Here is an 80,795-nt window from a genome sequence, read left to right on the forward strand (position 1 = left end):
CGGCGTCCGACGGCGATGGGGACGTCGTCGGGTCCGAGGACGATGCGGTTGATCGCGGCGTCGCAGGCGATGCGGTCGATGGCTTCGAGGGGGAGAGTGTCGCCGAAGTCGGTGCGGCCTCCGTCGCCGGGTCCGGGGACCCAGCGGCTGCCGGGAACCCAGACCCGGGGACCACGACCGGATCCGCTTCCCGAGCCGCCGGAGCCGCCGCCGGAGCCACTGCTGGAGCGGCCGAGGCCACCGTTACCCGAGCCGCCGCCGGGGCCGCCCGGGCCACTGCCGGAGCCGTTGGGGCGCACGTCCAAGCCGCCGGGGACGCCGGGGCTCGTGTCGGGACCGCCGGGGCCGCTGTCGGGGTGGTTGCCGGTGGGGGCCGCGGGTTCGGGTTGGTGCTGGGGGTCGGCGAGCCAGTCGGCGACCACGTCCCAGTCCCAGTCGGTGACCCACTCCTGCTCCCCGTCAGCGTCGAGGGGCCACTCGTCGTCCAGCCGGACCAGGATCTCGGGCAGCGGAGTGTCCGGGGCGGAAACTGGGGTGTCGGCCAGGACGGTGCGGCCGGTCGGGGTGCGGCGTAGGTCGCTGGCGTGCACGAGCACGGTCAGGTGCGGCTGCTCCCCGGCGGTGGTGGGGAGTTCGCCGGTGTCCAGGATGTGCCGGATGAGGTCCCGGAGGGCGTCGTGGCGGCGTTCGGCCGCTGAGCGCATGTCTTCGGGATCGGGTTTGGGCAGGGTCGCGAAGTAGGTCTGCAGCATCGCCCCGCATTCGGGCGAGAGGGAGCCTTTCAAGTCCCAGATGTCGTCGTAGGTCTGACCCAGGTAGATGGCGCGTTCGGGTTCCGGCGGATGGTCTTTCGCCGGAAGCAGGTGCTCGAGGATGCGTTTGGCGATCTGCCGCAGCTCTGAGCAGCTGAGCCGGTGGGCGTTCTCGAACAACATCTCCTCAGCGACCGGCACCAAATTCGGATCCACCGCGTCGACCTTCCGGGCCAGCCACGCGGCGACCTTCACATGCCCGAACGAGACCACCCCGGCGGACAGGGCGCCGGCGAAACGCGGCAGAACCGGTAACCGGCGCGCGGTGTCGACCAGAGCGCTGGCCTCACCGGAGGTCATTCTCAACGAGCCTTGGAGCCAGGCCTTCGTCGACGGGGCACCGTTGTAGGCGACCGCGCCTCGGCGATGCACCGCACCGACCGCTTCGGTGAGCCCGGCCTGGGCCACCCGCACGATTTCTTCCCAGTCTTCTACCCGGCCGAGCTGCGCGGAATCGGGGAGCCCGCCGAGGTCTTCCCCGGCCAACTCCCGCAACACCGCCACACACTCGACCATCGAACTCATGTGCGAAATTCTAGAGCTGCCCCCCGACAGAAAACGGATGCGCGGGAGTCAGACGCGCGCGCCATGCACGCGTACGGCGGCACGGCGCCATCACTGATCCGCACGCTGGTTATGCCGGTGACGGGTGTCCACGGGTCGCCTGACTTTGATGGTCTGAGTTGGCCGCGTTCCTCCGGCTTGACCTGGCCCCACCCGGTGCTCCGGCAGGCAGAGTCTCCGGCTTGACCTGGCTCCGGATTCCGGATTGAGGTGGACCCGACGCTCCAGACGCACAACCGAGCGGCCAGTTGCCGGTGAACTTACCTATCCAACCCGCGTTGTTGCTGCTCAAACACCCAATAACGAGCGACCACTTGCCTGCATTCGCAGTGCAGATCTCCGGCGGACCTGGCTCCTAGCGTTGTCGTCATGCCGCGGCGAACCTACACACACCCGGCGGCGGAGGGCGGCAAGCCCGGACCAGGAGGAGCCGATGCCTTCGTCCCCGATCCTCAATCCCCACAACCCGCGGAAGGTCTTCCGCGTGGGCAAGACCGACGTTGTCAGCTTCGTCCGCGAGGTACCCGAACGCCTCGCCGCGATCGGGTCAACGCGGTGACGACCGGCCAGCTCGTGCGGCTGCGACCGGCGGTGCGGGCATCACAGACGCCGGACGGCATCTACGTGCGCGGCTGGAGCACCGCCTTCACCGCTGCGGGCGGCGCGGACCTGTGGCACCTGTGGCAGCGGCTGGAGCCGACGCTGCGGGGCGGCGTCGAGGAGGGCCGGCTCGCGGGCCTGGCCACGCGGCCGGCCACCCGCGACGCAGTGGGACGCCTCGTCGATGCCCTGACTGAGCACGACATGCTCGTCGATGGGGGAGCCGAGCTCCCTGCGTGGCTGGAACAGCTGTCCCCGGACGCGATCGACGCCTGGCGGCGCCTCACCACCACGCCGGTGACGATCACCGGCGCGGGTGGCATCGCCGCCGCCGCCGCGTCGGCGCTCGAGGCGGCAGGCGTACCGGTGCTGACCGTGCGAGGCCGAGTGGCCACGGCGCCGGTCGTACTGAGCACCGGAGGCGCCGAGCCTGTCGCGGTGGCTGCGATCGGCGGACCGCACACCGGCTTCGTGACCCCGCCGAGTGCCGCCGTCGGATTCGCCAGCCGGGACGTCGACCGCATCGCGCGCCTGCTGAGCGTCGTCGCCCCCGGCCGGTCGAACGGGCCGCTCGCGGCTCTGCTCGGCGGGGCCGCCGCGGACCGCATCATCCGGCGGATCGCCCGGCTCCCCGATGGGCCCGAGCCCGGGCCGTGGCCGATGGTGCTCGTGGCCCGGGCCGCACCGCTGTCGTCTGAATACCGCCCCTGGCTGCTGAGCGGCGGGGCGGAGCGGACGGACGCAGACGTGCGGCGCCGGTTGGCCGCACTCTGTGACGAGCAGGTCGGCGTCCTACCGCCGCCGCGCTCGGACGACCTGCCCCAACTCCCGGTGGCGCTCGCGTCGTACGCGATGGCTCCTGGCGGGGTGACCGGCCTGGGGGCCACGGTCGGCGCGGCGCGGCTCGACGCGGCCTTGCGGGCGGCCGAGCGCCTTCTCGACCCGCAGGGTGCCGGCCGGCTCGCCGTCGGAATGAACGAGTCCCACGTGGACGGGATCCTGCTGCGCAGGGTGGTGTTCGACCTCGTCGGTCGCGCGGCCACCGCCGGCCTGCCGGGCCGCAGCGCGAAACGGCTGGCCGTCGCGCCGCTCGCGCACGGCCTGTTCGCCGCGCTCGTCACCGAGGACGGACGCGAGTCCGGTCGAGCGGTGGAGTTCACCGCCGAGCGGGCGGCGGCCTGCGCCGCCATGCAGGCGGACGGCGCGCGGCAGGCTCGCGCCGCAGGCCTTCCGGACGACGATGGGCCGCTGACGCTGTGCGGCGCGTTCGCCGCCGCGTCGTCGCACCACGGTCCCCCTGACGTCGAATGGCTGGACGGTTCGCCGGACGAGTCGCGCGTGCAGGACGCCCTTCGACTGATCGTGCCGTCCGCTCGCCGACCGCGTCCCGAGCGCCGACGGCGGCGGGGCGCCCTGTCGGAGGGGCTGCGAGCGACCGGCTTCGTCGTGAAGGTGGTCGACGCGGATGACTGAGCACAGCACGTTCGCCGCCGCACTACGAGCGAAGCTGGAATCCACGTCGGGTCCGCCGGTAGTGGTACTGGACGGTCCCACCACCGATGACCTCGACACCACCGCCGAAGCGGACCTTCTCGTCCTGCTGCCGACGACGTGGACCGCGGCGGACCTCACCGAGCTCAGCGACCGAGCCCCCGGTCCGAGCATCGCGCTGCGTCAGGACGCCGCGGTGACGGTGCTCGGTCCGGTAGTCGGCCCGGGTCAGCCCGGGTGCCTCCGCTGCGCGGAGCACGCTCGCCTGCGAATGCTGACGCTGCCGGGCGACCCGATGCTGCTGACGTTCGGCGGCCAGCCCTCACCGACCAGCCTGCCGCTGCTGGCTGCTCTGATCACCGCGGTGGCCCGCGATCCGAACATCGCGCCGGGGACGGTATGGACGCTCGGCCCCGCGGCGAACGTCGTCTCCGCCCATCAGGTCGCACCGGATCCGGACTGCCCGCGCTGCCACCCGATGCTCGACGACACCGCCGCCGGCGCCACGTTCACCCCGGTGCCACGGCCCGTCGGCACATCGTCCGAGCTGCGCGCGCCCAATCCTGCGGTCGAAGGAGACCGGCTGAACCGGGCGCTGATCACCGGGGGCTTCGGGACGGTGATCCGGCTGAACGACATCGACGCCGCACCCGTGCCGCTGGCCTCGGCGGTGACCGTGGCCGGCGGACGTCACGAGTACGGGTACGGCCGCGGCGCCAGCGTGGCGGAGGCGCGGCGCACAGCGCTGTTCGAGGCGGTCGAACGTCGGGCCGCTCTGCGTCCGCATGGCCGTAGGACCGTGCTCCGGGCGTCCTACGAGGACCTCGGCCCACAGGTCGCGATCGACCCCTCGACGCTCGGGCTCTCCGACCCGCGCCATCACGGACATCCCGCGTTCCGGCTCACCCCGTACCGGCCGGACGCGGTGACCAACTGGGTCTACGGCTGGTCGATGACGCGTGAGCGCGCCGTCGCCGTTCCGGAGCACGTCGCGTACTACGGACTGCGTGCGAGCCGTTCCGCGCCGCACTTCGTCGATGAGAGATCCAACGGTTGCGGCACCGGCAGCAGCCTCGAGGAGGCCGCCCTCTACGGGTTGTTCGAGGTCGTCGAGCGTGATGCGTTCCTGCTCGCCTGGCACGCCCGCACCCCGCTGCATCGCGTCGCGCCGCCGAGCAGCGACGAGTTGACTTGGCACCTCGTCCAGAAGACCACTCGGGCCGGGTACGACCTGCAGTTCTTCGACGCGACCAACGACCTCGCCCTGCCGGTGGTGCTCTCGCTCGCACTGCGCCGCGATGGGACACCGGCCGGTCTGCACGCCTACTTCTCTGCCGGTGCCCATCCGGATCCCCGCGTCGCCCTGCGATCGGCAGCGATGGAGGCGGCCGTCGGGTTGCACGCGGCCGCCCGGATGGCCCGCGACCTCACGTCGCGTGACTCAGCGCGGATACGGCGGATGCTGACCGACCCCACCGAGGTGCGCACGATCGACGATCACGTCGCCCTCAACGCGCTACCCGAGGCGCGGCCGCGGTATGAGTTCCTGCTCGACGGCCCCGGCCCCGTTGACTGGCGCGAGCTCTGGCCGGGGCAGCCGGCCCCGGTGACCGACCTGACCGAGGTACTGACCGGGCTGATCGAACACCTCGCGGGGCGGGGCCTCGAGACGGTGGTCGTCGACCAGACTGATCCGTGGATCCGTGCGCGGCTCGGGCTGCGCTCGGCGAAGGTGATCGTGCCGGGCACGCTGCCGATGACGTTCGGGTACGTCCACCAGCGCACGGTCGGCCTGCCGCGCTTGCTGCACGTGCCGTTTCAGCTCGGCCGTGCCCCCGCCGTGCTCGACTACGCGGATCTTCCCCTCCATCCGCACCCGTTCCCATGACGACGCTGGAGCGGGTGCGTTACCGGCCGGCGTCGCTTTGTTGACACAACCTCACTGCACGGTTGGGGCGATCGGTACAATTCGGCTTTGGCCAAGACCACAGTCGCGTCCCGATCGACGCTCGCCAGTCGTTCGGTCGCCCGGGGGCGGAAGGCGAGCGGGTGGGTGCAGGTCCCGGGAGAACCGGTCGAACACCTTCAGCGGAACCGTCCCTCGGCGACCTCGTCCGCACCCATCGGCAGAACGCCGGTCTGGCGCAGGAGACGCTCGCCCTGCGGGCGGGCGTGAGCATTCGGACGGTCAGCAACATCGAACGCGGTAGCGTCGCGCGCCCGCGGGCCGAGTCGGTTCGGCGCCTGCTGACCGCGCTCGGTCTGGGCGCCGACGATTCGGTCCGGCCCGCCGAGATCGAACCCGTCCAGGCGGGCCGCCCGGCCCTGGCCGTCCGAGTGCTCGGCCCGCTGTCCGTGGAGCGGCACGGTAGGGCGATTCCGCTGCACTCTGCCCGATTACGCAGTCTGCTCGGGCGGTTGGCCGTCCAGCACGGTCAGCCGGTCGGCCGCGAGGAGATCGCCGAAGCGCTGTGGGGCTCGCGCCCGCCGCGCACCTATCCGGCGCTGGTGAACAGCTACGTGGCCCGCCTGCGTGACGTCCTCGAACCGGATCGGGCAGCCCGTAGCCAGCTCGGTGTGGTCGTCCTGACCACCGGCGGTTACCGGCTCGACCTGCGCGAGGACCAACTCGACGTCGCGCGGTTCGAGCGGCTCGCCGACCGGGGACGGCACGCCCGCGGCGCGGGCGACCTCGGTGCGGCCCAGGAGCTGTTCGAGCAGGCCCTGGCCATCTGGCGCGGGCCGGTGCTGGCGGATCTGCGCAATCCGCTGTCGACGCAGCATCCGTCCGCCGTGGCGCTCGGGCAGTTGCGGCTGGACACGGCGGTGGCCTACGCCGACGCCAGCCTCACGCTCGGCCGCCACGAGGCGGTCGTCCGCACGCTGCGCGCGCTCGCTGACGAGGAGCCGCTGCACGAGGGGCTGGCCGCACGCCTGATGCTGGCGCTGGCCGCGACCGGACGCCAGGCCGAGGCCCTGGACCTGTTCTTCGCTCTGCGGACGCGCCTCGGCAACGAGCTCGGCATCGAACCGGGCACGGAACTGACCGATGCCCATCTGCGGGTGTTGCGCCAGCAGACGATGACGCCGAGGGCCGACGACGAGCCGGCCCGGGCGGTGCCCCGCCAGTTGCCGGCGGGCACCGTGGCGTTCCACGGACGGGCCGAGCACCTGAGCCGACTGGACGATCTGCTCGACGGTCTCGAGGCCGACCCTCGTCCCGACGCAGCGGTGGCCGTCGTGGCGGGGACGGCCGGCGTCGGAAAGACCACGCTCGCCGTGCACTGGGCACGCCGGCAGGCACACCGGTTTCCCCACGGTCAGCTGTACGTCAACCTTCAGGGGTACGACCGGTCGGGCGTTCCGGTGCAGCCCGCCGAGGCGATCCGCCACTTTCTGGACGCCCTCGGCGTGCCGCCCGAGCGGATCCCCGAGCGCCTGCCGGCCCAGGCCGCGCTGTACCGCAGCATCCTGGCCGATCGGCGGATGCTCGTGCTCCTCGACAACGCCCGCGACGTCACACAGGTCCGTGAGCTGCTGCCCGGCTCCGCCGACTGCCTCACGATCGTGACCAGCAGGGACCGGCTGGCTTGCCTGGTCGCCGACGGCGCCCTGCCGATCTCGGTGGACCTGCTGCCGGTCGGGGAGGCGGTGGAACTGCTCGCCCGCCGGATCGGCGGGCAGCGGGTGGGGGCCGAGCCGGACGCCGTCGAGGAGATCGTCAGACGGTGTTCGCGGCTGCCACTGGCGCTGGCGATCGTGGCAGCCCGCGCGGCGACGCATCCCGGCTTCGCGCTGGCTGAGCTGTCCGACGAGCTGACCGAGGCCAGTGCCGCTCTGGACGTGCTGAACACCGGTGATCTGGGCGTCAGAGCGGCGTTCTCCTGGTCCTATCGGGCGTTGACGCCGGCCGCAGCCCGGCTGTTCCGGCTGCTCGGACTACACCCCGGGCCGGACATCGCGATGCCCGCCGCCGCCAGCCTCGCCGCCGTCACCGCGGCCGGCGCTCGTCAACTGCTGGCCGAGCTGACGCGGGCCAATCTGATCACCGAACACTCCCTGGGACGGTTCGCCTGCCACGACCTGCTGCGCGCCTACGCCGGCGAACGGGGGCGGCGGGAAGATTCCGACGAGGAGCGGTCGGCTGCGGTGCGGCGGCTGGATGACCACTACCTGCGCACCGCACACGCCGCGGCACGGCTGCTCAACCCGGCGCGGCCCGCGATCCGCCTCCCGGCACGGCAGGCCTATGACGGCGTCACGCTGGCGGAGCTTGCCGATCACGGACAGGCCCTGCGGTGGTTCACCACCGAGCACCAAGTGCTGATGACGATCACCAAGCAGCCCGCCGACCTCGAACTACGACGCGACCGGCACGTCTGGCAACTCGCCTGGTGCCTCGTCGACTTCTTCGACCGACAGGGCCACTGGCGCGACTGGATCACCACCCACACCGCCGCGCTGGCCGCTGCTCGGTCCCTGGCCTCCGACGCCGCGCAGGCGCACATCCACCGTGGACTGGGACTTGCTCACGCCCGGCTGCGCTGGGACGGTGCCGAGGAGCATCTCCATCGCGCCCTGGAGCTCTTCGAGGCCCTCGACGACGGCGGTGGCCGGGCGGCCGTCCATCACGACCTCGCTCGGATCCTCGAACACGCCGGCCACCACACGGATGCGGTGGAGCAGGCATGGAAGGCCCTGAGGATCTATCAGAGCCTCGGCGACCTGGGCGGGCAGGGCAAGGTGCTCAACGGCATCGGCTGGCACTACGCCCTGGTCGGCGAACACCACACGGCGCTGCGGCACTGCGAACGAGCCCGTGACCTGCTTGAGCAGGCCGGTAGTCGCATCGTGCTGGCTGCCACCTGGGACAGTCTCGGCTACATCAGCCACCATCTCGGCGACTACCACAACGCCGTGAACTACTACGCGCAGGCTTTGGACACCTTCGCCGAGTTCGGCGAACGGGCCCTCCAGGGCGAGGTGCTCCTACACCTCGGGGACACCCAGGCCGCCGTGGGCGATATCGACGCCGCGCTCGAGGCATGGGGAGGCGCGCAGAGCATCCTCGAGAAGCTCGGCGTCCCCGATGCCGATCAGGCACGAGCCAGGATCGACGCGTCGCTGGCCGACCGAGTCTCGTCGGGGAGTCGATCCTGATGGCGGCCGCGACACCCTCCGGCTCCGACGCGTCGACGACCGCGCCACGCGTGGAGCGTCGATACCTGCCCTGGCTCGTTCTCGGCTGGGCGCTGGCCTACGGCACCGTCCAGCTGACCTGGGCCATCATCGGCGCGCCGTCGTTCGAGCCGCTCGGAACCGACCTCATGGTGTTCGCCGGCTGGGCGTCGGTGGGGCTCTGCGCGGCGGTCGCCGCAACTGCCGTGGGCCTGATCCGCGCGCGCTCCTGGCGGCCCGCGTTGGCGGTGGCGGGCTGGGGCACGGCGGTAGCTCTGGTGCTGGCGTGCCCACTCCTCCTGTTGGACGTCGTTGGGCTGCTCTTTCCGGGCCTGGGGCTGCCGTTCGACCTCGCCGCGTTCCTCAGCCGGTCCGCCGCGCTGACCGGAGCCGTGCTCGAGGGCCTCGCGCTGCGCCGGTACCAGCGGTTGTTCCGCGGGGACTGTCGGCGATGCGGACGCACCGGCAACCCGCGGTCGGCCGAGAGCGCCGTCCACGTGCCGCGCTGGGCGTGGGCCGCGGCGTACCTGGCAGTCGCCGGCTGCCTGATCAGGCTGGCCGCCCAGCTCGCGGTGGGGCCGGGCAATACACCGCTGGCGGAGGGCCCGTCGATGGTGGCGTTCGAGATCGGGTTCCTGCTCGCCGGAATCGTGCTGCCGTTGGCGCTGGTCCACTCCTGGGGCCGCGTCTGGCCGCGCTGGGTCCCGCTGCTCGCCGGCCGCCGCGTGCCCCGCCTGTTGCTGCTGGGTCCGGCGGTGGCAATCAGCGGCGGCCTGATCGTCTACTTCGGCGTCGGCCTGGTGCAACTGTCCGTCGAGACCATCACCGGAACCTGGGACCCCGGCGACGGGGCACTCCCGTTGTGGTTCTACTGGATCGCAATACCGGCTTACCTGCTGTGGGGGATCGGGCTGCTGGTGGCGACGGTCGCTTTCCAGAGGCGCACCCGGCGTCCGTGCCCGGCCTGCGGTCGCTGAATTCACGCCCGGGTCTCATACCTCACTGTGAGTGATCGGCGTTACCGTAGGTCGGTATGGGCCGGTGGTGCCGGGCAGGGCTGAGCGTCGCGGTCGTCGTCGGACTGGTGGTGGGCATGCTGTGGGCGCTGCAGCGGCGGCTGATCTACTTTCCCGACCGCGCCGCGCCCGCGGTTCCGGCCGCGGTCACGGAGGTCGGTCTTACTGCTGACGACGGGCTGCGGCTCACCGCGTGGCAGGTGGCGCCGACCGCCTCGTCGAGAAACGACGTCGTCACCCTGGTGGTGCCGGGCAACGCGGGCAATCGTGCCGGCCGCGTGGAATTGGCCCGCAAGCTCGCTGCGGCCGGGCTCACCGTGCTGCTCATGGACTACCGAGGCTACGGCGGCAACCCCGGCGACCCGTCCGAGGATGGGCTCGTCCGCGACGCTCGTGCGGCTTGGGACCACCTCACCGGTGCCGGTGGATTTACCGCCGACCGGATCATCCTGTTCGGCGAGAGCCTCGGCGCCGCAGTCGTCGCCCGGCTCGCCGCCGGTCTGTCTGAGCAGCCGCGCGGGATCGTGCTCCGCTCGCCGTTCGTGTCGCTGGCCGATGTCGGGAAGGCGCACTATCCGTTCCTGCCGGTCGGTCTGTTGTTGCGGGACCGGTTCCCGGTTGCGGACCAGATTCGCAGCGTCGGCGCGCCCACGATCGTCGTCTACGGCACGCGCGACACGATCGTCCCGCCGGACCAGAGCCGCACGGTCGCCGAGTCGGCCGCAAACCTCGTCGACAGCGTCTCGGTCGAGGGCGCCGACCACAACGACCCGGTGCTCGGCGACGGTCCCGCCGTGGTCGACGCGGTCCGACGCCTCGCCTAGTCCGGGCCGCCGCCCGGGCGGATTGCATTTGGAAGGCCTATGGCCCTTGCAAATGCAATCCGCTCAACGAATAGCGGCGTCAGGGGGCGCTGCAGTCGCGCGGGACGCTCCAGCCGAGCATCCCGGTGACCTGCGTGAGCTTGTCGCCGACGGCGATGCCGTCGTCGGTGATGCGGCAGTGGTACATGCCGTTGTCGTGAGCACTGTTGCGCATCTTCACGACGTTGAGCAGCCGGCCGATTTCGGCGCAACGTTCGATGTACCGGATCTGGATCACGTTGTGGAAGAGGAACATCAGCCCGACCAGCGGCTCTTCCACCGGCCCGAACGTGTTGGTCTCGCTGGTGACCCAGAGGGAAGCGCCGGCGGAGCGGATGACGCCGAGGAGACTGCGTAGGTAGGCGGGGAAGCGGTCGGTCTCGCGCGCGGCTTCGGCCATCTCGGCCAGGCTGTCGATCACGACCCGGGTGGTCGTGCCGTCGGCGAGGCGGTGACGGATCACCGCGGCCACGACGTCGAGTTCGAGTCGGCCCACCGGCACGTGGGAAATCATCAGGTGGTCGCTGGCGCGGGCGGCTTCGAAATCCCAGCCGAACTTGCCCGCCATGCCGACCAGTTGGTCGAGGGTGTCTTCGAAAGTGATGTAGAGGCAGCGTTCGCCGCGGGCCAGGCCCTCGGCGAGAAAGTTGAGACAGCAGATCGTCTTACCGACGCCGGAGGGCCCCAGGACGAGGGTGGCGTCAGCGTGCGGTATCCCGCCGTCCGTCAACGCGTCCAGGCCGGGAACCCCGGACGAGACGCGCAGGTTGTTCAGCGGCACTTCGTCGGGCAGGAACGACTCGACCCGGGGATACACCTGGAACCCGTCGGCCGAGATCGCCACCGTGTGAGCGCCGTTGAGATGGGTGGTGCCTCGCAGCTTGACGACCCGCAGAGTGCGCCGGTCCACCGGCTCGCGGGACTGGTACGACAGGTGCACGATGCCGTCGGCGAGGGCGAACTCCACCCCTGTCTGCATCTCCTCGGCGGTGTACTCGCCCAGCAGGAGTAGCACCGCCCCGCTGTGCGCGACCCGGCTGGTCAGATCGTAGAGCGCCGTCCGCAGGGCGTGATCGCTGACAAAATCCCGCAGCATCTTGGTGCTGTCGACCACCACCAGCACCGGCTCGTCGTCGAGAGCCCGGCGGACCACCTCGTCAACCAGCGGCTCGAGGTCACCGGCGCCGCGGTCTCGCAGCATGTCACCGAGGTGGACGTACTCGACCTTGGGCCCGAGAGCCGAAGGGTCGAAGAACGAAAACCCGCGCAGGTGTTCGACGAGCTTGGAGTGCGGCTCGGACAGGGTCGTGTAGTAGACGGCCTTGTGCTCGACGGTGGCGTTGGCGAAGCAGATCTGTTGCGCCAGGATCGTCTTCCCAGACCCGGGCGGCCCGGCCAGGACCACCACCGAGCCCGCGAACAGACCACCGCCGAGGATCAGGTCCAGGTCCGCCAGCCCGGTCGACAGCCGCTTCACTGCCCCTCACGTCCCTTCCGGAGCAGGTCATCGGCCACCGAGAGCAGCTCGGCGCGCTGGTAGGGCTTGGCCAGCGTCGCGTCGGCGTCGACCGCCAGCTGCCAGTCGCCGCTGACCGCGAGAATCGGAATGGTTGCGGTCGTCGGATCGGCGTGCAGCCGACGGATCAGTTCGACGCCGCCCATCACCGGCATCGTCATGTCGGTCACTATGAGGTCCGGCCGCGCCTCGTACACCGAAGCCAGAGCAGCGGCGCCGTCACCGGCCTCGGTGACCTCGTGACCGGCTCGCGTGAAGATGCGCCGCAGTAGGAACCGCAGGTCCGGCTCATCATCGACCACCAGGATCCTGCCCACCGAAGCCATCCATTCGACACGGCCGAGCCTCTGCGGACTCACCTCCGAACAGAATAACTACATAAAGATCATTTAACGGACAATTCTGGTGCGGCTCGAGTGGGTTGCTGCGGTCAGCGCAGCTGGCGCACGGCCAGAGCGACGGCCACGTAGAGCACGATCGCGACGATCAGGATGGCGATCGCGCCGATGGTGCGCGCTCGGTGGTGGCCCGGCCTTCTGAGCAGACCAAAGACCAGGGCGGACGCCGTAAGCGTGAGCGCCGCTGCGAAGCAGCCCCCGACGATGAGCGCCAGTCCGTTCAGCACGGCGAGGCCCACAGCCACCCGCTTGTTCACGGGCCGAGCGGCGAGAATGCGTTCTTTGCCGCCCTCGAGTACCGGTGCCAACTGGAGCCAGTCGTAGCCGAAGGTCACCGCCTGGCCCGTGGGTAACTGGTAGTTCCCCCACCGATCGCGCGGAAGCTCGTCCTCGTCGCCCTCCTCGCCGCCGGCCCTGAACAGGCGCGGCTTGCGTCGATTCCAGTGATTTTCGTAGACCAGGTCGGATCCCCTGCACCGTCAATCGATAGCGCACGCCTCGTGCGTTCCACCGGCACCGCCGGTCTAACCACGTGGAGTCGGGGCAGCGTTACACCGCGAGGAACTGGACGAGGCGGTCGATCACGGCTCCGACCTCGCGGCGCGCCCTGGCCGGATCCTCGGCTCGGGCCAGGTAGAGCGCCGCCTCGTCCAGCGCTCCGATCAACACGTGCGAAAGCGGCTCGACCGGCTGCGCTGCCACCCGGCCGACCGAGATGCCGTGCTCGAGCAGCCCCTGCACGAGCCCCATCCCGTAGCGCAGGCCGATCTCCCGCCACCGCTCCCATCCGAGCACTGCCGGAGCCTCGATCAACACGATGCGCTGGACCTCGGGCTCGGCGCAGGCGCCCAGCCAGGTGGCCGCGCCCAACCTCATCAGCGCGATCGGATCGCTCTCGCCGCTGTTGCTCACCGCCGCATCGATCCGCCGGGTCATCTCTGCTTCGACCGCTTCGAACACCGCGGCGAACAGCTCGGTCTTGTTCGCGAACTGGTGGTACATCGCGCCGCGGGTCACCCCGGCGGCCCGCACGATCGCCTCGGTGCCGACCGCGCTGAATCCTGACTCCGCAAACTGCTCGCGCGCCGCGTTGATCAGCGCAGTCCGCGTCGCCTCGGAGCGCTGTTCCTGAGTCCGTCGATTGCTTTTCATGCAGACAGTACGTATGTTTCTTGGGGCATGGACCGAACCTACCCGAAGGGGACGCCATGACTGTCACCGACATCCCACAAGGTCGCATCGAGTACCGATCCGCCGGACCACAGGCCAGCACGGAGCCACCGGTCGTGTTCGTCCACGGCCTGCTGGTCAACGCGGAACTGTGGACCAAGGTCGCCGACGCGCTCGCTCTCGACGGCGTCCGCAGCTACGCCCCCGACCTGCCGCTCGGCTCGCACCGCATCCCGTTGCCGGTCGGCACCGATCTCAGCCCGCGAGGCGTCGCCCGGCTGATCAACGACTTCCTCGCCGCGCACGACCTCACCGACGTCACGCTTGTCGGCAACGACACCGGCGGCGCACTGTGCCAGTTCCTCATCGACACCGACCACAGCCGAATCGGACGCCTCGTCCTCACTAACTGCGACGCGTTCGACCAGTTCCCGCCCGCGCCGTTCGGACTGATCTTCAAGGCCGGCCGCCGGCCCGCGCTGCTGCGCGCGCTGATGGCCTCGGTACGCCCGAAGGCCTTACGCCACTCCATGCTCGGCTTCGGAGGGCTGGTCCGTGACCCGCTCGATCCCGCGCTCACCCGCCGCTGGATCACCCCAGCGCTCAACGACCCGGCGGTGCGCCGAAACACCGCCGACTTCCTGCGTCATGTCGACCCCAAGGACCTCGTCGACGTCTCGACCCGGCTGCACCGATTCCCCAAAGCGGCCCGTATCGTCTGGGGAACTGCCGACCCGTTCTTCAAGATCGGCTTGGCTCGCCGCCTGCGTGACGCCTTCGCCGACGCCACCCTCGTCGAAATTGACCGTGGGCGGACCTTCCTTCCATTGGACGAACCGGAGTTGGTCGCCAATGAGATCCGCGCGGCCCACGCGCTGACGGCGTAGCGGGCTGCCTCGCGTTATCGACCCGAGCCAGAGCCTTCTACGACGCACGGCACAGTTGGAGATCCTCGCCGCGCCGGGTGACGTGGAGGGGGTGGGTGGCGATTCGTCGCTCAATCCGTTTCGTACTCGTCGCGGTGGCGCAGCCACTGCATGGTCGGGGTCTGCGGCCAGCCGGCCGGTGAGTCCTCCCAGGCCTCTTGGCGGCCGTACGGCGTCAGGTCGAGGAGGTTGAAGTCCAGGCGTAGCCGGTCCACGCCGCGTCCGCGGGTGAAGTAGGTGCGGAAGACCTCGTCGCCGTCGCGGAGCAAGACGCTCAGGCCGAAGCCTCCGTCGAGCCCGAGATCGTCGTTGAAGTCGCTGGGGTGGCTGGAGTACCACGGCGCGGTCCAGCTCATTCGCTGCCTGACCGGCGTGATCTCTGCCTGAGGCGCGCGGGACATCAGGATCAGCCTGGTGTTGCGTGCCTTGAGATGCGGGCTCGCGTGCTCGGCCAGGTTGTCGGTGAACGAGCTGCAGCCGTCACACAGGTGGTCCGAGCCCGGCTCGAGCATGAAGTGATAGATCACCAGCTGCCGTTGGCCGCCGAAGAGGTCGGTGAGGCCGACCTCCTCGCCGTCCGGTGCGACGAAACGGTAGGGCTTGTCCAGGCGCGTCATCGGCAGCCGTCGCCGCTCGGCGGCGAGCCGGTCGAGCGCGTGCGTGAGCTCCTTCTCCTTGACGAGCAGCGCGTCGCGCGCTTCCTGCCACTCCTGCGGGGACACGACGGGCGGGCGGTTCATGGGCTGCCTCCTCTAGTTAGTCTCTTCAAGAGACTCGACCATACCAAACTTGGTCTCCTTAAGAAACTAAGCGGGATATGCTCGGCTCATGCAGCGCACGCAGTTCTCCGACATGGCTTGCTCCATCGCCCGGACGCTCGACGTCATCGGGGAACCGTGGTCGCCGCTGATCCTGCGCGATGTCTACGTCGGCATCACCCGGTTCGATCAGCTGCTGCGCGATCTGGGGATCTCCCGCAAAGTCCTCACGCAGCGGCTCGCGTGGCTGGTCGAGCAGGGAGTGCTCGAGCGTCGGCAATACTCTGACCGGCCGGTACGCCACGAGTACGTGCTGACTCCGAAGGGGACGGAGCTGTGCGACCTGCTCCTGGTGATGGTGCGGTGGGGCGACCGCTGGACCGCTGGTGAGGCCGGCCCACCGGTGGTGTACCGGCACCATGCCTGTGGCGAAATCGCCGCGGTGGAGCTGACCTGCTCGCACTGCGGCGAGCCGATGAACGCGACCGACGTCGACGTGCTGCCCGGCCCTGGAGCAGCCGGCTGAGCCACAGCCGGACTGCCTACTGCCGGATCGTCGGTAACCCGCAGGCCGCGCGGTTCGCAGCCGGTCGCCCCGAGAACCGCAGGCTGCCCGGTTCCGAGCTAACCGGCGACGACCTCACCGTTCTCGAGATACAGCGTGCTGTCGTGGTCGGCCGCCCGTAGCGCCGCGCGGACGCGCCGGGCCAGCAGCGGCGACATCCGCTCTTCGGCCTCCGCCTCGGTGCACCACCGCCAGCTGCGCAGTTCCTCGGCCGGCAACCGGATGGCGGCGAGGTCCGGCTCCCGCAGCTGACCGGCGAAGACGAACATCAATCCCTCGGTACGGGTGCCGCGGGGCGGCACCCAGTCAGTCACCAGCAAGCGGCCCGGCGTGATCGCCAGACCGAGTTCCTCCATCACCTCACGCGAGGCTGCCGCGAACGGTGACTCGTTGAGATCAACCGCGCCGCCGGGGATCTCCCAGTCGGGCTTGTACGTCGGCTCAACCAGCAGCACCCGCCCCTCGCCATCGGTGAACAGCACCGCGGCCGCGGCACGCTTGGTGGGGAGAGTCGCGGTGTAGTCGATGGTCACCACCGCAGGCTAGTGACACGGCGAGGGCCGGAGCCCGCCGCGCGGACTGAGCGGCGGGATCTAAGCGGTCCTGATCAGCGCGTCAGCTCGTCGAGCAGTTCCGCGAGTTCGGCAGGGCGGGACAGGAACGGGGAGTGGCCGGTCGGGATCCGGCGGACGTCCTTCGTGTGGGCGGCCATTGTCTCCTGCAGCGCCGCACCGGCGCGTCCGCGGTGCGCTTCGTGGACCAACCGGTCGAGAATTTCCTGTTCCTGCTGGCGACCGCGCAGCCTTGCGTTGATTTCCGCAGTCACCTAGCCCCCTCACCCGGCAACGCGAAGCGTACCTGTGCGCCGTTGGCTCATCTCGGGCCTGCCAGGCCATTGAGCAGCAGCGCGGTCACGGTGTCGACGATCTCGTCGTCGGAGGCGTTGATGGCGCCGGAGGACAGCGTCGCGTAGGCGAGCATCGAGAGCATCCCGCCCATTGCCGCGGCGACGAGTGTGGGGTCGCCGGGCAGTGTGCGGCCGAGCTCGCGGACGTACTCCAGGTGGTCGCGGATCATGTCAGTGTCCTGGGTAAGCCGCCGCCACATCGCGTCCGACTTCGGCCCGGCCGCCACCGTCGACTCGAACAGCGCGACGACCACGGGAAGGTTCGCGCGCATCACCTGCCAGGTCGTCGCCAGGTGCTCGCGGAGTACCTCCGGGTCGGTCAGGTCGTGTTCGCGGGGATGCCCTCCGTCGGCCAGTCGCTCGCGCGCCTGGCCGTGCAATTCCATGAGCAGTGCCTGGAGCAGCTCTTCCTTGTCCGCGAAGTGGTCGTAGAACACCCCGGTGGCCCGCCCGGCAGCCGAGGTGATGTCCACGATCTTCGTGTTCAGGTAGCCCCGCTCCACGAACACGGTGCGGGCTGCGCTCAGTAGGGCGGCCCGGGTCTCGGCCGCCTTGGCCTTACGAACACTCATTTCGACGCTCCCTTGACGACGCTTCGACGTTGTCAGCATACTGAACCCCAGTTCGCCGAATGTTGATTCGGCGAATTTCGATTCGGAGGATGGGCTCATGAGCGCGACGAATGCCTTACGGCTGGTCGACGTCAGCAAGACCTTTGGGGACGCCGACACTGCGGTGCGTGCGTTGGACGGCATTTCGCTGAGCCTGGGGACGGGCTCCTTCACCGCGGTGATGGGGCCATCCGGCTCCGGCAAGTCGACGCTGCTGCAGTGCGCGGCCGGGCTCGAGCAGCCGGACAGCGGGTTCATCGAGGTCGACGGAGCCCCGATGGCGGTCGGCAGCGAGGCGAAGCTGACGAAGTTCCGCCGGGACCGGATCGGTTTCGTCTTCCAGCAGTACAACCTGCTGCCGATGCTGACCGTGGTCGAGAACACGACGCTGCCGCTCACGCTCGCCGGGCGGCGGGTCGACACGGCCCGGGCCCGAGCGATCCTCACCCAGGTCGGTCTCGGTGACCGCCTCGACCACCGGCCCGACCAGCTCTCCGGCGGGCAGCGTCAGCGCGTCGCGATCGTGCGGGCGCTGGTCACCGAACCGCCGGTCGTCTTCGCGGACGAGCCGACGGGAGCCCTGGACACCCGCAGCGCGCGCGATGTTCTCCACCTGCTGCGGCGGGCGGTCGACGATCACGGGCGCAGCGTGGTGATGGTGACGCACGATCCGGTCGCTGCGTCCTATGCCGACTCGGTGGTGTTCCTCGCTGACGGCCGGCTGGCCGGCGAACTGCGGGCGCCGACGGCAGACGCGGTCGCCGAGCGGCTGGCACACCTCGCCGACACCGTGTCCGCGGGGGTGTGAAGCAGATGCTCTCGCTCGCGATCCGCTCGATCCGGCACCGGCCGGGCCGCCTCGTCGCCACGCTGCTGGCCGCTTTTCTCGGCAGCGTCATCGTCATGACGTTCAACTCGCTGCACGACACGGCCGCCGGGGCGGGCGTCGACCCGGCCAGCGCCGAGTCGCTCAGCCTCACCGGAGGCGTCGTCGGCGGATACGGCACGCTGCTGGTCCTCTTCGCGGTCGCGTCGACGCTGACGGTGAACGTCCGCCAACGCAGCAGCGAGATGGACCTGCTCCGGGCCACCGGAGCCACGCCGGGGCAGATCAGCCGACTGATCGTCGGCGAAGCCGCGATCGTCGCCGTTGCCGGTGCCCTACTCGCGATCTGGCCGGCGATGCTGGCCGGCCGCGCCCTGGTGGATCGTTTCCACGACAGCGGCCAGGTCGCGGAGTCGGTGCCGTACGTGTTCGGACCGATCGGGCTTGGTGCGGGCTTCGCCATTACCGTGATCGCGTCGGTGGGAGCCGCCTTCCTGGCCGTCCGCCGCGGACTGCGGGCCGCTGCGGGCAAGCGCGCCTCCCGTGGACGGTTCCGGCAGGTGGCGGGTCTGATCGCACTGCTCGCCGGCGCCGGTGCGGTCAGCGCGACGTTCGCGATGCAGGCGACCGACACCGCGCTGATGGCGGCCCCGGCCTACGGCGCCATCCTGTTGTCGATCGGCCTCGCGGTCTTCTCGCCGCTACTGCTGCGGGCGCTGCTCGCGGTGGCGGAGCGTCCCCTCCGGGCGGTGTTCGGCGCCGGCGGCCACCTGGCCGTGCTCAACGTGCGCCGGCGCGCCGACGAACTCTCCGGCATCCTCATGCCGCTGGTCGTCTTCGTCGGGATGGCGACCGCCACCCTCTACCTGCAGGCGGTCGAGAGCGACGCGATCGAGGCCTCCGGCGTCACCAAGTCGGTCGAGGACAAGAACCTCGAGACGCTCAACGTGGTGGTCGTCGGCATCATCGCGGCGTTCTCCTGCCTCATGCTGGTCAACACGCTGTACGCCGCCACCTCGTATCGGCGGCAGGAGTTCGGGCAGCAGCGTCTGGCCGGCGCGACACCGGGTCAGGTGCTCCGCATGGTGGGCAGCGAGGCGGTCGTGCTGACGTTCACCGGTGTCCTGTTCGGCACGGTCGCGGGCGTCGCCGGGATCCTCGCCTTCACGTTCGTGCGGACGGACGCTCTGCGTCCGGACGTGGGCCCCGGGCTCTGGCTCGGGATCGTGGCCATCGCGGCGGTCGCGACGCTGGTCACCAGCCTCGTGACGGCGACCCGGACGCTCCGCGCACCCGCGATCGCCGCGGTGGCCGCCTGAGCGGGCGTCCCGCAACGACCCGCCTCGTTTACATCTCGTTCGCAACGCTCTTCCTAACGTGCCCCGCATGCGCACGCTCCTGGTGGCTCTTCTCCTGATCGCGACGCTCACCGCTTGCACCGACGACACCGGTCCCGAGCCCGCTCCGCGCGAGAGCGTCGGCCAGTGTGATGCCGGGCTCCACGCGGCGTTCAGCGCCTGGACACGAGCCGGATTCAGCGGTTCGGTGGCCATCTCGACCAAGGGTCGGTTCGACTGCCTCGCCGGCTTCGGTTCGGCGAACGACAGCGCCGGGACGCCCAACACTCCTGACACGGTGTTCAGCATCGGTTCGGTCACCAAGTCGTTCACCGCCGCGACGGTCTTCCACCTCGTCGACGCCGGGAAACTGTCGCTCGACGACCCGGCCGGCCGGCTCCTGCCCGAGCTGGCCGGGCCGGTGGCCGGCGTCACGGTGGAGCAACTGCTCCTGCACACCAGCGGCCTGAACGGCTCGCACGGCGAAGACCACCAACCGCTCTCTCGGAACGAGGCCATCACCGCGATCAACCGGCTGGAACTCGCGTTTCCGCCGGGCACCGACTACGTGTACTCGAACGCCGGATACACGCTGCTCGCGCTGATCATCGAGAAGGTGTCGGGTTCGAGCTACCGGGACTACACCGCGACGAACATCCTGCCGCTGCCGGGCAGGACGGTGGCAGGCGGTTTCTGGGACGGCGAGCCGGCGGCGCCGGGCCCCCGCGCCGTCGGCTACACCGAGAGCGGCGCCCCCGGTCACGACGGCACGTTCGCCGGGCCGCATTGGGCGGTGGACGGCAACGGCGCGCTCGCGATGACGGCCCGCGACCTGGCCGCCTGGACCCATGAGCTGTTCACCGGTCGGCTGGTGTCGCCCGCGTCGGTACGGGCGATCAGCACCCCGGGGCACGATCTCGGGAATGGCCAGGCCGAGACCCCCGGCTGGGCGGCCGTCGACGCGTCGGCCTACGGCAAGCCGTTCCTCACGGCGTCCGGCGGCGGGGGCGACGTCGGCCACAACGCGGTCGTCGCGTGGGTACCGGAGCGCCAGCAGGCGATCGTGGTGATGTCCAACAAGCCGCGTCTGCCGGCCGGGAAACTGCTGAAGACGCTGGCGCCGGCGCTGATCTCCGGGCATCGAATGCCGACGCCCGGCGCCCCGCCCGCCGACGCCGATACTGCCGCTAGGGTCGGGACCTACCGCCTCGCCACCGGAGGTTCACTCGACGTGAGCGCGAGCGGCAACCGCCTCGTGATGTCGGCGCGCGGCACCGACGCCGTCATCGCCGCCCTGCCACCACGCGACCTCTCCACCGAGGACATCCGCGACCACGAGCGCCGCGTGCTGGCGGTGCTGCGGGGGGAGTCGTCCGATGGCCGCACCGAACGCAAGTTGTTCGAGTCGGATTACGGGCCGATCACCGACATCGCGCTGGCCGGGACGGTGTTCCACGACAACGACGTCCGCACGTACGTGACGATCAGTACCCGATCGCGGTCGGTCCTCGGCTGGTTCTCCGTCGACGAGAAAGGCGGCGTCGGGGCGGTCGAGGTTCCGACCGAGCCGCCGTCGCTAGCGCTCGTGCCGTCCGGGAACGGCCGCTACCGGCCGGACGATCCGACCGAGACGGGACCCGAGGTGACCGTCGAGTTCGCCGACGATCGGATGACCGTCACCACCCCGCGCGGCACCACGGTCGCGCGGCGGGCCGGCTGACCAGCATGCGCATCCTGCTCGTCGAGGACGATCCCGACCTCGCGGAGATCACCGCGCTCGGGCTGCGCAACGAGTCGTACGCGGTCGACGTGGCCGGCACCTACGCCGACGCCGAGGAGTTTCTCCGGGCGACCCCGTACGACGTCGCCTGCTTCGATCTGGGGCTGCCCGACGGCAACGGGCTCGACCTCGTCCGCCGGGTCTCGCACGATCCGGACCTGCACCGGCCGCGGCGAACACTGGTGCTCACCGCGCGGGACGCGGTCGCCGACCGGGTCGCCGGTCTCGACGCCGGCGCTGACGACTACCTGGTCAAGCCGTTCCACTTCGCCGAGCTGGTGGCTCGGCTGCGGGCGCTGGGCCGCCGGGGGGACGAGCGAGGGTCGACGCTGCGGGTCGGCGAGCTCACGATCAACCTCGCCACCCACCAGGCGTGGCGGGCAGGCTGCGGCCTCGACCTCACCGCCCGCGAGTTCTCCCTGCTCCGCTACTTTCTGCACCATCCCGGCGTGGTGCTGTCCGCCGAAGAGCTGCTGGAGCACGTATGGGACGCCCATGCCAACCCGTTCACCGCCTCGGTCCGGGTGATCCTCAGCCGGTTACGTCGCAAGCTCGGCGATCCGCCGCTCATCGTCACCGTGACCGGCGTGGGCTACCAGTTGAGGACCGATCATGAGTGACGGTGGCCGGGTCTGGCGGTCGCTGCGGGCACGGCTCGCGGTGCTCGGATTCCTCGCGGGCTACGTCCCGGTCCTTCTGCTCTTCGGCGTGGTGCTGGCGACCGACGTCGACACGACGGTCACCGCCACCGGCGGCGCGGAGGCCGTCACGGCCACCACGGCCCAGCGGTCGGCATCGGTGACCTGGACCGTCGTCGGTCTCGCGCCGGTGGCGGCCGGCCTGGCGTGGTGGTGGGCCGGCCGGGCGGTGCGCCCGATCGAGCGCATCCGGGCGGTCGCCGAGGACATCCAGGGCACCGATCTGGGCCGGCGCATCGCGCTCGATCAGGGCCCCACCGAGGTGGTGGCGCTGGCGGCGAGCTTCGACGCGATGCTCGGCCGGCTGGAGCAGTCGGCCGATACCCAGCGACGACTCATCGAGGAGACCAGCCACGAACTCCGCATGCCGCTGGCGGTCCTGCTGACCAACGCCGAGGTGCTGCTCGCCCACCCCGACCCGACGATCGAGGTGTATCAGCAAGGATTGCAGCGCTCGCGTGGAGCGGTGATCCAACTACAGGCCACGATCGACGGTCTGCTGGTGGACGCTCGTGGGCGCGCTCGCGTCCTCGACCGCCGGCCCACGGACGTGATGGCCCTCGTCGCCGAGGTGGTCGCCGACGCGCGGGTGCTGGCCGAGCCGGGAGAGCTGACCGTCACCGGCCCACCCACGGCCGCGTGCCCGGTCGACGCCCCGACGGTGCGGCGGGCCATCGCCAACCTGGTCGACAACGCCATCCGGTACACAGCCTTCCGGTACCCACCGGGCGGCTCGGACGTGGAGATCGCGGTCGAGGTCACCGACGCGGACGTCGCAGTCGTCGTCACCGACCACGGACCAGGTATCCCCACCGACCAGCAGAACCGTGTCTTCGAACGGTTCTGGCGCGGCCATCGCAACCCGCCAGGCGCCGGCCTCGGCCTGCCGATCGCGCATCAGGTGGCGCTCGCCCACGGAGGTAGCCTCTCCCTGCGGTCGCCGGGGCCGGCCGGCGATGGCTGCGCTTTCCGGTTGACGCTTCCGCGCACGGCATAGCCGTCCGGGGCCCGGTGGCTCACACACTGTGGGCGGCTTCGACGTAACGGTTCTTCCCGGCGTCCTTCGCGCTGTACATGGCGGCGTCGGCGACCCGGACGAGATCGTCGGCGGTGTCGCCGGGATGGCTGACCGCGATACCGATGCTGGCGGAGACGTGGGCCGGCGTGCCCGCGAGGTCGATCGGCGCTCGGACCTCGGCGATGACCCGCTCGGCGGTCACGCGGGCGGCGTCGGTGGTCGTACAGCCCTCAAGGAGGATGGCGAACTCGTCACCGCCGAGGCGGGCGACGGTGTCTGCGGCGCGCACGCTGGCGCAGAGTCGGTCGGCGACCGCTCGCAGGACGGTGTCGCCTGCGTGGTGTCCGAGCTGGTCGTTGACGGCCTTGAATCCGTCGAGATCGATGTACAGGAGTGCGATGCGATGCCCGGAGCGGGATTGCGTGAGCAGCGCGTGCGTGAGCCGGTCGTAGAGCAGCGCCCGGTTGGCTATTCCGGTCAGCGGATCGTGGAAGGCCAGGTGATGCAGCTGCTGCTCGCGTTCGCGGAGCTGGGCTTCGACGTGTTCCCGGCGAGCGATGTCGCGGCGCAGCGCCGTGGTGGCTTGATCGACCTGGTGCAGGGCGTGGCTGCGGCTACCGGCGAGCACTCCGGTCACCGCGCCGAGCATCAGGGTCAGTGCGGTGCCCGCAGCGAGGGTGAGCCGGCTCATGCCTCGGTCGGTGGCGGCCAGCAGGTCGGTGGTGGGCCACGCGGTCATCTGCCAGCGACGTTGCCCGACGAACAAGGTGCGGTGCCGTACCAGCGAGGCGTCATCGACGCGCCGGCCGGGACGCACGGCGGTGAGGACGGTGCCGTCTGTCCGGCCCTCGGTCACGCTGACCTGGACCGCGCCCTGGCCGCGGTCGAGCAAGGTCCTGGACAGGAAATCCTGGCCGCGAACGGGCATGACGACCCAGCCGTGGAACCGGTCGGGCAGCGCCAAGCCTTGTGCGGCGTACACCGGGGCGGCGAACACGAAGGACGGCTGTCGGCGTTGCTCGGCCAGCCGCTGGTCACGGAGAAGCTGGAACGTCGTGCTGACGGCCAAGGTGTGGCCTTGCCAGGCGCGGAGAAGAGCTTCGGCGGGCTGGGGGCTCTGTGTCAGGTCGATGCCGGGGACGTCGGCGAGAGCGTCGAAGGAGCGCTCGTACACCACGAACGCGTGGCGTGACGTTCCCGCGGCCGGGCGCAGCGTCAGATCGGTGGCGCCCAGAGCACGCCAGTGCCGTTGCACGGCGGGAATCTGGCTGGGGGTGGCGGGAACGACAAAACTGATGCCGGCCGAGCCAGGCATGCGCGTGGTGGTGAGCCCGGCGGTGATCCTCGTGAAGTCGTCCTTGCGCAGGTCGGACTGGGCGCCGACGGCAGCAGCGAGGTCATTCAGCGCCTCGGCGTACCGCGCGGTTCGGTCGCTGATCGCTGCCGACAGCTCGTCGGCGTAGCGGTCCATGAGCTGGTTGGCGGCAAGCCTCTCGCCTCGCTCGACGGTCGTGAACGCGGTCGCGGTGACCAGTCCGCCGGTGGCCAGCACCATGGCTACCACCATCAGACCAGCCCGGTTTCGCCGCTGTGCTCGCCATCGCGCCCGCATACCGTTCTGATCGGCACGCACGACCGGCCGTTGACCGATCTGTGGTCGGTGTAACCGGCGCCGGGTGAGGCGCGCTGGACGTGCTACGGAACTGAGCCGGCCGGAACGACCCATTCGACGGGTGCGGGCTCGGTCAGGTCGGGGTCCAGGTCGATGACGGTCTTCATGGCTCCACCTCGTCGTATATACAGCGTATATACGACGAGGGGCCCCCGGCCAGGGCCGGACGGGAGCGGCTCGAGCTCGTGTCTCACGAAATCACGTACGGTTGGGGTACCGGTGATTCCCCGTGCGCAGCCGTTCAAGGCTTCGTCGTCCTCGGCCGCACAACAACCGAAGCGACGCTTCAGGAAGCCGGATTCGATGGACAACACGTCCCCCGCCCCGCTGGCCGACCTCAACGCCGAGTTGTTCTCGCTCCTGGCCGGGTCTCCAGGCATGGGTGAGTTCTTGGAGCACGTCGTCGTGCTCGCGTCGGACGTCGTCGATCCGGCGGCGGCCTGCGGCCTGACCGCTCACCGCGACGGTCAGCCGTTCACCGCGGCCACGAGTGCGGAGCTGGCCGCCCGGGTCGATGAAATTCAGTACGACGCCGACCAGGGACCGTGCCTGGAAGCGCTGCACACCGGCCGGGCCGTCTGGGTCGATGACCTGTCCGTCGACGTACGCTGGCCCCGCTACCGGATGCCCGCCCTCGCCGCAGGCGTCGCCAGCTCACTATCGCTGCCCTTGCGCGTCGACGGCCACACCGTCGCGGCGTTGAATCTCTATTCGGTTCAGGCCCGCGCTTTCACCTCACCCGCGCGGCAGTTCGCGGAGGCGTACGCGGCTCAGTGCGCCGCCGCCCTCACGCTCGCTCTGCGTCACGCCTCGCAAGCCCAGGTCGAGGAGCAGTTGAACGCCGCGCTGGCCTCCCGCAGCGTCATCGACCAAGCCCTCGGCATCCTCATGGGCCAGCAGCTGTGCACCCCTACGAGAGCGTTCCAACTGCTGAGGGAGGCCTCTCAGCACCGCAACCGAAAACTCCGTGACGTTGCGGCCGACGTCATCACGCGAGTCACCGGGCAGCCTCCGCAGGAGCCATCGGTGTCCCGCGCGACGCCGAGCGAATTTGTGCGCTACGGCAGCTGAACGACGTCCCGGCCGAGCGTGGGGCGGCGGGCCGTTTTCGAGGAACTCGCTCCGAATCCGGTTTTGCCGGTCAGACCGGACTACTCTGGATGTACCGAGGTCATTTCGAGCGTTGGCAGCTTGGTCGACGTCGTCCTGGGCGAATCGCAACCGCCGGCCACCGCCGGGGACAGGTCGATGTCATGACGCCACTCCCGCCGGTCGTCACCCCGCTGCGGCGTCGGCCGGGGCGCATCACGGCCACCGTCGACGAACGCGGCCCTCGGAAGCACGCCGGTGCAACGGGTGGCACCGTGCGGGCGCTGACCGCGGCGCTGGCACCGCACCTGTCCACGGCCGATCCCGAGCTGCACGGTCTGGCAGCCACTCTGCTCACCGCGCAACAGGACTACGCGCTGAGCGTGTCGGACACGCCCGGCGCCACACGGGACGAGGTGCGCCACCGGTATTTCGAAGCGGCGCGCGACTACTGCGAGGCGTTGGAGCGCCGCGGACTCGCGCTGCCGCCCGGCCTGTTAGAAGCCGAGCACTGGCTCGCTGATCGGGTGGATCCCGCGGACGACTAGGGGACCGGACGCTGACCTTGCGCCGGATCGGAGGTTTTCATGGCTGCTGATGCCGTGCCTGACGAGGGCCGGGTACGCCTGGTGCTCAGCGAGCAACGTGCCGGGGAAAGCGTTCTCGACGGTGCGTGGTGGCCCCGCACCCGCCATCCGCTGGTCGAATTCCCGCTGTTGATGGCTGAAGTGGTCACGGTCATCGGTGAGGTGGAGCGCATGTCGCTCAGCGGATCCGGATGGCTCACCACCCCGCGGGCGGTGCCATTCGACCGGCACCGGGTCGAGATCTGCTGGTTCAGCCCCAACGACCAGCACGAAGTCGTCGTTCTGGGGAAGAACGACCTCGTCCTGGAACTCCTGGTCATCCCGCCCGCCACGGCGCCGATCGCCGCTCTGGCAGCGATGGCCGCCGCCAGCCGCGGCACCAGCGCAACCCGTGGCTCACAGGTGCTCGCCAACCATGGAGTGCTGCACAGCGGCACGGGGTGATCGGTGGCTCCGCCGTACGTGCGCTAGCACCGGCCGCGATCGACGGGGGTGAGATCCTCGGCCGCTCGGCGTGGCGCGGGAGGAGTCGGCTGGTCAGCGACGGGCATCCCGATCCGCAGGACCGCATGCGCGTAGCCCCGGTTGCCGAGCAGGCTGTGCACCAGGGTCCGCGAGATCGGTGTCTCGACGACGTCGCTCATCGGGCTGACGTCCAACTCGGCGACGGTCGCGTCCAGCAGGATCGAGCTCGTCACCTCACCGGCTGCCAGCCAGGACGCCGGGTCATCGCCGGGGCTCCAGAGCACCAGGTAGCGGGCGCCGCCGTCCTCTCCGGGGCCCGGCAGCAGGAGATCGTGGCCCTCCGGGCAGAGCGCTCGGAGCGGTATCCGTCGTCGCGTCGAGGCCGCCACTTCCCCCTGATGGGCAGCCTGGCTCTGGCCCAGCTCGCCCGCCCGCGCGGTGAAGACGTGAAAATCGACGAGGCACTCCGGGTCGAGTTCCGTCACGTACACACCCCAGCTCTCGGCCATACGACGGAGGCGGTCGATCGTCCCGGCCGGTACCGGCGTGGAGGAGAAGGGGTGCTGATCGGTGCGGCGTTCGGTCATGGCCCGCAGCAGTCGAGTGTCTGTTGCCGTCGGCTCGTACGTCCCGGACGGGACGATCCGGGCCACCAGCCCCGGTTCGTCGACCGGGAATCGATCCACCGAAGCCCACTGACCGGACGCGGCGAGGGCGACCAGCGCGTGATCCAGCGCGATTCCGCAGCCGAGCGTCAGCATGCGCCCATGCGGGTCGACTGCGGTCAGCTGTCGTGTCTGATCGGCGCGCAGCTCCAGCTGATGCGAGTTGAGCTGCCAGCGCCAAGGCTCGAGCCTGAACATCGACGGCGCCCGTCCGGCGGCCTCGATCGCCTCGCGCAGGCTGCGGTCGACGGCGGCATCCGTCCGGAACTCGGGGCCCGAAGTCCTGTCTGGGCGCACGCTGTGCAGATTCATGCTGATCCCGTCTCGGCCGGCGTCAGATGTGCGTGACATACGGGTGCTCGGTCGGAAGGAGTGGCCCGGCGCTCCGGCGTCCGCATGAGGATCAGAAGGCGCAGCCGACGTCGTCGGCGGGCAGCCATGAGGTCAGGGGCGATCAACATCGGTCAGACCGACGGATCGCGGATGGGCGTCGTCGTGGTCGACATAGGGCTCCAAGCGGAGATCCCTGAGAAGGCCGGCTCTGAGCGGTGGTGCTCGCGGGGCGCGGCTGACTGCGCGGCGGTCCCGTCCCGGATCGGCTGACGGCTCAGCTGCTTCACCGTACCGCAACGTCCCAGTTCGCGGGGTACCTGTGTGTCGTGAGCCGGTCCTCGAGGTGCGGGATACTTCGGTCGACTCGACGCGGCGATCCGGAGGCTCCGATGGAGGACGACGATCTCGCCGCCGGCCTGGCCGGATTGGCCGGGTTGCTGACCGACCATCGCATGCTCTCGGAGACGCTGACCGAGATCGCCGGATTCGCGGTGCGGGCGATCCCCGGCGCGGAAGGCGCCGGGTTGACCGTGCTGGAGGACGATCGCCCGCAGACCGTCGTGGCGACCGCGACCTTCGTCCGGGCGGTCGACGACGTGCAGCAGGCGGTCGGTGAGGGTCCGGCCGTACTGGCCGTCCGAACACGACAGACGCAGACGTCGGGCTCACTGGGCGGGGAGCGGCGCTGGCCCCGGTTCGGCCCGCGCGCCGGGCGGATAGGGGTGCACAGCGTCCTGTCGTTGCCGTTACTCGTTCCCGAACAGGTGGTGGGTGCCCTGACCGTGTACGCCCACGGCAAGGACGCGTTCACCCTCGACGCGGTTCGGCTGGGCGAGATGTTCGCCCGGCCGGCAGCGGTGGCGGTCCGCAACGCTCAGGCGTTGGCCGGCTCACAGCGGCTGGCCGCCCAGCTCGGGGAGGCGTTGACCAGCCGGGCGGTCATCGACCAGGCGTTGGGGATCATCATGAGTCGCACCGGCGCCGGGCCCGAGGAAGCCTTCGAACGGTTGCGGACGATGAGCCAGTCCCAGCACAAGAAGGTGGCCGCGGTGGCGCGGACGCTGGTCGAGGAGGCCATCGGTCGCGCCCGCGCCCGGCGACCGGACGACCACCCCCGAGGCTGACCGTCTCCAGCGAGTCGTCGTTCGGCGCTGCGGGGCAGCGCCGACGCCTCGCACGGGGTACGGTCATTCGGCTCCCCAGACCCCGGAGCGTGTCGAAGACCGCCATTGCCCGTAGGCCACTGTCCAGTCGTCGGTGTGTCTGGGCAAACGCTCGCCTCGATGAGGCTTCGCGGGTGTAGCTCGCCAGGGCGGGTTCCATGGGAGGCAGCAGTACATGCACGACAGCTCCACAGACAGATCGACTCCGGCGCGAGCCTTCGCCGAACTCGGGCGGACCCCGGTTGTCGACCCTCCCCTCGGCGACACCCTGAGGAAGATCGCCCTTCTCACCTGCCAGACGATCGCCGCCGCCGACGCGGTATCCATCACCGAGGTGGACCGCAACCACGCCACCACCGTCGCCCACACCGGTTCGCGGGCCCTGATGCTCGACCAGAGCCAGTACCGGGTGGGGTGCGGGCCGTGCATGGATGCCGCCCGCGGCGGACAGATCGTGACGATCAACGACATGGCCGTCGAGACCCGATGGCCCGGTTACACGCCCAAGGCCCTCGCCCAGGGGATACAGAGTTCGCTGTCGATACCTCTTCCCGTGCAGCACCGAACCATCGGAAGCCTCACTCTTTACGCCTCCCGTCCCACCGCCTTCGACGAGCAGGCCGTCGAACTGGCCCTCGCGTTCGCCGGTTACGCGGCGATCGCGATCGCGAACGCCTTCCGCCCCACTTCCACACCTCAATTGATCGACGACATGCGTGCGGTCATGCAGTCCCGCGCGATCGTCGACCAAGCGCTGGGCGTCCTGATCGGCCAACACGGTGGAACCGCGGAGGAGGCGCTCGGAGACCTGACGCGGATGTCCCAGGAGGCTCACCGATCCTTGCGCGACACGGCCGAGGAACTGGTCCTGGGCGTGCAGCGCCCCACCGCACCGTCGATGTGACCCTCACGTCCCCGGCGCGTGCGGACTAGCCGACCGGTTCGGATTCCACCTCGATCGGCACCGGGATCTCGGCGTCCACCTCGAACGACGCGCGGACGGTGTCGGATCACGTTCCTCGGCCCAGAGAACCTGAGCGGCCGGGCGCCGTCCGACCCGGGTGATCTCGTCGGAGAAGCTGCCGATCCGGAACGCCACGCGGGGCTCGGCGACGAACGTGCCGCGGGGCGGGCGCCGGTAGACGTAACCCTCGTTCTCCAGCAGCGAGAGCGCGTGGCGGGCGGTACCCCGATGGAGGAACCGTGCACCTCCACCCTCGCCGACTAGGCCCACATCGGAGCCAACCAAGCCGCCCAGCTCACCAGCGGGCCTCACGCGCTCAAAGCGTGAGTGTGTCGAGATAGTCGGCGACGAAGATGCTCAGGCCCGCGGCGACGAAGACCCCGGAGATGATCCAGAAACGCACCACGATCGTGGTCTCCTGCCACCCGACCAGCTCGAAGTGGTGCTGCAGCGGCGCCATCCGGAACACCCGCCGACCGGTGCTGCGGAACGAGATGATCTGGATGACGACCGACATCGTGACGATCACGAACAGCCCACCGAGGATCAGCAGCAGCAACGTCGTCCGGGTGGTCAGCGCCAGGCCCGCGATCAGGCCACCGATTCCCAGCGCACCGGTGTCGCCCATGAACAGCCGGGCGGGCGGCGCGTTCCACCAGAGAAACCCGGCCAGCGCACCAGCCGCCGCTGCCGCGAGCACCGCCGCATCGAGCGGGTCGCGAACCGTATAGCAGTTCGGGCCGGCGACTTCGCCGCAGATGTGCCGGTACTGCCACAACCCGATCAGGATGTAGCCGGAGAGCACCATGATCGACGGTCCCGTCGCCAGGCCGTCCAGACCGTCGGTGAGGTTGACGCCGTTGGCCGCGGCGATGACGACGAACGCGAAGAACAGCGCCGCCCCCACCTGGGTCAGGTGTGCCCAGCTGACATCCCGGGTGAAGGAGAGCTTTTCGGACGCGATCGTGTAGCCGTTCTCATCCGGCAGATTCAGCGCGAGGAACGCGAACCCGGCCGCGACCACGGCCTGGCCGATCAGTTTGCCCCGCTTGTTCAGGCCGAGGCTGCGCTTCCTCCGGATCTTGATGAAGTCGTCGACGAAGCCGACGAGCCCCATACCGACGAACAGCCCCAGTAGCGTCACCGCGGTCGGGCTGACCCGGTGGCCACCGACCACAACGTGGATGACCACATAGGCGAGCACCGTCGCCAGGATGAAAACGATGCCGCCCATCGTGGGGGTTCCACGCTTGGACCAGTGACGCTTCGGACCCTCCTCCCGGATCTCCTGGCCGAACTTCAGCCGGTGGAGATGACCGATGGCGATCGGAGTACCGAAGATCGAGGCGACGAAGGCCACGAACGCCGCGGCCAGAACACTCCTCACGCGGGGCCGACCCCGGCCGGCGCCGGCTGCTCGGTGAGCAGCCGCACCACGCCATCCACATCCGGCACGAGCACCGACTCCTCTACCGCAGGACTCAGCGCGAGAATACGGTCACCCACCAAGGCAGCGGCGATGCGCCGGTGGTCACTGTCGTTGCGTGCAGAGCACAGAGCGCTGCACGGACGTACAAGACGTCGGGTGAGCGCTTTCCTACGGTCTGAATCAAGGAAGTCGCCGCGAGGTTGAGGGGAAAGCGTGTCCGGACTTACCACCCGTGAGCTCGAGGAGATCGAGCGCGCGAACGACGCCGGCCGGCCGGTCGTCGTCTTCATCCATGGGTTGTGGTTGCTGTCGAGCAGCTGGGACCGCTGGCGTGCTCTGTTCGAGGACGCTGGCTACGCCACCATCGCACCCGGCTGGCCGGATGACCCGGACTCCGTCCAGGAAGCCCGTGCGAACCCCGAGGTCTTCGCGCACAAGATGGTCCAGCAGGTCACTGACCATTATTTGGACGCCATCGGACGCCTGATCGGGGGTAAGCCGGCGATCGTCGGCCACTCGTTCGGTGGGCTGATCGCGCAGAAGATCGCGGGCGACGGCGCGGCGGCGGTCACCGTGGCGATCGACCCGGCACCGTTTCGCGGTGTCCTGCCGGTGCCGGTCTCGTCGCTGCGATCGAGCGCGGCGGTGATCGGCAACCCGGCGAACATCGGCCGCGCGGTCGCGCTGACCTTTGACCAGTTCCGTTACGGCTGGGCCAATGCCCTCCCGGAGGAGGAGGCCCGCGCGCTCTACGACGAGTTCCACGTCGCGGCGTCGGGCGTGCCGATCTTCCAGGCGGTCGGGGCGAACTTCAATCCTTTCACCGAGGCCAGGGTCGAAACGAAGAACCCCGAGCGTGGTCCGCTGCTGCTGATCTCCGGCGAGAAGGACCACACGATCCCGTGGGCCGTGACCCACGCCCAGTTCAAGAAGCAGGAACGCAACCCCGGCGTCACCGAGATCGTCGAGCTGCCGGGCCGGGGCCACTCGCTCACGATCGACTCCGGCTGGCGGGAGGTGGCCGAGACCGCGCTCACGTTCGTGACCACGCACGTCCAGCACTCTTCCGTTTGAGTTCGAGTAGGTCTTAGCATTCGGCCGGGCAGCCGCGCGCCGGCTGCCCGGTCGGCACCATCATCAGGGAATCGGTCATGACGCTCCTGCTGGACACCGACCGCCTCGACGCCCCGGATCGCGCCGACGCGGTCCGGCAGGCCCTGTCGATGACCTGCACCGGGACTCGGGTGGCCTTCGACGATTCCCCGCTGGGCGTTACCGCCCAGATGAACCTCTGGACGCTGGGCTCGGCTGCTCAGCTGTTCACCACGGTGAGCACCGGCCTGACGATCCAGCTGCCGAGCAAGCCATTAGCAGTACCGGCGGAGCAGCTCTCGATCACGCTCCACGAGCACGCCGGCGGCAGGCATCTGCAGCACGGGGTTCTGCAGGAGATCGGGCCCGACGACACGACGATGATCGACATGACAGCCGCGTACCGCTGGCAGGCGATCGGTTACGGCCCGTCCCGGGCCGTCATCGTCGACGTCGACACGCTGGGGCTCACGGTCGACGACGTCCGCCGCGCCATACCGACCTTCCGGCAGAACCCGCTGCGGGCACTAGTCCACAGCCACCTGGCGCAGCTGTTCGCGCGGGCCGACGAGCTGGCGGCCTCACCAGCTGCGGCTGCGATCGGCGCCGCCACCGTCGATCTGCTCCGGGCGCTGGTTCAGGTGCCACTCGGGGGTGCACACACGCGACAGGCCCGGTACGACACGCTGCTTGCGCGGGTCACCAGCTACGTCCGAACTCACCTGCGCGAACCCGACCTGAGCCCGGCCCGGGTCGCTGCGGCCCACCACATCTCGGTGCGCCATCTGCACGCTGTCTGGTCGTCCACCGGGTCGACGCTGGAGCAGTGGGTCATGGCCGAGCGACTGGCCGGCGCGCGCGTCGAGTTACACGCGCCGGGGCCGCACGTCCGGTCGATTGCCCAGATCGCCCACGACTGGGGTTTCACCGACGCCAGCCACTTCAGCCGACGCTTCCGCCACGCGTACCAGGTCACGCCCGGCGACTTCCGACGGCAGGCCCGCTCCGCATGACGTTCGTCCTCGACACCGACTCGCTGCCGTCCGAGCACCGGACCGACGCGCTGCGCGACGCGATCGCTCATGCCACCGTGCCGTCGCTGATCCGTCTGGAGGATGCCGAGCACGTGCGGGCGCGGTTGGGGTATTGGGAACTCGGCGGCGGGACGAGCGTCTACAGCCATGAGGGCACTGGCCTGCGGCTGACGCGCGGACCGGCGCAACTGCGGGTGGCCGCACCCGAACGGGTCGCGCTGGCGTTACAGACCGGTGGCCGCGGGGAGTACCGCCAGGCGGGCGCTTCCCGGGTCGTCGACCCTGGTGACCTCATGGTGGTCGACCTCAGCATCGAATACGACTACTGGTGGACCGGCGAGGGCGGGTCGTTTGCGGTACAGGTCGACCATGAGCACCTCGGGATGCCGGCCGACGCGATCCGCCGGGCGGCGGCCCGGCTGGATCCCTCGTCGGCTGTCCATACTCTGGTCCGCGCCCACCTCGAGCATCTCCGGGCGAGCATCGCGACGATCGGCGCCATCCCCGGTGCCGCGGGACCGGTCGGTAGCGCGACGGTTGAGCTGGTCCGCGCGCTGCTCATGGACGCCGCGGCCGAGCCCCTCGATCTGACGCCAGACGCCCGGCTGGCCGCGGTCAGGCACTGGATCCACCGCCACCTGGCCGACCCGGCGCTGACGCCGCAGCGCATCGCGGACGCGCACGGCATCTCGCTGCGCAGCCTGTACAACATTTGGTCGCACCCGGAGCTGAGCCTGAGCCAGTGGATCATCCACGAGCGGCTCGAGGCGGTCCGTCGCGAGCTGAGCAGGCCGGACAGTGACCGCGCGCCGATCTCGGCGGTGGCCAGACGGTGGGGCTTCACGGACATGCCGTACTTCAGCCGTCGCTTCCGCGAGAGCTACGGCGCGAGCCCGCGGGACTGGCGCCGGTCACACTGAACTGGGGGGCCTCTACGTCCGCCTCAGACTTTGCGAGCTACACCGCAGTAGACGGCCAGTTCCGACGGATGGGTGCCGGGTTCGGGCCGCCACAGTGGATTCGAGACGACGCCGGGCTCGACCAGTTCGAGACCGTCGAAAAACGCGGCGATCTGCTCGACGGTCCGCAAGGTGTAATCCACCGCGCCGTAGCTGTGGGCGGTCACGGCGGCATCGTCGTTCTGCGGCGTGGTGATGCTGTCGTTGATCACGAGGTAACTGCCGGGTGCCAGAGCGTCGACGATGGTGCGCACGACCTCTGCCGGACCGTCCGCGTCCGGGATGTGGCCGAGGATGCCGATCATCATGACGGCGACCGGGCGGGAGAAGTCGAGGGTGGCCGCCGCGGCTTGCAGGATCCTCGCCGGATCCCGGGCGTCGGCGTCGATGTAGTCGGTAGCGCCTTCCGGGCTGCTGGTCAGCAGCGCGCGGGCGTGCACCAGAACCAGCGGATCGTTGTCGACGTACACGACCCTGGACTCGGGCGCGATGCGCTGCGCCAGTTCATGTGTGTTGTTGACCGTCGGTAGTCCTGGTCCCACGTCGAGGAACTGACGAATGCCGGCCTCGCCGGCCAGGAACCCGACGGCGCGGGAGAGGAAGAGGCGACCGGCCCGAGCGAATTCGGCCATCTCGGGAAGCCGAGCGACGATGGCGTCGGCGGCGGCGCGATCTACGGCGAAGTTGTCTTTGCCGCCGAGCAGATAGTCCCACATCCGCGCGCCTGCTGGCTGGTCGGTGCGTAACCGGGCCTGCAGGTCAAACCTGGCACCGGAGGTCATCGACCCGCTTTCCGTCGACTGAGGACCATCCTGCATGAAAACAGCATAGTGATGACGTCCTCGCCCTCCACCTCCGAGAGTTCATTTACATATGTAGTTCATCGTCATATTCTGACGACATGACTGGAGCGAACTCGCGGATGCGAGAGCCGACGTACTTCATCCTCTCCGCCCTACAGGACGAGCCGCTGCACGGCTACGCGATCATCAAGCAGGCCGCGGCGCTCTCCCAGGGCCGCGTCACGCTGGCCACCGGCACGCTGTACTCGGCCCTGGACCGGCTCACAGCCGAGGGTTATGTCCGAGTGGTGAAAGAGGAGATCGTCAGCGGCCGGGCCCGGCGCTACTACGCCACGACACCCGAGGGTGACGCCGCCCTTCAGGCCGAGGCCGCTTATCTGGCTGATGCCGCCCGGGTGGTCACCGATCGCGCCGTACGGATGGCGCGCCGACCGGCAGCAGGGCTGGCATGAGCGGCGACCTGGAACGTCGCTACGCGCGCGTCTTGCGGCTCTACCCGGCTGCCTATCGACGCGACCGCGGCCCCGAGTTGCTGGCGACGCTCCTGGAGTCGGCAGGGGACAGCAGGACGAGTCCGACCTCGAGGGAGGTGTCCGCGCTCGTTCTCGGCGCTCTGCGCGCGCACGCCGGCCAGGAGCGCCGAAGCGTCCGAGGCAGCTGGCAGTCCGCGTCCGGAGTGGCCGCGTTGATGCTGCTGGTGTCGACGATCGCGAGCGCTCCGGTGAGCGTCGCCATTGATCTTGCTGCCGGGGCGCCGGCGACCCGGTGGGTGCTTCAACCGCACCTGCAGGACCTGGCCGCGCTTCCGCTCGGCGTGGTCGCGCTGGTCGCCGCTCTGCGGGGTTACTACCGCAGCGCCGCCGCGGCCGCCGCTGCCGCGTCGATCGTCGGAACGGCGGTCTTCTGGATCACGGGCAAGGACCTGCAAGGCGGGTGGATCGTTTACCTGTGTGTCGCGGGCCTGCTGCTACCGCTGGTCAGAGAGGCTCCGCGTCCCGCCGGTGGTCTGCTCAGGTACCTGCCGCTCGTCCCGCTTCTGCTGCTGACCACCGATCAGGTCATGTTGCGATTCTCCTCCGAGGCGGCCGGAACCGCGGGCGCGGTGGGCACGGTTGCGCTCTGTGTGGGAGTTCTGGTCTGGGTGGCGGTGGACGAGCGCGCCGCGGCGGCCGTCGGGCTCGTTCTGCTCAGCCAATTCCTGGTGAAGACCGTCGTCCTGGCGACCTTCGTCATCCAGAGCGGCGGAGCTCCACTGGCTCCGTCGGACATCGGTCGGCAGATGGCGCTGGCCGCTCTCGGACCGGCCCTGTTGCTCGCTGTCTCCGTCGTCGCCGTCCGCCGCCAACTCCGCCTCTGATCGCCAACGATTGATTAGTATGGACTAATATAAAGCGACGTTGTTACTGTGCGTCCGTTCCCTCGAGAACTGGAGCGCTCCGAGATGAAGTACACCGTCTCGATCGAGATCGCCCTGCCGCGGGAGCGGGTGGCCCAGCTGCTCGCCGACCCGGAACACCTGCCGAAATGGTTGCGGGGCATGGTGCTGCACGAGCCGCTGAACGGCGTGCACGGGCAGGTCGGCACCAAGTCGCGAGTGGTGATGCAGATGGGACAGCAGAAGTTCGAGGGCACCGAGACCATCACGCGCCGGGAACCGGTGGACCTGCGCGAGATCCCGAAAGAGAGCATCGTCCACTTCGACCGCGAGATCGTCACCAAGGGCATGTGGAGCGCCGCGCGCGAACGCCTGACCGAAACCGGCCCGGAGACGACGCTCTGGGAGAGCGAGAACGAGTACCGGTTCAACGGCTTGCTGATGCGGTTGGTGGGGCTGTTGATGCCCGGCGCGTTCCGCAAGCAGTCGCTACAGCACATGCGGGACTTCAAGGCATTCGCCGAGCACGGAACGGACGTCCGCCAAACGGCGGGCTGATCCGCGGGGACCATCTGCCGCCGACCGCTGCCCATGGCCTAGGCGTACGCGGTAGACCGCCGACGGGAGAGGCCCGCCGGCAACCGAGGCCGTCAGTAACTAGCGGCGCGAAGAACTTTGTTGGACGGGGTCGGCGGCCCCTATGCCCGTCGGTGCCGGGGGTGTCGAGTGGACGTCACCACCAGTAGTTGTCCTGCGGCGTGTACGGTTTCTCCAGTTCTGCGATCTCGTCTGGAGTGAGGGCAAGGTCCAGGGCGGTGACCGCGTCCTGGAGATGGTGCGGTTTTGTCGCGCCGACGATCGGGCAGGACACCGCGGGTTTGGACAGGACCCAGGCCAGAGCCACTTGGGCCATCGGAACGCCGCGGGCTTCGGCGATCTGTTCCACCGCGTCCACGACCGGCTTGTCGACGTCCCGGTCGAAGGCTTTGGCGACGTTGTCGGCCGAGGACCGTGTGGTCTGTTCGCCCCAGGGCCGTGTGGCCCGGCCCTTGGCCAGCGGCGAGTATGGGGTCAGGCCGACGCCCTGGTCGAGGCACATCGGGACCATGTCCCGCTCTTCCTCGCGTTTGAGCACGTTGTACTGGTCCTGCATCGCCGAGAACGTCGTCCACCCGTTCACCGCGGCGGTGTGCTGGAGTTTCGCGAACTGCCACGCCCACATCGACGACGCCCCGAGGTAACGCACCTTCCCGGCCCGGACCAGGTCGTCGAGGGTCGCCATGGTCTCCTCGACCGGCGTCTCAGGGTCGAAGCGGTGAATGTAGTAGACGTCGATGAAATCGGTGCCCAGCCGGCGCAGAGAGGCGTCCGCCTGCTCCAGGATCGCCTTGCGGGACAGACCGCTGCCGCCGGGACCGTCGTGCATCTTCCCGCTCACCTTGGTGGCCAGCACGATGTCCTCGCGGCGGGAGAATTCGCGGATCGCCCGTCCGACGAACTCTTCCGACGTGCCGCCCTGGTACACGTTCGCGGTGTCCCAGAACGTCACACCCAGCTCGACGGCCTGCCGGAAGAACGGGGCTGCGGCGTCCTCGTCCAAGGTCCACTGATGCATGCCCGCCGCGGCGTGGCCGTAGCTCATGCACCCCAGCCCGATCCGGCTCACCCGAAGGCCCGTCCTGCCCAGCCGTGTGAACTCCACTTCGCTGCCTTCCCGGAGATCCCGTGAGCGAGCCCAAGCCCATGTCGGTGCATGCAGCTACGCCGCCGCGCGGTCCGTGCAGCGCCGCAACAGTTTCTCAAAGGCGCCCGGCTACATCGCAAGTGCGCCACTGTTGGCGTTTCTTCTCGTCCCGGACGACCAGCCCGTAGGTAGCCAGCTCGGCACGCAACGCCGCCAGTTCGTCCTTCTTACCCTTGTTGAGGGCTTTCTGGCGGGCCTTGAACACCACGTGGGCGGCAGGCGGCAGCGACGGGTCCTCCTCGACCCAGGGCTGGAACCGGGCGGCGTGCGGATCGGTGTCCGACCACGGGTAGCCGTGCGCGGTGAACGCGTCGCGGAGCTTCGCCTTGTTCAGGTCGTGGGACTCCCGGGCCAACTCCCGGGTGTCGCGGCCCAGCAGGACAAGCTTCTTGCCGTCGGGGAAGACGGCGCCGATGCCCTCACGGGCGATCTCGCGCGGCGCGGGCCCGTCGAAGAACGTTCCGAATCGGCCGCCGCGGTCCAGGGTGACCGTCTGCGCGGTGACGGTGACCTTCAGCCGCTCGTAGGTGGCCATGCCGACCAGAACCAGCCCGGCAACGGCACCGGCGGCGACCAATACCACCAGGCCCCAGGGCTCGGGCAGGTCCTCGACGAATCGCATCGGCCGGCGCAGCGGCTTCCAGGGGAAGTCGGCCAGCCAGCCGACGATCAGGTAGGCCAGGGCGCCCGTCCCGGCGCCCGCGGCGGGCAACCCGACCGCGACGACGGCTTTGACCGGTCCGGGCTCCTCGACAGTGGTGACGGACATGTCAGGCACGGTAGGGGCGGGCGGGACGACGCCGCCAGGGGCGATCGTCGGCGTGCTCATCGACTTTGGTCTACGGCTGTTGTCCGCCGTGCGTCCGGCCCCACCAGGCCGCCGGCGCGGCCGGCAGGGAGGGTCATTATCGCCAGCGCCACCCGGAACGGGCTGCCGGACCGTGGTGGCGGCTGGGCGACGAATATCGAGTGGCTGTGCAAGCCGGAGGACGGTCCCGTCAGCGAAGGTTGGTGTTGGCGCGGGCGGCCCGGATAGTGATGGCCGCGCCGAGGGCGCAGATGCCGCCGAGCCACAGCACCGCATCGAGGGAGAGGGTGTCGACGAGGACGCCACCGACGAGTGCGCCGAATCCGATCGACAGGTTGAACACCGCCACCCAGAGGGCGGAGGCCGGTTCCACGGCGTTCGGTGCCGCCTTGATCATCCAGGTCTGCAGTCCGACCGACATGCCGCCGTAAGCGAGACCCCAAGTGATCAGGAGGATGGTCCCGCCGGCCGGCCCTCCGCCCAGTAGCAGGTAGAGCGGCATCACCACCGCCAGGGCAACGGTGAGGACCAGCATGGTTCGGTACGTGTGCCGTCCCAGCGCTGCTCCGGCGACGAAGTTGCCGACCATGCCGGCCGTGCCGAAGGCGAACAGCAGCGGACCGACGAGGCGCTCGTCGATTCCAGACAGTTGCTGCAGTGCCGGGCTCACGAACGTGTAGGCCGAGAAGTGACCGGTCACGATGAGGAACGTTGCGAGGATGCCGATGCGGACGCCGGGGTTGCGGAACTGGTCGATCAGCAGTCGGGGACGGACGAGCTGAGGTGCGGCCAGCGGCGGTAGTACAGCCAGCAGCGCGAGCACGGTGACCAGCGCCAGGACGCTCAACGTGACAAAGGCGATCCGCCAGCCGACGAGCTCACCCATCAGGGTACCGAGCGGCACTCCGAACACGTTGGCGGCGCCGACGCCACCGAAGATGATCGCGGTGGCCCGCGGCACGTGCGCGGTGGCAACGAGCCGCACAGCGAGTCCGCTCGCGACGGCCCAGAAACCGCCGATCGCCACGCCGACCAGCACCCGGGAGGTGACCAGCACCGCGAAGTTCGGCGCCACCGCCGTCGTCACGTTCGCGAGCGTCATCAGGCCCATCAGGGCGAGTAACAGCGCGCGCCGGTCCATCCCGCCGACGACGACCGGCACGAGGGGCGCTGCGACCGCGGCGACCAGGCTCGGCACCGTCACCATCAACCCGGCTGTGCCTTCGGAGACCGACAGCGCCGAACCGACAGCGGTCAGCAGTCCGATCGGTAGCTGTTCAGCGGTCACCAGCAGAAATGTGCCTAGCGCTACCGCTGTGACCGCCGGCCAGCCACTTCGCGGCGCGGCGGACTGGGTTGCTGTCTGACCGGTGGTCTGTACTTCATGCGTCACCGGACGCCCTCCGTTCATTCGGGAGCGATCGCTCCCATACGTGCCGCCACCGTAGTATGGGAGCGATCGCTCCACAACTCGGGTATGCTGCAACGCATGGCACGCCCTCGGCAGTTCGACGAGCAGGATGCGGTCAGCACGGCAACCGACGTGTTCTGGCGCCGCGGCTACCACGCCACCTCGGTGCGGGATCTCGGCGCCGAACTCCACCTGACACCCAGCAGCCTGTATCGAACCTTCACCGACAAGCACACCCTGTTCCTGCGCGCACTCGATCACTACCGGGCTACTGAGACGGTTCAAGCTCAGCGACTGCTGGCCAGCACCGGCCGACCGATCCGGGAGGTGCTCCGGGAATGGATGGTGTGGCTGGTCACGTGCCAGTCCGGCGAGGAGCCGGGGCGGGGGTGCTTCGTCGTCAACACCACGACCGAGCTCGGCGGCGGCGACGTCGAGGTTCGCCGACGGATCGAGGCGTCGTTCGAGGTCACCCGGGAATCGTTGCGGTCGTTGCTGCAGGAAGGCCGTCGCACGGGGCAGCTATCGGACGGCCTAGATATCGATGCCGCAGTGGAGATGCTGTTCACGACGGTGCTCGGCCTCCGGGTCCGGGAACGCGCCGGCCATGACGTCGCACACCTGACCACGGCCATCGACTACGCGCTCCAGGCGCTGTAGTCCACAACGGCGCCGTATCCACGACGTCGTCATCGGTCTGCGTGGCGGCCGGCCGCGCCGCTACTCCGACACGCGAGCACCAGTGCTATCGCGTCTGAGCCGGAAGGCGAGACCGGAGCAGGCTGAGCGCGGCATCCTTAGCGAGCCGGGCGGCTTCGGTATCGCTCGCATGATCGGCGAGGACGGTCGCGCCTACCCGAAGGGCGAGCATCTGCTTGGCGACATCGACGGCGTCGGCAACACCGGCGCGTCCGGCGATGTCGGTCAGCACAGCGAGCTGGCGCTGCAGGTGCTGATGGGCCACCGCGCGGGCCGTACCGTCCCCGTGCTGCTGCGTGGCTGCGTTGAGGATCGCGCAGCCACGGAAGGTCGGCTCGTCGTGCCACCGGGCGAGCGCGTCGAAGACCGCGCTGAGCTGGTCTAGCGGGTCGTCGCCGGCGGCGGCGACGGCGTCGTGCACCCAGCGCAGGATGCGGTCACTCTGCGCCTCCAGAACCGCACGGACCAGCCCTTGCTTGGATCCGAAGTGGCGATACAGCGTCTCCTTCGAGATACCGATTATCGCGCACAGCTCGGCCACCCCGATGCCGTCGAGCCCTCGTTGGTAGAGCAGGCGGGTGGCCGCCTGCAGGATGCCGGCGCGGGTCTGCGCCGGATCGAGGGTCGCGCCTTTGGCAACGGGCATGACCGAGATGGTACCGAGCGGTTTGAAGTCTCTGCTAGCGTGCGACCTCATCGAACCGATCGGTTCTATCTCGGGAGGGCGTATGACTACCGACTTCCTCATGACCGACTCTCGGCATGCCGACACGCCGGCCAGCACACCGGCGGTAACGCTCGCCAGCGGCGGCGAGACGCTGCTGGGAGTCCTGCACGTGCCGGCGGGCGCCGGGCCGCACCCGATCGCGGTGCTCCTGCACGGGTTCCCCGGGAACGAGCGCAACTTCGACCTCGCCCATGCGCTGCGTCGCGCGGGGTACGCGGCGCTGGTGTTCCACTACCGCGGCTCGTGGGGAGTGGGTGGTGCGTGGTCGTGGCGCAACGTGCTCGACGACGCCGCGCAGGCAGTGGCTTCTGTCCAGGAGAACGCCTTCTCCACTGCCTACCGGTTGGATCCAGGGCGGCTGGCGGTGATCGGGCACAGCGCCGGTGGCTTCGCGGCGTTGATGACCGCCGCTGCCGACCCGACGGTGGGCGCCGTCGTCTCCGTTGCCGGATTCGACTTCGGCGCCGTATCGGCCGACCTGGCTGATCCTGCGGTCCGGGCGGCGTACGTCCAGGACTGGGACGGAGAGCTCTTACCGCTGCGAGGCACCAGCGGCGAGGCGCTCGTCGCCGAGGTCGAGGCTGCCGGGCAGTCATGGAGCCTGGCGGGGCTCGCGCCACGGCTGATGGGGCGGCCGGTGCTGCTGGTGGGCACCGGTCGGGATCCGGTCGCTCCGCCCGACGTGCATCACTCGCCGTTGGTCGAGGCGTACCGGGCTCATCCGGCGATCCGGCTGGAGCACCAGGTCTTCCCGACCGATCACGCGTTGTCCGATCACCGGGTAACGCTGGCTCGCTCGGTGACGTCCTTCCTCGACCGGCACCTGCGCCCGGTCGGGTGACGGAGCCCACCTGGCGCTCGGCCCGCTTGGCGCTGGGCACCGCATCGGCGCTCGGACTCGGCCGGTTCGCCTACGGATTAGTACTGCCGAGCATGGCCGAGCAGTTGCATTGGGACCTGGCCCGGGCCGGAGTGATGACGACCGCGAATGGGCTCGGGTACCTCGCCGGCGCGCTGGTCACGGGGGCGCTGGCGAGGCGGCTGGGCGTCGCCGGGACGTTCCGGCTCGGCATGGTGCTGTGTGCGGTCGCCCTGGCCGCGACCGCCGCGACGGTCTCCTATCCAGGGCTGCTCGCTGCGCGGGTACTGGCCGGCGTCGCCGGAGCGCTGGTATTCATCGCCGGTGCGGTGCTCGCGCCGACCACCGTGTACTTCGCCGGCGCCGGACTCGGGATCGTGCTCAGTGGCGCGCTCGTCCCGTCACTGTTGGACCACCATCCGGAACGCTGGCCGCTGGCTTGGGTAGGACTCGCGGCGGGCGCCGGTCTCGCGGCAGCGGTGAGCTGGACCGCCGTCCGACCGACGTCGCCCGCGCCCGGCGGAGCCACCATCACGGTCCGCCGCCTCTGGCCCCTCGCGGTCGTCTATTTCCTGTTCGCGGCCGGGTACATCGCGTACATCACGTTCCTGTCGGCGTACCTGGTCGGCCGAAACGCCTCAACCACACAGACGACGCTCACCTGGATCGTGCTCGGGCTCGCGGTGATCGCCGCACCCAGCCTGTGGCAGCGTCCGATCAGCGCATGGCCGGGCGGGCGCGTCCTCGCCGTGCTACTCGGCGTCATCGCCGGCGCGGCCGGAGCCGTGCTGCTTCGCCCGGGCTCCGCAGTCGTGATCGTGTCCGCGCTCGCCTACGGAGCGACGTTCATGGCCGTGCCCGCTGCGGTCACCGCGCTGGTGCGCGCGGCTACCCCGTCCGACCGGCTGGCCGGCACATTGGCCCTCTTCACGGTCGTCTTCGCGGTCGGTCAGATGGCCGGTCCCTGGCTGGCAGGGGAGGTGGCCGACCGCACGACCGCCGACGCCACTCTCGGGTGGACCGTCGCGCTGTGCGGCGCCGGTGCGCTCCTGGCCGCGATCTCCGTCAGACCGGCTGGATGCCGTCAAGCCCGCGGCCCGCTCGTCGGCCGTTGAACGAGCGGGCGCGTCTGCTACCTCTTGGTGTCGCGGACGCGGTCTACCACCGCTCGCTCGATCACCGCGACGGAGATGGTTGCCGCCCGGCTCTCGGTCCGCGTTCCGAGGAGCGAGTAGGTCTTCGCGTCGAAGATCCATTCCATCTCGTATACCGGATCCAGGCGGGACTGCGTTCCGCCTTCGGACGGCAGAGCGGCGAGCGCGGTACTCCGCCGGACCACACCGATACCGTGCCGTCCGGCCGCGTCCACGGCGTCCGGCACCAACTGGACGCCGGGGATCTGGGCCGCCGCTCGGTACAGCGCTGCGCCCAGCGCCGGCGGCAGCGGACCGTGGCGGACCAGGTCACCGATGATGGTGAATGCGGCCTGATCCATGTCGACTACCGCGTCCGGCTTGCTGCCTTCGGTCTGGGCGACTGCAGCGCGGATTCGGGCGAGCAGCACGTCGGGATCGGTGGGGAGGGTGGTCAGGTACTTGTACGTCGGCGACTCGAGGTTCGGTTCGGGGTTTGCCGCAGTCGGCCCGCCCTGACGGTGACCGCGCTTGTCGGCACTGATGTTCCAACCCGGCTTGCTCCCGTCCGCCGACTCCCAGTACTGGGAGTCGTCGTCGATCGTCGTTGGCTGACCGTCCGACTTTCGACGGGCGAGAATGGAGCGCACTTTCATCTCGGTGTAGATGAACTGGTCGTCGCGCACGGACACCGAAGTCCGGTCGGTCACCCACGAGACTTCCCTGAGCAACATCGGGGCGTCGGAGGGCCGGGCATGGCTGGGCTGGGCCTGGATGGTCGAGTCCGGAGCGCGCTGGGCACCGCGATCGGAGGAGCCGACAACAACGCCCGCACCGACCGCGGCGGCGACACCGATAGCGGCCACACCGGCGAGTGCGGGACGCAGCGAGCGACGGCCGGCGCGGCCATGCCGGAGCCCGGCCGCGGACACGTTAGCGCTCTGCAGGGTTGCGTTCTGCACCGCGTGCCGCATCCGTTGGACGGCGTCCGGTGGCGGTTCGGTCAGATCGCGGCGGATCTCGGCGAGCAACAACTCGCCCCCATTCAGCTGGTTGTCCACGAGTTGGGTCCTTTCGGAGAGGGTCTAGACAGAGGGCGCGTAGTGATCCGGCAACGCGTCGCGTAGGCGCGCCTTGGCACGGTGGAGTCGTGAGCGGACAGTGCCCGGCGGCAGCTCGAGTGCGGCGGCCAGTTCGGGATAGTCCATGCCGGCCCAGACATGGAGCAGCAAGACGTCACGCTGCGTGCTGGGCATTGCGGCCAGCACGCCCGCGATCGACCGGACGGCCGCTTGCGCATCGATGCGCTCGCCGGCGCGATCGACGAACGGTTGGCTCGCCTGGCGCGCGAGCGGATCAGTACCGGCGCGGGCGAATGCCCGCCAGGCTCTCGCCTCGGACCGACGCGACCTCCTTAGCAGGTTGGTCAGGATCCCGAATAGCCACGGCCGTGCGCTGGCCGCCGACGTGTCGTACCGGCTCCGCGCCGTGAAGGCGGCCAGGAACGCCTCGGCCACCAGGTCTTCGGCGGCCTGTGGGCCGACGCGACGGGCGGCATAGCCGTAGAGCTGGGCGGAGTACCGCTCGAACAACTCCCCGAACCACTCCGGCGGGCCGGTAATGAGAGCCGCGTCGGTCCGGTCACTGAGGGAGAGGGGCACGGCACCCTCCAATGTCTGGGTTCATGCCCGGTTGTTCACCGCAGAGCCTGCCGAGGTTCCGCCCAGTTTGCGGCGCCGCACGCGACTAGGGCACCTGCCTCGACCCCGTCCACCCCGCCTAACGGCGGACTATGGCACAGGTCACATTCTCGGACGTCGAGCGGGCGTATCCGGCTCCGACACCCTGCTGAGACGAGTTCGTCGCAATCCTTCTGGAGGTTCACGATGTCGGACACCACCTGCCACATGTCGATCTCGCTGGACGGCTTCGTCGCCGGGCCCGACCAGAGCCGCGAGCAGCCCCTGGGCAAGCGAGGGCTGGAGTTGCACGGCTGGCACATCGGCGACCCGCGGGCCAACGACGCCGACAAGATCGCGAACGAGTGGCTCATGCGCCCGCGAGGCGCGTACGTGATGGGTCGCAATATGTTCGGCCCGATCCGCGGGGACTGGGACGAGGAATGGACCGGGTGGTGGGGCACCGAGCCGCCGTACCACGCGCCGGTGTTCGTGCTGAGCCACCACGCACACGACCCGATCCGGATGGACGGCGGGACCACGTTCCACTTCGTCACGGAGGGCTTCGACGCGGCCTACTCCGCAGCGCGTCAGGCCGCAGGCGACAAGGGCGTGGACATCGCCGGTGGGGCCTCGACCGTCCGGCAGGCACTGACCGCAGGTGTGATCGACGAGCTCACCCTCGACGTCGCACCGGTCCTGCTCGGTTCCGGCGAGCGCATCTTCGACGGCGTCGAATCGTTCGGGTTCGAACCCGTCGAGGTGCTTCACTCACCGCTGGCCACCCACATCCGATACCGCCGCCGCTGACCACCCACTTCCTGGACGAGACCGACACCGGCGGCCGGATCGACCAGCAGGGCGAGGCGCTCACGATCCGCGTCCCCGAAGGCGCGCGTCTGGTGCCCGAGCAACGCGGCAATGGCTGTATCGGACGACCTCAGCGCCACCGCTCGCCAGGGGCGAGGACGTACTTCCGGTAGACGTAGGGCCACGGCACCACCGCCAGGAAGATGACGACGAGAAGGCACGAGGCCGTGTACCCCCACGTCTCGTCGTCCATCCGATCGGAGAGCCACGCGGGCAGGGCCACCGCGCTCAGCCAGATCACCTTCCAGGCCGACTCGAACAGGAGGAGCGGGAGCATCTTCACGGGGTAGCGAAGGCCGACGAACGACAGGAGAGATAACGCCGCCAGGATGCAGTAGACGAGGCTCTCGGTCCCTCTCCAGGACGAGTCGTGGACCAGGACGACAGGCCACGTCTCGATCGCGAGACCGAACGCGAGCAGGGAGTATCCGAAGCGCAGCGCGTAGAGGCGCGGCACCGACACGTCGATATCTTCCACCGGGGCAGCAGTCGTGGTCATGGGCCAACGGTAGAAAGAACGCGGTTGACGCTCATCAGTGGAAGTACTGAGCCGGTACTGAGTACCGTCGTGTCGTGGTCACCCGCAGTCGACGATCGGGCAACCTCCCCGCCGAGGCCACGAGCTTCGTCGGTCGCCGCCGAGAGCTGGCCGAGGCGAGGAAGAAGCTGGCCGACGGTCGTCTGGTGAGCTTGGTCGGGCCCGGTGGCGTGGGCAAGACGCGCCTCGCGATCCGTCTCGCCACCGATCTCGCCCGCAGGTTCCGGGACGGCGCGTGGCTGGTCGAACTCGGTAAGCTGCGCGATCCGGCGCTGGTGACCCACACCGCGATGGCGGCCCTCGACCTGCGCGACCAGGCCGCCTCCGAACCGCGTGAGCTGCTGCTACGGCACCTCCGCGACGCCGAGCTGCTGCTCGTCGTCGACAACTGCGAACATCTGCTCGACGCCGCGGCCGAGCTGGTCGGCGAGGTGCTCCGGGCGGCGCCGGCGGTTCGAGTGATCGCCACCAGCCAGGCGCCGCTCCGGGCTGCCGGGGAACACGTGCTGCCGGTGCCGCCGTTGTCGCTCCCGGCGGACGATCCGCTGGAGCGTCTGCGCGAGAACGAAGCGGTTCGGCTTTTCGTCGAGCGCGCAGCGGCGGCGTCGGGCGACTTCGAGCTCACCGACGCCAACCGGGCGGCCGTGGTGGACCTGTGCCGACGCCTCGACGGGTTGCCCCTGGCGATCGAGCTGGCGGCGGTCCGGACCCGGGCGCTCGCCCCCGCACAGATCCTCGACCGGCTGCACGACCGGTTCGCGCTGCTCGCCGGCGGCACCAGGGCGGCCCTGCCGCGCCACGAGACGCTGCGCACGACCCTCGAGTGGAGCTACGACCTGCTGACTTCCGCCGAACAGACGCTGTTGTCCCGGCTTTCGGTGTTCGTCGGCCGGTTCACGCTCGACGACGTCGAGGCGGTGTGCTGCTTCGGTAGCGTGCCGGCGGCGCAGAGCGTCGAACTGGTGTCCTCGCTGGTCGACAAGTCGCTGCTGCAGCGAGAGCATGCTGCGGGCACGACCGTCTACCGCCTGTACGAGACCATGCGCGAGTACGTCGGCTCGACGCGTTCCCCGGATGGCCTCGAACAGCGCTGGGCGGACCACTACCTGCGGCAATGCGCACAATTCGGTGCCGAGGGCCGGTACCGGCTGGTGGAGTGGCTGACGTGGATCGAGCCGGAGATCGACAACGTCCGGGCTTTGCTGCGGGCGTTATCCGACGACGTGCGCGGCATCGCTCTGGCCACCAGCCTGACCTGGTACTGGATCACCCGCGCCACGACCGAGGGCGTCCGATGGCTCGACGAGTTGGCTCCCGCGGCGGCGTTGCCGTGGACCTACTTCGCCCGGGGCTTCCTGGCCGTGCTGCAGAGCGACCCGGTCGTCGCCGTGCCGGTGTTGGAGCGTGGCCTGCTAGCCGCTCGCGGGGCCGGGCAGCCGGACGTCCTGTGCCAGCTGCTCGGCATGGCGGCGATCGCGGCGCACATGGCAGGCGACCGTCCGTCCGCCCAACGGCTGCTCGACGAAGCGGTAGCCCTGTCCGCCGGCCAAGACGACGTCGGTGCCACGTTAATCGTGCACCAGGCGCGGACCCTCAACGCACTCGGAGACGGTGATCTCGACACCGCCCGTTCCGCGGCCGCCGACGGCGCACGGCTGAGTCGCCGGGCGGGCGATCTGTACAGCCTCACGATGATGCTGGTGAACCAGGGCTTCGCCGCGCTGCGCTCCGGTGACGCCGACGAGGCGGAGCGTCGGTTCGTCGAGGCGCTGCCGATCGCCCGCCGGGTAGACGACCGGGTCGCGCAGTGTTACCTGCTCGGCGGCTTCGGCGCGTGCGCCGCCTCGGCTCGCGACCCGCAGCGTGCGGCTCAGCTGCTCGGGGCCATGGACGGGCTGCGTGTCGAGGTGGGTGTGATCATCAACAGTGGAATGGCGCCCGCGCTGTCGTCGGCGACCGTATCGGCGCGGGCGGCTCTCGGTCCGGCGCGCTTCGAGTCGTCGCTACGCGACGGCCGGCGGATGAGCCGTGCCGACGCGCTGCGACTGGCGCTGCGCGAGGTAGCCGCCCCGAGCCCGAACGGTCCGTTGGGACCGCGCGAGGAGGACGTCGCCGGGCTGGTGGCCGAAGGCCTGAGCAACAAGGACATCGGCGCGCGGCTGTTCATCTCCGAACGCACGGTCGAGAGTCACGTGCGCAACATCCTGAACAAGCTGGGCTTCCACTCGCGTGCCCAGATCGCGAGCTGGGTCGCCGCCTCCGAGAGCTAGGCGCCTTGCCGGACTTCGCCTGGATCCCGCACGCTTGAGATTCAGGCGCAGGAACCACTCCGCAGATACGCGAGAACCGCGAGGACGCGGCGGTGGCCGTCCTCGGACTCGGCCAGGTCCAGCTTGAGCATCACGTGCCGGACATGGCCCTCCACCGTGCGTTCACTCACCGTCAGCCGCCGCGCGATCGCCGGATTGTTCAGTCCCTCGGCCATCAGTCCCAGGACCTCCCGTTCCCGCGTGGATAGGCTCGCCAGCGGGTCGGCGTCGGCGCGTGCCGTCATCAGGGCGCCGACCACCTCTGGGTCCAGCGCCGAACCGCCCTCGGCCACCCGCGTGGCCGCGGCGACGAACTCCCGGACGTTCAGCACCCGATCTTTGAGGAGGTAGCCGAATCCGCCGAGGCCAACCAGGTCCGCCGTGTGCGTCCGGTCGATGTGCCCGGAGAGCACCAGCACGCCGACCTCCGGCGACGTTCGCTTGATCGCCAGCGCGGTGCGCGTCCCCTCGTCGGTGTAGGTCGGTGGCATTTTGACGTCGAGAAGGACCAGGTCCGGATGCTCGTCCTCGATCGTCGGCAGTACCCGCTCGGCGTCGCCGAAGGCGGCGACGACCTCGTGCCCGCGATCCTGGAACAGACGCACCAGACCCTCGCGCAGCAACAGTTGGTCCTCGGCAATCAGGAGACGCATGGCAGCCTCGCGATCACGCTCGTGCCGGCGCCCGGCTCGCTCTCCACCCGCAGCCGTCCTCCCTGGGCCGCGACCCGGTCGGCGAGGCCGCGCAGCCCGGTCCCGTCGGACGGACGTGCGCCTCCGGTGCCGTCGTCCCGGACCGTCAGAATCAGCTGCCCGTCCGCGTGCTCCGCGGAGAGGTCGACGCGGGTCGCGTCGGCGTGCTTCACCGCGTTGGTCAACGTCTCGCAGGCGACGAAGTACGCGGTCGCCTCGACGTCGGCGGGATACCGCTCCGGCCCGGCGCGCACCGTGACCGCCAGCGGCGTCCGTCCGGCCAGTTCGCGGAGCGCCACCCCGAGTCCCTCATCCAGCAGGGCCGGGCGGATGCCGTTGGCCAGCTCGCGCAGCTCGGCGATGGCGACGGTGAGTTCGTTGACAGCGGCGTCGATCGCCCGAGCCACCGGCGAGTCGCCCAGCCCGAACTGGGTGTTGCGCAGCGCGAGCCCCACGCTGACGATCCGCTGCTGTGCCCCGTCGTGCAGGTCCTGCTCGAGGCGTCGCCGCTCGGCGTAGCCGGCCGCGACGATCCGGGTCCGGGACGCTTCGACCTCCGCGAGCTGGTGACTCACCTCCGCTCGCAGACGCGCGATCTCGATCGCGAGCCCTGCGCGGGCAACCGCCTCACCGAGCAGCCGTTCGGTCCCGTCGGCGGCGCCCGCGTGCTCGACGATCGCCAGCGGGACGCTTGCACGCTCGACGAGCAGTTCGGTGTCCCGGCGACCCACCGGCGCCGCCGCACGGGGCGGTAGATAGCGCAGCTCCAGCCCCGGTTGCGCCGTAACGTCGCGGAGCAGCTGTTCGAGGGCTTCGGGTTCGGCGCGTCCCGTCCGCAAGTCGTCCAAGAAAGTATCTACGCGGGCCAGCGCCTCGAAACGCGCGCGCCGGAAGCGTCGATCCACGAGGTCTTGAACGCGACCGCGGAGCGGTCGGAAAGCGACCGCGACGGTCAGGGTCGCACCGGCCGTCGCCCACGGAGATCGACTCCCACCGAGCACCGCTCCCAGGACCAGCACCGCCCCGAGATACGCGAGGGTCAGCAACACGGTCAGCGCACCATAGACGACCGTGCGGTTGATGATCAGGTCGATGTCGTAGAGCCGGTAACGCAGGATCGCGACGCAGATCGAGATCGGAAGCAGCGGGACCACGAGCGCGATCGCCAGCCGCACCAGCCAGCTGTCGTGGAAGTAGAACGTCGCGAATGTGCCGGCCACCGCCTGCAGCGCCAGTGCGTACGCGATCCACTTCAGCTGCTGGCGCTCGACTCCGGCCGACCACCGGAACCGGACCACCACCGACCCGATCGCCGACAGCAGGCAGACGAGGAACAACGCCTGCCCGACGACGAAGGCCGGCTCGAGCCCGTCGATCGCGTGCGGATTCACGCCCACCACGAACGAGGGATCCGAGGCGTGGCTGAACGCCGACCCGAACGCGGACAGCCCAGCGCCCATCGCGCCGGCCCATACACCGGCCTTACGGAACCGGCTCAGCTCACGCCCGGTGGGAAACAGGATCACGAGGATCGCGGTGCATCCGATACCCAGATGGTTCGTCCAGTGCGCCAGCCACTCACTGGTCGCTGCCGCCGGCCAGGCGGGGTGGTACCCGTACCCTTCGGCGAACTCCACGAAGGCGGCGTCGAAGCCCATCGCGCACAGCACCCAGCCGATGGGATTGGACCGGCGATAGGTCACGACCAGCGCACCGGCCAGGCCGAGCGCGACGGCGTTCACCGGGTACAGCAGGGCGTCGAACGTCTCTTCGCGGCCCACCGAAATCGGCACCGAGGCAACCGCGATCAGACAGGTGAGGGCCAAGAACGCCGCTGGGAGGTCTCGCAGGCCCGTCCGTCGCATCCTCGAATCGTGACGACGGCGCGGTGGCCGGAACAACCGTGCCTGCACCTGTTCGCGAACGCGTACGCGCGCGGATGCCCGGTCCGGGGCGGCGGCCGCACCGTGGTGGAACACATCCGACTCTCGGGAGCCCGCGATGAATCCACTACGGACCACAGCCATGACCGCCTTGGTCATCACCTCGCTCGGCGTCGTGTACACCACGTTCTGCGCCGTCACCCAGAGAAACCTCTCGTTCGGCTGGCTCGCCCAAACGGTGCTCCATATCGGAGAACTGCTCGTCGTCGTGGCGCTCGCCGGTACAGCCGACCGCAGCCTCGTCGTCCGGGCCGGGCTCGGTGCCGCCGCGATCGGACAGGGGATGCTCGCCCTCGCCGAGGTCGTCTGGACGGTCAACCCCGATCTGGCCAACGTGCTGTTCGGCGTCGGGCCAATGGCTACCGGCATCGGAATGATCGTCGCCGGGATCGGCATCGCCCGCCGCTGGGACCGGCCCGCACCGCACCGGTTCACGCCCCTGGCCCTCGGGATCTACGTCTTTGCGGTGCTGACCCCGGTGCTGATCGGCAGCGGAGGGCCGCCAGCCCCGGCGGCCCTCTGGGCGATCGCCGGCTGGGACGTCCTGTGGGCCCTGGCCGCTGTCGGGGTGCTGCCTCCCAAATCGTCGGTCGAAACCGACTCGCCCAGAGTCGAGGCAGAACTGCGTTAGATATCGACGCCCGACACCGCGCGCCGGCCGCTCCCGCGACCGGCGCGCGTTCGTTGGCGCGTCCCGGAGAACGTGGAGAATTGGCCAGCCGCAGCTCTGCATCTCGATGCGGCTGCCCGCGCCGAACACTAGATGACGTGTACCGACGGGCCTCGCGGACGGACCCGGGTCAGTCGTGGTCCGGACCGTCCGACGCCTGATCGTCGAGGAGCGCGTCGATGAAGGCTACGAGTTGTCCGCGCAGGCCGGGCAGTTCGGCGGGTTCGTCGGCGGCCAGATGTGCGGTGACAAGCGCGCTGACCGCACCGATGACAGCGCGGCCGAGGAACTGCGGATCCAGTCCGCCGCGCCACCGTTGGCCGTGGAGAATGACGTCGGCGATGGCCACGGCGAACCGATCCTGCACGGCGAGCCGGCGCGCCACGGCGGCGGGCCCGGCACCGTACACCTCGATCAGGAACACCCGAGCTAATGTCGGCGCCTCCGACAACACCCCGAGATAGGTGGCCAGCACCCGGTCCAGTCGAGTCAGCACCGGGTCTTCCGGTGGGCCGAGGGCGTCGGCGATCACGGCGATCAGCAGGTTCGCCGCGTCGTCGAACGCGGCCAAGAAACAGTCCTGTTTGTCGGTGAAGTGCTGGTAGAACGTCTCGCGGGAGATGCGGGCCCGCTTGAGGACCGCCCCGACGCTCGTGCCGGCGTACCCGTGCTCGGCGACGACGTCGACGATGGCGGTGAGCAGGCGGGCACGTTGCGCGGCGCTGACTTCCTCGCGGCTGAGGTGGTGGTGTCCGCGGGGAAGGATCGGAACATCACCGGAGCTCATCTGCGGGAATCTACCCAGCGACCCGGCTTTCGAAAACGGAGCGGGAGTAGTTGGCGCCCGGCGGCAGCGGCGCGGGGCCCGGGTGGACTGCCGGTTCGGCTCCATCTCGGATCTTTGTGTACGTCGTTGTTCCTAGAAGCTATCGTCGGTAGGAGAGCGCCACCCACAAGGGACCGCGCGACCATGGCCAGACTCGCGGTGAACACGGTGAGAGAGAGCAGAGGCGATCATTGTGGACCTCATGCTGTATCCGCGGGACAGCCCTTGGGTAGAGCTGACCGAACCCACCAGGCTGCTGGCCGCGCAGCTGGGCCTGGGCGCGTTACGGGAGTCGTTCGCCACGCACGGGAGCCTCTTCAAGGATCGACCGAACCGAATCCACCGGTTCGATGGCGGGCTGGTCCGACACAACTGGGGGAAAGAGCCGGCTGCCTTCCGGTGGAACGACGTCACCACATGGGAGTCTCGGGTAGCCGACCTCATGAGGTACGGCGCGTATCTACGCACCGATTTCAGTTTCACGTTCGTCCGCAGCGACGGCGCCAAAGCCCAATTAGAGGGTTCCCACGCACGCAACGGCCCAGCCGAGGCACTGGCCTACGCCGCGCTGGGCCACCGCGTGTGCGGCATCCTCGGCAAGGCCGCGCTGGCTGCCGCTCTCGACGAGTTGCGGGCCGGGCAGACGCTCACCTTCGGCCGCACCACGTTGACCACCGCCCGACTTCGAGTCACCTCCGCGGGACTGCGCTACCGGACGCGCGAGATCGCGTGGGCGCAGATGGCGGCACCTATCGTCGCGAAGGGCACCCTTACCGTCCCGTACGCAGCCGACGGCCGCGCGTTCTACCGCTGCACCGTCGCCGACATTCCGCGAATGACACTCCTCCTCAACGTTCTCGAAGCGAGACAGGCAGCCTCCGAGCGGTCGTAAGGGACAGCGTGGCTCGGAGAATCGGCACGTCGACGAAATCGTCGACAAGTGGGTCCGCGAGCCGTCGTAGGCCGCGAATTCGTCCGGACCGACCGTGGAGGCTGCCTTGACCTCACAGCGGCGCACCCACTTCCGAACACGCCTCAGCCGATTCCCGCGTCGCGAGCCCGCACGATCGCCTCCGCTCGACTGGCCACGTGGAGCTTTCCGAAAACATTGCTGACGTAGTTCCGCACCGTTTTCGGGCTCAGGCTCAGCCGCGTCCCGATGGCATCGTTGGAGAGTCCACGCGCCATGAGCTCCAGCACGTTGCGCTCACTCGCGGTCAGCGCGGGAAACGGGTCAGCGGGACGACCAGCGAAAAACGCCATCATTCGGGTCGCGATCGCGGGGCTGTAGATCGCCTCACCGTTGGCGACCGCACGAATGGCGCGCGCCATCTCGTCGTCCTCAGTGTCTTTGAGTACGTAGCCCCGGGCCCCCGCGCGGAGAGCCGCGAACACCGAGTCGTCGTCCTCGAACATCGTCACTACCAGAATGTGAGCGCTGCCGGACAACCGGCGGATGGCCGAAAGGCCGTCGCCGCCGGGCATCTGCAGGTCCAGCAGGACCAGACGTGGACGGAGCCGCTCCACGAGCGCGATGGCTTCATTCCCGTTCGTGGCTTCACCGACGACCTCGATGCCGGGCATCGTCCCCAGCAACGCGCGCAGGCCCTTGCGGAACATCGGGTGATCGTCGGCGAGCACGACGGTGATCGGTTCAGCCATGCGTCCTCATCGGGAAGGTGACGGCGACCCGGGTGCCGCCGCCGGGCGCCGGGCCGATGTCGATCGTCCCACCCAGCTCCGTGCTGCGTTCGCGCATCGAGCGGTGACCGACGCCGGCGAGATAGTTCTCCGGCAGGCCGCACCCGTCGTCGGTGACGGTGAACGTCACTTCGTCGTCCGAGACGGTCAGCTCGATCGCGCAGCGGGTGGCGCCGGCGTGCCTGGCCGCGTTGTGCAGCGACTCCGCCGCGATCCGGTAGATCGCCACTTCGACCGCGGCGGGAAGGGTGGGAAGCGGATCCGGTACCGAGACCGAACGCGGAGGCCCGTCGGTCGGGTTGAGGTTGCGCAGCGCGTCGACCAGGCCGAACTCGTCGAGCATCGGGGGCCGCAGCTCGTACACGAGGCGGCGGATCTCCGCGGTCGCCTGGCGGACGTCGCCGCGTAGCTCGGCGGCGAGGGTCTCGGCCGCCGCCGGGTCGGCACGGAGCGTGCGCTGCAGGACGCCGAGCTGCAGCCCCAGCGAGGCGAGCGTCGGTCCGAGTCCGTCGTGCAGGTCACGGCGGATGCGGAGGCGTTCCTCCTCGCGTGCGGTCACGAGCTGCTCCCGGGAGTGCTGCACCGCCGCGGTGAGACCGGCGGCGTGCAGCGTGATCGCGACATGACGCGCCAAGTCCTCGAGCAGGCGGACGTCGGCCGCGGACAGCGAGTCGCGGCGCCGGCGTCCGCTCACCCGGAGCGTGCCGAGGGTCAGGTGGTAATAGGTGAGCGGGATCGTGACGACCGCCGCGCCGTCCGGCACCGCACCGTGCGTGGTGACGACACTGCCCTCGGCCTCGATCTCCACGTAGGGGAGCGCGAGGGTGTCGGCCAGAAGTGCCGCGACCGAGGGCAGCAGTTCGTCGGGTCGCGGGTCGGACTGCAACTGCCGGTAGACCCGGCCGGCGACGTCGTAGGTGTTGTCCCGCTGCCCGAACGCGAGCTGGTGCACCCCCCGTTCGATTTGGGCCGACACCGGTGCCCAGGTCGCCACCACGACCACCGTCGCGATCGCGTGCGACCACCAAGGGATCTCACCCACCGAGCTGAGCGGGCGGGACCCCCAGGTGGCCAGCACCGCGACCACCCCGGCGACGACGAACACATACCAGAGCATCAGCAGCGGGAAGAGCAGCTGGTAGAGCCTGCGATCGGCGCGGGTCCGTTCAGACCGCACTGACGACCCGTTCCCGCCACAAACACAGGGTCATGACGACGACGTGGTGCACCAGCATCACCGACGCGAAGGCCAGCTCCGAGCCGGTCGAGTCGAACAGCAGTGAACCGACCGCCTGCACAATCCAGAACGCGTTGACGACGATCAACAGAACCGCGCCCCACTTCTGCGCGCGCCAGGCGCCGTAGGCCGCGACGAGGGCCAGGATGTCGGACGTGAAGCTCCCGAGGACGAGCGCGAACGGGTCCTCGCTCCCGTCCGCCCCACGCACCAGGTTGGGCAGGTCGAACATCGTGATGCCGATGACCGCCACCAGCACGGACAGAACGGCGGCGATCTTCAGCGCGGTGGTGCGGGCCATGATGCTCATTCGAAATCCTCCGGGTACCGGTTGTCGAGGATTTCGACGCTAGAAGCGACCTGACTCGCCCCGCCGGGGGCAGTTGTCCCGACCTTGTGGGACATCTCGCTGGGACAGGTACGTGGGAAACCAGCCGATAGCTCCCGGCCGTCTACTCCGCAGGCCTCGATGGCCGGACGGTGAAGAGGTCCCCGGGTTGGCACTGAAGGACGTCGCAGATCGCGGTAAGGGTGCTGAAACGCACCGCGCGGGCTCGTCCGTTCTTGAGGATCGAGAGGTTGGCGAGGGTGATGCCGACCCGGCTGGCGAGCTCGGTGAGCGTCAGCCCACGCTCGGCCAGGAACTTGTCGATGTGGACGTCGACGCGATGCTCGTCCTCGGGCGGCATCACACCACCGTGTCGAGCTCAGCGCGCATCGCCTGCCCACGACGGATTACCTCGCTGGTCGCGAGTAGTCCGACGCCGGCGACGAACCACAGTGCAGGTGTACTGAGGTCGAGGTCCGCGCTGGCGCCTCCGGTCGTGGCCGTGCCACTGAGGGCGAATCGAGCCGCGAACTCGATCATTGACGCGGCGGGGCCACCGGCGACCAGCAGCCAGCCGAGAGTCCGCAGACGGCGGACGGTGGCGCTGGTGAACGGGTCGGCGCGGTGAGCCGCGCCGACCAGCCGGGAGAGCAGGATCCGCAAGTCGATAGCGCCGTCGGCGGTGACGCCAGCGTCCGCCCCGACCAACGCGTCCGAGACAAGCACCGCGCCGGAGGGCGCACTGGTCTCGATCGGCTGACCGATCAGTATCGCGCTCATGCTCAGAACGCCGAGAAGGCCACTGAGTACCACGCCGGTGAGGAGTAACCCGTGCAGCTGGCGTAGCCAGTCCGTCCGGGGGAGGGATTCTCGAGGCGCCATCAGGGCTCCTTATCGATTACCGATGCATCGATAGTCGATATGGTGCCCGTGTTTGTCAACCGACGGCTGGGACTCATGCCCCGGCGCCAGAGTGCCGCGGTCGTCATAGTTGGCGGTCTGTCGCTTGATGCCGCGGCCCGCGAGGAAGTGAAGAGGGTGCGCCGGGGCCGGAGTTGGTTCAGTCGTCGAACGCTGGCCCAACGTAGTCGAGGATTACCGGCCCGGGCGAGTCCTTGCCCCACGAACCGTCCTCCACTGTTGAACTGGTCGTGATGACGTGCATCCGCCCCGGGCCGAAATCCATTCGGCTGCCGCTCTGTGCGTACAACTGCGCCTCGCGGCCGACTTGCAACAGCTTCAGATGAAAACCACCCATCATGCCCGGGACCGCGAACCAGAGGTGCGGATTCTCCATCTCCCGCATCACGCCGAGCTCTGGCAACCGCAACGAGTTCTCGGCCACCAACTGCTGTGCGATGCCCCAGATCACCTCGTGCAGGCGCCGCTGAAGGACGTGGAGAGTTTCGTCCGAAATATTCAGAACGTCTGGTGGGTCCAACAGATCGCTCAAGCGCGCGTGTCCTCGACGGACGGCAACGTCGACCGGCCGCTCGCCCTTGTTGGTGCGGAGTCCGCGCCAGGCGCCGACAGCGATTAGCCGATCGATGACCTCCCGAGGAGCCCCAGCGTAAGCCGCCTGATGCAGGGGCGTGTACCAGCTCCGGCCGTCCAACCGGAAAGCGTTGACGAACGCGGGGTGTTCGTCCAGCACGGTAAATACCGTGCCCCAATCGGCCTGCTTGGCGGCGTCGGCCAGCTGGGTTCGTGCTTGAACGACCCAGTCGTTGACAGACCCTGAACGCGTGGTGCCGATCCACTCCCGTGGGTTCGACGCTCCGTCAAAGAACTCCTGCACGTCCAACCCGCGCTCCTCCGGTCAGGGAGCCTCGAACTTTAGAGACACCAGGTTGCGCATCAGCCAAGTGGTCGAGCCTGATTCAGTCCGGCTCGCCCGGCCGTCATCAAGCCAGCGCCGCGGAACGCACCGTCGGGGAGCCCGGCCACGACCAGTTCGCCTTCAGCCAGCTTGCCGTGCGCGCAGGCTGAGCTGCCCGAACTCAGCTATGACGGACCGGGTGGACCGCAGTCGTCCGCGTCTTGTCCGTGGCGGTCATCGGTGGGCCTAGTGGTCGCCGGTGGTTGGGCGAGTACCGCGACGACGGTGAGGAGATCGTCCAGCCCTCGGAAGTCGTCGGGGTTCGTGGCGAACCGGCGCCGACGCCAGAGGTACGGGTGCCCGCTGACCGACACGCTGTCACTCCCAGCGGAACCAACGCGCGGCGATCGCCATCATGATGGCCGCCCACACGCTGAGGACGACGAAGTGCTTCAGGTCGGGCCAGTCGCCCGCCGCGGCCTGGCTCAGCGCCTGCGCCGCGGCGCCGAACGGGGTGAGCTCCAGCGTTCCTCGCAGCCCCTCCGGTAGCGCGTGCAGCGGTACGTAGATGCCTGCCGTGAACATCGCCGGGAAGAACGTCGCGAGCCCGATGGCGGTCGCCGCCTTCAACGTCCGCGCCATGGCCGTGATGACCGAACCGATCGCCAGCCCGGCCACCGCGGTGGTGAGCAGGGTGACGACGTAGGCGAGCGGCTGCTTCGGCAATGCGACGTCGTAGAGCAGGAAGCCGACCGCCACGCAGAGGATCGCGGACACGATTGCGGCCGACGCGTTCAGGGCGATCTGGGCAATCAGCAGGTGCGCGGGACGGGCAGGCGTGGTGCGCATCCGTCGCAGGATGCCTCGCTCGCGGTAGTTGACGATCGCCGCCGGCATGCTTTGCAGGCTCGCCGTGATCAGAGCGACCAGCACGACGCTCGGTACGTAGAAGTCGATGATCCGGTACCCGCCGAGGTCGGAGCTGGCTTGCCGGTACTGGGGGATCAGACCGAAGCCGACGAGCAGCAGCGACGGGAAGACAAGAATCCAGAACAGCGTGCCCGGCTCGCGGGTGAACAGCTTGGTCTCGGTGCTCAGCACAGCTGTAGCGGCGGACATGTCACGATCCTCCGTGCGTCGCGTCGTCGGCTTTGCCGGTGATGTTGAGGAATGCGTCGTCCAGCGTGGCGTCGACGATGCGGAGTTCCGTCGCGCGGATGCGTTTGCGAGCGATCAGCGAGTTCACCGCCTCGACGGTGGCGTCATTGCCGTTGATGACGACCCGCGCGCCCTCGGTGCTCACCAAGGACGCACCGGGCAGATCGCGAAGCTCGTTGTCCGCCACCGGTTCCTGGGGACGGAACGAGATGACGATCGGGCTCTCCGAGCGGCTGATCAGGCCGGCCGGGGTGTCCAACGCCACGATCTTGCCGCGGTCGAAGACGGCGAGGCGGTCACAGAGGTGCTCCGCCTCCTCCATGAAGTGGGTGACCAGCAGCACCGTGGTGCCGGCGTTGCGGATGTCCTCGACGAGCTTCCAGGTCTCCCGCCGGGCACGGGGGTCCAGCGCGGTGGTCAGCTCGTCGAAGACCACGATCTTCGGCGACCCGACCAGGCTCAGAGCGACGAACAGCCGCTGCTTCTGGCCGCCGGAGAGCTTGCCGAACCGCTGCTCGAGCAGCTCACCGAGGCCCATCCGGTCGACCAGGCTTCGCCAGTCGATCGGGTTCGGGTAGAGCGCGCTGTAGAGCCGCAGCGCCTCACGGACCGTGAGCTTGGCCTGCAGCTCGCTCTCCTGGAGCTGCACGCCGAGAATCCGGGTGACGTCGTCGTGCTGCCGGATCGGATCGAGCCCGGCCACCCGGATCATCCCCGCCTCCGGCACGCGCAGTCCCTCGATGCACTCCACCGCGGTGGTCTTGCCTGCGCCGTTGGGACCAAGGATTCCGAAGATCTCGCCTTCCTCCACAGTGAATGACACGTCGTCGACCACTGTCTTGGAGCCGTAGACCTTGCGTAAGCCTTGCACTTTGATGATCGGCATGGCTTAGGCCTGCCCTCCTCTGCTACCGGCTGCGGCGACGCATTCAGCATCTCGGCAGGGAGGAGCCGTGCGTATCTGCCGATCGGCAGATGCGCGGGACACTCGCCTCTGCTTGTGCGGGTCGAGTGATGTCGCTAGCCGCGCGTCGCGGTGATCCTGTGAGTGCCGCCGCGGACGTCCAGCCGGGCGGGGCCGGGACCGATGATCGCTAGGGGAGCGTCAGTGAGCACAACGAATCGCCAGCCGTCGTGATCGGGTCGCAGTGCAGGTACAGGGCGGTACCGTCGGTCAGCATCCCACCGGCGAGCTTCACGCCGTCGTCCTCGCCGACGGTCCGAACCACCGCGCCGGTGGCCGGTCGGAGCGACACCACCCCATCGGTGCGCGCGAAGTGGAACAGGTCGCCGGCGTAGACCGGCTGCTCGTTCTGGTAGGCCTCGACCTCCCGATGCCACAGCGTCCGTCCGTCGTCGAGCGAGATTCCGGTCAACAACCCTCCCGACTCGGCCTCTCCCGACCAGGAGCGGACGCAGGCGACCTGTCCGCCGACCACCAGGTATCCGGAACCGACCGAAGACTTCCAGAGGGTGGCGCCGTCCTTCGCGTTCACCGCGACCAGCTTGTCGGCCACACCGGGCAGGTAGATCCGGTCGCCGACGACCATCGGGGCGCCCGCCACGCCGCCCAGGACTTGCGCCCACACCTCGCTCCCGGTTCGGCCGTCGAGCGCGAACAGCTGGCCGGCCCCGCCCGCCACGTAGACCCGCCCGCCGGCCGCGATCGGCATACCGGCCGGCGTAGTGGGGGCGTCGCCGAGCCGGACCCGCCATCGGAGGACGCCTGCCGCGGCGTCGATGCCGTAGACGTATCCCTCGTCGTCGGCCGCGTACACCCAGCTCCCGGCCATCGAGACCCCCTGAGCGTCCGACGAAGCGAGCGGAGTACGCCAGGCGGGCGTACCGGTGCGGGGGTCGAGTCCGTAGACGGCAGCGTCGCCGCCTTCCTCGTGACCGGCCAGGACGATGCGGCCCGCCACGAAAGGGGGAGCAGGCGGGTACGTCCCCAGCGGAGCGATCGGCTGCTCCCAGCGCCGCGCGCCGGTGGCCAGCTCGAACCCGGTGATGACCGGATCCGAGCCGCCGGCGTAGGCGATCCCGACGCCGCCCGCGGCGGTCACCACCGAGCCGGTGCTCACGGGGGCACCGCCTGACCAGCGTCGACGTCCGGTCGCCGGATCGATGCCCTGCAGCTGATCGTTGTCGGTCGGGGCGAGCAGGAGCCCGCCGGCCAGCCACGGCCCCGGCCAACTCGGTCCGACGTCGGATTCGATCCGCCATCGCACCGGCCCGGACGAGCGACCCGCCCACCAGATGCCAAAGGTCGCGCCGCCGGCGGCGAGCACGACCGCGCCGAGCCCACCGGCCACGAGCGCACGCCGGGACAGCCGCCGGGACCGCTGTCCGGTCTCCACGAGCGTCGGGGAAGCGGGCACCGGCACGCGCCAGGGCGCCGCCGTCAACCCGGGCAGCATCGCAACGGCCCGGCCGATCTCGTCCGCGATCGGCGTCGGCAGCCACCGGGTGTCGTCGAGCGTCGGCGCGTCCACCGACCAGGCGGCCAGGAGGTCGGCCGGGACCGGACGGCGGTCGGGCGCCTTGTCGAGGCAAGCGGCCAGCCGAGCGCGAAGATCGGCGTCGACGACGCCATCCAGGCACGGTTCCTCGGTGACGGTCCGCAACAGCAGCTCGTGACTGTTGCCGCCGCCGAACGGCCCGACTCCGGTCAGCGTGTACACCAGGAGCGCACCGAGGGCGAAGACGTCGACCGCGGGCCCGGTGTCGGCACCGGTGATCTGCTCGGGGGCCAGGTAGCCGGGGGTGCCGATGATGACGCCGGTGCCGGTCAGCGTCGAGAAGTCGGCCGCGCGGGCGATGCCGAAGTCGATCACCCGTGGGCCTACCGCGGTGAGCAGGACGTTCGGGGGCTTCAGGTCACGGTGGACCACGCCGGCCCGGTGAATCGCGTCGAGCGCTTCGGCGAGCGCGGCACCAAGCGCCCGCGCGGCGGGGACCGGCAGCGGGCCGTGCGTGGCCACCGCGTCGGTGAGCGAGAGAGCGGGCAGGTACGCCGTGGCCAGCCAGGGCACCGAGGCCTCGGCGTCGGCATCGACGAGCGGCGCGGTGAACACTCCGTCGACCCGGCGCGCCGCCGCGACCTCCCGCCCGAACCGGGCGCGGAACCCCTCGTCGGCTGCCAGATTCTCGTGGATCACCTTGACCGCGACCGGCCGACCACCGCGGGAGCGCGCGAGGTAGACCTGGCCCATCCCGCCCGCGCCCAAGCGCGCGAGCAGTTGGTGGGGACCGATCCGGTCCGGGTCGTCGGGGAGAAGCGGCTCCACGGGCTCACCCCGGCGCCGGTGAGCTGCCACCGGCGAGGTCGAGTGCGTAGAAGTCCCCGTCGGTGTCGCCCAGGTACACGGTGTCGGTGGTGACCGCGGGACGTGCCATGTCGTTGACGTAGCCGTCGACGTCGAACCTCCACTGCGGTTGCCCGGACGCTGCGGCCACCGCGTAGACGGAGTGATTGCCCGCGACGACGACGCTTCCGGCGGCGCCCTTCGGCGGATTCGACGCTCCGGCCGCGAACGTCCACCCGGCCGCCCTGCGCGCCAGGTCGACCATGATCAGGTTGCCGTGCTCGTCGCACACGAAGACCCGGGCGCCGTCGGGATCGGCCCACGGCTGCGTGCGCAGGCCGTCCGGGCTCGCGGGCGTCGTCCACAGGATGGCGCCGGTACGGAGATCGATCGCGTGCACGGCGCCCTGCTGGTCGCCGCAGAAGACGGTGCGGTCGACCGACACCGCGGGGGTCGGCTCGGCCAGCGGGCGGCGCCAGCGCGTCGCTCCGCCGGCGGCGTCGAGCGCGTGCAGGGCATCCGTTCCGGCGACCAGGACGGTGCCGCCGGTGACGTGAATCGTCGCTTTTCGCGTGGTGAGCGTGCGGGTCCAGTGCGGAGACCCGGTTCCCGCGTCGACCGCCACGACGTCGCCGGTGCGGCCTTCGCCCTCACTGTCCTGGCCGGTCGCGAGTCCGATCACGTACACCACACCTTCGACGACGACCGGCGCGGACGGCGCGATACCGCCCACCCGTCGCCGCCAGCGCCGAGCGCCGGAGGCCGGGTCCACCGCGTAGAGGTAGCCGTCCGCGTTGCTGGCGTAGATCGCGTGGTCGCCCACCAGCGTCACACCGCGGAACTCGCCGTCGCCCGGCGTCGTCCATCGTCGCTTGCCGGTGCGGGCGTCGAGTGCGTGGAGGAGTTGCGGCGTACCGACGTACACCCGGCCCGAGCCGGTCGCAGGACCGGAGGAGGTGTAGTCGCCGACCTTCGTCCGCCAGCGCTGCCGCCCGACCCGGGTCACGGCCGGGGTCGGGCTCGGTGTGCTCGCCGGCGCCACGGACGTCGCCGGGGCCGCCGTCGGTTCGGCCTCGTCGTCGGTGAGCAGCGTGGCGGCGGCGATCCCCCCGCCGACGACGACCGTGACTCCGCCGAGAGCGGCGCCGACTAGTACCCGTCGCCGGGTCAGGGGAGGCCGCTCCGCCGGCAGCTCGTGCAGAATCCGCGTGATGTCGGCGGCCACCGCATTCGGTAACCAGCTGGTGCCCGCCGGTTTGGCTGCCCCGTTCCGCGCGGCGAGCGCGTCGAGAACCGTCTCCGTCGTCGGGCGTGCCGCCGGATCCCGGAGCAGGCAGCGACCGAGGAGGTCGCGCAGCGACGGGTCGGGGACGTCGCCCAGCTGGGGTTCCTCGTTGGTCAGCCGGTAGAGCAGGACCGGAACCGCCGCCCGGCCGAACGGGTTCTCGCCGGTCGCCGCGTAGACCAGAACGGCGCCGAGGGCAAAGACGTCGGTCGCCGGATCGGCCACCCCGCGCAACTGCTCCGGAGCCATGAAACCGGGGGAGCCGATCACCGCACCCGCTTCGGTCAGGCGGGTCGCGCCGACCGGGTGCGCGATGCCGAAGTCGATCACCCGGGGGCCATCCGCTCCGAGCAGCACGTTGGCGGGCTTCAGGTCGCGGTGGACCACGCCGGCGCGATGGATCGCTGCCACTGCCTCCGCCAGCCCCGCGCCGAGCGTGAATACCGCGTCCACGTTCAACGGGCCGTGCTGGGCAACCGCGGCGTGCAACGAAGGGCCTACGACGTACTCGGTGGCCAGCCACGGGTTCGTGGCGTCCGGATCCGCGTCGAGAATCGGCGCGGTGAACGCACCGCCGACCGCGCGCGCCGTCGTGACCTCGCGCCGGAAGCGGGCTCGGAACTCAGGGTCGGCCGCGAAGCGGGCGTGGATCACCTTCACCGCGACCCGTCGCCCCGCCGACGAGTACGCCAGGTACACGCGGCCCATCCCACCAGCGCCGAGCCGCGCAGCCACCCGGAAGGCGCCGATCCGAAGCGGATCGGTGGACTGCAGCGGTTCCACCCGTACTCCCTGGCTGGTCAACGGTGGCGCGCGGAGCACAGCACAGGGGTGCCAGACGAAGCAACCGGCGCAGGCATTGGTGCGTCTGTCCAGGGTCGGCGGCGAGAATCACATTGTCGGGACCGCTCGTGGCACGCTCCGCCACGAGCTGCGAGGCTGCTTCCAAGATGACTCCGCCTGCACCGGCGACGAGCCATCTCCGAACCCACCGCGGTGATCCCGCGGGAGCGATCAGCCGGGAGAGGGACCCATGACCGGAGCAGTGCAGCCCCAGCGGGTCAACGAGGCGGAGGATTTCAGTCTCCGGTTCGGCGACGACAGCCTTCCGCTCCCGGTTCGGGAGGCCACCGAAGGCGCCGACGGGCTCGAAATCGCGTCCCTCCTCGGCCGCACGGGCAAGGTCACGCTCGACACCGGTTTCGTGAATACGGCGTCCTGCACCTCGGCCATCACGTACATCGACGGCGAGGCCGGCATCCTGCGGTACCGCGGGTACCCCATCGACCAGCTCGCCGAGCGGTCCTCGTTCCTCGAGGTCGCGTACCTGCTGATCTATGGCGAGCTGCCGAGCGAGGCGGAGCTGGGCGACTTCGTCGACCGGATCAAGGAACACACGCTCCTCCGCGAGGAGATGCGCCGCTTCTTCGACGGCTTCCCCCGCGACGCGCACCCGATGGCGGTGCTGTCCTCCGGTGTGAGTGCCCTCTCGACCTTCTACCAGGACAGCCTCGACCCGTTCGACACCGCGCAGGTCGAGATCTCGACCGTGCGGCTGCTCGCGAAGCTCCCCACGATCGCGGCCCACTCGTACAAGAACTCGATCGGGCACCCGACGCTCTACCCGGACAACTCGCTGTCCTATGTCGAAAACTTCCTGCGGATGACGTTCGGCCTGCCGACGACGCCGTACGAGGTCGACCCCGTCCACGCGCGCGTGCTGGACATGCTGTTCGTCCTGCACGCCGACCACGAGCAGAACTGCTCCACGTCGACGGTCCGGCTGGTCGGGTCGAGCCAGGCGAACCTCTTCGCGTCGGTGTCGGCCGGGGTCAACGCGCTGTTCGGTCCGTTGCACGGTGGCGCCAACGAGGCGGTGCTCACGATGCTGGGCCGGATCCAGGAGAGCGGCGGGGACGTCTCGGCGTTCGTCCGCACGGTCAAGGACCGGACGGCCGGCACGCGTCTGATGGGCTTCGGTCACCGGGTGTACCGCAACTACGACCCGCGCGCGACGATCGTCAAGCAGGCGGCGCGGGAGGTCATCGACCGGATGGAGCGCCCGGACCCGCTGCTGGACATCGCGTTGCAGCTGGAGGAGATCGCGCTCTCCGACGAGTACTTCGTCGAGCGCAAGCTCTACCCGAACGTGGACTTCTACACCGGGCTGATCTATAAGGCGATGGGCTTCCCCACCCGGATGTTCACCGTGCTCTTCGCGCTCGGGCGGCTGCCCGGCTGGATTGCGCAGTGGCGCGAGATGATGGCGGACCCGGCCACGAAGATCGGCCGCCCGCGGCAGGTGTACACCGGCGCCGGTGCGCGCGACTACCGGGCGATCGACAAGCGTTGATCGTCGCCGGCGCCGACCTGCGTTCGCGTCAGCGCGGGGTGACGCGGTAGACGGCGCCTGCGAAGTCGTCGCTGACGTAGAGGGCACGGTCGGGGCCCTGGACGGCCATGACCGGCCGTCCCCAGCGGGAGCCGTCCGACTCCTGGAAACCGGTCAGCAGCGTCTGCTGCGGACCGAGGGTGCCGCCCCGCCACGCGAAGAACGACACCTCCGGCGGCCGGGGCGGGTGGCGGTTCCACGAGCCGTGGACGCCGACCAGCGCCCCGGGCCCGTAGCCGTCGGGCAGGTCGGCGGTGAAGCTCAGCCCCAGCGGCGCGGAGTGCGCGCCCATGCCCTGCTCGACCGGAGGTAGCGCCGCGCAGTCGAGCTTCTCTCCGTCGGCGTTGGTCTCGACGTCCCGTACGAACGGCCGCTGCGTGTAGCTCAAGGGCGAGTCCTTCTCGCCCGGATGCAGGTCCGGATCAGGGTTGCAGTACGGCCAGCCGAGTTCGCGTCCCTGGGTGAGCAGCGCCAACGGTTCGAGCGGGTGGTCGTTGACGTAGTCCTGCAGGACGTCGCCCTGGTCCGCGCCCTCGTGCGGGTAAGCGACGTTGTCCCGGTTGTTGACTGCGGTCCAGACGCCGCCGTCGGGGTCGACGGCCAGCCCGGTGCCGTTGCGGACGCCACGGGCGAAGACCGCCGGTTCCCCGCCGCCCGGTGGCACCCGGAGAATCGCGGCTCGCTCCGGATCGGCGTCCCGGTCCTCGGCCGAGATGTTGCCGGTCGAGCCGATCGAGAAGTAGATCGCGCCGTCCTTGCCGACCGTGACGCTCTTCAGCGCGTGGGCGTAGGCGCCGCGCAGATCACGGCTCTTCGCGTCGGGCAGCCCATCGGCGACCACCCGCTGACCAGACAGCGCTCCGGCCCGGTAGGTGTAGGCGTTGATCTGGTTGCTCTCGGCGACGTAGAGCGTCGAGCCGCTGAACGCCAGGCCGTGCGGCTGGTTCAACCCGCTGACCAGCGTGCGCTGGGTCGGCGCCGCGTCGCCCGCACCCGGGACTAGCTCGACGATGTCGCCGGACTTGGGCCGGGACACCAGCAGACGGCGGTCCGGAGTCCAGGCCAGCAACCGGGCGTTCGGCACCCGAGCCCAGACCGTGACTGTCCAGCCGGGTGGAGCCTGCAGTTGGCGGGCCTGGTCGAACGGCGCCTCGTCGGTGCCGGCGAGCGGGCGCAGGGTCGTCGCGGCCAGCGCCGGTACGTCCGCGAGCGCGGACGACGTCGGCGGCACGGTCTTTCTCGGCGGGGAGTCCGTGGCCTCCCCGCCCGTGGCGGAACAGGCGGCCACCGCCACCACCAAACCGCCCGCCAGGACCGCACGCGCAAGGGTCTTCACCGGAGCATGTCTAGCCGATGCCCGGCAAGTCCGCACCGGCACCCGCGTCTACGCCCGTCGGCTCGGGGGCGTCGGGTGGAGGTCACCACCAGCAGTTGTCCTGTGGCGTGTACCGGGTCTCCAACTGCGGCGACCGCAGAAGGCTCAATCGCCGCTCCACCACAGGCGTGCGGATGAGCATCAGCTCTGGCGCAGGTGACGTTCGGCGAAGTCGTCGTCGTGGGTGAGCTCTACGGCGAGGGTCTGGGTGAGCCGGTCGATGGTGGACGCGAGGTTGCTCAGTTCCTGCGGTGACCAGTCGCGGAAGGTTTGACGCAGGGTCTCGACGCGGGCCCGGCGCACGGCCTCGACCCGGGTGCGGCCGGCGTCGGTGATGGTGATGTGCACGGTGCGGTGCTCGTCGGGATGGCGGTCGCGGCGGACGAGTCCGGCGTCGGCAAGCAGGGCGACTCGGCGGGTGGCGGTGGACGGCGTGATGTCGAACTGTTCGGCGATCTCGCCCATGGTGAGCGGGGTGCCGTCGGTCAGGCGGGACAGGAGCAGGAAGGCCGTGCGGTCGAGCATCGGCCCGCCGCCGGCCTCACCGCGGTGGAAGCGGTGGAACTCGCCGAGCCGGATGAGCCAGGCGATGGACTCCTGAATGCGGGCGAGCTCGGAGTCGACCGACGGCGAGGTTCCCATGCCCTCATCGTGCCCGAATGACTCGGACGCCGATCCGGGTCGCCCGAGCCGCTTACCCCAGTAACCCTATTGAGTTCATAGAAAATGCTGGTAGATTCATTTTCATCGTGCAAATGAGGCGTGGAGGGAAGTGGCGTGACTCAGCAGACCGAGGTGAAACGGCCGGATCTGGCTGATGTGCTGGGCGAGTTGGAGGCAGGCTCCGCCGAGCGCGAATCCGCGGCCGGGCGGCCGCGCGACGTGGTCGATCGGCTGCGCGGCACCGGCTTCTTAACGCTGCGGGTGCCCCGCGATCACAGCGGGGCGGACGTCAGCCTGCGCCAGGTCTTCGAAGTGTTGATCGACGTCGCCCGAGCCGACTCCAACGTGGCCCAGGCCCTGCGCGCGCACTTCGCCTACATCGAGGGGCTCAGGTTCACCCCCAACAGTCAGAGTGCCTTCGAGGTAATCACCGGCGGCAGCGTCATCGGCAACGCGATCACCGAGCCCACTGGTGCGGCCGCGGGTGACTTCGCGGGACTTTCGACCGTATTCGCCCGGAGCGAGGACGGGTGGACGATCACCGGCACCAAGTTCTACTCCACCGGCACGTTGTACGCCGACCGGGTCTGGGTGTGGGGCGTCACGGACGGCGGTGTCCCGGCCAGCGCGTTGATTCCGCTCGACCGTCCCGGCATCACGGTCGTCGACGACTGGGACGGCTTCGGCCAGCGCGCCAGCGGCAGTGGCACCACCCACTTCGAGAACACCCCCGCCACGGTGGACGAGGTCGTCGTCGCCGGGTCCGAGCCGCCACCGCGCCTGGCGATCGGTGCGTTCCTGCAGCTCTGGCTCACCGCGGTGGTGGTAGGCAACCTCGAGGCGGCGAGCAACGACGCACAGGCCCTCCTGCGCGGGCGCAGCCGGGGTATCACCCATGGCACCACCGAGCTACCTCGCCACGACCCGGTACTGCTGCAGCAGGTCGGCGACATCGCGAGCAAGGCCTACGCGGCCCGTGCGATCGTGCTCGACGCGGCGTCGCTGCTCGACGACGTCGACGCCCGGCTGCACGCCGGTGAGCTCGACGGGGTCGCCGCGCAGGAGGCCGGCCGCCGGGTGGCCGAGGCCAAGATCTCGGTCGAGCGGCTGGCTCTCGACGCCGCGACCGCGCTGTTCGAGGTCGGCGGCGCCTCCGCCACCCGCGCGAGCGCCAATCTCGACCGGCACTGGCGCAACATCCGCACGCTCGCCTCGCACAACTCCACCCGGATCAAGGCGCGGGTCATCGGCGACCACGTGATCAACGGTTCCGACCTTCCCGACAACACCTACTTCTGAGCCTGGAGCACCCGTGACCACCATCCCCGCAGCAGCTTTCGGCCCCGAGGCGAAGAGCGTCGACGTCCCCGTCCTCGACTCCTACCTGCACCACATCGAGCAGGGGACGGGTTCGCCCATCGTCTTCCTGCACGGAAGCCCGACGAGCTCCTACCTGTACCGCCACGTCTTCAAGCTCCTCGAAGGCCGCGGCCGCCTGCTGGCGCCCGACCTGATCGGCTTCGGCGACTCCGGCCGCCCCGACATCGCCTACGAACTGGCCGACCACGAGCGCTATCTCGATGCCTGGTTCGAGGCGCTCGACCTGCGCGACGTGACGCTTGTGCTGCAGGACTACGGCGCGGCCTTCGGGATCTCCTGGGCTGCCCGCCATCCCGAGCGGGTGCGCGCGGTGCTGCTGGCCGAGCCGGTCATTCGCGACATCGAATCCTCGGCGCTGCCCGAGGCCTTTGTCGGCGCCCAGAAGCTCATCCGCACGCCGGGCGACGGAGAGAAGTTCGTGGTCGAGGACAACGGCTTCCTCACCCAGGTCCTCCCGGGAGCCTTCCTGCAGCCGCTCGCGGCCGAGGATCTGGCCGTCTACCTGGCGCCGTTCCCGACGCCCGAGTCGCGCGGCCACCTCATCCGCTTCCCGCGCAACCTGCCGATCGACGGCGTCCCCGCCTCGAGCGTGCAGTTCCTGGCCCGCGGCGAGGAATGGCTGAAGACGTCGGCTGACGTGCCGAAGACCCTGCTCACCTACGAGCCCGGATTCCTCCTCACGCCCACCATCGAGGCCTGGATCCGCGAGAACGTCGCGAACATCGAGGTGCACGCCGGCGGTGCCGCTGTGCACTTCGTGCAGGAGGAGGAACCGCAGAAGCTGGCCGACGCCGTGGTGGAGCTCCTCGCCCGGGCGCAGGAGGCCGGCCGATGACCCTCGCGCCCGCCGATCTCGACGCCCTGATCTCCCGCATCGCCGAGGGGGCGGCCCACCGCGAGGCAGCGGGCATCGCGCCCTTCGAGCAGATCGACTGGATCAAGCAGGCCCGGCTGGGGGCCTACCGGGTGCCGGTCGCCGAGGGCGGCAGCGGCGCCGGCGTGCGTGAACTGTTCGACCTGGTGGTGCGTCTGAGCCACGCCGACTCCAACGTCGGTCACCTGCTGCGCGCCCACTTCGGCACGGTGGAGGACATCCTGACCTGGCCTGCCTCTCCACGTCGGGAGCGCTGGATCGCACGGGTGGCTGCCGGTGAGCTGTTCGGCAATGGCAACAACGAGCTGGGCGCCAAGCACGCTGGTGACTTCGGTAAGTCGACGACGTTCACGCCCGAGGGCGACAGCTACGTCGTCAACGGCACCAAGTACTACTCCACGGGCACCCTGTTCGCCGACCACACCTTCGTCACCGGCGTCACCGACACCGGCGTCCCGGTGCAGGCCCTGCTGACGTTGAGCACGGACGGCATCACGGTCGAGGACGACTGGGACGGCTTCGGTCAGTCGCTCACCGCGACCGGGACCACCCGTTTCGAGAGCGCCCGCGTACCGGCCGAGGAGGTGACGCTCCCGCCGGAGGATCTCAGCTCCCTTCCGCGCTGGCACCTCGGACCGTTCTACCAGCACTATCTGAACGCGGTCGTGGCCGGGAACGTCCGGTCGGTGCTGGACGACGCGGTCGCCCTGATCCGCTCGCGCCGGCGCAGTTTCACGCACGGCTCGGCCGACCTGCCGAAGGACGACCCGGTGCTGCAGGAGGTCGTGGGGGAGATCTCGGCGCTGTCCTCGGCGGCCACCGCCGTCGTCCTGGAAACGGCCGACGTGCTGGCCCGCGTCCCCGGAAGTCCGACGGACGAGGCGGTGCACGAGGCCGCGCTGCGTGCCTCACAGACCCAGGTGGTCGTGCACGACCTCGGACTGCGCGCCGCCACGGCCCTCTTCGAGGTCGGCGGGGCGTCGGCGGTCAAGCGTTCGGCCAACCTGGACCGGCACTGGCGCAACATCCGCACGGTCGTCTCGCACAACCCGGTGCGCTTCAAGAACCGTGCCATCGGTGACCTGCTGGTCAACGGCGAGACCCTGCCTGACAACACCTATTTCTGAACGGAGGCTGTCTCAGCCGTGACGCGCCAACTCCACCTGAACCTGTTCATCCTCGCCTCGGGCCACCACGAGGCGGCCTGGAGGCATCCTGGTTCCACTCCGGAACGGATGTTCGACCCCGGGTTCTACACCGAACTGGCGCGCACGGCCGAGGCGGCCGCTTTCGACGCGGTCTTCCTCGCCGACATCCCCAAACTCGACGACAACATCGAGTTCAACTCGGCGGGCCGGCTGGACCCGCTCGTGACCCTGGCGATCATCGCCGGAGCCACCCAGCGGATCGGGCTGATCGGCACCGCGTCCACCACCTACTCCCACCCCTGGCAGCTGGCCCGTTCCCTCGCGAGCCTCGACCACCTCTCCCGCGGCCGGGCCGGCTGGAACATCGTCACCACCGACTCACCCGCAGCGGCCCGCAACTTCGGTCTCGACGGGAACCCCGACGCCGCAACCCGCTACGAACGCGCCGACGAGTACATCGACGCCGTGCTCAAGCTCTGGGACAGCTGGGAGGACGACGCGATCCGCCTGGACCGCGTGTCCGGCCGCTACCTCGACCCTTCGCGCATCCATCATCCGGGGATCAGCTCCCCGCACGTGCGCGTCCAGGGGGCGCTCACCACACCGCGTCCGCCGCAGGGCTACCCGGTGCTGGTCCAGGCCGGCTCGTCCAACCACGGCCGGGCCTTCGCGGCCAAGTACGCCGAGGCCATCTTCACCGCCCAGCAACACATCGACGACGCCCGGGCCTTCTACGCAGATGTCAAGGGTCAGGCCGCCGGTCGCGGCCGCAACCCCGACCACATCAAGATCCTGCCCGGCCTGAGCCCCGTGATCGGGGGCACCGAGGAGGAGGCGTTGCGCCTACAGGCCGAGCTGAACGAGCTCACCGTGCCCGCGTTCGGGCTCATGCAGCTCAAGGACTTCGCCTACGTCGACCTCGACCACCTCGATCTTGACGCGCGCGTGCCCGCGGAGGCGTTCGCCGGCGCGGGCGACGTGACGGACAACCTCAAGAGCCGCACCCAGGTCTACGCCGACATCGTTCGCCGCGAGAAGCCCACTCTGCGCGAGCTCTTGCACAAACTCGCCGGCGCTCGCGGGCACAAGGTGCTGGCCGGTACCCCTGAGCAGGTCGCCGACCACATCGAGCACTGGTTCGGCAGCGGTGCCGCCGACGGTTTCAACGTGATGCCGCCGTCGCTGCCGACCGGGATCAATGTGTTCACCGAGACCGTCGTGCCGATCCTGCGCTCGCGCGGCCTGTTCCGCGAGGGTTACACCGGTACGACTTTCCGGGAGCACCTCGGCCTCCCGCGACCGAAGAATCAGTACACGCTCTAGCTCTGGCCTGGAGTTGCAACCTCTTCGGCGCCCCAGCGGGTTCGCCAAGGCTCCAGCAGGTCTGCAAGCCGCCTGAACACGTGTACGGGCCGACCGAGGCGGTTGGCGCCCTGAGCGAGGCCGTTGGACGGCGCGGGCAAGCGCGGTCTGGGCTCCTGCGTCGAGGAGGTCAGCGACGTGCGGCGAGGGCGGGAATAGCTCACCGGCGTGCAACTGCAGATTGATCAGGTCCTGGTGCGCCGGTCTCCATGGTGGGCGGCTCGGCAGGTCGGTCGCCGCGCGGAGGGCGGTCTCCACGAGCGCGTCTGCGTACTCCGGCGTGAGCGGCCCGGAGCGGAGTAGATCACCGCGCCCTTGGACGGCCACCAGCGGTAGATGGATCGTTCGCTGCGCCGGACGGGGTTGGGTCTTCTGGGTGTGGCCACGACCTGAAGCCTAACCTTCATGAGACGAGACGTACCGTCTTGACAAGGCGGCGTCACGTCTGCAAAATCAGGCCTCACGAGCCGGACCGTCTCGTCTAGTCGAAGGCTCGCGAGCAGTCCCACCGAGTAGAGGAGATGGGCCCCATACGTACCGCCGCCCAACTGGCACTCACCGAGGTCACGAAGCGCTACGACGCCCAGGTCGTCCTGAACCGGGTGTCATTCACCATCAAATGCGGCGAGCGGATCGGGGTGATCGGCGACAACGGGTCGGGGAAATCCACACTGCTCAAGCTCATGGCGGACGCCGAACGGCCGGACAACGGCGAGCTCGTGGTCGTCGCGCCCGGTGGCATCGGCTACCTGCCGCAGTCGCTCGCGCTGCCGCCGAACGCGTCGGTCGCCGACGCTGTCGACCTCGCTCTGGCCGACCTGAGAGAGCTCGAAGCCCGGATTCGCGCCGCCGAACGGTCGCTCGGCGAGGCCGGCGCGGAGGCGCGCGCCGATCTGGATGGGTACGCGCGCCTGGTGGCGGAGTTCGAGGCGCGCGGCGGTTACGAGGCCGACACTCGGGTGGACGTGGCGCTGCACGGGCTGGGGTTGCCCAGCCTGGAGCGGAGCCGCCGGCTGGGCACGCTCTCCGGTGGCGAACGCTCCCGGCTCGCCCTGGCCGCCACGCTGGCGTCCGCGCCTGAACTCCTACTGCTCGACGAACCGACCAACGACCTGGACGACCAGGCGGTGACCTGGCTCGAACAGCGCCTGCGCGCCCACCGGGGAACGGTCGTGGTGATCACGCACGACCGGGTGTTCCTGGAACGAGTGACCACAGCCATCCTGGAGGTCGCCGATGGGCAGGTGCGCCGCTACGGCGACGGGTACACGGGCTTCCTGGCGGCCAAGGCGGCGGCGAGGGCGCGCTGGGTGCGAGAGCACCAGGATTGGTGCGCCGAGGTGACTCGCCACGAAGGCTTGGCCAGTTCCCATGCGCAACGGCTGGCTGCCATCCCACGAAAGGCGCCGGCCGCATTCAGCGGAGCGGGTGCGTTCCGCGCCAGATCGAGGGCGCACGGGGCGATGAGCAGGGTGCGCGGCGCTCGGGAACGCCTGCGACAGCTCCAGCTGCACCCGGTTCCACCGCCTCCGCGTCCCCTGCGATTCACCGCGCGCGTCGCCACCGCCGACGCCGGCGCGGCCGTCCCTCCCGTGGAACTGACGGATGTGCGTGTCGGCAACCGTCTGTACGTCGAGTCGCTGCATATCGAACCGCGAGCACGGCTGCTGGTCACCGGTCCTAACGGAGCAGGCAAGACCACGCTCCTGCGCGTCCTGGCCGGCGAACTGGTTCCTGACGCCGGAACGGTTCGCCTGCTGCCTTCCGTGGGTCACCTGCGTCAGCAGAACGACATGTCGCTCGGAGCACGTACGGTTCTCCAGGCGTTCGCGGCGGGGCGCCCGGGAGACCCCGCCGAACACGCCGATGCGCTCCTCGCCCTGGGGCTGTTCCGCGCCATCGATCTTGCCTTGCCGATCAAAGGGCTCTCTCCTGGTCTGCGCCGCAGGCTCGAACTCGCCCGCATCGTCAGCGAACCAGCCGATCTGCTGCTCCTGGACGAGCCCACCAACCATCTGTCCCCGGCTCTGATCGACGACTTGGAGCAGGCTTTGGCCGACTACGAGGGTTCGGTTGTCATCGTCACCCACGACCGACGCATGCGAGCCGCCTTCGCCGGCTCCCACGTGGAGGTCGATGCGGGCGAGGTGACGTGCCACGCGACTGTCTAGCGGGCACCACCTGCGAAAACGGTGCCAACAAGCGAGTCGCGCGCGGCCGCGACGAAGACCTGCGGGGGGCCTCGTGCAGATCTCCGGCATCACCGCGCTCGGCGGATTCCCCAGCACCGGGCTCTATAGCGCGAGCAAGTTCGCGTTGGAATGCATGAGCGAGGCGCTGGCCCCCGAGGTAGCCCAGATCGGCGTTGAAACTCACCATCGTGCAGCCGGGCGGCTATTGGACGGACCTCTACACAAGCAGCACGGCGACCACGCCGAACCCGGTGTACGACGCCCTGCGCACCGACCTGGCGCAGCAGTGGGCGGAAGGATCCGTCGACAGCGAACCGCGACTGGCTGCCGAGGCGCTGACCACGTTGGTCGATAGCGACGACCCGCCGGTCCGGCTGCTGCTCGGCAGCATGGTCTACGACGTCGCCTTCGACATCTCCCGGCGGCGCATGGAGACCTGGGCCGCCTGGGAACAGGTCAGTCGTGCCGCGGAGAAGGCGGTCCCAGCGCCCGGTTTCGAACGTGCGTAAGGCGAGTTGAGACCGTTCCCGGTCGCTCGGGGCGATTCCTGCTACCCCTGCCGTGCCTTCGAGCTGCTCATCGTGCTCGGGGTCGAGTGTCAAGCGCCGGGTTTCGTGGAGGCTGTGATGACCCGCTCGGTCGTTAGCTGACCGCGGCGGCGAGACGGTGATTGTGCTCGTATTCGACGGGCGGGACCTCGCCGAGTTCGCCGTGTAGGCGTCGGTGGTTGTACCAGTCGATGTATTCGGCGACGGCGATCTCGAGGTCGTCATGGCCGGTCCGCGGGCCTTTGTTGCGGACGAGTTCGCCCTTGAACACCGAGTTGAACGCCTCGGCGAGGGCATTGTCGTAGCTGTCGCCGGTCGATCCGACCGAGGCGACGGCGCCGGCTTCGGCTAGCCGCTGGGTGTATCTCACGGCAACATATTGGACTCCCTTGTCGCTGTGGTGGATCAGGTCGGTGACGTCCTGGCCGTCGCGGCGGCGGGTCCAGAACCCCATCTCCAGGGCGTCGAGCGCCAGGTCGGTGCGCAGCGACGTCGAGAGCTGCCAGCCGACGACGCGGCGGGAGAACACGTCGAGGACAAACGCGGCGTAGACCCAGCCGGCGAACGTGCGGATATACGTGATGTCAGCAACCCATAAGGTGTTCGGCCCGGGCGCCGTGAACTGGCGCTGCACCAGGTCAAGACGCTCGTCCGGGCCCTTGTCCGGCCGGGTAGTGACCGGCGTGCGGCCGCGGACCAGGCCGCGTAACCCGGCGGCCTTCATCAGCCGGGACGCCGTGCAACGGGCCACCGGACGGCCTTCGACGCCGCCCCGGCGGGCCAGCTCGGCATAGACCTTCCGGACACCGTAGACACCGTAGTTCTCCTTGTGGACCTGGCGGATCACCGCGGTCACCACCTCGTCCCGGTCTGCGCGGGCCGACGGCGGCCGACGACGCGCGGCGTAGTAGGTACTCGGAGCGATCTTGGCGCCCGCCGCGGTCAGCGCAGCGCAGATCGGCTCGACTCCGAACTGGTCTTTGTGCTGGTCGATGTAGTCCAGGATCAGCGCGAGGGGCGGTCGAGCTCCGCGGCGAAAAAAGCCGACGCGGACTTCAGGATCGCGTTCGCCCGCCGCAGCTCACGGTTCTCCCGCTCTAGCTGCGCGATCCGATCGCCGTCCTCGCTGGTGGTTCCCGGCCGGTCCCCGGCGTCGATCTCCGCACGTTTGACCCACGTGCGCAGCGCCTCCGGGTGGATCCCGAGCTGGTCGGCGATTCGCCGGATCGCACCCGTCGCGGTCGCCGGATCACGCCGGGCCTCCACCGCCATCCGCGTCGCACGCTCACGCAGCTCGTCGGGGTACTTCTTCGGCGCGGCCATAACTCATGTTCTCCCAGGCTTGATAGTCCCCATCAAACCCGGCGCGGAACATCCCACTACCGGCCGGGTCAACATGCACGCCCGCTGGTACACGCCAGCCACCGGCGGGTTCAACAGCCGCGACACAATGACGGTGCCAGCGGACCCGTCGGTGCAGGGCAATCGCTACACCTACGGCAACGCCGACCCGCTCAACAACACCGACCCCCGTCACCTCTCGGTCAAAGAACTCACACGCGCTGCCGCGCCGGTCGTTCGTTTCGTCCAACCCGCCGTACCCGCTATCCGCACGATCGGCCGCGCTGTCCCGGGCGTCAATCTGGTCATCAACGTCTACGACGCCTCCAAACTCGCCTACAAAGCCGGCCAGTACATCGGCACGCGCTGGGTCCGGCCCGCTTTCTCCGGAAACCAGGCACCCGGTACCGCCACGACAAGCCGCTGCGGAAACTCCTGCAGCAGCTACCTGGACTTCTCCAAGCTTCCCAAATCACGTCCCTCCACCACTGGAGCGCCGCGCTACTCCAGCGGAGCGCCGCGCTACTTCAGCGGAGCGCCGCGCTACTCCGGCGGCGGCCACACCCGCAGCGGTGGTGGTTACGGTCCATCCGTTCCGCCGCCACCGGACCGCGCGCGGATCGCCCTCATGACCGCTCGCACACCTGCGGCGCGACCCCCGTACCAGCCCCTCATCGACCAGGAAACCCTCGACCGGCAGGTCAGGGCGGCTGAAGCTAATGTCACCGCGGTAGCCGCCCAGCAGGCTGCTTCACAAGTTTCCCGTGGGATCGTCATCGACGACAAGCCAGCAGCGCAAGAACAGCCGTGGGATAAGGGTTCGCTGGCGACGTCCCCGCTGCGCAAGGACGAACGCGGCTGCTTATCTGGAGAGTGGGAAGGCGACCCAATCCGCTATTGGGGCCTGGACGGTTCCGGCAAGGAGGGCGTTGACCGCGCGTTGGGTGCCGAGGCGTGCTATGAAGGTGCGCTTCCTGGCGGGGGAACCCCGGCGGCGGAATTGCCCATCGCTGGTTACAAGAAACATTTCGGCCTGGCACGAGGGCACCTTATCGGCAATGAGCTGGGTGGAGACGGAACCCGATATGACAACCTGATTCCAATCTACCAAGCTGACACTAACGTGCGGAAAATGTTCCACCGCTGGGAGAAGGAGGTGGCCAGGCGGGTGGCGAACGAGGAGACCGTCTTCTACCGAGTGGTGCCTCTTCACCGCGGATAAAGTAAGATCCCGTACGCTATCTCCATGACGATGAGTTCTTCTGCCGGCCGCTATCATTCAGCGGAGATCATGAACCAACGCTTCGATGTGCCGGCGCAGGCATGGAGGCGAGATGTTCAGTAGGCTAAAAGCGCTATACTCGGGTTCTCGCTCTACAGTGCCCATCGATTGGACCGCATTCGAGTCCGCGCTCGGTGTTGCAATTCCGGCGGACTATAAAAGCTACTGCGACTACTTCCCTCCGGGGTTGTTCCAGGACTACCTCACTATCTATCACCCAGCATTGAACAAAGCAGAGGAGGTTCTGCGGTACACCGGCGCGTTGGTGGAGATGGTCGAGGAATTCGCCGATTTCGATGGCGAACCTCCACCTTTCCCACTCACCGTCGGTGCGGGCGGTTTGATCGCCTGGGGAATCGCGAACGTGAGCCCCTACTTTTGCTGGATCGCGAACCATGAGGACGCTAACCATTGGCCGACGCTGATAATCGAGGACGACGGATCCAAGTGGCAGCAGGTCGACCGGCCAATGACCGAGGTTCTTGATGAGGTGCTCTTCGGGGTTGAACGGCTGAGCGTCCTGGCGGATTACGACGCGCTGAAGCGAACTCCTGTTACGTTCGACCCCTTCGAGAGCTGGCCAGTTGCGGACATCGGTGGAGAAGAAATGCCCGTCTCTTACGACGGCCGGCCGCTGCGTGAACCGGTCGATGCCGTTCAGGTGGTCCTGGAAGCGGCTGGCGCATCGATGTCCGACCTGGGACGAAGCACTGGCTTGTCTTACCCCGTCGCACCTGATGGCCTGATCTTTCCGGACGACTACCGCCGGTTGATCGACCGGGTTCCTACATCCCAGATCGCCGGTGTGCGGTTGTTTGCTGCTGGCGATCAAGACGCCGAACATGATTGGCGTGCCCAGTTGGCGGTCCTGCAGGATGCTGCCGCGGCGCGGCGGCGCAGGGGCGGCCATACCTTCCTTCTGTGGCCGTCCCCTGGCGGACTCATTCCGTGGGGGTGCACCCACCGCGACGAGGTGTGTTGCTGGATTCCTCACCATGCCGATCCCAACACCTGGCCGGTCGCGGTGCTCGCGCCGGATGGTTCAAGCGTGGACATCACCAATCGATCCGCGACAGGCTACCTCCTCGATCGACTCGCCAATTCCGACGATCTGTAGTGCTCCAGCCGAAGTCTGATTCCGCATGCTTCATTCCCAATTAGCGGGCCGCAGTTGCTCACGAGATTTGACAGCACCTCTGCTCCGACGACCTCCTGCCGGTTCGGTACAACCGGTCGCAACGACGGCGCGTTCTCGCCGCTCGTCAGCGTCCAGCAGGAGTTCCCCGGCGTCACCGATGAACGACCAGCCGCCGCGGTCAGGACTGGCGAACCCCGACATCACCCGGAGAGTGGTGCGGTCGCCGCGGTGGCGGCGGTCAGGCGCCCGGCGGTCGGCATACTCTGCAGCGCGTACACGCGGCCGGGCATTCGACGGTGCTTGTGGCTCACTCCCGGGGGTGCCGCAATGCGGTGGGATCCTGGAGGGCAATGAGACGGCAGCGGACACCTCCAGGTTCACATCCGACCTGTGCCACATGTATCGGTCGAGGTTCCGAGGGGTCCAAGCGATCCTGTCGCCCACTGATCGGGCGGTCGTCGCATACTGGGGCTGGCCGTCTTGACCGCGCTCGAGTGGGCGCCCCGAGGCCGGGGGTGGTTGCTCGGTGGTTGCTCGCTTGTCATGGAGCCCGAGCTTTTAATCCGCGGGTTTTGTAATCCAATGCCAAGTACAGCCATCCACTGAGCCTTTTTCAACCTCTGTCCACTGAGGTCAGGGCGGTGGGATGACGCGAAGGAGCCCCTGGTAGGACGGGCGATTGCTGAAGTCGTTCC

Annotated in this window: 76 protein-coding genes, 2 pseudogenes and 1 other annotated feature; of the genes and pseudogenes, 40 read left to right on the top strand and 38 right to left on the bottom strand. The window is 69.5% G+C overall.

The genetic code is table 11. From position 1 onward, the window contains the following. Positions 1–1,337: DUF222 domain-containing protein (locus BUB75_RS40800; RefSeq protein ID WP_143175741.1), on the bottom strand; the 1,337-nt coding region annotated here is incomplete at its 3' end. Between the two features lie 472 nt (positions 1,338–1,809). On the opposite strand from BUB75_RS40800, the gene BUB75_RS48340 reads away from it, so the two are divergent. The 6 genes from BUB75_RS48340 to BUB75_RS40830 all read left to right on the top strand — a co-directional run bounded on the left by BUB75_RS48340 (position 1,810) and on the right by BUB75_RS40830 (position 10,485). Next, complete coding sequence (locus tag BUB75_RS48340; protein ID WP_281248459.1) at positions 1,810–1,935, top strand: hypothetical protein; 126 nt, start codon at positions 1,810–1,812, stop codon at positions 1,933–1,935. Next, positions 1,932–3,449, top strand: a complete 1,518-nt coding sequence (locus BUB75_RS40805; protein WP_073265669.1) for a hypothetical protein — start codon at positions 1,932–1,934, stop codon at positions 3,447–3,449. Before BUB75_RS48340 ends, BUB75_RS40805 begins: the two co-directional genes overlap by 4 nt. Then, a complete protein-coding gene (locus tag BUB75_RS40810) occupies positions 3,442–5,355 on the top strand; it encodes a TOMM precursor leader peptide-binding protein (protein ID WP_073265671.1) in 1,914 nt (637 codons plus the stop codon). Before BUB75_RS40805 ends, BUB75_RS40810 begins: the two co-directional genes overlap by 8 nt. Positions 5,356–5,516: 161 nt before the next feature. Then, complete coding sequence (locus BUB75_RS40820; RefSeq protein ID WP_178380108.1) at positions 5,517–8,627, top strand: BTAD domain-containing putative transcriptional regulator; 3,111 nt, start codon at positions 5,517–5,519, stop codon at positions 8,625–8,627. Beyond that, a complete protein-coding gene (locus BUB75_RS40825) occupies positions 8,627–9,622 on the top strand; it encodes a hypothetical protein (protein WP_073265673.1) in 996 nt (331 codons plus the stop codon). Before BUB75_RS40820 ends, BUB75_RS40825 begins: the two co-directional genes overlap by 1 nt. Before the next feature lie 56 nt (positions 9,623–9,678). After that, positions 9,679–10,485: an alpha/beta hydrolase gene (locus BUB75_RS40830; protein ID WP_073265675.1), complete on the top strand. Its 807-nt coding sequence runs from the start codon at positions 9,679–9,681 to the stop codon at positions 10,483–10,485. Positions 10,486–10,564: 79 nt separating this feature from the next. Here the strand turns inward: BUB75_RS40830 and BUB75_RS40835 are convergent, their stop codons facing one another. The 4 genes from BUB75_RS40835 to BUB75_RS40850 all read right to left on the bottom strand — a co-directional run bounded on the left by BUB75_RS40835 (position 10,565) and on the right by BUB75_RS40850 (position 13,590). Continuing rightward, complete coding sequence (locus BUB75_RS40835; protein ID WP_073265677.1) at positions 10,565–12,001, bottom strand: DUF7125 family protein; 1,437 nt, start codon at positions 11,999–12,001, stop codon at positions 10,565–10,567. Beyond that, a complete protein-coding gene (locus tag BUB75_RS40840; protein ID WP_073265679.1) occupies positions 11,998–12,357 on the bottom strand; it encodes a response regulator in 360 nt (119 codons plus the stop codon). Before BUB75_RS40840 ends, BUB75_RS40835 begins: the two co-directional genes overlap by 4 nt. A 113-nt stretch (positions 12,358–12,470) precedes the next feature. Then, entirely contained in the window at positions 12,471–12,773 is a 303-nt protein-coding gene (locus BUB75_RS40845) for a hypothetical protein (RefSeq protein ID WP_073265681.1), read from the bottom strand. 214 nt (positions 12,774–12,987) lie between these two features. Continuing rightward, the gene (locus BUB75_RS40850; RefSeq protein ID WP_073265683.1) at positions 12,988–13,590 is read right to left on the bottom strand and encodes a TetR/AcrR family transcriptional regulator; all 603 of its coding nucleotides are present in this window, start codon (positions 13,588–13,590) and stop codon (positions 12,988–12,990) included. 56 nt (positions 13,591–13,646) lie between these two features. Here BUB75_RS40850 and BUB75_RS40855 point away from each other — a divergent pair, with 56 nt between their 5' ends. Then, on the top strand, positions 13,647–14,495 hold the full coding sequence (locus BUB75_RS40855; protein WP_073265685.1) for an alpha/beta fold hydrolase: 849 nt from the start codon (positions 13,647–13,649) through the stop codon (positions 14,493–14,495). Between the two features lie 110 nt (positions 14,496–14,605). Here BUB75_RS40855 and BUB75_RS40860 read toward each other — a convergent pair whose 3' ends face one another. Continuing rightward, a complete protein-coding gene (locus BUB75_RS40860) occupies positions 14,606–15,274 on the bottom strand; it encodes a DUF899 domain-containing protein (protein ID WP_073265687.1) in 669 nt (222 codons plus the stop codon). A gap of 88 nt (positions 15,275–15,362) precedes the next feature. Here BUB75_RS40860 and BUB75_RS40865 point away from each other — a divergent pair, with 88 nt between their 5' ends. Next, complete coding sequence (locus BUB75_RS40865) at positions 15,363–15,818, top strand: winged helix-turn-helix transcriptional regulator (RefSeq protein ID WP_073265690.1); 456 nt, start codon at positions 15,363–15,365, stop codon at positions 15,816–15,818. A 98-nt stretch (positions 15,819–15,916) separates the two neighbouring features. Here the strand turns inward: BUB75_RS40865 and BUB75_RS40870 are convergent, their stop codons facing one another. From BUB75_RS40870 to BUB75_RS40875, 3 genes are all read right to left on the bottom strand, one after another. Continuing rightward, positions 15,917–16,390 carry an NUDIX domain-containing protein gene (locus tag BUB75_RS40870; protein WP_073265807.1) on the bottom strand — a complete coding sequence of 158 codons (474 nt, stop codon included), beginning with the start codon at positions 16,388–16,390 and terminating at the stop codon, positions 15,917–15,919. Between the two features lie 74 nt (positions 16,391–16,464). Further along, positions 16,465–16,683, bottom strand: a complete 219-nt coding sequence (locus tag BUB75_RS45885; RefSeq protein ID WP_143175742.1) for a hypothetical protein — start codon at positions 16,681–16,683, stop codon at positions 16,465–16,467. Positions 16,684–16,730: 47 nt separating this feature from the next. Continuing rightward, positions 16,731–17,336, bottom strand: coding sequence for a TetR/AcrR family transcriptional regulator (locus BUB75_RS40875; protein WP_073265692.1), 606 nt, complete (start codon positions 17,334–17,336; stop codon positions 16,731–16,733). 97 nt (positions 17,337–17,433) lie between these two features. Here BUB75_RS40875 and BUB75_RS40880 point away from each other — a divergent pair, with 97 nt between their 5' ends. The 5 genes from BUB75_RS40880 (at position 17,434) to BUB75_RS40900 (ending at position 23,013) form a co-directional block, all read left to right on the top strand. Further along, positions 17,434–18,183 carry an ABC transporter ATP-binding protein gene (locus BUB75_RS40880; RefSeq protein ID WP_073265694.1) on the top strand — a complete coding sequence of 250 codons (750 nt, stop codon included), beginning with the start codon at positions 17,434–17,436 and terminating at the stop codon, positions 18,181–18,183. A 5-nt stretch (positions 18,184–18,188) separates the two neighbouring features. Then, complete coding sequence (locus BUB75_RS40885; RefSeq protein ID WP_073265809.1) at positions 18,189–19,520, top strand: FtsX-like permease family protein; 1,332 nt, start codon at positions 18,189–18,191, stop codon at positions 19,518–19,520. Between the two features lie 67 nt (positions 19,521–19,587). Beyond that, positions 19,588–21,258, top strand: a complete 1,671-nt coding sequence (locus BUB75_RS40890) for a serine hydrolase domain-containing protein (RefSeq protein WP_073265696.1) — start codon at positions 19,588–19,590, stop codon at positions 21,256–21,258. Positions 21,259–21,263: 5 nt separating this feature from the next. Continuing rightward, positions 21,264–21,938 (top strand): response regulator transcription factor, encoded by a 675-nt coding sequence (locus BUB75_RS40895; protein ID WP_073265698.1) that lies wholly within the window; start codon positions 21,264–21,266, stop codon positions 21,936–21,938. Beyond that, positions 21,931–23,013, top strand: a complete 1,083-nt coding sequence (locus BUB75_RS40900; RefSeq protein WP_073265700.1) for a HAMP domain-containing sensor histidine kinase — start codon at positions 21,931–21,933, stop codon at positions 23,011–23,013. Before BUB75_RS40895 ends, BUB75_RS40900 begins: the two co-directional genes overlap by 8 nt. Before the next feature lie 19 nt (positions 23,014–23,032). Here BUB75_RS40900 and BUB75_RS40905 read toward each other — a convergent pair whose 3' ends face one another. Beyond that, positions 23,033–24,589 (bottom strand): diguanylate cyclase domain-containing protein, encoded by a 1,557-nt coding sequence (locus BUB75_RS40905; protein ID WP_073265702.1) that lies wholly within the window; start codon positions 24,587–24,589, stop codon positions 23,033–23,035. 420 nt (positions 24,590–25,009) lie between these two features. On the opposite strand from BUB75_RS40905, the gene BUB75_RS40910 reads away from it, so the two are divergent. The 3 genes from BUB75_RS40910 (at position 25,010) to BUB75_RS40920 (ending at position 26,826) form a co-directional block, all read left to right on the top strand. Beyond that, entirely contained in the window at positions 25,010–25,777 is a 768-nt protein-coding gene (locus tag BUB75_RS40910; protein WP_073265704.1) for a GAF and ANTAR domain-containing protein, read from the top strand. 182 nt (positions 25,778–25,959) lie between these two features. Further along, positions 25,960–26,343 (top strand): hypothetical protein, encoded by a 384-nt coding sequence (locus BUB75_RS40915; protein WP_073265706.1) that lies wholly within the window; start codon positions 25,960–25,962, stop codon positions 26,341–26,343. Positions 26,344–26,382: 39 nt separating this feature from the next. Next, positions 26,383–26,826: a DUF5994 family protein gene (locus BUB75_RS40920; RefSeq protein ID WP_143175743.1), complete on the top strand. Its 444-nt coding sequence runs from the start codon at positions 26,383–26,385 to the stop codon at positions 26,824–26,826. A gap of 23 nt (positions 26,827–26,849) precedes the next feature. Here BUB75_RS40920 and BUB75_RS40925 read toward each other — a convergent pair whose 3' ends face one another. Further along, the gene (locus BUB75_RS40925; protein ID WP_143175744.1) at positions 26,850–27,809 is read right to left on the bottom strand and encodes a nitroreductase family protein; all 960 of its coding nucleotides are present in this window, start codon (positions 27,807–27,809) and stop codon (positions 26,850–26,852) included. 425 nt (positions 27,810–28,234) lie between these two features. On the opposite strand from BUB75_RS40925, the gene BUB75_RS40930 reads away from it, so the two are divergent. Together BUB75_RS40930 and BUB75_RS40935 are read left to right on the top strand one after the other, a co-directional pair. Continuing rightward, on the top strand, positions 28,235–28,969 hold the full coding sequence (locus tag BUB75_RS40930) for a GAF and ANTAR domain-containing protein (protein ID WP_073265712.1): 735 nt from the start codon (positions 28,235–28,237) through the stop codon (positions 28,967–28,969). Between the two features lie 214 nt (positions 28,970–29,183). Further along, positions 29,184–29,912 (top strand): GAF and ANTAR domain-containing protein, encoded by a 729-nt coding sequence (locus BUB75_RS40935; protein ID WP_073265714.1) that lies wholly within the window; start codon positions 29,184–29,186, stop codon positions 29,910–29,912. Positions 29,913–29,993: 81 nt separating this feature from the next. Here the strand turns inward: BUB75_RS40935 and BUB75_RS48700 are convergent. The 3 genes and pseudogenes from BUB75_RS48700 to BUB75_RS48345 form a co-directional block, all read right to left on the bottom strand. Beyond that, positions 29,994–30,200, bottom strand: a pseudogene (locus BUB75_RS48700) (GntR family transcriptional regulator); the annotation flags it as partial. An 88-nt stretch (positions 30,201–30,288) separates the two neighbouring features. After that, positions 30,289–31,359 (bottom strand): phospho-N-acetylmuramoyl-pentapeptide-transferase, encoded by a 1,071-nt coding sequence (gene mraY / locus BUB75_RS40945; protein ID WP_073265716.1) that lies wholly within the window; start codon positions 31,357–31,359, stop codon positions 30,289–30,291. Further along, positions 31,356–31,478 (bottom strand): hypothetical protein, encoded by a 123-nt coding sequence (locus tag BUB75_RS48345; RefSeq protein WP_281248460.1) that lies wholly within the window; start codon positions 31,476–31,478, stop codon positions 31,356–31,358. Before BUB75_RS48345 ends, mraY begins: the two co-directional genes overlap by 4 nt. Positions 31,479–31,614: 136 nt before the next feature. On the opposite strand from BUB75_RS48345, the gene BUB75_RS40950 reads away from it, so the two are divergent. The 3 genes from BUB75_RS40950 (at position 31,615) to BUB75_RS40960 (ending at position 34,447) form a co-directional block, all read left to right on the top strand. Continuing rightward, positions 31,615–32,475 carry an alpha/beta hydrolase gene (locus BUB75_RS40950; RefSeq protein ID WP_073265718.1) on the top strand — a complete coding sequence of 287 codons (861 nt, stop codon included), beginning with the start codon at positions 31,615–31,617 and terminating at the stop codon, positions 32,473–32,475. A 77-nt stretch (positions 32,476–32,552) separates the two neighbouring features. After that, the gene (locus BUB75_RS40955; RefSeq protein ID WP_073265720.1) at positions 32,553–33,506 is read left to right on the top strand and encodes a helix-turn-helix domain-containing protein; all 954 of its coding nucleotides are present in this window, start codon (positions 32,553–32,555) and stop codon (positions 33,504–33,506) included. Further along, entirely contained in the window at positions 33,503–34,447 is a 945-nt protein-coding gene (locus BUB75_RS40960; RefSeq protein WP_073265722.1) for an AraC-like ligand-binding domain-containing protein, read from the top strand. Before BUB75_RS40955 ends, BUB75_RS40960 begins: the two co-directional genes overlap by 4 nt. A gap of 23 nt (positions 34,448–34,470) precedes the next feature. Here the strand turns inward: BUB75_RS40960 and BUB75_RS40965 are convergent, their stop codons facing one another. Continuing rightward, the gene (locus BUB75_RS40965; protein WP_084742402.1) at positions 34,471–35,304 is read right to left on the bottom strand and encodes an SAM-dependent methyltransferase; all 834 of its coding nucleotides are present in this window, start codon (positions 35,302–35,304) and stop codon (positions 34,471–34,473) included. An 83-nt stretch (positions 35,305–35,387) separates the two neighbouring features. Between BUB75_RS40965 and BUB75_RS40970 the strand changes: the two genes are divergently transcribed. The 3 genes from BUB75_RS40970 to BUB75_RS40980 all read left to right on the top strand — a co-directional run bounded on the left by BUB75_RS40970 (position 35,388) and on the right by BUB75_RS40980 (position 37,222). After that, complete coding sequence (locus BUB75_RS40970) at positions 35,388–35,741, top strand: PadR family transcriptional regulator (RefSeq protein WP_073265726.1); 354 nt, start codon at positions 35,388–35,390, stop codon at positions 35,739–35,741. Further along, positions 35,738–36,646 carry a hypothetical protein gene (locus BUB75_RS40975; RefSeq protein WP_073265728.1) on the top strand — a complete coding sequence of 303 codons (909 nt, stop codon included), beginning with the start codon at positions 35,738–35,740 and terminating at the stop codon, positions 36,644–36,646. The genes BUB75_RS40970 and BUB75_RS40975 overlap by 4 nt, the downstream gene beginning before the upstream one ends. A gap of 84 nt (positions 36,647–36,730) precedes the next feature. Then, positions 36,731–37,222 carry an SRPBCC family protein gene (locus tag BUB75_RS40980; RefSeq protein ID WP_073265730.1) on the top strand — a complete coding sequence of 164 codons (492 nt, stop codon included), beginning with the start codon at positions 36,731–36,733 and terminating at the stop codon, positions 37,220–37,222. 175 nt (positions 37,223–37,397) lie between these two features. Here BUB75_RS40980 and BUB75_RS40985 read toward each other — a convergent pair whose 3' ends face one another. From BUB75_RS40985 to BUB75_RS40995, 3 genes are all read right to left on the bottom strand, one after another. Further along, positions 37,398–38,366, bottom strand: a complete 969-nt coding sequence (locus BUB75_RS40985) for an aldo/keto reductase (RefSeq protein WP_073265732.1) — start codon at positions 38,364–38,366, stop codon at positions 37,398–37,400. Positions 38,367–38,463: 97 nt separating this feature from the next. Continuing rightward, on the bottom strand, positions 38,464–39,177 hold the full coding sequence (locus tag BUB75_RS40990; protein WP_073265734.1) for a YqeB family protein: 714 nt from the start codon (positions 39,175–39,177) through the stop codon (positions 38,464–38,466). 229 nt (positions 39,178–39,406) lie between these two features. Beyond that, entirely contained in the window at positions 39,407–40,627 is a 1,221-nt protein-coding gene (locus BUB75_RS40995; protein WP_073265736.1) for an MFS transporter, read from the bottom strand. Between the two features lie 78 nt (positions 40,628–40,705). On the opposite strand from BUB75_RS40995, the gene BUB75_RS41000 reads away from it, so the two are divergent. Further along, entirely contained in the window at positions 40,706–41,287 is a 582-nt protein-coding gene (locus BUB75_RS41000) for a TetR/AcrR family transcriptional regulator (RefSeq protein WP_073265811.1), read from the top strand. A gap of 85 nt (positions 41,288–41,372) precedes the next feature. Here the strand turns inward: BUB75_RS41000 and BUB75_RS41005 are convergent, their stop codons facing one another. Next, the gene (locus BUB75_RS41005; RefSeq protein WP_073265813.1) at positions 41,373–41,972 is read right to left on the bottom strand and encodes a TetR/AcrR family transcriptional regulator; all 600 of its coding nucleotides are present in this window, start codon (positions 41,970–41,972) and stop codon (positions 41,373–41,375) included. A 100-nt stretch (positions 41,973–42,072) separates the two neighbouring features. On the opposite strand from BUB75_RS41005, the gene BUB75_RS41010 reads away from it, so the two are divergent. Both BUB75_RS41010 and BUB75_RS41015 read left to right on the top strand, forming a co-directional pair. After that, positions 42,073–42,894 carry an alpha/beta hydrolase family protein gene (locus BUB75_RS41010; RefSeq protein WP_218618082.1) on the top strand — a complete coding sequence of 274 codons (822 nt, stop codon included), beginning with the start codon at positions 42,073–42,075 and terminating at the stop codon, positions 42,892–42,894. Then, positions 42,891–44,027 (top strand): YbfB/YjiJ family MFS transporter, encoded by a 1,137-nt coding sequence (locus BUB75_RS41015; protein WP_073265740.1) that lies wholly within the window; start codon positions 42,891–42,893, stop codon positions 44,025–44,027. Before BUB75_RS41010 ends, BUB75_RS41015 begins: the two co-directional genes overlap by 4 nt. A 17-nt stretch (positions 44,028–44,044) precedes the next feature. Here BUB75_RS41015 and BUB75_RS41020 read toward each other — a convergent pair whose 3' ends face one another. Together BUB75_RS41020 and BUB75_RS41025 are read right to left on the bottom strand one after the other, a co-directional pair. Beyond that, the gene (locus BUB75_RS41020; protein ID WP_073265742.1) at positions 44,045–45,106 is read right to left on the bottom strand and encodes a CU044_5270 family protein; all 1,062 of its coding nucleotides are present in this window, start codon (positions 45,104–45,106) and stop codon (positions 44,045–44,047) included. Between the two features lie 24 nt (positions 45,107–45,130). Then, complete coding sequence (locus BUB75_RS41025) at positions 45,131–45,706, bottom strand: RNA polymerase sigma factor (protein WP_178380109.1); 576 nt, start codon at positions 45,704–45,706, stop codon at positions 45,131–45,133. A gap of 225 nt (positions 45,707–45,931) precedes the next feature. Here BUB75_RS41025 and BUB75_RS41030 point away from each other — a divergent pair, with 225 nt between their 5' ends. Continuing rightward, positions 45,932–46,534, top strand: coding sequence for a dihydrofolate reductase family protein (locus BUB75_RS41030; protein ID WP_073265746.1), 603 nt, complete (start codon positions 45,932–45,934; stop codon positions 46,532–46,534). 130 nt (positions 46,535–46,664) lie between these two features. Here the strand turns inward: BUB75_RS41030 and BUB75_RS41040 are convergent, their stop codons facing one another. Then, positions 46,665–47,093, bottom strand: coding sequence for a hypothetical protein (locus BUB75_RS41040; protein ID WP_073265750.1), 429 nt, complete (start codon positions 47,091–47,093; stop codon positions 46,665–46,667). Between the two features lie 74 nt (positions 47,094–47,167). On the opposite strand from BUB75_RS41040, the gene BUB75_RS48350 reads away from it, so the two are divergent. Further along, positions 47,168–49,402, top strand: coding sequence for a helix-turn-helix transcriptional regulator (locus BUB75_RS48350; protein WP_073265752.1), 2,235 nt, complete (start codon positions 47,168–47,170; stop codon positions 49,400–49,402). A gap of 41 nt (positions 49,403–49,443) precedes the next feature. Here BUB75_RS48350 and BUB75_RS41050 read toward each other — a convergent pair whose 3' ends face one another. Beyond that, entirely contained in the window at positions 49,444–50,094 is a 651-nt protein-coding gene (locus BUB75_RS41050; protein ID WP_073265754.1) for a response regulator, read from the bottom strand. Further along, positions 50,082–51,998 carry a sensor histidine kinase gene (locus BUB75_RS41055; RefSeq protein WP_073265756.1) on the bottom strand — a complete coding sequence of 639 codons (1,917 nt, stop codon included), beginning with the start codon at positions 51,996–51,998 and terminating at the stop codon, positions 50,082–50,084. Before BUB75_RS41055 ends, BUB75_RS41050 begins: the two co-directional genes overlap by 13 nt. 160 nt (positions 51,999–52,158) lie before the next feature. Here BUB75_RS41055 and BUB75_RS41060 point away from each other — a divergent pair, with 160 nt between their 5' ends. Next, positions 52,159–52,707 (top strand): hypothetical protein, encoded by a 549-nt coding sequence (locus BUB75_RS41060; RefSeq protein WP_073265758.1) that lies wholly within the window; start codon positions 52,159–52,161, stop codon positions 52,705–52,707. A 169-nt stretch (positions 52,708–52,876) separates the two neighbouring features. Here BUB75_RS41060 and BUB75_RS41065 read toward each other — a convergent pair whose 3' ends face one another. Beyond that, positions 52,877–53,533, bottom strand: coding sequence for a TetR/AcrR family transcriptional regulator (locus BUB75_RS41065; protein WP_073265760.1), 657 nt, complete (start codon positions 53,531–53,533; stop codon positions 52,877–52,879). A 241-nt stretch (positions 53,534–53,774) separates the two neighbouring features. Between BUB75_RS41065 and BUB75_RS41070 the strand changes: the two genes are divergently transcribed. Beyond that, complete coding sequence (locus tag BUB75_RS41070; protein ID WP_342761175.1) at positions 53,775–54,464, top strand: DUF6585 family protein; 690 nt, start codon at positions 53,775–53,777, stop codon at positions 54,462–54,464. Between the two features lie 143 nt (positions 54,465–54,607). Here BUB75_RS41070 and BUB75_RS41075 read toward each other — a convergent pair whose 3' ends face one another. From BUB75_RS41075 to BUB75_RS41120, 10 genes are all read right to left on the bottom strand, one after another. Beyond that, complete coding sequence (locus BUB75_RS41075) at positions 54,608–55,234, bottom strand: response regulator (RefSeq protein ID WP_143175745.1); 627 nt, start codon at positions 55,232–55,234, stop codon at positions 54,608–54,610. Continuing rightward, positions 55,227–56,450 carry a sensor histidine kinase gene (locus BUB75_RS41080; protein WP_073265764.1) on the bottom strand — a complete coding sequence of 408 codons (1,224 nt, stop codon included), beginning with the start codon at positions 56,448–56,450 and terminating at the stop codon, positions 55,227–55,229. The genes BUB75_RS41075 and BUB75_RS41080 overlap by 8 nt, the downstream gene beginning before the upstream one ends. Continuing rightward, positions 56,440–56,820, bottom strand: a complete 381-nt coding sequence (locus BUB75_RS41085; RefSeq protein ID WP_073265766.1) for a hypothetical protein — start codon at positions 56,818–56,820, stop codon at positions 56,440–56,442. Before BUB75_RS41085 ends, BUB75_RS41080 begins: the two co-directional genes overlap by 11 nt. Positions 56,821–56,962: 142 nt before the next feature. Further along, positions 56,963–57,199, bottom strand: coding sequence for a helix-turn-helix domain-containing protein (locus BUB75_RS41090; RefSeq protein WP_073265768.1), 237 nt, complete (start codon positions 57,197–57,199; stop codon positions 56,963–56,965). Then, positions 57,199–57,720: a DUF2975 domain-containing protein gene (locus BUB75_RS41095; RefSeq protein WP_084742405.1), complete on the bottom strand. Its 522-nt coding sequence runs from the start codon at positions 57,718–57,720 to the stop codon at positions 57,199–57,201. Before BUB75_RS41095 ends, BUB75_RS41090 begins: the two co-directional genes overlap by 1 nt. Before the next feature lie 178 nt (positions 57,721–57,898). Continuing rightward, positions 57,899–58,642 carry an ankyrin repeat domain-containing protein gene (locus tag BUB75_RS41100; RefSeq protein WP_073265772.1) on the bottom strand — a complete coding sequence of 248 codons (744 nt, stop codon included), beginning with the start codon at positions 58,640–58,642 and terminating at the stop codon, positions 57,899–57,901. A gap of 393 nt (positions 58,643–59,035) precedes the next feature. After that, positions 59,036–59,776 carry an ABC transporter permease gene (locus tag BUB75_RS41105; protein ID WP_073265774.1) on the bottom strand — a complete coding sequence of 247 codons (741 nt, stop codon included), beginning with the start codon at positions 59,774–59,776 and terminating at the stop codon, positions 59,036–59,038. Position 59,777: 1 nt separating this feature from the next. Then, positions 59,778–60,701, bottom strand: coding sequence for an ABC transporter ATP-binding protein (locus tag BUB75_RS41110; protein WP_073265776.1), 924 nt, complete (start codon positions 60,699–60,701; stop codon positions 59,778–59,780). Between the two features lie 208 nt (positions 60,702–60,909). Further along, a complete protein-coding gene (locus tag BUB75_RS41115) occupies positions 60,910–63,102 on the bottom strand; it encodes an outer membrane protein assembly factor BamB family protein (RefSeq protein WP_143175746.1) in 2,193 nt (730 codons plus the stop codon). Between the two features lie 4 nt (positions 63,103–63,106). Beyond that, the gene (locus BUB75_RS41120; RefSeq protein WP_073265780.1) at positions 63,107–65,188 is read right to left on the bottom strand and encodes a serine/threonine-protein kinase; all 2,082 of its coding nucleotides are present in this window, start codon (positions 65,186–65,188) and stop codon (positions 63,107–63,109) included. Positions 65,189–65,438: 250 nt separating this feature from the next. Between BUB75_RS41120 and BUB75_RS41125 the strand changes: the two genes are divergently transcribed. Further along, positions 65,439–66,758, top strand: coding sequence for a citrate synthase (locus BUB75_RS41125; RefSeq protein WP_084742407.1), 1,320 nt, complete (start codon positions 65,439–65,441; stop codon positions 66,756–66,758). 28 nt (positions 66,759–66,786) lie between these two features. On the opposite strand, the gene BUB75_RS41130 is transcribed toward BUB75_RS41125, so the two are convergent. Together BUB75_RS41130 and BUB75_RS41135 are read right to left on the bottom strand one after the other, a co-directional pair. Continuing rightward, positions 66,787–68,133 carry a PQQ-dependent sugar dehydrogenase gene (locus BUB75_RS41130; protein WP_073265782.1) on the bottom strand — a complete coding sequence of 449 codons (1,347 nt, stop codon included), beginning with the start codon at positions 68,131–68,133 and terminating at the stop codon, positions 66,787–66,789. A gap of 180 nt (positions 68,134–68,313) precedes the next feature. Further along, positions 68,314–68,814 carry a MarR family winged helix-turn-helix transcriptional regulator gene (locus tag BUB75_RS41135; protein WP_073265784.1) on the bottom strand — a complete coding sequence of 167 codons (501 nt, stop codon included), beginning with the start codon at positions 68,812–68,814 and terminating at the stop codon, positions 68,314–68,316. Between the two features lie 135 nt (positions 68,815–68,949). On the opposite strand from BUB75_RS41135, the gene BUB75_RS41140 reads away from it, so the two are divergent. From BUB75_RS41140 to BUB75_RS47980, 6 genes and pseudogenes are all read left to right on the top strand, one after another. Then, positions 68,950–70,134: an acyl-CoA dehydrogenase family protein gene (locus BUB75_RS41140; protein WP_073265786.1), complete on the top strand. Its 1,185-nt coding sequence runs from the start codon at positions 68,950–68,952 to the stop codon at positions 70,132–70,134. Positions 70,135–70,147: 13 nt separating this feature from the next. Next, positions 70,148–71,050, top strand: coding sequence for a haloalkane dehalogenase (locus BUB75_RS41145; protein ID WP_073265788.1), 903 nt, complete (start codon positions 70,148–70,150; stop codon positions 71,048–71,050). After that, positions 71,047–72,216, top strand: coding sequence for an acyl-CoA dehydrogenase family protein (locus BUB75_RS41150; RefSeq protein ID WP_073265790.1), 1,170 nt, complete (start codon positions 71,047–71,049; stop codon positions 72,214–72,216). Before BUB75_RS41145 ends, BUB75_RS41150 begins: the two co-directional genes overlap by 4 nt. An 18-nt stretch (positions 72,217–72,234) precedes the next feature. Then, on the top strand, positions 72,235–73,560 hold the full coding sequence (locus BUB75_RS41155; protein ID WP_073265792.1) for an LLM class flavin-dependent oxidoreductase: 1,326 nt from the start codon (positions 72,235–72,237) through the stop codon (positions 73,558–73,560). 560 nt (positions 73,561–74,120) lie between these two features. Beyond that, complete coding sequence (locus tag BUB75_RS41160; protein ID WP_073265794.1) at positions 74,121–75,770, top strand: TlrC/CarA/OleB/SrmB family ABC-F type ribosomal protection protein; 1,650 nt, start codon at positions 74,121–74,123, stop codon at positions 75,768–75,770. Positions 75,771–75,798: 28 nt separating this feature from the next. Continuing rightward, positions 75,799–76,300 (top strand): annotated as a pseudogene (locus BUB75_RS47980) (SDR family NAD(P)-dependent oxidoreductase); the annotation flags it as partial. Positions 76,301–76,433: 133 nt separating this feature from the next. Here BUB75_RS47980 and BUB75_RS41170 read toward each other — a convergent pair. After that, a protein-coding gene (locus tag BUB75_RS41170; RefSeq protein WP_425430922.1) for an IS3 family transposase occupies positions 76,434–77,662 on the bottom strand; the annotation gives its coding sequence in 2 pieces (ribosomal slippage) (positions 76,434–77,377 and positions 77,377–77,662; 1,230 coding nt in all). After that, positions 77,256–77,384 (bottom strand) — a sequence feature (AL1L pseudoknot). (Overlaps the previous gene by 129 nt.) 19 nt (positions 77,663–77,681) lie before the next feature. On the opposite strand from BUB75_RS41170, the gene BUB75_RS41180 reads away from it, so the two are divergent. Continuing rightward, on the top strand, positions 77,682–78,902 hold the full coding sequence (locus BUB75_RS41180) for an RHS repeat-associated core domain-containing protein (RefSeq protein ID WP_143175747.1): 1,221 nt from the start codon (positions 77,682–77,684) through the stop codon (positions 78,900–78,902). Positions 78,903–79,059: 157 nt separating this feature from the next. Further along, positions 79,060–80,079 carry a hypothetical protein gene (locus BUB75_RS41185; RefSeq protein ID WP_073265803.1) on the top strand — a complete coding sequence of 340 codons (1,020 nt, stop codon included), beginning with the start codon at positions 79,060–79,062 and terminating at the stop codon, positions 80,077–80,079. The last annotated feature ends 716 nt before the right edge of the window (positions 80,080–80,795 follow it).

This window comes from Cryptosporangium aurantiacum (assembly GCF_900143005.1).
GTDB classification, from domain to species: Bacteria; Actinomycetota; Actinomycetes; order Mycobacteriales; family Cryptosporangiaceae; genus Cryptosporangium; species Cryptosporangium aurantiacum.

What these genes read in the sequence shown, in the direction of transcription:
- BUB75_RS48340 (WP_281248459.1), top strand. Translation starts at nt 1,810, where the DNA reads ATGCCTTCGTCCCCGATCCTCAATCCCCACAACCCGCGGAAGGTCTTC.
- BUB75_RS40810 (WP_073265671.1), top strand. Translation starts at nt 3,442, where the DNA reads ATGACTGAGCACAGCACGTTCGCCGCCGCACTACGAGCGAAGCTGGAA.
- BUB75_RS40825 (WP_073265673.1), top strand. Translation starts at nt 8,627, where the DNA reads ATGGCGGCCGCGACACCCTCCGGCTCCGACGCGTCGACGACCGCGCCA.
- BUB75_RS40830 (WP_073265675.1), top strand. Translation starts at nt 9,679, where the DNA reads ATGGGCCGGTGGTGCCGGGCAGGGCTGAGCGTCGCGGTCGTCGTCGGA.
- BUB75_RS40850 (WP_073265683.1), bottom strand. Translation starts at nt 13,590, where the DNA reads ATGAAAAGCAATCGACGGACTCAGGAACAGCGCTCCGAGGCGACGCGG.
- BUB75_RS40855 (WP_073265685.1), top strand. Translation starts at nt 13,647, where the DNA reads ATGACTGTCACCGACATCCCACAAGGTCGCATCGAGTACCGATCCGCC.
- BUB75_RS40860 (WP_073265687.1), bottom strand. Translation starts at nt 15,274, where the DNA reads ATGAACCGCCCGCCCGTCGTGTCCCCGCAGGAGTGGCAGGAAGCGCGC.
- BUB75_RS40865 (WP_073265690.1), top strand. Translation starts at nt 15,363, where the DNA reads ATGCAGCGCACGCAGTTCTCCGACATGGCTTGCTCCATCGCCCGGACG.
- BUB75_RS40875 (WP_073265692.1), bottom strand. Translation starts at nt 17,336, where the DNA reads ATGAGTGTTCGTAAGGCCAAGGCGGCCGAGACCCGGGCCGCCCTACTG.
- BUB75_RS40880 (WP_073265694.1), top strand. Translation starts at nt 17,434, where the DNA reads ATGAGCGCGACGAATGCCTTACGGCTGGTCGACGTCAGCAAGACCTTT.
- BUB75_RS40885 (WP_073265809.1), top strand. Translation starts at nt 18,189, where the DNA reads ATGCTCTCGCTCGCGATCCGCTCGATCCGGCACCGGCCGGGCCGCCTC.
- BUB75_RS40890 (WP_073265696.1), top strand. Translation starts at nt 19,588, where the DNA reads ATGCGCACGCTCCTGGTGGCTCTTCTCCTGATCGCGACGCTCACCGCT.
- BUB75_RS40895 (WP_073265698.1), top strand. Translation starts at nt 21,264, where the DNA reads ATGCGCATCCTGCTCGTCGAGGACGATCCCGACCTCGCGGAGATCACC.
- BUB75_RS40900 (WP_073265700.1), top strand. Translation starts at nt 21,931, where the DNA reads ATGAGTGACGGTGGCCGGGTCTGGCGGTCGCTGCGGGCACGGCTCGCG.
- BUB75_RS40905 (WP_073265702.1), bottom strand. Translation starts at nt 24,589, where the DNA reads ATGGTGCTGGCCACCGGCGGACTGGTCACCGCGACCGCGTTCACGACC.
- BUB75_RS40910 (WP_073265704.1), top strand. Translation starts at nt 25,010, where the DNA reads ATGGACAACACGTCCCCCGCCCCGCTGGCCGACCTCAACGCCGAGTTG.
- BUB75_RS40915 (WP_073265706.1), top strand. Translation starts at nt 25,960, where the DNA reads ATGACGCCACTCCCGCCGGTCGTCACCCCGCTGCGGCGTCGGCCGGGG.
- BUB75_RS40920 (WP_143175743.1), top strand. Translation starts at nt 26,383, where the DNA reads ATGGCTGCTGATGCCGTGCCTGACGAGGGCCGGGTACGCCTGGTGCTC.
- BUB75_RS40930 (WP_073265712.1), top strand. Translation starts at nt 28,235, where the DNA reads ATGGAGGACGACGATCTCGCCGCCGGCCTGGCCGGATTGGCCGGGTTG.
- BUB75_RS40935 (WP_073265714.1), top strand. Translation starts at nt 29,184, where the DNA reads ATGCACGACAGCTCCACAGACAGATCGACTCCGGCGCGAGCCTTCGCC.
- BUB75_RS40955 (WP_073265720.1), top strand. Translation starts at nt 32,553, where the DNA reads ATGACGCTCCTGCTGGACACCGACCGCCTCGACGCCCCGGATCGCGCC.
- BUB75_RS40960 (WP_073265722.1), top strand. Translation starts at nt 33,503, where the DNA reads ATGACGTTCGTCCTCGACACCGACTCGCTGCCGTCCGAGCACCGGACC.
- BUB75_RS40965 (WP_084742402.1), bottom strand. Translation starts at nt 35,304, where the DNA reads ATGCAGGATGGTCCTCAGTCGACGGAAAGCGGGTCGATGACCTCCGGT.
- BUB75_RS40970 (WP_073265726.1), top strand. Translation starts at nt 35,388, where the DNA reads ATGACTGGAGCGAACTCGCGGATGCGAGAGCCGACGTACTTCATCCTC.
- BUB75_RS40975 (WP_073265728.1), top strand. Translation starts at nt 35,738, where the DNA reads ATGAGCGGCGACCTGGAACGTCGCTACGCGCGCGTCTTGCGGCTCTAC.
- BUB75_RS40980 (WP_073265730.1), top strand. Translation starts at nt 36,731, where the DNA reads ATGAAGTACACCGTCTCGATCGAGATCGCCCTGCCGCGGGAGCGGGTG.
- BUB75_RS40990 (WP_073265734.1), bottom strand. Translation starts at nt 39,177, where the DNA reads ATGTCCGTCACCACTGTCGAGGAGCCCGGACCGGTCAAAGCCGTCGTC.
- BUB75_RS40995 (WP_073265736.1), bottom strand. Translation starts at nt 40,627, where the DNA reads ATGAACGGAGGGCGTCCGGTGACGCATGAAGTACAGACCACCGGTCAG.
- BUB75_RS41000 (WP_073265811.1), top strand. Translation starts at nt 40,706, where the DNA reads ATGGCACGCCCTCGGCAGTTCGACGAGCAGGATGCGGTCAGCACGGCA.
- BUB75_RS41005 (WP_073265813.1), bottom strand. Translation starts at nt 41,972, where the DNA reads ATGCCCGTTGCCAAAGGCGCGACCCTCGATCCGGCGCAGACCCGCGCC.
- BUB75_RS41010 (WP_218618082.1), top strand. Translation starts at nt 42,073, where the DNA reads ATGACCGACTCTCGGCATGCCGACACGCCGGCCAGCACACCGGCGGTA.
- BUB75_RS41030 (WP_073265746.1), top strand. Translation starts at nt 45,932, where the DNA reads ATGTCGGACACCACCTGCCACATGTCGATCTCGCTGGACGGCTTCGTC.
- BUB75_RS41040 (WP_073265750.1), bottom strand. Translation starts at nt 47,093, where the DNA reads ATGACCACGACTGCTGCCCCGGTGGAAGATATCGACGTGTCGGTGCCG.
- BUB75_RS41050 (WP_073265754.1), bottom strand. Translation starts at nt 50,094, where the DNA reads ATGCGTCTCCTGATTGCCGAGGACCAACTGTTGCTGCGCGAGGGTCTG.
- BUB75_RS41055 (WP_073265756.1), bottom strand. Translation starts at nt 51,998, where the DNA reads ATGCGACGGACGGGCCTGCGAGACCTCCCAGCGGCGTTCTTGGCCCTC.
- BUB75_RS41060 (WP_073265758.1), top strand. Translation starts at nt 52,159, where the DNA reads ATGACCGCCTTGGTCATCACCTCGCTCGGCGTCGTGTACACCACGTTC.
- BUB75_RS41065 (WP_073265760.1), bottom strand. Translation starts at nt 53,533, where the DNA reads ATGAGCTCCGGTGATGTTCCGATCCTTCCCCGCGGACACCACCACCTC.
- BUB75_RS41070 (WP_342761175.1), top strand. Translation starts at nt 53,775, where the DNA reads ATGCTGTATCCGCGGGACAGCCCTTGGGTAGAGCTGACCGAACCCACC.
- BUB75_RS41075 (WP_143175745.1), bottom strand. Translation starts at nt 55,234, where the DNA reads ATGGCTGAACCGATCACCGTCGTGCTCGCCGACGATCACCCGATGTTC.
- BUB75_RS41085 (WP_073265766.1), bottom strand. Translation starts at nt 56,820, where the DNA reads ATGAGCATCATGGCCCGCACCACCGCGCTGAAGATCGCCGCCGTTCTG.
- BUB75_RS41090 (WP_073265768.1), bottom strand. Translation starts at nt 57,199, where the DNA reads ATGCCGCCCGAGGACGAGCATCGCGTCGACGTCCACATCGACAAGTTC.
- BUB75_RS41095 (WP_084742405.1), bottom strand. Translation starts at nt 57,720, where the DNA reads ATGGCGCCTCGAGAATCCCTCCCCCGGACGGACTGGCTACGCCAGCTG.
- BUB75_RS41105 (WP_073265774.1), bottom strand. Translation starts at nt 59,776, where the DNA reads ATGTCCGCCGCTACAGCTGTGCTGAGCACCGAGACCAAGCTGTTCACC.
- BUB75_RS41110 (WP_073265776.1), bottom strand. Translation starts at nt 60,701, where the DNA reads ATGCCGATCATCAAAGTGCAAGGCTTACGCAAGGTCTACGGCTCCAAG.
- BUB75_RS41125 (WP_084742407.1), top strand. Translation starts at nt 65,439, where the DNA reads ATGACCGGAGCAGTGCAGCCCCAGCGGGTCAACGAGGCGGAGGATTTC.
- BUB75_RS41135 (WP_073265784.1), bottom strand. Translation starts at nt 68,814, where the DNA reads ATGGGAACCTCGCCGTCGGTCGACTCCGAGCTCGCCCGCATTCAGGAG.
- BUB75_RS41150 (WP_073265790.1), top strand. Translation starts at nt 71,047, where the DNA reads ATGACCCTCGCGCCCGCCGATCTCGACGCCCTGATCTCCCGCATCGCC.
- BUB75_RS41160 (WP_073265794.1), top strand. Translation starts at nt 74,121, where the DNA reads ATGGGCCCCATACGTACCGCCGCCCAACTGGCACTCACCGAGGTCACG.